Origin of the sequence: Paraburkholderia phenoliruptrix (genome assembly GCF_019511605.1) — a bacterium.
GTDB classification, from domain to species: Bacteria; Pseudomonadota; Gammaproteobacteria; order Burkholderiales; family Burkholderiaceae; genus Paraburkholderia; species Paraburkholderia phenoliruptrix_A.
The window spans coordinates 56187-168989 of sequence record NZ_JAEUAV010000003.1 but is presented as its reverse complement, the minus strand read 5'-3'; the positions used below and the strand labels follow the sequence as shown (position 1 = coordinate 168989).

Below are 112803 nucleotides of genomic sequence, written 5' to 3'. Positions count from 1 at the left end.
CGCCTGCGTCAGGTGCGTCCCGACGATGTCGTGTATGCAGTGCTGCCCATTTCGCACGTGTACGGCTTCGCCTCCGTGTGTCTCGGCAGTCTTTACGCGGGCGCGACCTTGCGCCTCGCCCCGCGCTTCGCGGCCGAGGCCGTGCGCCGTGCGCTTGCGGACGAAGGCGTGACCATCTTCCAGGGCGTGCCGGCCATGCACGCGAAACTGCTCGAGCATCTGCGCACGCAGGGGCATGCATGGCACGCGCCGCGTCTGCGTTTCGTCTATTCGGGCGGCTCGCCGCTCGACGCCGCACTGAAAGCGCAGGTCGAGCACGTCTACGGTCTGCCGCTGCACAATGGCTATGGCATGACCGAAAGCAGCCCGACCGTCTCGCAGACCATGCTGGATGCGCCGCGCAGCGACTGTTCGGTCGGCGAAGTGATTCCGGGTGTCGAAGTGCGCTTCGTCGGACTGGACGGCGTGGATGCCGCGCCCGGCGAGGTCGGTGAGCTATGGGTGCGCGGCCCGAACGTGATGCTCGGCTACTACCGCAGCCCGGAGCAGACACGCGCCGCCGTTACGCAAGAAGGCTGGCTGAAGACCGGCGACCTCGCCCGCCGGGACCCGGACGGCGCACTGCATATCGTCGGGCGCAGCAAGGATCTGATCATTCGCTCCGGCTTCAACGTATATCCGGCCGAGGTCGAGCATGTGCTCAACGCGCATCCGCAGGTCGTGCAGTCGGCGGTGATCGGGCGGCCGGTCGAGGGCAACGAGGAAGTAGTGGCGTTCGTCGAACTGGCCGCGCAGGCAACGGTCACGCCCGCCGAACTGGCCGCGTGGTGCGCGCAGCGCCTCGCGCCCTACAAGCGTCCCGCCGAGGTCAAGGTGCTCGCCGCGCTGCCCGCCGCGTCCACGGGCAAGATCCTCAAGCACCGGCTGCGCGAATGGCTGTGAACGCGCGCCTGCATTAGCCACGCGGATGATGCATCGCATGCAGCGACTTGAGCCGCTCGCGCGCCACGTGCGTGTAGATTTGCGTGGTCGAAATGTCGGTGTGGCCGAGCAGCAGTTGGACTACGCGCAGGTCAGCGCCGTGATTGAGCAGATGCGTCGCGAACGCATGCCGCAACGTGTGCGGCGACAACGGCGCGTGCACGCCCGCAGCCGCCGCATGCCGCTTGATGATGTTCCAGAACTGCTGGCGCGTCATGCCCTCGGCGCGGTTGGTCACGAACAGCGCATCGGCCGCGCGCGCGCCGAGCAGCGCCGGCCGCGCGTCGCGCAGATAACGCTCGATCCAGCCGTGCGCCTCTTCGCCGAATGGAATCAGCCGCTCCTTGGAGCCCTTGCCCATCACGCGCACCACGCCTTCGTTCAGGCCCACTTCCACGGTCTTGAGCGTGACCAGTTCCGTAACCCGCAAGCCGCTCGCGTACATCAGTTCGAGCATCGTGCGATCGCGCAGGCCCAACGGCGTGTCTATATCCGGTGCGCCGAGCAGCGCCTCGACCTGCGCTTCGCTGAGCGTGGAGGGGAACCGCGGCGGTTGCTTCGCCGAACGGATGCGCAGCGTGGGATCGACTTGCGCGCGATGCTCGCGCACGGCCCAGCCGTAATAGCGGCGAAACACCGAAAGCCGCCGGTTTGCCGACGTCGATTTGTCTTTCTGACGCACCGCGCTATACGCGTTGAGATCGGCTTCGCTGGCGGTGTCGAGTGACGCATTGCGGGATTGCGCAAGCCACTCGCTGAACAGACGCAGGTCGCGGCGATACGCGTCGAGCGTGTTGCGCGACAACCCATGCTCGAGCCACAGTGCGTCGCAGAAAGCATCTAGCGACGCGGAGCTCGCGGCGAACAAAGGCGACTGGGACAAGCCCGCGCTTGTGTCTTCAACCAGGGTATCGCTCATGCGTACGGAATGCCTTCATGCGCGAGCAACCAGCGCTTGACGTTACGAAAGAAGCCTTCTTCGGCCTGATGCGCGAATCCGCCGATGCCGCTCGAACTCACCACGCGGTGGCATGGAACGACGATGGGAAAACAGTTGTCGCCGCACGCCTGGCCAACCGCGCGCGGCACGCTGCCCAGTTGCTTTGCCAGTTGCCCATAGGTCACGACCGCGCCGGGCGGAATTTCGCACAGCGCCTGCCACACGCGCCGCCGGAAAGCGGTGCCCACGGGCGCGAGCGGCAATTCGAATTTTGCCGAGGGCTCCGCGAAATAGCGCTCTATCTGCTCGGCAACGCGTTGCGCCAATGGCGTGTCGGGCGCCACGTTTTGCATGGACTCCGGCAGATAGACGATCTCACGCACAGCGTCGCCTTCGAGCCGAATGCCGACCTTGCCGAACGGCGCATCGATCACTGCGTTGAACATATCGCCTCCTTTGCCAGTGTCTTGACTGCAAGCGCAAACCATCAATTGCCGATACTTTACGCCGCTTCGAGCGCCCATTGCACGTGCTCCCGCACGAGCGCGGATGCGTCGTCGGCCCGGCGTTCGAGTGCGTCGACAATCGCCTCGCGTGCCTCGGCGCTCAAGGTGTCGCGCGACGCACGCAGCGCATTGCCCATACCGACGGCGAGGTTGCGCAACCAGCGTTCGTAGCCGATGCGCCGGATCGCGCTGCCTTGCATGCGCGCGTCGAACTCGTCCTCGCTCCAGCCGAACAGTTCCACCAGCGACGCGCGGTCGAGCCCGTGCCGCACATCGAAGTCCGCGACCGGCGCGGCTTGCGCGAACTTGTTCCAGGGACACACGAGCTGGCAGTCGTCGCAGCCATAGACGCGATTGCCGATCAGCGGACGCATCTCGACCGGAATGCTGCCCCTCAGTTCGATAGTCAGATACGAGATGCACAGACGCGCATCCACCTTATAAGGCCCGACAATCGCTCCAGTCGGACACGCGCCGATGCAACGCGTACAACTGCCGCAATGCGAGCCCGGCTCTTGCGGCGCGGTCTCGGGCGAGGTTTCGGCGTCGGTCGGCAAGGGCACGTCGACATAAATCTCGCCGAGGAAAAACAGCGAGCCCGCATCCCGTTGCAAGAGCAACGTGTGTTTGCCGCGCCAGCCAATGCCGGCTTTCTGCGCGAGCTCGACCTCGAGCACCGGCGCGGAGTCGGTAAACACGCGATAACCGAACGCGCCAATCTGCGCCTGAATTTTCTCTGACAGTTGTTGCAGACGGTTACGCATCACCTTGTGATAGTCGCGGCCGCGCGCATAAATGGAGACGACGGCCGCCGACGGATCCGTCAGCCGCGCATGCTCGGCGGCCCGCCAGTCGCGGCCTGGCGGCGCTTCTTGCAGCTCGCTTGCGGGGGGCTTTCCATTCAATGCCTCGGCGGGCAAATAGGCGATGCGCGCAGTAATCACACGTAGCGTGCCGGCCACAAGCTCCGCAGGCCGCGCGCGTTTCATGCCGTGTTTGGCCATATAATCCATTTCGCCGTGGCAACCCGCCTCCAGCCAGGCTGCAAGCGGCGCTTCGGCAGCGCGGAGGTCGGTGTCGCTAATGCCGATTGCCCCGAAACCCAGTTCGCGGCCCCACGTCTTGATGTCCTGCGCGAGCGAACGCAGCGCCGCTTCATCGAATTGACGCTCGGCATGCGCCTCGCCGCCAGATGCAGGCGCGTCGGACACAGGGCACATGGGGGACTCCGGACTTCGGTTCATCACGTCATTTTACGAGAATGCCTGACCATCCCGATCACGCGATCGCGCCGCCCGCCGCAGTTCTGCTCGAACGCTCCTTTGCGTTCGCGGACGAAGCCGCCACGCTCGCGTTCGGCGAGCGCTTCGCGCAGGCCATCGAACACGTGGCGCTAGGCGCAAGCGGGCCGCATGGCGGCAAGAACCAAAGCGACGAAAGAAACCGAAGCAACGAGCGCAACGAGCGCAACGAACACGGCAGCGCCAACGCTCACGCGTTCCACGGTCTGCAGGTGCAACTGGTCGGCGATCTCGGCGCCGGCAAAACGACACTCGTGCGCGCCACCTTGCGCGGCCTCGGTCATACGGGCCGTGTGCGCAGTCCCACGTACACGCTCGTCGAGCCCTATGTGCTCGCGCGGCCCGTAGGGGAACTCGCGCTTTATCACTTCGATCTGTACAGATTCACCGATCCGGCCGAATGGGCCGACGCGGGCTTTCGCGAATATTTCGACAGCGGCGCCGTGTGCCTCGTCGAATGGCCGCAACGTGCGGGCGCGCTGCTCGGCGTGCCGGATCTCGTCTTCTCGCTCGACCTGGACAGCGAGGGCGAAGGCCGCGTACTCGTCGCACGGGCATACAGCGAAACAGGAAAGGCATGTCTCGAAAGATGTTGATCAAACCGTTCCGCTCGATCGAATCAGCGGCCACCGCAACGCATAACTGGCGGCGCCGGCAGATTTTGCGCGCGGGCGCATCCACGCTTGTGCTAGGCCTCGTGGCGCCGCGTCTCGCGCACGCCAGCTCGGTGCTCGGCGTGCGCGTGTGGCCTGCGCGCGATTACACGCGTGTGACGATCGAATCCGATCAGCCTCTGCAGAATGCCCAGCAATTGCTCCAGGGCCCCGACCGGCTCGTCGTCGACCTGAGCGGTCTCGACCTCGATCAGGCGCTGAAGGACCTGGTTTCGAAGATCACACCGAACGATCCGCAAATCCAGTCGGTGCGCGTGGGGCAATTCCAGCCGCACGTGGTGCGCATGGTGTTCGATCTGAAGGGCTCGGTGAAGCCCCAGGTGTTCACGCTGCCGCCCGTCGGCGCCTACAAGTACCGGCTGGTGTTCGACCTGTATCCGGCGGTCGCGCCCGATCCGTTGATGGAACTGCTCGCGCAAAGCGAGCGCAAGCAGCAAACCCTGAACGAAGAGAACAACGCGCCGCCCGCCACGTTGAGCGGCCCCGGCACGACGCCGCCCCTTGCCGACAACAGCGAAGCGTTCTTCGAGCGCTATGCGCAAAACGGCGGCAGCAGCGCCGCACCGGCGGCGCCGCGTGCACCTGCGCATGGCGCGTCGCCGTCGCCCTCGTTGTCGCCCTCGTTGCCGCCCATCATCGCCAAGCCGTCGACGCCTGGCGCGCCCGCCACGCCGCCGGCCGCCATCGCTCGCAACAACAAGGGCAGCGGCAACAGCAGTCTCAACAACGACGACAGCGGCGACGACACGTACGCATTTACCGCGCCGAAGTCCGGCAAGAGCAACACGGTGCGCCTGCTGACCGTTGCAATCGATCCGGGACATGGCGGCGAGGACCCGGGCGCGATCGGCGGCTCGGGCACTTACGAAAAGCATGTCGCACTCGACATCGCGAAGAAGCTGCGCGCGAAGATCGACGCGCAGCCGAACATGCGCGCCATGATGACCCGCGACGCCGACTTCTTCGTGCCGCTGAACGTGCGCGTTCAAAAGGCGCGGCGCGTGGGTGCGGACCTTTTCGTGTCGATTCACGCGGACGCGTTCACCACGCCCGAGGCACGCGGCTCGTCGGTGTTCGCGTTGTCGGAGCATGGCGCCTCGAGCGCGGCCGCACGCTGGATGGCGAACAAGGAAAACTCGTCGGACCAGATTGGCGGCATCAACATCAAGTCCGCCGACGCCACGGTCAACCGCGCGCTGTTCGATATGTCCACCACCGCGCAGATTCGCGACTCCATGCGCTACGGCAACTTCGTGCTCAAGGAAATTGGCGGCATCAACAAGCTGCACAAGGGGTCGGTGGAACAGGCGGGCTTCGCGGTGCTGAAGGCGCCTGACATTCCTTCCATCCTCGTGGAAACGGCGTTCATCAGCAATCCGGACGAGGAGCGGCGCCTGAACGACGACGCCTATCGCGACAAGATGGCCGACGCGATCATGAACGGCATCAAGCGCTACTTCGCGGCGAATCCGCCGCTCGCCAAGAACCGCATGACGTAGTGCGCGCAGAGCGCATGGTGGGCCGGCCGCTTCAGCGCGCCGGCGAGAGCCGCTGCACGAGCCAGCCGCCGAACACGTTCACCCCAAGCCCGGCCATCACGAGCAGCGCGCCCGCAATCTGCGCGGCGGAAAGCCGTTCGTCGAGAAAGATGGATGCGGAGGCAAGGCCCACAATCGGCACCAGCAGCGAAAACGGCGCGACCTGGCTCGCCGGATAGCGCGACAGCAGCCGGCTCCACAAACCGTAGCCGAGCAGCGTGGCGATAAATGCCAAATAGACGATCGCGAAAATCGACATCGCGCTGATGCCGGACAGCGCCGCGGTGATCCGCTGCGGCCCCTCGAGCGCATAAGACAAAGCAAAGAACGGCACGGGCGGAATCAGACTGCCCCACACCACCAGGCCGACCAGATCCACTTTGCCGACTTTCTTCGTGACGATATTGCCGAGCGCCCACGAGCACGCGGCGCACAGCGTGAGCACAAAGCCCGCGAGCGTCATTGCATGACCGCCCTGCATACCGATCACGGCGAGCCCGGCGGCCGCAATCAGCAGCCCGACCACGTTCGGCAAACGGAAGCGCTCATGCAGAAACAACGCGGCGAAGATCAGCGTGAAGAAAGCCTGCGCCTGCAACACCAGCGAAGCGAGCCCCGCCGGCATGCCCACATACATGGCGGAGAACAGGAACGCGAACTGTCCGAGCGAAATGGTCAGGCCGTAGGCGAGAAGCCAGCGCCACGGCAACTGCGGGCGCCTGACGAAGAACACCGCCGGCAGCGCGGCGAGCGTGAAGCGCAGTGCGCCGAGCAACATGGGCGGCACGCCATGCAAACCCACCTTGATGACAACGAAATTGACGCCCCACGCAATCACGACGACCAGCGCGAGCAGCAGATCCCTGGGCGACATCCCGGTCTCCAATAGAGTATCGAACCCGTCAGTTTAGCGGAGAGCGGCGCCGCACGTGCCCGCCCGTCCTACGGCTTGGCGGACTGCGGGTGCGCGAAAAGTCGCCGTTTCGGCCTCCGCAGTAGAATCGTCGCTTAAGCCTGTTCTTCCGTGCCCTTCTCTCTTTTCGCCGAGCCCGCTCATGTCCTCTTCGATCAAGGCAGTTCTCAAACCGCATCTGCGCGATGTCGGCAGTCTGACAGTGCGGCGTGTGCTGCCGGCCATGGCCGCGCGCCTGATCGGCCCTTTCATTTTCTTCGACCACATGGGGCCGGCCACGCTGCAGCCCGGCGTCGGTCTCGACGTGCGTCCGCATCCGCATATCGGCCTCGCCACCGTGACGTTTCTGTTCGAAGGCGCGATCATGCATCGCGACAGTCTCGGTTCGGAGCAGAAAATCGTCCCTGGCGACGTCAACTGGATGACTGCCGGGCGCGGCATCGTGCATTCGGAGCGCACGCCCGCCGAAGATCGCGCAAAAGGCCAGACCATCCACGGCATTCAGACGTGGGTTGCGTTGCCGCTCGACGACGAGGACGTCGAGCCGTCCTTCGCGCATCACGCGGCGCATACGCTGCCGGTAGTCGAGCGCAACGGCGTCACGCTGCGCGTGATCGCGGGCACGGCCTTCGGCGAGAGCTCGCCGGTTCGCACGTTTTCGGGCACGCTGTACGTGGCGGCTGAGTTCGCGCCGGGCAGCGCCTTCGCGCTCGAACCGGAGCACGAGGAACGCGGCGTGTATCTGGTGGAAGGCGATCTGGAAATCGACGGCGCGCCGCTCGAAGTCGGGCAGATGGCCGTGCTCGCGCTCGACGAAACCGTCACGCTGGCAAGCACGCACGGCGCGCGCGTGATGGTGCTGGGCGGCGAAAGGCTCGACGGCGAGCGGTTTATCGAATGGAATTTTGTCGCGAGTTCGCGCGAGAAGATCGAAGCTGCGAAGCTCGCGTGGACGAATCAGGAAATGGGCAAGGTGCCGGGCGAAACTGAATGGATCGCGCTGCCGCAAAAGAAGTGACGGCAACGCATAGCGCCAGGCATGAAGGAAACCCATGCCGTCGTCATGGCGCGCATTGAATCCGCGCAGTTCGGCCCCACCTAAACGACCAACCGTTTTATCGACGAGGATGCAATGGACACCACTCTGGCCACATTTGAAAAGGACGTCATCACGGCGTCGACACTGGCCCCTGTGCTGGTCGATTTCTGGGCGCCGTGGTGCGGCCCCTGCAAAACGCTCGGCCCGATGCTGGAAAAGCTCGAGGCCGAAGCCGGCGGCAAATGGAAGCTCGTCAAGGTGAATGTGGACGAGAACCAGGAGCTCGCCGCGCACTTCCAGGTGCGCAGCATTCCGCACGTCATGGCATTCGCGGACGGTCGGCCGGTCGATCAGTTCGTCGGCGTGCTGCCTGAAGGACAACTGCGCGAGTTTATCGAGCGGCTCGTGCCGCAAGGCGCGGACGCGGCGCGCCTCGAGGCGCAAGCTGCGCTCGCCGAGGGCCGCCGCGACGAGGCTTACGAGGCGTTGCAGGCCGCGCTGGCAATCGACCCGGGCTTCGACGAGGCGCGCCTCGACCGCATCGAAATGCTGCTCGACGACAACCGGATCGACGAAGCGCGCAACGAAGTGGATCTGCTGTCGCCGAAAACGACGCAGGGCATCGACGCGCGCTTTAACGCGATCAAGACGCGCCTCGACGCCGTGGACGCCGCTGCCGACCTGCCGCCTACCGACGCGCTCGAAGCGCACGTCGCGAGTCACCCGGAAGATCTGGAAGCGCGCTTCGATCTGGCGAGCGCATTTATCGCGCGACGCAAATATGCGGGCGCGCTCGAACATCTGCTTGCGATCGTGCAAACGGACCGCACGTTCCGCGACGATATCGGCCGCAAGACGATGCTCTCAGTGTTCGATCTGGCCGCGCATCAGCCGGAGCTGGTTGCGCAATGGCGGCGCAAGCTGAGCGCCGCACTGAACTAGGGGATGTAGCAGTCGCGCACGGCGCTGCATGGCGCCGCGCACCGCAAGGGTGGCGCGGCGTGCTGCGCGGCGCCGCAACGTACAGCATGCGTGCCACGGCGGTCTGCCACGCGCCGCCGCCCCTCTGGTTATCGCGCCTCAGGCAGACAGCCAGACAGGCGCTACCCTGCCTGTCTCGCGAGCGCCCGCAACACATGCGCGGCCGCGGCGAAACCAAAGCTCGCCGTGACGCATACGCTCGAACCAAAGCCCGCGCAATTCAGACCCACCGGCCCGGTATGGCCCGGCGACGTGCTCACGTGCTCCGCCTGCTCGTCCATGTCGCAAACGGCAGCTTCCGGATAGATGAGCGGCTCGTCCGAATACACGGCGCTCACCTTGAACTTTGCTTTTGGTCCGCGCGGAAAGCCGTGCTGCTTGCGCAATTGCCCGCGCACTTTGGAGAGCAGCGGGTCCTGAATCGTCAACGCCAGATCGTCGATGCGGATACGCGTCGGGTCGAGTTGTCCGCCCGCCCCGCCAATCGTGATCAACGGCTGCTTGCGCTCGACGCACCACGCGATCAGCGCGGTTTTGGTGCGCACGCTGTCGATCGCATCGATCACATAATCGAAGCCGTCACCGAGCGTCGCCGCGAAATTGTCGGGCTCGACAAAGTCCTCGACGAGGCGCACGTCGCAAAACGGATTGATCGCCGCGATGCGCTCGGCCATTGCTTCGACCTTCGGTTTCCCGTAGTTGCCGTCGAGCGCGTGTATCTGCCGGTTCGTGTTGCTTTCGGCAACGTTGTCGAGATCGATCAGCGTGAGCGTGCCGACGGCGCTGCGCGCGAGCGCTTCGGCCACCCACGAGCCGACGCCGCCAATGCCGATCACCGCGACATGCGCGGCTTCGAAAGCCGCGAGCGCCGGCGCGCCGTACAGTCGCGCAATGCCGCCGAAGCGCCGCGCACGGTCGGCGGTTTCATTCCCGTCGAGGCTGGTAGTAAGATCGGAATGCGCGGTGGTCGACATGATGGACTCGTTGAACAGGCAGAAAACGAAAGGCGCGCTAATGCACACGTAAAGCACGCAGCCCGTATTTTGCCTGAACGCATCGATCCGCATTGCCGCAGCAATGTCCCCGCGAATAACCGGGACATTGAGCGCGAAGCGGGCGCAGCGGGCCTCGCGCTTGATCTGGCTGCGCGCAAAAAAATGGCGCCTTAGCTATACTGCCCTGACTGTAGCGTTCGCATAAGAACATGACCTCACTCGCCGAGCTTCGAAAAAATTATTCGCTGGGTTCTCTGGACATCGGCGACGTGGACCGCGACCCGTTCCGGCAATTCGACGTCTGGTTTCAACAGGCTGTCGAAGCGAAACTGCCCGAGCCGAATACCATGACGCTCGCCACCGCGGACTCGCGCGGCCGCCCTTCGGCGCGCATCGTCCTGATCAAAGGCGTCGACGAGCGCGGCTTCGTGTTCTTCACCAATTACGAAAGCCGCAAGGGCCGCGAGCTCGCCGCGAATCCTTACGCGAGCCTGCTGTTCTACTGGATCGAACTCGAGCGCCAGGTGCGTATCGAGGGGCGCGTCGTCAAAACGAGCGCGGAAGAAAGCGACGCCTATTTCGCGTCGCGGCCGCCTGGCTCGCGTATCGGCGCGTGGGCGTCGAATCAGAGTCAGGTGATTGAAAGCCGTTCGCAGCTCGAAACACGCGAACGCGAAATGCGCCTGCAATACGGCGATGAACCGCCGCGTCCGCCGCATTGGGGCGGCTATCGTTTGGTGCCCGAAGCAATCGAATTCTGGCAGGGCCGGCCGTCGCGTCTGCACGACCGTCTGCTTTACACGCGTTCGAGCGAAACCAGCGACTGGCAGATCGCCCGTCTGTCGCCCTGAATCCGAACCAACAACATCGTCAGCGCGCGGCCCATGCAGCGGTGCGCGGCGAAGATCGCATCGCACGGCGTGAGATTGGCGCCGGACCGCATTGCGATCGACACAAGCTTTGCTTTAATTCAACGGACACGGAGAAATCGCATGTTCTGGGAGAAAAAGCTGGCGCAGTGGGTGGAAGAAGTAAAAACCAAGGCTGACCTGCCGGCGCGTCTCGTGCTGTGGGACGGCCAGCAGCACGACTTCGGGCGGTTCGCCGCGCCCCAGGTCACGCTGCATGTGAAGAGCGCGACGGCCCTGCCTTATCTGCTCGAACCGAGCCTCGACAACCTCGGCGAGGCGTACGTCAAGGGCAAGATAGACATCGAGGGCAAGCTCTCGGACATCATCAACGTGGGCTATCAGCTCGCGCGCAATACGGTCACCAGTGCCGGAAAGCTCGCGCGCGTGCGGCGCTATTTCCAGCATTCGAAAGCGTCCGACAAGAAGGCGATCCAGTATCACTACGACGTCTCGAACGAGTTCTACAAGCTCTGGCTCGACGAGAACATGGTGTACTCGTGCGCCTACTTCGAGAACGGCGACGAAGATCTGGCCACCGCGCAGCTGAAGAAAATCGACCACATCCTCACCAAGATTCAGGTGCAGCCGGGGCAGCGTCTGCTCGACATCGGCTGCGGCTGGGGGGCGCTCGTGCTGCGCGCGGCGCAGAAATTCGGCGCGCAATGCGTGGGCGTGACGCTGTCGCAAAACCAGTTCGACCTCGCCACCGCGCGTGTAAAAGCCGCGGGACTCGAGAACCAGATTGAGATTCGTCTGCAGGACTACCGCGACGTTCAGGGCCAGTTCGACCGGATCACGAGCGTGGGCATGTTCGAACACGTCGGCCGTAAGAACCTGCCGGGCTACTTCCGGAAAATACACGACCTGCTTACCGACGACGGCATCGCGATGAATCACGGCATCACGTCGAGCGACTCGGACAGCGGCGAGACGGCGCTCGGCGGCGGCGAGTTCATCGACCGCTACGTGTTTCCGGACGGCGAGCTGCCGCATATCAGCCTTGCGCTGGAGTCGATGCAGCGCGGCGGTCTCGAAGCGGTTGACGTGGAAAGCCTGCGCCGTCACTATGCGCACACGCTCGACATCTGGGCGGAGAACTTCGAGGCGCACGCGGAAGAAGCGCGCAAGCTCGTCGACGACGAAAAATTCCGCATCTGGCGGGTGTACCTGGCCGGCTGCGCGTATGCATTCGAGAACGACGACGTCTCCATCTATCAGGTCGTATGCCGCAAGGCCGGCCGCAGCGCGAAAACCCTGCCGTGGTCGCGCCGCTACATGTACGAGAAACCGCTGTGACGAAAGCGCCGCGGCGCCGTACGAAAGCGTGCCGCCGCGGCGCACACCACTGAACAGCAGGTCGAATCTCGATGGACCAACGCGGGACAAGCGAACTCGAAGGAGCGCCCGGCGCGCCGGGCGGAATAGAAGAACAGGCGCAAGGCGAACAGACACAAGGCGAAGCGGTGCAGTTCGACCTGTTCGGCTTGCCGGTGCAAGCAGCGCCCGCCGCTGCGCCGGCGTCCCGTACCGATGCGCCAAAAAAGCGCCGAGCCCGCGAAATTCTCGCCGCCCCGCCGTCGCAGGACGTACTCGCGCTCGCCGCGCAACTGCCGCCGCAAATCCACCTTGGCACGTCCACCTGGTCGTTCCCCGGCTGGAACGGCATTGTCTACGGTGACGAATACAGCAACAGCAAGCTTTCGCGCGACGGCCTCACGGCCTACGGCGCGCATCCGCTGCTGAAGACGGTCAGCATCGACCGCTCGTTTTACCAGGCGCTCACCGTCACCGACTACCTGCGCTACGCACAGCAGGTGCCCGACGATTTCCGCTTCATCGTCAAAGCGCCGATGACTATCACTGACGCCACGGTGCGTGCCGAACGCGGCGAGCCGGTGTCGCTGAATCCGTGCTTTCTGAACGCACAAATGGCAATCGACGACTTCGTCACGCCCTGCCTCGAAGGGCTAGGGGCGAAGGCCGGCGCGCTGGTGTTTCAGCTTCCGCCCCTGCCCGATCAGATGCTCGCGCAGCCGGCGGTGTTCCTCGAACGGCTGGCCGCGTTCTTGACGGCGTTGCCGAAGCTTCCCGAAGGCACCTGTTATGCAATTGAAATCCGCGATGCGAGTCTTCTGACGCCGCGCTTCATTCGTACGCTGAAAGCGGCGGGAGTGCGCTATTGCGTGGGCATTCATGCGCGCATGCCCGACCCGCTGCGGCAGGCCGCGGCCCTCGCGCTGCTGGACGGCGAGCCGGCCGGCCCGCTGATCGTGCGCTGGAGCCTGCATGGCGGCTTCAAATACGAGCAGGCGAAGGCGAAATACGAGCCGTTCGACAAGCTCGTCGACGAGGATCCGGCCACGCGCGCGTCGCTCGCGGAACTGGCCGCGCGCTATGCGCTTGCCGGGCAGCCGGTGGTGATCGCGGTGAACAACAAGGCGGAAGGTTCGGCGCCGCTTAGCTGTATCGAGCTGGCGCGGGAGATTGTCGAGGCGTGCGTGCGGCTTACGCAGGAGCAGGAGCGCGAGAACGAGCAGGACCCGGGGAGCGGGCAGGAGCCGGAGAACGACCAGGCGCCGGAGAGCGGGCAGCAGCCGCATCCGCCAGCATGACGCCTGAGCGCGGCATGCACCGATCCACCGCCTGCCGCGCTCCGCACGTTCATCAACCTACCGCGCGCATCTCGGGGGGGGCGCCATCGCACGCCCACCCTGCCCGCTCAGCCCGCCTTGATCCGGTGAGCGAACTTCTGGCGGAATTTGGCCACCTTGGGCGCCACCACGAACGAGCAATACCCCTGATCCGGATGCTGCGCGAAATAGTTCTGATGATAGGCTTCCGCAGGCCAGTAATTGCCGTCGAGCGGCAGCACTTGCGTGACGATCTGCCCGTCGTAGATACGCTGCTCGCCGATTTCCCGGATCGCCTGCAAAGCCGCCTCGCGCTGCGCGTCGGAATGGGTGAAGATGACGGAGCGGTATTGCGTGCCGACATCGTTACCTTGCCGGTTTAGTTGCGTGGGATCGTGGATCGCAAAGAAAATATCCAGAATCTCGCGATAGCTGATCTTCGACGGGTCGAAGTCGACCTTCACCACTTCGGCATGGCCCGTCGCGCCGTCGCACACCTGTTCATAGGTCGGATGTTGCGTGTGACCGCCCGCATAGCCCGACTCCACCGAGTTGACGCCGTCGACGCCCAGATAAACCGCTTCGAGGCACCAGAAACACCCGCCACCCAAGGTGGCGATTTCGCCTGTCTGACTCATGCTGCTCGCTCCTTCGAACTCGTGATCGGCCCGTGCCGCGTTGACTTCGCCGCAACGCCCATGCCATCGGCGCAGCGTTCCAGCTTAGCCGGTTTTGCACGGCACCGGTTGCGTCGCGGCCGGTGTGCCGCGATTGCAGTTAAAATTGGGGCAAATCGACGATTTTCACTATGACTTTCGAATCATCTGTTTCCCGCCGTGCGCGCGAAAGCTGCAGCGCGGATTCCAGCGGCCAGGCACCGGCGGCTCGCGCGCGATGAAGCAAGCCAGCCCGCCCAACTTCGACCAGCCCGCCTTCCGGCAGGCGCTCAGCCAATTCGCCACCGGCGTCACCGTCATTACAACGCGTGCGCCGTCGGGGCAGTTGATTGGCATCACGGCGAGTTCGTTCAACTCGGTCTCGCTCGACCCGCCGCTCGTGCTGTGGAGTCTTGCCACGCGCTCGGCGTCCATGTCGGTGTTTCGTGCGAACAGCCACTACGTTGTCAACGTGCTGGCCGCGTCGCAACTCGATCTATGCAAGCGCTTCGCCACGCTCAAAGGCGATCGCTTCGAAGGCGTCTCGCACGCGGCGGGCGACACCGGCATGCCGGTGCTCGACGGCGCGCTCGCCTGGTTCGAATGCCATAACCGCAGCCGGTACGAAGAAGGCGATCACGTCATCTTTGTCGGCGAGGTGGAGCGCTGCGGCGTGCATGAGAACGCCGCCAGCATTGCACCGCTCGTCTTTCAGAACGGCCAGTTCCACGGACTCGAGCCGCTCTAGGCGAAGACGCGGCCGGCAAGCGCCGCAGGGCAGCAGGCGACCCGTTGCGGCAGGCCGTTGCCAGCGTGCCTCAGCGGTCGTTGTGCGGCGCGCCGTGGGTGCCGGTGCGCGTGACCAGCGAGACCGGTACGCCCGAATCTTCCTTTAACGTCTGCAGCACGATATTCGAACGGATATCCAGCACGCCTGGCGCCTTGTACAGACGCTGCAGCACGAAATCCGAATAGTGCTTGAGGTTGTGCGCGAGAACCCGCAGCAGATAATGCGTCTCGCCCGTCACGACAAAAGCGCCCACCACTTCCGGCCAATCGCGCAACGCCTCGGCAAAGCGCTCGTGCCAGTTCTGCTGTTCGTTGCGCATCGACACCTGCACGAACGCCTCGAGTTCAAAACCCAGCACTTCGCGGTTCAGACACGCGCGATAGTGCTCGATGACACCCTGTTCTTCCAGCAGACGTAAGCGGCGCAGACACGCCGACGGCGACAGCGAGATGCGCTCCGCAAGATCGAGATTGCTGATTCGTCCTTCCTGCTGCAGCACCGTCAAGATACGGCAATCGGTGGCGTCGAGCGAGATCGCGTTCATTTTCGGTCTCCCTTTCCCATTTGTCTCAAATTATGTTCCAAGACCGGGCCAAGAAGGTGATTTTTTCGCAATCACATTTCGCCGCTCTACGCCTATCATTCCCTATAGACATCCACCCAAATGCGGATATGCAGACTCTCTGGGACATCACCCCTGCCGTAGATACCACGACCCCCGTCTGGCCTGGCGACACGCCGGTCGGCATAGAACGCGTCTGGCGAATCGAGGCCGGCTCGCCTGTCAACGTGGCGCGGCTTACGCTCTCGCCGCACACCGGCGCTCACACGGACGCGCCCCTGCACTACGACGCGGCGGGTGCCGCGATCGGCCGCGTGCCGCTCGACACGTATCTCGGACCCTGCCGCGTGATTCACTGCATCGGCGCGTCGCCTGTTGTGACGCCACAACATCTGCACGACTCGCTGGCCGACCTGCCGCCGCGAGTCTTACTGCGCACTTACAGGAATGCGCCGAGCACCGTGTGGGACAGCGCCTTCTGCGCGGTGGCTGCCGAAACCATCGACCTGCTCGCGGCGAACGGCGTGAAGCTGGTCGGCATCGACACGCCCTCGCTCGACCCGCAGGAGTCGAAGACGATGGACGCGCACCATCGCATTCGCGCGCACGGCATGGCCATTCTCGAAGGCATCGTGCTCGACGAGGTCGCGCCGGGCGACTATGAACTCATCGCGCTGCCGCTCAAGCTGACCACGCTCGACGCGAGCCCGGTGCGCGCGGTGCTGCGCGCGCTGCCGGCCGCGCGCTGAGTCTGTTCGCAGCCGCCGCCCAAGCCCAAGCCCAAGCCCACGCCCAAGCCCACGCCCAAGCCCAGGCCCAGGCCCAATCCGTAAGCCGCAATCCGCAATTCCCGAATCCACGCTCCGCGAACCCACGAGACCCTTATGAATCACCGCGAAGAAGCATTGGCGCTCGACCGCGCCGACCCGCTCGCGACACTGCGCGACCAGTTCGCGCTGTCGCCCACCACGATCTACCTCGACGGCAATTCGCTCGGCGTGCCGCCGGCCGCCGCCGCGCAGCGCGCGCAGACGGTGATCGCCGCCGAATGGGGCGAAGGGCTGATCCGCAGCTGGAATGCCGCCGGCTGGTTCGCGCTGCCGCGCCGCCTCGGCAACAAGCTCGCGCCGCTGATCGGCGCGGTGGAAAACGAAGTGGTCGTGACCGATACGATTTCGATCAACCTGTTCAAGGTGCTCTCCGCTGCCTTGCGGCTCGCCGACGCGCGCGACCCGAAGCGGCGCGTGATCGTTTCCGAGCGGTCGAACTTTCCGTCGGATCTGTACATCGCGCAGGGGCTGATCGAGCAGCTCGACCGCGGCTATGAGTTGCGTCTTGTCGACGATCCGTCCGAGCTGCCCGAGGCCATCGGCGAGGACACCGCGATCGCGATGATCACGCACGTGAACTACCGCACCGGCTACATGCACGACATGGCCGCGTTGACGCAACTGATGCACGACAAGGGCGCACTAGCGCTGTGGGATCTTGCGCATTCGGCGGGCGCCGTGCCGGTGGATCTGAACGGCGTCGGCGCGGACTATGCGGTGGGCTGCACGTACAAGTATCTGAACGGCGGCCCCGGCTCGCCCGGCTTCGTGTGGGTGCCCAAGCGTCATCAGAACGACTTCGCGCAGCCGCTTTCCGGCTGGTGGGGACATGCAGCGCCGTTCGCGATGAACCCGACGTATCGTCCGGACGAAGGCGTTGGGCGGTATCTGTGCGGCACGCAGCCGATGGTGTCGATGGCGCTGGTCGAATGCGGGCTCGACGTCTTCCTGCAAACCGACATGCAGGCGATTCGCCGCAAGTCGCTCGCGTTGACGGATCTTTTCATCGAACTGGTCGAAACGCGTTGCAGCGAGTTTCCGCTCAAGCTCGTCACGCCGCGCGCGCATGCGCAGCGCGGCTCCCATGCGAGCTTCGAGCATCCGCATGGCTATGAAGTGATGCAGGCGCTAATCGCGCGTGGCGTGATTGGCGATTACCGCGAGCCGCATGTGTTGCGCTTCGGCTTCACGCCGCTTTATACGCGCTTTGTCGATGTGTGGGACGCCGTCGAAACCCTGCGCGACGTGCTCGCGCGCGAGACCTGGCGCGCCCCCGAATTTGCCGCCCGCGGCGCCGTGACCTGAGGAGCCACAATGAACGATCACATGCAAACGCCGGGCTTGCCCGAAGAAAGCGCCGCGCAGGGTTGCCCGTTCGGTCATGGGCGTGCCGAGTCCGCCGCTACCGTCAACACTGCAACTGCGGCCGGACAGGACGCTTCAACCGATGGCTGGCACGACGCGCAACTCGACTTCTCGCAGTCGATGAGTTACGGCGACTATCTGTCGCTCGGGACGGTGCTCAATGCGCAGCACCCGTTATCGCCCGATCACAACGAGATGCTTTTCATCATTCAGCACCAGACGAGCGAATTGTGGATGAAGCTCGCGCTCTACGAGTTGCGCGCCGCACTCGACGCGGTGCATCGCGACGAACTGCCGCCGGCGTTCAAGATGCTCGCGCGCGTCTCGCGGATCATGGAGCAGCTCGTGCAGGCATGGAACGTTCTCGCGACCATGACGCCTTCCGAATACACGTCTATGCGGCCCTATCTCGGCAGCTCGTCTGGCTTCCAGTCTTATCAGTATCGGCAGATCGAATTTTTGCTCGGCAACAAGAACGATCGGATGCTAAAGCCGCACTCGCATCGCGAGGATGTGCTCGCCGAGGTGAAGGCATCGCTCGAGGCGCCGTCGTTCTATGACGAAGTAGTGAAACTGCTGGCGCGGCGCGGGTTTGCCATTGCGCCCGAGCGGCTCGAGCGCGACTGGACGCAACCCACGGTTCACGACGCTTCCGTCGAAGCGGCGTGGCTCGAGGTGTATCGCAACCCGTCACAGCATTGGGAGCTGTACGAGATGGCCGAGGAACTGGTCGATCTCGAGGACGCTTTCCGGCAATGGCGCTTCAGGCACGTGACGACTGTCGAAAGAATTATCGGCTTCAAGCAGGGCACCGGCGGGACCAGTGGGGCGCCCTACTTGCGCAAGATGCTGGACGTGGTTCTGTTTCCCGAACTCTGGCATGTCAGGACCGTGCTGTAGGCGGTGCCGCGGCGGGCTCACCTGACGAGGAACCCGCCATCGACCGGCAAACACACGCCGCTCACCATAGAAGCGGCATCGCTCAACAGAAACAGCACCACGGATGCCACCTCGGCCGGCTCGGCGAACCGCCCCAACGGAATCGCCTTCAATGCCGGCTCCCGCTTCGCTGGGTCGCTCCATGCCTGCACCGCCATAGGCGTCAAGGTGACAGTCGGATTGACGCTGTTGGCGCGGATTCCAAACGGCCCAAGCTCGATACACAAAGACCGCGTGAGCGCGTCGAGTGCTGCTTTCGAAGCCGAATAGCTCAGGTGGTCGTCGAGCGCAACGAGCGACGCCTGGCTCGACACGTTCACGATGCTGCCGGCGCGTTTCGCCTCGATCATCCCGCGCGCCACATGCTTCGCGACCAGCACCGCGCCCCGCGCGTTCACCGCCATCACGCGATCAAAGCTCGCGGCGGTGGTGTCCACTGCGCGCTCGAGCAAGGCAATGCCGGCGCAATTCACCAGACCGTCGAAAGCGGTTGGCGAGCTGAACGCGTCGTCAATCGCGGCTTCGTCGCTAACGTCGAGCTGCCACGGCTCGCAGCCGGTTTCCTCGGCAAGGCGAGCAAGCTCGTTCACATTGCGCGCCGCCGCCACCACGTCGGCGCCGCTCGCGCACAGCATTTCGACCGTCGCGCGGCCTATTCCACTGGAGGCCCCCGTTACCAGAATCGAGCGGCCGGAAAAATCGAAAGTAGCGTTCATGATGTTTGCAAGCGATGCATGACCGGCTTCAAAGCCGGATACAGGTCCTTGTAGATGCCGAACCGTTCTTCGTAGAGTGCCATGCGTGCGGCGTCGGGTTGCGCCCGCTCGACGAGGCTGATCCATCCCCCTTGCGCGGCCTCGCGCGAAATCAGACCTACGCCCAGCGCGGCAAGCAACGCCGCGCCCATCGCGGCTTCCACTTCCTGCTCGATCGTATAGACCGGGTAGCCCGTTATGTCGGCGATGATCTGCATCCACAGGTCCGAGTGAGCGGCGCCGCCCACCACGATGAGCTTGTCCTCCAGCGACTGCGCGCCCTGACGCCCCGCCTCGATGTTGTGCTTCAGTGCAAAGGACACGCCTTCGAGTACCGCGCGATACAAATGCGCCCGCGTATGAAAGAGGCTCAGGCCGACGAATGCGCCGCTTGCTTTCGCGTCCCACACGGGGCTGCGCTCGCCCATCAGATACGGCAGAAACATCACACCGTCCGATCCCGCCTGCACTTTTGCCGCGCTTTCTTCGAGCAGGCGATGCGGATCGCCATGCGGAGTCATGCGCGCGGCTTCTATCTCCGCATGACAGAACTGCTCGCGATACCACGTCACCGATGCACCTGCGGTAATCGCCCCGCCGAACACATAGATGTCGCGTTGCCCGTTGAAAACGTGAGGCATGCTGATCAACCCGTGCCGTGCATCGACGCTCTGGTTGATGTAGCCCCAGCACATGCTCGTGCCGATCATCGCGACATGCTGACCGGCGCGGCTTACGCCGGCGGCAAAGGTTGCCACCGCCGCATCCACGCCGCCCGCCACGATTGCCGTACCGGCCGCAAGGCCAAGCTGCTCCGTCCACTGCGAAAGCAGACCGCCCACTACTTCCGACGATTCGCACAGACGCTCCGGCATCATCGTAGCGGGAATGCCGAGCATGTCGAGCGCCTCGTCGGACCAGTCGCGCTTCGCAATATCGTAGACACCGCCGATGTTGCCGGCGGAACTGTGATCCACGGCAATCTCGCCGGTCAGCATGTAGATCACATAAGCGTTGGGCGGCAGGAAGTAGCGCGTTTGCGCCCACACCTCGGGCGCGTGATCGCGCAGCCACAGCATCTTCGTGTAGCCGTAGTAGCTATCCACACCGTTGCCGGTAATCGCGTAAAGCCGCTCGAGGTCGATGTTGCCGCGCACCCATTCGACCTGGTCGGTCGCGCGCCGATCCATCCATATCAGACACGGATGCAGCGGGCGCATCTCGCTGTCCACAGGAATGCCCGAGCCGCCATACAGGCTGCTCACGCACACGGCCTTGATGGAATCGGCCGCGACGCCCGCCTGCTTCCCCTTCTGCACGCATGCGGCAATGCATTCGGTGACGGCCTTGAACCACACTGCCGGCCATTGCTCGGCCCATAGCGGCTTCGGCGTATCAGGCTGATAGCTCGACGCATGCTGCGCCACGATGGCGCCCTGCCGATCGACAAGCAGCGCTTTCGTGCTCTGCGTGCCGATGTCCACGCCGATGACGTATTCCATACAGTCTCCGTTGTTATGCGACGCCGATGCGGGCGCGGCGCGAACTCATGCGCGCGGCTTCATCAGCACCTTGATCGAGTCCAGCGAGTTGGCAATCTTGATCGCCTCGTCCCATTCTTCCAGCGAAAAGCCGTGCGTGACAATCCCCTTGGAGGTCACGAGTCCGCGCGCGAGCAGATCGATTGCGATCGGATAGCAATACGGTCCGAGATGCGCGCCGCGCACGTCCAGTTCCTTGCGGTCGCCGATCACGGACCAGTCCAGCGTGGTATCCGCGCCGAACACCGAGAACTCGACGAAGCGCCCCAGTTTGCGAATCAGGTCCATGCCCTGATTGACGCCGATTGGCGCACCGGTCGTTTCAATATAGACGTCGCAGCCGTAGCCGTCAGTAAGCGAGCGAATGATGGCGAGCGCGTCGTCCTGCGTGGGATTGATCGTCACGTCCGCGCCGTACTCGCGGGCGAGCGCGAGACGCTCTTCCACCAGATCGATCACCACCAGTTTCTTCGGCGTTTTCAGGTGCGCGACCTGCGTCATCATCAGACCGAGTGGACCGGCACCCGCGATCACCACCACGTCGTCCAGTTGCAGCTCGCCGCGATTGACCGTGTGAATCGCGCAGGCAAGCGGTTCGATGATTGCAGCATCTTCGAGAGAGATGCCGTCCGGAATCTTGTGGACGATCGCAGTCGGCGGAATGCGCATGTACTCGGCCATGCCGCCGTCCGCGACTTCACGCTGAAAGCCGAAGATGTTGTGCACCTCGCACATCCAGTACTGGCCGGATTTGCAGTAACGGCACTTGCCGCACGGCACGATCTGCTCGGCAATCACACGGTCGCCGATCTTCACGCCGAAATGCTCGGCTGCGCCTTCGCCCAGTTCCTGCACGTAGCCGAAGAACTCGTGCCCGGGTATCACCGGTGCCTTGACCCACGGACTCGGGCCGCCCCAGAACATCTTCGCGCCCGAATGGCATTTGCAGTCGCTCGCGCAGATCCCGCATGCGGCGATGCGGATCACCAGTTCGTGCGCTCGCGCGCGCGGCCTCGCAACCTGTTCGACGCGATAGTCCTTCGGTGCGTGGCAGACAATCGCCGTCATGTTCTGCTTGTCGGATGGAGTAAATTCATTCGTCATTGCATGGTCCTGCCGGAAGTGAAAATCAGTGGGGAAGAGAGCATTACTTTCTGCGGTCGCGGCTGATGTAGATCGCGAGCAGAATGATTCCGCCCTTGATCACGTTCTGCACATACGGATTCACGCCGACCATGTTCAGCCCGTTGTTCAATACGCCGAGCAGCAGCGCGCCGATCAGCGTGCCGACAATGGAGCCGCGTCCGCCGGAGATCGAGGTGCCGCCCATCACGACGGCGGCAATGGCATCGAGTTCGAACCCCACGCCGGCGTTGGGCTGCCCGCTCATCAAACGCGCCGTCAGAACGATTGCCGCGAAAGAGGACGTCAGCCCGGCGATGGTGTAGACGATCAGCTTGACCCGCGCCACGCGCACGCCGGACAGACGCGTCGCCTGTTCATTGCCGCCGATCGCATACACGTAGCGGCCAAACGGCATGCGCTCGAGCAGCACCCACGCGATCACGTAGATCACCGCCATGATCACGACCGGCGCCTGAATGCCGAGAATCTTGCCGCTGCCGAAAAAGCTGACCCATTCGGGCAAGCCGTCGATCGGATAGCCGCCGGTGTAGATGAGCGCGAGGCCGCGGGCAATGCCCATCGTTGCAAGCGTCACGATGATCGGCGGCATGCCGGCAAAGGCAACGAAGAAGCCATTCGCCGCGCCGAAGCCGAGACCTACTGCGACGCCTATCGCCAACGCGGCAAGCGCATTCATGCCGGCCACCATCAGACCGGCGGCGAGCGTGCCCGCGAGCGCCATCACCGAGCCTACGGAGAGGTCGATGCCACCTGTGAGAATCACGCAGGTCATGCCGACCGCGATGATCGCGTTGATCGACACCTGGCGCAGCACGTTTTCAATGTTTGCAGCCGAGAGGAAACTGTCGCTTGCAAACACCATCACGATGCAAACCACGAGCAGGCCGATAAACGGATAGAAGAGCGTGGAGCGCTTTAGCGCGGCCCACGTGAAGCGCACCGGTGCGCCCGGCGTATTGCCGCTGATAGTCGACGTTTTCGGCGACGAAGAAGGATTAGGCGTGTTCATGCAAAGCTCCACGAGTGCCGGCGGTTGCATAGGTCATGACGGCGTTCGAGTCGATCTGATCGCCTTCGAGCAGCGCTTCGATGCGGCCTTGCCGGAACACGGCGACGCGGTCGCACATGCCGACAATCTCAGGCAGCTCCGACGAAATCATGATGATCGAATAGCCGCGCGCGGTGAGTTCGCGCATCAGCAGATAGATTTCCGACTTCGCGCCGACGTCGATGCCGCGCGTCGGTTCGTCGAAGATCAGGATGTTGGTGTGATGGTTCAGCCAGCGGGCGATCACCACTTTCTGCTGGTTGCCGCCTGACAGCGTCGCCACCTCGGTGTGCATGGTCGGCGCCTTCACGCCCACGCGCTTCATGATGTCGGCGGTGGCCCGCGCTTCGCTGCGCTGGTCGATGAAAAACCGCAACGAGCGATACTTGCCGAGATTGTTGATCGAAATGTTCTGCTTGATCGAGAAGTCCGTAATCAGCCCTTCGGTCTTGCGGCTTTCCGGAAGAATGCCCACGCCCGCGCGCAACGCGTCGGCGGGGTCCGACAGTTTCGCGGCCTCGCCGTTGATGCGAATGTCCTTCGCATAGGCGGGGTCCGCGCCTATCACCGCGAGCGCGGTCTCGGTGCGCCCCGATCCGACCAGTCCGGCAAAGCCCAGAATCTCGCCTTCGCGCAGCGTGAATTGCAGCACCGGGCCGTCTTTCAGCAATTGCAGCTTCTGCACGTCCAGCACGATCTTTGCGTCCGCGCGCAAAGCCGGCTTGGGCGGAAAGCTGTTCTCGATGCGGCGTCCCACCATCATTTCGACAAGACGGCTCACGTCCGACTGCGCGACTTCGGTCATGCCCACATACTGACCGTCGCGCAATACCGTGATGCGGTCGCACACCTCGAAAATTTCTTCGAGGTGGTGCGAGATGAAGATCATCGCGACGCCCTGCTGCTTCAGCTCCCGCATGATCGCGAACAGATGCTCGGCTTCGGCGGGCGTGAGCGTGGCGGTCGGTTCGTCGAGAATCAGAATGCGCGCTTCGAGCGAGAGCGCCTTGCCGATTTCGACAAACTGCTGCTGCGCAACGGAGAGTTCGCGAATCGGCACGGACAGGTCGATCGACACGCCGAGCCGCGCGAAAATTTCCGCTGCCGCGCGCCGCATCTTGCCGCGCTCGAGCAGACCGAGACCATTCTTCATTTCGCGGCCGAGAAACATGTTCTCCACCGCGTTCAGGTACGGAATCAGGCTGAATTCCTGAAACACGATGCCGACGCCGGCCGCCACCGCGTCGTGATAGTTCGCGAAGTGGCGCGCCGTGCCTTCAATCGTGATCGTGCCTTCGTCCGGCTGATAGATGCCGCACAGAATCTTCATCAGCGTCGATTTGCCCGCGCCGTTTTCGCCGAGCAGCGCGTGAATCTCGCCGCGCGCAATATCCAGATGAATGCCTTGCAACGCCTTCACGCCGGGAAAACTTTTGCTGATGTTCTCGAGCTTGAGTATCGTGTCCATCGGGTGCTCCATCGCTGCCCGCCGCCATGCCGGCGACCATGAAATTGCCGCACGCCACAGCGGCGGGCCTTCGGCTTACCAGCTAAAACCCTTCGCGTTGCTGCGGTCGATCATCTTCACGTCGACGGGAATTGCCTTCGGCACATTGGCGCCCCACTTCTTCGCGTACGCGATGCCGAGCGCAATGCGTACCTGGTCAGCAGGAAACTGCGCGGACGTCTCGACGAATTTCGAATTCGGCTTCTGGATCGCGGCAATCGCTTCGGGCGCGCCGTCGACGCTCGTCAGCTTGATGTCCTTGCCGGAGGACTCGATAGCGGACAGCGCACCCATCGAGCCGCCGTCATTCACGCTGAAAATGCCCTTCAGGTTCGGATGTGCCTGGATCATGTTTTCGGTCACGGAAAGCGCGGTCGCGCGTTCCTGCTTGCCGTTTTGCGTATCCACGAGCTTCACGTTCGGCGACTTCGCGAGCGCCGCTTTGCAGCCGCGCACGCGTTCGAGAATCGGCACTACCGGAATGCCGTCGAGAATGGCGACTTCGCCGCTGCCGCCAATCGACTTCGCCAGGTACTCGCAGGCCATCTGTCCCGCGTCGAAGTTCTTCGAGCCCACGAAAGAATCGACCGGTCCGTTCGCGTTCGCGTCCACGGCGACCACCACCACGCCCGCTTTTTTCGCCGACGTCACAGCCGACTGAATGCCCGTGGAATCGGTCGGGTTCACGAGCAGGATGTCGATCTTCTTCTGCAGCATGTCCTCCACGTCGCTCACCTGCTTGCTCACGTCGTGATGCGCGTCGGTCACGACCACCGTTGCGCCGGTCGATGCAGCCGCTTCGTTCAGCGCCTTCTGCATCGTCACGAAGTAGGGGTTGTTGAGCTCCTGAAACGTCATGCCGATCTTCAGCGGCGCGGCGTGCGCGGCCGGCGCGGCGATGAACGAAAGGCTCAATGCGAGGCTCGCGAACAGAGCGCCGCGCCGCGCGAAGTGAGTCGACGATGCCTGCTTGATGGTGGTTTGCGTCATGGTTGTCTCCGTTTTTGAAGTGAGCACGTCCCTCGCGCTGTCGTCGGACAGCGCGATGCGTGTTGAACGTGGTGAAGCAAAGTGCCTTGCTGAAAAAGCCCGGCGGTGGACCAGGCGGCTACCAGCCTGGCGCCAGGTTGGTGCCAGGTTGGCGCTAGGTTGGTGGATAGGCAGCCGCCGCGGGACGCGGCAAACCTGGCGCGAGCACGATGGCGGGCGCGTCGTCGATGCCCCTGCCGCGCGCCGCGGCTTCCTCCGACGCTTCGCGGCTTGCGTCGTTCAGTTGCTGATAGCGGCGAAACCTGGAAGGCGCCATGCCCTTCACCGCGAGAAATTGCCGGTTGAAATTCGACAGGTTGTTAAAGCCCGCCTTGAAGCAGATATCGGTCACGCTCAGTTCGCTGTCGGTCAGCAACTGGCACGCGAGATTGATCCGCATGCGATTCACGTACTGCACGAACGGCAAGCCCGTGTGCCGGCGAAAATAGCGGGAAAACGCGCTCACGCTCTGGCCGGCAAGTTGCGCAAGATCCGATTCGCGCAACTCGTTCGCGAGGTTCTTGCCGATATACGAGAGCACGTGGTTGATGCGCGTCGCCGCGAAACCCGTGGGGTCGGCCTGATAAGCGGGGCTCGCAAGCGTCTCGCGGTCTTCGGCGCTCATCAGGATTTCCAGCATCGACATGAACAGCACCAGACGGCGCAGTCCGCGCGCGTTCAGCAGTTCGAGGAAGAGCGGCTGGATCGCGGCACTCGTGCGCGCGCCGAACGACACGCCGCGGCGCGAATCGGCAAGCAGCGCCTCGACCTGGCGCCATTCGGGAAAGCTCTCGAGACAGCTCGACACGAATTCCTGGCCGAACTGCACGACCAGATTGCGCTGCGCGATGCTCTCGCCTTCGGGCACGTCGCTTACCCAGTTGTGCGGCAGGTTGGGCCCCATCAACACCAGATTGCCGGGCGCAAAGCTGCTGATGTGATCGCCGACGAACATCTTGCCCGTGGTCGCCACGATCAGATGGATCTCGTATTCAGGATGAAAGTGCCAGCGTACCGTGCGATACGGATAGCCGTGCGACCACACTTTGAACGACTCGTCGCGGCGTACTGCCACGATCTCCAGATCGGGTTGCACTGTCTGCCTCCATGAAGCGGCCCGTGAACGTGTCCGCTTGTCTTCGTCTTGTAGAGCGAAAAGTAGCCTTCAAACGCGCGAGCCACCACTAAAAATGAGACCGCGGACCGATACTTTTTTGCATTCGGGTAAGCCCCGAGCCGCGCGGGCTCAAGAATGATGCATTGCAAAACGCGTGTGAAAGCGTGCCGCAAGGCGGGCGGACGCGCGGTTTGACGCCGCCCGCTCGCCGCGCGCCGCCGCGCCGCGCCACGAAAACATCGCGCGCTCGCCTTGACTTTCGTTTCGGCGGGTACGATCATTCGCCCACATGCAGAGCAAATGCTCTCACCGAAAAGAAACGCGCGCGACAGGCGGCGCAACAGCTGAGACAGATGGAGACGCACATGAGCAGCGGGCAAGGCAGCGGCGAGGCCGCACACGTGATCCTGCATATCGGCGCGGGATCGTTTCATCGCGCGCATCAGGCGTGGTATCTGCACAGGTTGAACGAAGCGAAGCTGCCGGGCGAGCCGCACTGGTCGCTGACCGTCGGCAATATCCGCAGCGACATGAACGCGGTGCTCGAAGCGCTGGCCGCGCAAGACGGCGTCTATACGCTCGAGACCGTTACGCCGCAAGGCGAGCGCGCCTATGAGACGATCCGCTCGATTGAACGCGTGGTGCCGTGGACCGAAAGCCTCGACGCGTTGATCGAGGCCGGCGCCGATCCGGCCTGCAAGATCATCTCGTTTACGGTCACGGAAGGCGGCTACTACCTCGACGAGCACGACCAGCTCGACAGCGCCAACCCCGATCTTGCGGCGGACCTCAAAGGCGGACACACGACCATCTATGGCGCGCTCGCGGCGATTCTCGACGCGCGCATGAAAGCCGGTGCGGGTCCGCTCACGCTGCAGACCTGCGACAACCTGCGCCGCAACGGCGAGCGTTTTCATGCAGGCATGAGCGCGTTTCTCGAATTGCGCGGCGAGGCAGAGCTCGCGCAATGGTTCGAGCGCAACACCGCGTGCCCGAGTTCAATGGTCGACCGCATCACGCCGCGCCCGACGCCGGACGTGCGCGAGCGCGTGAAGGCCGCGACGGGTGTGAACGACGCCTGCCCGGTGATGGGCGAAGCATTCATCCAATGGGTGATCGAGGAGCGCTTTATTGCCGGCCGCCCCGCTTGGGAAAAGGTGGGCGCGGAGCTGGTCGAGTCGGTGCTGCCGTACGAAGAAGCGAAGATCCGCATTCTGAACGCCACGCATAGCTGCATTGCATGGGCGGGCACGCTCGTCGGTCTGAACTACATTCACGAAGGCACCCACGACGCGGAGATCCGCCAGTTCGCCTTCGAGTATGTGAGCGAGGACGTGATCCCCTGCCTCACGCCGAGCCCGCTCGACCTCGAACGCTATCGCGATGTGGTGCTCGAGCGCTTCGGCAATCCTTATATCCAGGACACCAACCAGCGCGTGGCCGCCGATGGCTTTTCCAAACTGCCCGGCTTTATCGCACCGACGCTCGCCGAGTGTTTCGAGCGCGGCGTCACGCCCGCGGCCACGGCGATGCTGCCCGCGCTGTTCTTCCGCTTCCTCGACCGCTGGCAGGCGGGCAAGCTGCCCTACGCATATCAGGACGGCGTGATGGACGAGCGCGTCGCGCGCGGCTTTTTCGCGGCACCTGATCCGCTGCAGGCGTTCGCGGCAGACCGGCTGCTGTGGGGCAGCATGGCCGGCACGCAGGAGCTTGAATCGGCATTGGCGGGCGCGCTGGCGCGCGTCGACGTGTGGCTCGCAAAACGCGGCCAGGTGTAAAGCGCAAGCACGTTCCATCGAAGCGCGCGGTGCCAGGCTTAATGCGCATGGCACCGCGCGCCGTGTGCGGCTAAAGTAGCGCATCTCCAACGACGAAGGTTTCGCGCCCATGTATCTCGGCATCGACCTAGGCACGTCCGAAGTGAAAGTCCTGCTGCTCGCCCCCACTGGGCGCGTGATCGGCACCGCTGGCTCACCGTTTACGGTGTCGCGGCCGCATCAGCGCTGGGCCGAGCAGAATCCCGAAGACTGGTGGGCCGGCACGCGAAGCGCGCTCGCCGCCTTGCGCGCGAAGCACCCCGACGAGTTCGCGCAAATTCGCGGCATTGGTCTGTCGGGCCAGATGCACGGCGCCGTGCTGCTGGATGCCGAGAACCGCGTGCTGCGGCCCGCGATTCTGTGGAACGACATGCGCAGCGACAAGGAATGCGCCGAGCTCACCGAACGCGCGCCCGAGCTGCACAGCGTGGCCGGCAACCTGGCCATGCCGGGTTTCACCGCGCCCAAACTGTTATGGGTTGCGCGCCACGAGCCCGGCATCTTTGCGCGCACCGCTTGCGTGCTGCTGCCGAAAGACTACTTGCGTCTGCAACTGACGGGCGGCAAGGTGTCCGATCCATCGGATGCGGCCGGCACGCTCTGGCTCGACGTGGCCAAACGCGACTGGTCCGATTCGCTGCTCGCAGCTTGCAACATGACGCGTGCGCAGATGCCGGGGCTTGCCGAAGGCAGCGCGCCGTCCGGCACGCTGCTGCCGCAACTCGCGCGCGAGCTGGGCTTGAGCGACGGCGTGATCGTCGCGGCCGGCGGCGGCGACAACGCGACGAGCGCAATCGGCATTGGCGCGACGCAGCCGGGCGACGGCTTCGTATCGCTCGGCACCTCGGGCGTGCTGTGCGTGGTCGGCGACAGCTTCAGGCCGAACCCTGCTTCAGCCGTGCATGCGTTCTGCCACGCGATCCCCGACCGCTGGCATCAGATGAGCGTCGTGCTCTCCGCGGCAAGCTGTTTGCGCTGGGTCTGCAAGCTCACGTCGACCGACGAACCCACGCTTCTCGCCGAGATCGAAGCATTGCCCGAAGAGGCGCTCAACACCGCGCCGCTTTTTTTGCCGTATCTGTCCGGTGAACGCACGCCGCACAACGACCCCTACGCGCAGGGCGTTTTCTTCGGCATGAATCACGCGACGGATCGCGCGCTGCTCGGCTATGCAGTGCTCGAAGGCGTAACGCTCGCGCTCACCGACGGCCTCGACGCGTTGCGCGCGGCCGGCACCGAAGCCAAAGCGTTGTCGCTGCTGGGCGGCGGCGCGCGCAGCGACTACTGGGCGCAACTGCTCGCTGACGCGCTGGACACCGCGACGCGCAAGCACGGCGGCGGCGAGACCGGCGCGGCGCTTGGCGCGGCCCGTCTCGGCTGGCTCGCGGCCGGCGGCGATCCGGCGACCGTGCTCACCAAGCCGCCGATCGAGAAAGAGTTCACGCCGAATCCGTGCCGGCATGCGCAACTACGTGCGCGGCTCGACGCCTATCGCGCGCTGTACCGCCACGTGCGACCGCTCTTCGATCCCGCGCGCGAACGGCTCGCCTGAGCGCACGGCAACGCGGGGCGTAGCCGGCGGGCCCGATATGCACCGACATGCATCGACATACAGGCGCCGGCTGCGCTAGCCGGCGCTCTTCAAGCGGATCGTCACCGTGCCCAAGTCAACAGAAAAACTAGACCTTGCTACTCGCGCCGCGTGGCTTTACTACGTCGCGGGCAATACGCAGAACGAGATAGCCGAAAAGTTGCAGGTATCGCGCCCGGTCGCGCAGCGGCTCGTTGCGTTCGCGGTGGAAAAGAACCTGATTCGCGTGCGCGTCGATCATCAACTGGCCGACTGTCTTTCGCTTGCCGATCAGTTGTCCAAACGCTATGGGCTTTCGATGTGCGAAGTGGTGCCCATCGACAGCGACACGCCCGAGGAAGTCGACCGCAAGCTTGCCGTGGCGGGCGCACAGGTCATGGAGCGCTACCTCGCGCAAGACAAACCGATGGTGGTCGCCGTCAGCAGCGGCCGGACGCTCAAAGCCGCGGTCGATCAGATCGCGCAACTGGACCGTCCGCAGCACCGGCTGGTATCCATGGTGGGCGCGATCGCTCAGGACGGCTCATCGAACCGCTACGACGTCGCGCTGCATATTTCGGAGAAGACAGGCGGCAAGCATTTCCTGCTGCCCGCTCCGCTCATTGCCGATAGCGAGGCGGAACGCGCGCAGTGGTGCAATCACCGGCTCTACCGGATTGTCGAATCGTTGTCGGCGGAGGCGGATGTCGCGTTTGTCGGCATCGGCAACATCGGCCCAAAATGCCCGCTGCACGAAGACGGCTTCATCACGTCGGCTGAAGTAAAGGAGCTGATGCACAGCGGCGCGGTGGCGGAGATGCTCGGCCTGCCGATCGATGCGGCCGGCGCGCGCGTCGAATCGCCCACAGGCCGGCGCGTGACGAGCCTTTCGATCGACTCGCCGCCGCGGCGGCCCACCATCGGCTTCGCAGGCGGCAAGCGCAAACGCGAAGCGCTGATCGCGGTGCTCAAGGGCGGCTGGCTCTCGGGGCTCGTGACCGACGAGTTGTGCGCGCGCGCGGCGCTGGACGCATAAACCGCCAAACCGCCCGGCTGCGCACTTCATATGAAAAAGGCAGAAAGGCATTCCTTCCTGCCTCTACGGACTCAAGCCGCCAGCACCTCGACGATCTTGCGCTGAAAAGCCTTTCCTTCGCTGTCGAACAGATGGCAATGCTCCGGCGTCGCGCCGAGCTTCTGCGTGTCGCCCTTCGCATGACGTTCGAGCGGCGGAATGCGCGCGATCAGACCGTCCGGCGCCACGCTCGACTCCGCATACAGATACGCGGCGTCGCCGAGCGATTCGACGGCCATCGTGCGGGCCGACACGCCGTCTTCCGTCATGCCCACGTGCAGATGCTCAGGGCGAATTCCCACCGTCACCTTGTCGCCCTGCTTGACCGAGCCTGGCTCGACCGCAACGCGCTGGGTCTCGCCGGTTTCATAGCGCACGGTCACGCCGTCGTGCGTGACGGACTGCACGACGCCTTCCATGAAGTTCATTTTCGGCGAACCAATGAAGCCCGCCACGAAGCGGTTGGCGGGTGCGTGATACAGCATGGTCGGACTGCCGACCTGTTCGAGATTGCCCGCCGACAGCACGACGATCTTGTCCGCGAGCGTCATTGCTTCGACCTGATCGTGCGTCACGTAGATCATGGTGGTCTTCAGCTCGTCATGCAGACGCGCGAACTCCAGGCGCATTTTCACGCGCAGCGCGGCGTCGAGATTCGACAGCGGCTCGTCGAACAGAAACACCTTGGGCTTGCGCGTGATCGCACGGCCGATTGCGACGCGCTGGCGCTGGCCGCCCGAAAGCTGCTTGGGCTTGCGATCGAGCAGATGATCGATATGCAGGATCTTCGCGGCATTGCGCACGGCCGCGTCGATCTCCGGTTTTTTCGTGCCGGCGAGCTTGAGGCCGAACGCCATGTTGTCGTACAGCGTCATGTGCGGATACAGCGCGTACGACTGGAACACCATCGCGATGCCGCGCTTGGCCGGCGGCACGTCGTTCATGCGCGCACCGTCGATGCTGAGGTCGCCGCCGCTGATGTCCTCGAGGCCCGCGATCATCCGCATCAGGGTCGATTTACCGCAACCGCTCGGGCCGACGAAAACGACGAACTCGCCGTCCGCGATGTCGAGGTTGATGTCGCGCATCACCTCGGTGTCGTCGTAGGCCTTGCGGATGTTGCGCAGAGTTACGCTTGCCATGATGTGTCTCCGTGTAATGCCTGGGTGTTGCTTTGTCTGTATCTGAAACCGCTTGGGTCGGATGCCTGCGCTGCTTGCGGCTTTTGCGCGCTTTGCCGGTTCAAGGCGCCGGGGCAGTTGCGCTCAGCGTCCATTGCGCAACTAGCTCCGGCAACTGAAGCATGTCGTCGAAAACATGCCGCGCGCCGGCTGCATGCAGCTTGTCTATCTGCGCGTCGCTCGCATGGCCGCCGCCGATGAAACCCAGCACCGTCATGCCGGCCGCGCTTGCCGCGCTCACGCCGGTCACGCTGTCCTCCACGACGAGGCACGCCGACGGCGCGAAGCCCAAACCTTGCGCGGCCGCCAGATAAACGTCGGGCGCGGGCTTCGGATTGGGCACGCTGTCGGCGCAGAACAAACGGTCGCCAAAGAACCTGACGAGGCCCGTGCGTGCAAGAACCGTCTCCACGTACGGCCGGAAACTGTTGCTCGCGCATCCTTTGACGAGCGGCACCTGGGCCAGCGCCTGCTCGATGCCTTGCACCGCCGGCGCCTGCATCGCGGCGGCTTCGACCGAACGCCGGATCGCGTCGATGTCTTCGAGGCCGAGGCTCTTGCCGAGCTGCATCGCCGTGCCCTCCAGCACTCTTTCTATGCGCAGGCCGAGCAGCGGCAACACCACCGGTTCGACGTCCGCGCCGGGCCAGCGCGCCTCCAGTTCCCGCACGAGCATGCGTGCAGCCACTGCTTCGCTGTCGATGAGCACGCCGTCGCAATCGCAGATCAGCGCGAGGTTTCCTGCACTCGTGCCTGCCGTCATTTGACCGCCCCGAACGTGAGGCCGCGGACCAGTTGCTTCTGCGACAGCCAGCCGACAATCAGAATCGGCGCCACCGCAAGCAGCGAAGCGGCGGACAGCTTGGCCCAGAACAGCCCCTCGGGACTCGAGTACGACGCGATGAACACCGTGAGCGGCGCGGCGTTCGAGCTGGACAGATTGATGCTCCAGAACGCTTCGTTCCACGACAGAATGACGAGCAGCAGTGCGGTGGAAGCGAGCCCCGGCAGCGCCATCGGCATCAGCAGATAGACGATTTCCTGCCACGTTGCCGCGCCGTCGATTCGCCCCGCTTCTAGAATGTCGCGCGGAATCTCAGCGAAGTAGGTGAACGACATCCACACGGCAATCGGCAGATTGATCAGCGTGTAGACAATCACGAGACCCGATACGGTGTCGAGCAGGCCGCTGTTCTTCCACAGCAGATAGATCGGCACCAGCACGCCGACGGAGGGCATCATCTTGGTCGACAGCATCCACAGCAGCACTTTTTGCGTGCGGCGAGTGGGGAAAAACGCCATCGCGTAGGCGGCGGGCACGGCCAGAAGCAGGCACAGCACCGTCACGCCGACCGAGATCAAAATCGAATTCCACGCAAACGAAAAGTAGCTGCTGCGCGCGAACACCTCGCGGAAACTGTCGAACGTCGGCGTGAAGAAAAGCGATGACGAATACGCCTGCTGCTCGGTCTTGAATGCGGTGATCGTCATCCAGAAGATCGGGAAGAACAGCAGCAGCGCGACGAGCCATGCAATCACGCCGGGAATCGCGCGGCGGATTGCGTTGAACGGCGACTTTGCCGGCACGGTGACGGGCGTCGCGCTCGACGCCGGAGTAGAGGCAACGTGGCTCATTTTTCGTACTCCCCTTTCAGGTTCTTCGCGAGCATCCGCACAAGGAAGAACGACACGATATTGGCCAGCACGACAGCGAGAATGCCGCCCGCCGACGCAAGACCCACGTCGAACTGTTGCAGACCGAGCGAATAGATCAGATACGAGAGGTTGGTGGTCGCGGTGCCTGGGCCGCCGCCCGTCGTCGTATAGATTTCGGCGAAGATGGACAGCAGGAAAATCGTCTCCATCATCACGACCACGGCGATCGCGCGCTTCAAATGCGGCAGCGTGATGTAGAAGAACATCGCAAACGGCCCGGCGCCGTCAATGCGCGCCGCTTCCTTCTGCTCCTGATCGAGCGACTGGATCGCCGTGAACAGAATCAGGAACGCGAACGGCAGCCATTGCCACGCGACGATCATGATGACCGCCGTCAACGGATACTCGGCGAACCAGTCGATCGGCTGCAGGCCGATTGCGCGCATGCCCTGCGCGATCAGCCCATACACCGGATGCAGAATCATGTTCTTCCAGATGAGCGCGCTCACCGTGGGCATGACGAAGAACGGCGCGATGGCGAGCAGACGCGCCACGCCCTGGCCGTAGAACTTGCGGTCGAACAGAATCGCCATCAGCACGCCGCCTACCACGGTGATCACGAGCACCGAGACGATCAACTGCAGCGTGTGACCAATCGACGGGCCGAACGACGGGTCGCCGGCCAGAAACTGGTAGTTGTCAAAACCCGCAAAGCCCTTCAGATCGGGATTAAGCAGGTTGTAACGCGAGAACGAAAACCAGATTGTCATCGCAAGCGGAATCGTCATCCATAGCACCAGGACGGCGACGGACGGCGACACGAGCCAGCGCGCCGAATTGGCTTTGCGGACTTCGCGTTCCTTTTCTGTTTGAGGATGGGCATGCATGAGAGGCAGGCGCAGAGGACGCATGATTGACCACCTGTTCGATAATGCGCGGGCGGCACGAACCGCGGGGAGCCGTGTCGTTGCGACTACGAGCAACGACGGCATGGCGGCATGGGCGCGGCCGTGACAGCCCGCTGTACTGCGTGAGCCGGCTGACGGGCGCCAGCCGGCGTGTGCCACGCGACTTCAGTGGCGAGATTCGCGCGCTAGCGCGGGATCATTTCTGGTAGCCGGCCTGCTTGACCGCGCGATCCGCGGTAGCCTGGCCCGCTGCGAGCGCCTGGTCCACCGTCATCTGACCGGCAATCGCACCGGAAATGCTCTGTCCGACCACCGTGCCGAACGACTGGAACTCAGGAATCCCAACGAACTGCACACCTGTGTACGGCACGGGCTTCAAGGTCGGATGATCCGGGTCGGCCGATTCGATTGCCTTCAGCACGAAGTCGCCGAACGGTGCAGCCTGCTTGTACTCGGCGCGCGCGTAAGTGGATTGACGCGTGCCCGGCGGCACCGATGCCCAGCCTTCGTCCTTCGCGACCAGTTCAATGTACTGCTTGGAAGTCGCCCACGTAATGAACTTCTTCGCCGCGTCGGCCTGTTTCGACGACTTCGGAATGGCCAGCGCCCACGCCCACAGCCAGTGCGAGCCCTTCGGCGTGACGGCGACCGGCGCGGCTGCAAAGCCGACCTTGTCCGCGATCTGCGATTGCTGCTTGTTGTACAGCATGCCGGCTGCCACGGTCGCGTCGATCCACATCGCGCACTTGCCCGAGGACATCAGCGTGAGGTTTTCATTGAAGCCGTTCGAACTCGCTCCCGGCGGCCCGTTCTTTTTCAGCAGATCGACATAGAACGTGATGGCCTTTTTCCACTCCGGCGAAGTGAGCTGCGCATGCCATTTTTCGTCGAACCAGCGGCCGCCGAAGGTGTTCACGACCGTCGTGCCGTAAGCCATGTTCTCGCCCCAGCCCGCCTTGCCGCGCAGGCAGATGCCGTACACGCCGTTGGCCTTGTCGGTGAGCTTGTCGGCGAATTGCGCGATCTGGTCGTAAGTGGGCTGATCCGGCATTTTCAGGCCCTTGGCCGCGAACAGGTCCTTGCGGTAATACGTCATGGAGCTTTCGACGTAAAACGGCAGCGCGTACAGCTGGCCGCCGGCCGAGAGGCCGTCGCGCGCGGTCTTGACGACGTCGTTCAGATCGTAGTCCGCGGGCAGGTTCGTGAGCGGCGTGAGCCAGCCGCGCTTGCCCCATTGCGGCGTTTCATAGGCGCCGATGGTCATCACGTCGAACTGGCCGCTGCCGGTCGTAATGTCGGTCGTGGCCCGCTGACGCAGCACGTTTTCCTCGAGAATCACCCAGTTCAGCTTGATGTCCGGATTCGCCTTTTCAAACTCGGGCGAGAGCTTCTTCAACTCGATCATGTCCGGGTTGTTCAGCGTCGCGATGGTCACCGTGGCCGCCGACGCGCTCAGTGCAAAGCAGGCGGCAGCGCCTGCGCTAACCATCTTGAGCGCGGACTTGAGGGCTGGTTTCATGTGTGTTGTCTCCTTTTCTCGTGCGTTATCTGATGCTGCGTTTGTTGTGCGAAGTTGCGCTGAAGAGCCAGCCAGGCGCGCCTCGTTCGCTCAGCTCATCCAGTTGCCGCCGTCGACGTTAAGCGTTTGCGCGGTGATGTAGTCTGCATCCGCCGATGCGAGAAAGAGCGCGGCACCGGTCAGATCCTCCGGCACGCCCATGCGCCCGAGCGGCACCGCTTCGCCGACGAGGCGCTTCTTCTCGCCGAGCGGCCGGTTCTCGTAACGGGCGAAGAGCGCGTCGACCTCCTTCCACATCGGCGTATCGACGACACCCGGCGCAATGCCGTTCACATTGATCTTGTGCGGCGCGAGCGCCAGTGCCGCGGATTGGGTATAGCTGAGCACCGCGGCCTTGGTCGCGCAGTAATGCGACACCAGCGCTTCGCCGCGCCGGCCCGCCTGCGACGACATATTGATGATCTTGCCGCCGCGGCCCTGCTCGACCATCTGTCTTGCAACAGCCTGCATCAGAAAGAACATGCCCTTCACGTTGACCGCGAACAGACGGTCGAACACGTCCCAGGATTCGTCGAGGAGCGGGCGCATGTCGAAGAGCGCCGCATTGTTGAAGAGAATGTCGATGTGGCCGAAACGCTCGACGGTACTCGCCACGATGCGCTCGATGTCCTCGCGGCGCGTGACGTCCGCACTCACGCGCAGCACGCGCTCGCCGTGCGCGGCGCGCAGCGTGTCGCCGAAACTGTCCGCCGGCTTGACGTCGACGAGCACGCATTGCGCGCCTTCGTCCAGATAGCGCCGCGCGACCGCTTCGCCTATGCCGCTTGCCGCGCCCGTCAGAATGGCCACCTTGTCCTGCAATCGTGCCGCCACGCTTCGTCTCCAGTTCATTCCGCTTTTCGACGCGCGGTGAGCGAACGCTCATTGCGCGATCAATTGCTCTGTTTGTGATCGAATGATCGGACACGCACCGGGTCATGTCAAGGCGCTCTGTCAGATTTCGATGGTGCAGCGCGCAACGAGCGCCGCGTTGCCCTCACCTCGGTCATGCGCGCGTACTGACATCGCAACGAGATACGTTATATCATTGCGAACTCGTTTTATGACCCGCTCCCGTTCCGTATGACGCTCGCTGCTCGCGCGTCAGCACCGCCGCACTGCCCGGCGGGTTCCGTGCGCCGGCAGCGAACGCCGCGTCATGTTCGGGATTCGTTCGAACCTCTTGCAGCAGGACACACCATGAAGAAGATCGTCACCATGTTGCTTCCGAAATATGTCGCCGCCGTCACAGCCGCGTTCGCGTTAAGTCATGCAGCTTTCGCTGCCGATGCGAAAATCCCCGTGGTCGCTGCGGAAAACTTCTACGGCGACGTGGTGCAGCAACTCGGTGGCGAGCGCGTCGAGGTCACGAGCATTCTCAGCAATCCCGACCAGGACCCGCATCTGTTCGAGGCAAGCGCGAAGACGGCGCGCGCGTTGCAGCACGCAAGCCTTGTGGTCTACAACGGCGCCGACTACGATCCGTGGATGGCAAAATTGCTGGCGGCGTCGAGCAGCACGCAGGGCGGCAAGCGCAAGACGATCGTCGCGGCCGACCTGACCGGCAGAAAGAGCGGCGACAACCCGCATCTCTGGTACGACCTCGCGACCATGCCGAAGGTGGCGCACGCGGTCACCGAGGCGCTCGTCGCGGCTGACCCGGCGCACAAGTCGGCGTACGATGCGAACCTCGCGAAGTTTCTCGATTCGCTGAAGCCGGTTCAGGCGAAGGTTGCCGAACTGCACGGCCGCTACGCAGGCACGCCGGTGACGGCAACCGAGCCGGTGTTCGGCTATATGTCGGATGCCATCGGGCTCGCCATGCGCAACATGCGCTTCCAGATGGCGGCCATGAACGACACGGAGGCGAGCGCGTCGGACATCGCCGCGTTCGAACGCGATCTGCGCGAACAGCGCGTGCGCGTACTGATCTATAACAGCCAGGCAACCGAGGCCCTGACCAAACGCATGTTGAACCTCGCGCAGCAATCGAAGGTGCCGACCGTGAGCGTCACGGAGACAGAGCCCGCCGGCAACACGTATCAGACGTGGATGCTGTCGCAGCTCGACGCGCTCGGCGCGGCGCTCGCCAAAGGTAACGCCGGCAATGCCGCCCATGCCAACGCATCGGCTGCGGGCGTCAAAGGAACAAGTCAATGACTGTCACTGGCCGCAGCACGCCAGCCACCACCACCACCGCAAGTGAAGCGACGCGCGCGGCAAACCGCGCGCCCGTGCTCGAACTCGATCACGTCACGCTCGAACTGGGCGGCCGCACGATTTTGCGCGATGCCGGCTTCGTCGTGAATCAGGGCGAATTCATCGGCGTACTCGGGCCCAACGGCGCGGGCAAGACCACGCTGATGCGCGCGGTGCTCGGCCTCGTGCCGGCGGCGGGCGGCACGATCCGCGTGCTCGGCCAGGCCGTCGCACGCGGCAATGCGGCGATCGGCTATATGCCGCAAACGCGCAGCGCGCTTGCCGGGCGGCGCGTGCGCGGCCGCGATTTCGTCGCCATGGCGGCCGACGGCCACCGCTGGGGCCTGCCTCACGCGGACGCGAAAACCCGCGCGGACGTCGAGCGCGTGCTGGAACTGGTGGACGGCCGCAAGCTCGCGGAGCGGCCGCTCTCCGAATTATCCGGCGGCGAGCGCCAGCGCCTGCTGCTCGCGCAATGCCTGCTCGGCGCGCCAAAGCTGCTGTTGCTCGACGAGCCGTTGATCAGCCTCGATCCGCATCATCAGAAAAGCGTGGTGGAACTCGTGCGCCGCGTGCAGCAGGAGCTCGGCATTGCGGTGCTGTTCTCGGCGCATGAATTGAATCCGCTTCTGAATTCACTCGATCGCGTGCTGTATCTCGGCAGCGGCGTCGCCGCGCTCGGCACCGTCGACGAAGTCATCACGCGGCCCGTGCTGTCGCGCCTTTACGGTTCGCCGATCGACGTGATGCGCGTGAACGGCCGCATCTTCGTGATGTCGGGTGACGTGGAAGTGGAGAAGCACGATCACGAGCACGAACACGACGAGAGCGGCGGACATTCGCATTCGCACGGCGGCCATGCACACGGCCACATGCACGGCCACTCGCACGAGCACAAGCACCAGCAGCAACCCAACGCACGCGACGGACACAAGCACGATGTTTGAATACGACTTCATGGTGAACGCGTTCGCCGCGTCAGGAATCGTCGCGGTGCTCGCGGGCGTGGTCGGCTATTTTCTGGTGATGCGCGGACAAACCTTCGCGGGCCATGCGCTCTCGCACGTCGGCTTCACCGGCGCGACCGGCGCGGTACTGATCGGCATTTCGCCGATCTGGGGCATGGTCGGCTTCACGCTTGCGGCGGGCATCGGCATGGGCGCGCTCGGCGAGCGCCTCGCCGGGCGGGACGTCGCGATCGGCGTGATTCTTTCGCTGTCGCTGGGCTTCGGCCTGCTGTTTCTGCACTTCTTCACCGCTTATGCGACGCAGGTCACCGCGCTGCTGTTCGGCAACGTGCTGGGCGTGAACGAATCCACGCTCGCGGTACTCTCGAGCCTGGGCGTAGTCAGCCTGCTCGCGCTCGCGGCGATCATGCGGCCTTTGCTGTTCGCTTCGCTGCAGCCCGAACTGGCCGAAGCGAAAGGCGTGTCGTTGCGCCTCGTGTCGGTGCTGTTTCTCGCGATTGCCGCGCTCGCCGTGGCGGCGTGCACGCAGATTGTCGGCGTGCTGCTGGTGTTCACGCTGATGGTCGGCCCTGCCGCCGCCGCGCAAAACCTGACCACGCGACTCTCGGCCGGTCTGGTGCTCGCTGCCGGCCTTGCGCTCCTGCAGGCGTGGCTCGGCGTGACACTCGCGTTCTATACGGATTGGCCGACGAGCTTCTGGATCACCGCGCTCTCGGCGGTGGTATATGGCGCGAGTCTGCTCAAGCGCCGCTGAGCCGCATGGATTCGATGGCAGCCGGCCGGGCCGCCATCGGCACGATGCGCTTTAGCCGAGCAGCACCTTGGCGTGGTGCGCGAGGTGGTCCTCGATAAAGGTCGAGATGAAGTAATACCCATGGTCGTACCCGGCATGACGGCGCAGCGTCAGCGGCTGACCCGCGGCGCGGCAGGCCGCCTCGAACACGTCCGGATACAACTGCTCGGCAAGGAACTGGTCGGCGAGCCCCTGATCGACCAGAATGCCCTCCGCGAACTTGCGCGACGCGCACGCCACGAGCTCGCTCGCGTCGTATTCCTTCCACGTAGCGCGGTCTTCGCCGAGATAGCCGCTGAACGCTTTTTCGCCCCACGGGCAACGCGTGGGCGCGGCAATCGGCGCGAATGCCGACACCGAGCGGTAAATCTCCGGATTGCGCAGCGCCAGCATCAACGCGCCGTGCCCGCCCATTGAATGCCCGAAGATGCCAAGCCGCGAACCGTCCACGGGCAACTCGTTCACGACCGTTTCGCGCAGCTCGTCGCGCACGTACGAGTACATGCGGTAGTGCCGCGCCCACGGCTCCTGCGTGGCGTCGACGTAAAAGCCCGCGCCCACGCCGAAGTCCCATGCCGCGCTCTCGCCCGGCACGCCCGCGCCGCGCGGGCTGGTGTCGGGCGCGACGAGCGCCACGCCGTGTTGCGCGGCGAAGCGCTGCGCGCCCGCCTTGATCGCGAAGGTCTCCTCGGTGCAGGTGAGCCCCGCGAGATAGAACAGCGCCGGCACCTTCGCGCTTGCCTGCAAGGCTTGCGGCGGCAGGTACACCGAAAAGCGCATCGGCAGGCCGATGGTGGACGACTCGTGCCGGTAGAAACGCTGCTCGCCGCCATGACAGGCGTGCGACGACAATAGCTCAAGCATCGTCTTGCTCCTTGTTGGGCCGTTAGGCGCTTTGAGCGCGCCGCGTCAGTACAGCACGACCGAGCGGATCGACTCGCCCTTCTTCATCAGATCGAAACCTTCGTTGATGCGCTCGAGCGGCAGACGGTGGGTGATCAGATCGTCGATGTTGATCTTGCCTTCCATGTACCAGTCGACGATCTTCGGCACGTCCGTGCGCCCGCGCGCGCCGCCGAATGCTGAGCCCTTCCACTCGCGGCCGGTCACGAGCTGGAACGGACGCGTGCTGATCTCCTCGCCTGCTGCCGCAACGCCGATGATGAACGACTGCCCCCAGCCCTTATGCGTGCATTCGAGCGCCTGACGCATCAGCTTCACGTTGCCGACGCATTCGAACGAGTAGTCCGCGCCGCCGTCGGTCAACTGCACGATGTGATCGACCACATTCTCCACTTCGTTCGGGTTGATGAAGTGCGTCATGCCGAACTTCTTTGCCAGTTCGACGCGGCCCGGATTGATGTCCACGCCGATAATCTTGTCCGCGCCGACCATCTTCGCGCCTTGAATGACGTTCAGGCCGATGCCGCCGAGCCCGAACACGACGACGTTCGCGCCCGCTTCGACCTTCGCCGAATACACGACCGCGCCGACGCCCGTGGTCACGCCGCAGCCGATGTAGCAGATCTTGTCGAACGGCGCGTCTTCACGCACCTTCGCGACCGCGATTTCGGGCACGACGATGTAGTTCGAAAACGTGGAGGTGCCCATGTAATGAAAGAGCGGCTTGCCGTCGAGCGAGAAGCGCGAGGTCGCGTCCGGCATGAGGCCACGGCCTTGCGTTGCGCGAATCGCCTGACACAGGTTCGTCTTGCGCGACAGACAGAACTTGCACTGACGGCATTCCGGCGTGTAGAGCGGAATGACGTGGTCGCCCTTTTTCAGCGTGCCGACACCCGGCCCCGTGTCCACGATCACGCCCGCGCCTTCATGGCCGAGAATGGCCGGGAAAATGCCTTCCGGGTCCGCACCCGAGAGCGTGTAGTAGTCGGTGTGGCAGATGCCCGTCGCTTTCACTTCGATCAGGACTTCGCCGGCGCGCGGGCCTTCGAGGTCGACTTCCTCGATGGTCAACGGTGCGCCGGCCTTCCATGCGATTGCTGCTTTGGTCTTCATCGTGAATGCTCCTGTGAGTCGAAGATGCGTTGAACGCCGCGCCGTGCCGGCTCGCATTGCACTGCGACAGCGGCACGGCGCGCGAATAATCGGGATCAAGCTGTGGGCAAAGCCTGTGCTGCGCGAGCTACAGGCTAACCCATGACAGGCGTCATGGTATTGCAAAGTGCGTCACGGCCTTGTCAGCGCGTGACATTGCCGCCCTGGCGGTCGACTGTTGCGGCGCTGTCGAACCAGGGTTCGACGCGTGCATACAGGTCGAGAAAGCGCGCGTAGCGTCCGGCGAGCTCGCCATCGCCCCGCGGGCTCGCCACCAGCGTCGCGCCTGGCGCGAGTGCGGCGAGATCGTGCACATGCCAGTGACCGCTTGCGATGCCGCCGAGAATCGCCGCGCCACGCGGCGCCGCGTTCGGGCAATCCACTGCATGAAGCTCGGCGTTCAGCGCGTCGGCGAGCAACTGCCGCCAGCGTGCATCGACGGAACCGCCTCCTGCCAGCTTCAAGGCCGTCACCGTTGCGCCGCTCGCACGAATTGCATCGAGCCCCGCGCGCAGCGAAAAAGCGACGCCCTCGAATGCCGCGCGCATCATCGCGCCGCGCGTGTGGTCGAGCGCGAGCCCGAGCCAGCCGCCGCGCGCCGACGGATTGAGCCACGGCGTGCGCTCGCCGCTCAGGTAGGGCAAGAAGGTCAGCGGTGCGGCTGTGGGCCGGCTTGCGGTCGGGGTTGCGGTCGGGCTTGCTGGCCCGCTTGCTGCCGTGGCCGCAACTGCGGCTATGTTCACATGCTTATCCGTGTCGAGCGGCGTAGCGAAGCTCGCGCCCGCGCCGAACGCATCGTCATACGCGGCCGCCCACTCATACGACAGCCACCCGCGCGCGCGCTCCAGTGCAATGCCGACGTTCTGCATCGCAGCCATCCGATACCAGTGATCGCTCGCCGCCCGATAGCGATGCAAGCCCCTGACAGCCGCGGGCTCGTGCTCGGCGATCACGACGATCTGGCCGCCGGTGCCGGTGGTGAGAAGCGCGTCGCCGTCGTTTGCAAGGCCGCTGCCGAGTGCGGCGCACGGCGTATCCGCAGCGCCGGTTGCGAGCACGATGCCTGCACGCAGACCCAGCGCCTGCGCCGCGTCGCCGGACAGCACGCCCGCGGCCGCATACGCCGGTCCCACGGGCGCGAACCACTCGCGGGCCACGCCTAGCCGCTCGAGCAGCGCCGCGTTCCATGTGCCGTCCGGGTCGGCGAGCGCGGTCGCGCAGGCGTCGGAAGGATCGGTGGCAACGGCGCCGCCGAGCGCGACGCGCAGCCAGTCTTTCGGCTGCAGCGCCCAGCGTGTGCGACGCGCGGACTCTGGCTCGTGTTGCACGATCCAGCGCAGCAACGGACCCGCCATGCCGGGCGCAACCGGGTTCGGTTGCGGTTCGGGCCAAGCGTCGAGCAGATCGAGCGCGCGCGTGTCGGGCCACAGCATCGCGGGCCGCACCGCCCTGCCCGCTTCGTCGATCAGCACGACGCCATGCATCTGCCCGGAAAAGCCGATCGCCTTCACTTCGCGACGCAACGCTTCGGGCAAGCGCGCCGCAGCTTCGGTGAGCGCGCGCCACCATGTGTCGACCGAGGTTTCGGCCCAGCCGGCATGCGGCGTCTCGAGCGCATAAGCGACGCTCGCGACCGCCTGCTCGTGGCCGTGTTGATCGATGATCGCGACTTTCAGGGAACCCGTGCCGAGGTCGATGCCGAGAAAACTCATGAGCGATAAGGGGGATCGGTTAGAGCGCGGAAAACTAGCACGAAGCACCGGCAGAAAGCACCGGCAGAAAGCACCGGCACGAAGAAGAATAGACACGACCAACCGTGCCGAAGATACGGCGAGCGCGTATTTTCGCGCCCCGTGTGCGCTCTGCAAAGCCATACGGCCGGGAGCCGGCCAGGCCGCGGATCGCGGGTTAACCCCGCCCCGCGGAGCTGCGCTGGAAAACACGACTATGCGCGAGGCCGGATACGTCGCATCCATTCTCACATATATTGCTGCGGCTCGGGCACGCGGTGCGGCCGTCGGCGCGGCGCAGCCGCACAGGGCTGCCCGCCGTTCGCGCCTCGGCCTGCGTCGATTTGGCGCTTGCGCAAAGAGCTACCCATATCGTCACCGGGAATGCCGGAATAGGCGCCAGCGGGCTTGTTGCGCTTTTTCGTCCCCGATACCTTGGAGTCCATCCCAAAACTCGATGGTGGAGAGAGACGTTATGCAAGCGAACACGGTTCACCCGTGCGACGAGCGGCTGCCCGCGGGCCAGTTGCTTACCCTCGGCATTCAGCACGTGCTGGTGATGTACGCCGGCGCCGTTGCCGTGCCGCTGATCGTCGGCGCGGCGCTCAAGCTGCCGAAAGACCAGATCGCATTTCTGATCAGCGCCGATCTGTTTTCCTGCGGCATCGCCACCCTGATCCAGACGCTCGGCCTGTGCATCTTCGGCATCCGTCTGCCGGTCATCATGGGCTGCACGTTCGCGGCGGTCGGTCCGATGGTCGCCATCGGCACGAATCCTTCGCTCGGCATTCTCGACATTTTCGGCTCGACCATCGCCGCGGGCGTCATCGGCATTCTGCTCGCGCCGGCCGTCGGCAAACTGCTGCGCTTCTTCCCGCCCGTCGTGATCGGCGTGGTGATCTCGGTGATCGGCTTGTCGCTGATGGGCGTCGGCATCAACTGGGCCGCCGGCGGCGTGGGCAATCCCGACTACGGCAATCCGGTCTACCTGGGCTTGTCGCTGATCGTGTTGATGCTGATTCTGCTCATCAACAAGTTCGCCAAAGGTTTTCTCGCCAACATTTCGGTGCTGCTCGGCATTGTCGCGGGTTTTGTGATCGCGCTCGCGCTTGGGCGCGTCGACATGGACGGCGTCACGCATGCGCCGTGGGTCGGCATTGTGATGCCGTTTCACTTCGGCCTGCCGCACTTCGATCCGCTTTCCATTGCCACCATGGTCACCGTGATGTTCGTCACGTTCATCGAATCGACGGGCATGTTCCTCGCGGTCGGCGATATGGTGGACCGGCCGGTCGATCAGAAAACGCTGGTGCGCGGTCTGCGCGTGGACGGTTTGGGCACGCTGATCGGCGGCATCTTCAACTCGTTTCCGCATACGTCGTTTTCGCAGAACGTCGGCCTCATTGGCGTGACGGGCGTGAAGAGCCGGTTTGTGTGCGCCATGGGCGGCGTGATTCTCGTGCTGCTCGGCCTCTTTCCGAAGATGGCGCAGGTCGTCGCCTCCGTGCCGGCCTTCGTGCTCGGCGGCGCGGGCATTGTGATGTTCGGCATGGTGGCCGCCAACGGCATCAAGGTGCTGTCGAAAGTGGACTTCGTGAAAAATCACCACAACCTCTTTATCGTCGCTGTGAGTATCGGGCTGGGGCTCGTGCCGGTGGTATCGCCGCACTTTTTTGCGAGGCTGCCTGCCGCGCTGTCGCCGCTATTGCACAGCGGGATTCTGCTGGCTTCGGTGTCCGCGGTGGTGCTGAATCTGATTTTCAACGGCGTCAAAAGCGAGAAAAAGGCGCGGTGCGAAATCCGCAAGGCAGGCCATGATTTCGACGGTCGCGCCGCTCAGGAACCGAAGCGCGACGAGATGCTGCGTGCAGCGGATCTGCACTGAGGTTTTTGTCGGAAGGCGGGTGACGGCGAGGCGCCGCAGGCCATCCGAAGCTTGCGAGTCAGGCTACTGTTGGCCGCTGTTGGCCGCTGTTGGCTCTTGTTAGCTGCAGGTCGCCGCAAAGAAAAACGCCACGGCATGCCGTGGCGTTTTTGTTGCCTACGTGTCGACCAACCTACGCGTCGACTATCGCGACGCTCAACCCGCGGTAGCGGCCGACGCCGCCGCCGGCGCGCTTGCCGCGCCGTAGTCGACGGGAGCATCGGCCGGACGCGGCTGGTCGCCGCTATGCTCGATCCAGCCGCCGCCGAGCGCCTGGTACAGCGTCACCAGGTTTTGCAAACGCTCCATGCGCGCGGTGATCAGCGACTGCTGCGACGAGTACAGATCGGTCTGGGCGGTCAGCACCGACAGGTAGCTGTCGACGCCATTCGTATAACGCAGGTTCGACAGATCGAGCCGGCGCTGCTGCGCGAACGTATTGCGCTCGAGCGACTGGATCTGCTGATCGTACGTGCCGCGCGCGGCCAGCGCGTCCGCCACTTCGCGGAAGGCCGTCTGGATCGCCTTTTCATACGTGGCGATCTGGGCGTTCTTCTGGATGTTGGCGAGGTCGAGGTTGGCCTTGTTCTGGCCGCCTTCGAAAATCGGCAGTGTGATGGACGGCGCGAAGCTCCAGGCGGCCGATCCCGGCTTGAACAGTCCGCCGAGCGTCGGACTCAGCGTGCCGAAGCTGCCCGTGAGCGAAACCTTCGGGAAGAACGCCGCACGCGCCGCGCCGATATTCGCGTTGGCCGCCAGCAGATTCTCTTCGGCCTCCATGATGTCGGGACGCCGCGTCAGCAGATCGGACGGCAAGCCCGCCGGAATATCCGTGAGGAGGTTCTGGTCGCTCAACGTGAGCCCCGGCGGCAGATCGGCGGGCAAGGGCTCGCCAAGCAGCAGCACGAGCGCGTTCTCGGCCTGAGCGCGCAGGCGCGCCTGCGACTGCAGGTTCGCGCCCGCTTGCTCAACCACGGTCTGCGCCTGGCGCAGATCGAGTTCGGAACCCGTGCCGTTGTCGAACTGCAGCTTCGTAATGCGATACGACTCCTCGGCCGTCTTCAGCGTGTTTTGCGTGACTTTCAGCAGATCGTCGAGTTCGAGCACCGTCAGATACTGATTCGCGACCTGCGAAACCAGCGCGATTTCAGCCGCCTTGCGTGCCTGAGCCGTGGCCAGATACTGCGCCAACGCCTGGTCCTTCAGGCTTTGAATGCGCCCGAAAAAGTCGATTTCCCACGAAGCATTCAGCCCGACCGAATACGAATTGGAAATCGTATTGCCGAACACCGACAGGTCTTTGGGCGTGCGCGATTTGCTTTGCGAAGCCGCGGCGTCGAGCGTCGGCAGCAGACCCGCGCGAACGATGCGGAACTGCGCCTGCGACGCCTGCATGTTCAGCACGGACACGCGCAGATCGCGGTTGTTCTTCAGCGCGATTTCGATCAACCGCTGCATGCGCGGATCGACGAAGAAGTCGCGCCAGCCGATATCCGCCGCGGCCTGACCGTTGGCGCTGCGCGCCCCGGCCCCGCCCGGCTGCGTCGCGCCCGGCTGCGTTGCATACACGCCCCCGGTCGGGAACGTGCTCGATACCGGCGGGGCGGGGCGCTCGTACTTCGGCGCCATCGTGCAACCGGCGGCGAAGAGCGCGACCGCTACTGCAATCAAAGAGTGTTTTTGCATCTCAATGTCCGTCCTTGCCCGAGCCATTGCTGTCCGGATCATGCGGATGGTGCTGGTTGTAGTGTGCAAGCGCCTCATCCGGGTCTTCCTTTTCGCCGCCGAACTTCGCGCGGATCACGACGAAGAACATCGGGATCATGAAGATCGCGAGGAACGTGGCCGTCAACATGCCGCCGATCACGCCCGTGCCGATTGCATGCTGGCTCGCCGAGCCGGCGCCGTTGCTGATCGCGAGCGGCATCACGCCGAGAATGAACGCGAGCGAGGTCATCAGGATCGGGCGCAACCGCAGACGCGCCGCTTCCAGCGCGGCCTCGATCGGCCCCATGCCTTCACCCTGCTGCAACTCGCGCGCGAACTCCACGATCAGAATCGCGTTTTTCGCCGACAAGCCCACCGTGGTCAGAAGACCGACTTGGAAGAACACGTCGTTTTCGAGCCCGCGCAGCGTCGCGGCCAACAGTGCGCCGATCACGCCGAGCGGCACGACCATGATCACCGAGAACGGAATCGACCAGCTTTCATACAGCGCCGCGAGACACAGGAACACGACGAGGATCGAGATGCCGTACAGGATCGGCGCCTGCGAACCCGACTGACGCTCCTGCAGCGACAGACCCGTCCACTCGTAGCCGATACCCGCGGGCAGCTTCGCCACGAGCGCTTCCATGGCCGACATCGCCTGCCCCGTCGACTTGCCCGGCGCAGCCGCGCCCTGAATTTCCACCGCCGAAATACCGTTGTAGCGCTCGAGCTTCGGCGACCCGTAGGTCCACTCCCCGCTTGCGAACGACGTGAACGGCACCATGCCTCCGGCCGTGTTGCGCACGTACCAGGCGCTCAGGTCTTCAGGCTTCATGCGGAACGGTGCATCGCCCTGCAGGTAGACCTTCTTGATCCGGCCGTCGGTATCGAGGAAGTTGTTCACGTACTGCGACGCCCATGCAATCGAGAACGTCTGGTCGATTGCAGAGAGCGACACACCGAGCGCGGACGCCTTCTCGTGGTCGATATTGATCTTGAACTGCGGCGTGTCGTTCAGGCCGTTCGGACGCACCTGCGCGAGCGTCGGATCTTTCGCGGCCATGCCGAGCAGCATGTTGCGCGCTTCCATCAGCTTTTCGTGGCCCACACCCGCGCGGTCCTGCAGCTCGAAGTCGAAACCCGCAGCCGTACCGAGTTCCGGAATGGACGGCGGATTCACCGGATACACCAGCGCGCCCTTATAGCTGCCGAAGTGCATGAAAAGACGGCCCACCAGCGCCTGCACCTTTTCGTCCGCGTGCTGACGCTGCGCGTAGTCCTTCATCCGCACGAACACCAGACCGGCGTTCTGACCGCGGCCCGCGAAGCTGAAGCCGTTCACCGTGAAGGTGGATTCGACAATCGCCTTTTCGCTGTTGAGCAGGTAGTCGGACACGTCCTTCAGCGCGCGCGCCGTGGTTTCCTGCGTCGAGCCCGACGGCGTTTGCACCAGCACGAACATCGTGCCCTGGTCTTCGTCCGGCAGGAACGACTTCGGCAGGCGTACGAACAGCAGACCCACCGCGACGATCACCACCATATAGATGATGAGCCAGCGGCCCGAGCGCTTGATCACGTGGTGCACGCCCGAGTGGTACTTGTCGCGGCTCTTGTTGAAGGTGCGGTTGAACCAGCCGAAGAAGCCCTTCTTCTCTTCGTGATGACCTTGCGGAATCGGCTTGAGGATCGTCGCGCACAAGGCCGGCGTCAGAATCAACGCGACCAGCACGGACAGCACCATCGCCGCCACGATGGTCAGCGAGAACTGCCGGTAAATGGCGCCGACCGAACCGCCCGAGAACGCCACCGGCACGAACACCGCCGACAGCACGAGCGCCACGCCGACGAGCGCGCCGGTAATCTGGTCCATTGCCTTGCGGGTAGCTTCGCGAGGCGATAAGCCCTCCTCCGCCATCACCCGCTCGACGTTTTCCACCACCACGATCGCGTCGTCCACCAGCAGGCCGATTGCCAGCACGAGGCCGAACATGGACAGCGTATTGATGGAGAAGCCCACCACGCTCATGATCGCGAACGTGCCCAGCAGCACCACCGGCACGGCGATCGTCGGGATCAGCGTGGCCCGCAGGTTCTGCAGGAACAGGTACATGACAAGGAACACCAGCACGATGCCTTCGAGCAGCGTCTTGACCACTTCCTCGATCGACAGACGCACGAACGGCGTGGTGTCGTACGGATACTTCACGACCAGACCGTGCGGGAAGTACTTCGACAGTTCGTCGATCTTCGCGCGCACGGCCTTTGCGGTAGCCAGCGCGTTTGCACCGGTGGCGAGCTGGATACCGAAGCCGGCAGTCGGCTGACCGTTGTACTTGGTGTCGAAGTTGTAGTTCTCGCCGCCCAGTTCGATGCGCGCCACGTCCTTGATGCGAACCTGCGAGCCGTCCTGGTTCACCTTCAGCAGCACGTTGCCGAACTGCTCCGGGGTATTGAGCAGCGTGGCTTCCGTGATGGTCGCCTGCAACACCTGCCCCGGCACCGACGGCGTGCCGCCGAGCGAGCCGCCCGCGACCTGCACGTTCTGCGCCTGCAACGCGGTTTCCACGTCCACCGGCGTGAGGCCGAAGTTGGTGAGCTTGTTCGCGTCGAGCCAGATGCGCATCGCGTACTGCGAGCCGAACAGCGTGACCGTGCCCACGCCGTCGATACGGCTCACCGGGTCCTGCACGTTGGACGCCACGTAGTTGGCGAGGTCGTACTTGTTCATGCTGCCGTCTTCGGACACGAACGCCATGACCAGCAGGAAGCTGCTGCTCGACTTCGTGACCTTGGTGCCCAACTGCTGCACGGCTTGCGGCAACAACGGCGTGGCGAGCTGCAGCTTGTTCTGCACCTGCACCTGCGCAATGTCAGGATTGGTGCCGGCCGCGAACGTCAGCGTGATGGTTGCCGTACCCGAGTCGTCCGAAGTGGACGACAGATACAGCAAGTGGTCGAGACCACTCATCTGCTGCTCAATCACCTGCGTGACGGTGTTTTCCACCGTCTTCGCCGAAGCGCCGGGATAGGTTGCGCTGATCTGCACAGCCGGCGGCGCGATGGTCGGGTATTGAGCGATCGGCAAGGTGAATACCGACGCGATACCCGCGAGCATCAGGATGATGGCGATCACCCATGCAAAAATCGGGCGATCAATAAAGAACTTTGCCATGTGGCGGGCTCCCTGTTATTACGCGCCCGATGCAGCGGAGGCAGGTTGAGCCGTCTGCGCACTGCCGCTGGCGGCCGGCGCGCCCTGAGCGGCTGCGCCGGAGGCAGGCGAGTTGGGAAGTTGCGCGGCGACGGTCTTGACCTGCATGCCCGGGCGCGCCTTGTCGGTGCCCTGCACGATCACACGGTCGCCGGGCTTCAGGCCGCTTTCGACCACCCAATTCGAACCGTAGGTGCCCGAAGTGACGAGCTGACGCAACGCAACCTTGTTGTCGTCGCCGACGACGAGCGCGGTAGGCTGTCCCTTCTGGTCATGCGTGATGCCGACTTGCGGCACGACCAGTGCGTTCTCGTTCACCCCTTCCTCGATCTTCGCGCGCACGAACATGCCCGGCAGCAGCACCTTGTCCTTGTTCTGGAAGATGGCGCGCACCGTGACCGAACCGGTGCCCTGGTCGACCGTCACGTCGGTGAACTGCAGCTTGCCCTTTTCCGAGTACGTGCGGCCGTCTTCGAGAATCAGCGAAACCTTCGCGGCGTCGGGGCCGTTGGTCTTCAGGCGGCCTTCCTGCATTTCGCGGCGCAGCTTCAGACCGTCGAGGCTCGACTGCGTGAGGTCTACATAGACCGGGTCGAGCTGCTGCACGGTGGCAAGCAGGGTCGCGGCGCTGGCCTGCACGTAGGCGCCCGGCGTGACTTGCGACACGCCGATCTGACCGGTAACCGGCGAGGTGACGTCGGTGTAGCCGAGGTTGATCTGCGCGGTCTCGACCGCTGCCTTACCCGCGGCGACGTCGGCGGCGGCCTGACCTTGCGCGGCCACCGCGTTGTCGTAGTCCTGCTTGCTGACCGCATTGGCAGCGACCAGCACCTTGAACCGGTTGGCCTGCGCCGTGGTGGACGCGAGGTTCGCCTGCGCCTTCGCGAGCGTGGCCTTCGCATTGTTGAGCGCGGCGATGTACGGCGCCGGATCGATCTTGTACAGACGCTGCCCCGCCTTGACCTGAGCGCCTTCGGTGAACTCGCGGCGCAGCACGATGCCGTCGACCCGCGCGCGCACCTGCGCGACGAGGAACGCACTGGTGCGGCCCGGCAGTTCGGTGACGACAGGTACGGTAGTCGGCTGGAGAGTGACGACGCCGACTTCAGGCGTCTGTTGCGGCGGGGCAGATTGTTTTGGTCCGCATGCTGCCAGCAATACGGCAGCCGTCGCGGCACTGATTAAGCGGAATGGAACCCGTTCGACGCGCATGGAGCGACCTCTGTCTATGACTGAGAATGAAAAAGTGCGCGCATCCCTACCCCGGGGACGACGGCGCACACAGGCGTCTTGCGACGCTTGACCGGGGAGCCCGTGGATTCGTACCGAAGCTGCGAGGCACCGAGGGCGAAATGCGCCAACCGGGAAATGCCGCACGGCGCCGCCCGTTCGGGCACGGCGCGAAAAGCTTGCGAAAGGCAACAGTGACGGATATTAACCGGTCGTCACGGCTTGGGCTATCCGATCGTGGGGTGCTATTATATATACATTCACGAACGAATGTAAAAGTACGTTACTTCTCTTGCTGCGGGACCGTTAGCAAGAAAGCCGCCATGAAACCCTTCGCGGCGACCGGATTGTCATCTGGCGTACTTAAAAGCGCTCGGGAAAACCCCATAATCAGGGCAGGTCACAGCAATATGGTCCGAAGAACCAAGGAAGAGGCGCTGGAGACGCGCAACAGCATTCTCGACGCGGCAGAAAAAGTGTTTTTTGAAAAAGGCGTGTCGCGCACCTCGCTCGCCGACATCGCGCAGGCGGCCGGCGTTACGCGCGGTGCGATTTACTGGCATTTCGCCCACAAGAGCGATCTGTTTACAGAGATGTTCGACCGCGTGCTGCTGCCGCTCGACGAACTCAAGGCTGCCTCGCTGGACCCGAACGAGCCCGATCCGCTGGGGCGTCTAATGGAAGTCTGCACCGTGTGTCTGCGCGACACCTTGAACAACCCGCGCCGCCGCCGCGTGTTCGACATTCTGTTTCTGAAGTGCGAGCTGGTTGAGGAAATGGGACCGGTGCTGGTGCGCTATCAAACCAATATGCGCGAAGCCCTCACCAAGATTGAAGCCGCCATGCGCAATGCGATCTCGAAGGGCCAGTTGCCCGCCGATCTCGACACCAGGCTCGCCGCGGCCATGGTGCATGCTTTTGTTGGCGGGTCGCTGCGCGACATGCTGTTTCTGCCCGATGCAACGGACTACGCCGCGCTCGGCGAGCGCATGGTCCAAGGCATGTTCGACACGCTCAAGTTGAGCCCGATGCTGCGCAAGTAACGCGCATCAGGCAGTCTTGCGGATGCGCCTGACAAGCCGCATCCTTCACCCTCGCCTCACCGGTTTCTGCTGCGCGCCTTCTGATTCGACGCATAAATGTTGCCGCGCTCGAGCGGGGCGCCGTTTGCAAGCGCGGCAAGCCATTCGTCGGTGCTTGCCACGGCCGCGAAGCGCGATTGCAGCACCACGCAAAACACCCTGTGGATGTCCTCCGCGCTCGCAAAGCCCGCGCTGTTTTCATACGGCACGGAGCCGGTCGCATCGTGCAGAAACTCGACGGCAAGCCCGGCATGGACGGCGTGATTGATCGTCGACGCGTCGCAGTTGTGCGTCATGTAGCCAACCACGGTCAGTGTGTCGATGCTGCGCGCGGCCAGCCACTCGCCCAGATCGGTGCCGGTGAAAGCGCTAGGCAGCGACTTTTCGACGTAGTGATCCCGCTCGCGCGAAGCCACCACCGGGTGCAGTTCCGCGCGTTCACTGCCGCGAGCAAAAAGCGGCGAGCTGGCGGGCGCGAAGTTCTGCACGACAACGACCGGCACGCCCGCGGCGCGCGCCGCATCCATTGCGCGGCCAATATTGGCAAGGGAGGTCTCGACCTGCGGATATTCGATCGGCAGATCGCCGCTCACGTATTCGTTCTGCACGTCGATGACGACTAGCGCACGGCGCGGGGTGCTCATGGCAACACTCCTATGGAAGCTGATGGGATTCGCGCCGCGGCCTCGCCGGTTCGAAGACACGCTTCGAAGCCAGGAGAAAGAGCGGCGATGACGCATTGTGGTTTGTGCTCGGGCCGCACGACAGCGGCCCGTTTGACAATCTTCGCTAGAATCGGGCCATTGAGGTTTCCTGGTGCAGCGCCGCTTCGAAAGATGACCGACTGATGCCCGTATCTACCGTATCTACCGTATCCACAGCTCCCACCGCTGCTGCAACGCACGCCGCGCAGCCTTCGCACGCCGTCGCGGTAATCGCCTTCGACCGTATCAGCCCTTTCCACCTGTCCGTGCCGTGCGTGGTATTCGGCGAGGACCGCAGCGGCGGCGGCGTCCCGCATTTCGACTTTCGAGTGTGCGCGGCAGAAGCGGGTCCGCTCACCACGACAGCGGGCTTTTCGATCGCCGTCACGCACGGTCTCGAAGCATTAGGCGACGCACACACGATCATCGTGCCGAGCTGGCGCGATCCCGACGAGCCGCCACCCGCTGCCTTACTCGACGCGCTGCGCGCGGCTCATGCGCGCGGCGCGCAACTCGTCGGCCTGTGCCTCGGTGCATTCGTGCTGGCCGCCGCCGGCATTCTCGACGACCGCCCCGCCTCGACGCACTGGGCGTGGGCCGACGACTTCGCGCGCCGCTACCCGCGCGTAAAACTTGACCGCGACGTGCTGTATGTGGACGACGGCAATGTGCTGACATCGGCGGGCACGGCGGCGGGACTCGATTGCTGCCTGCACGTGCTGCGCAAGATGTGCGGCGCCGAAGTGGCGAATTTCGTCGCGCGCCGGCTGGTGGTCTCGCCGCATCGGCAAGGCGGGCAGGCGCAGTACATTCAGCAGCCGGTGCCGCAGAACCTCCGCGAAGATCGGCTTGCCGGGCTGCTCGACTGGGTGCTGGGCAATCTCGACGCTCCGCACACGCTCGACAGCCTCGCGGCGCGCGCGCTGATGAGCCGCCGCACCTTCACGCGACGTTTCCGGCTCGCGACCGGCACAACGGTGGGAGCATGGCTACTCGCCCAGCGGCTCGGGCGCGCGCAGCAGCTGCTCGAGAGTACGGACGAGTCGGTGGAGGCGATTGCGGGCATTGCCGGATTCGGGTCGGCGGCTTCGTTACGCCAGCATTTTTCCGAGGCGTTTCGCACGTCGCCCTCGGCGTGGCGCAGGGAGTTCCGCGGGGGATGACGAGCGCAATGCCGGTAGGTGACGCGCAGGCGCCGCGAAGTTGCCGCGAGCGGGGGATGAAGGCGAGAGCGTGAAGGCGACCGCGGGTCGGCCGTCGCAGAACTGGGTCGCGTTAAAAGGAAGTGCCGCAAGCGCAGGCCGCGTCAGCAAATGCGGCCCTCAGCACGCCACCCCAGCGACGCAATTTCGTAGCCCACCACCGCGATTTCGTAGTCGCGCTGACGCGACAGTCAACCTTCGGGCCGGCCGACAACCGCGCCCGCCATCCGCTCAGCGCTCGCTGATCCAGCGCGCGACATACAACAGCAGCGCGACCAGAAAAATCATCGCCGCCCACGCCCAGTAGGGCACCGCATGCGGAGTAGGCTCGGGGTGTGGGACGCCGTGCGAGACGCTCGCCGTCCCGCCAGACGCGCCGCTATGTTCGGTGCGCGTGCGTCGCGCAATGCCGCCCAGCGTGATGGGCCGCAGGAATACATGCTGTCGGCGCGCCGCTGAACCGCGCGCGCGATTCGGCCCCTGGCCGTGCTTTGCGCGCACGACCGCACTGAATTCGGCGAAAAAATCGTCCGCCAGTTGGCGAAGCGCGTTTTCGAGCTGGCGCGGGGACAGTTGCGCGAGCGGTCCGGACGACGTCGCCCAGATCGTGTAGTCGATCCGCGTGCTGCGCTCTCTGCCGCCCGCCGCGCCTTCTTCCGGACGCAGGCGCACTTCGATCTGGCCGCGCAGCGAGCCGACAGCTTCGGCGCGCGCCTTGAAGTTGATGGTGCGGCGCTCGGCATCGGCCGGGCCCGAATCCTGGCCGGCGACATGCGCGCGGGCCTCGTAACGTGCGCGCAGCGGCCCGAGCGGAACCGTCAGCGTGAGGGCGTATTCACCGTGCGAAAGGCGTGTGAACGACTCGCAATTGTCGAGGCTGGCGCGCAACAGCGCGAGGTCTTGCAACGCGTCCCATACATCGGACGGCGCAAGTGGAATCCGTAACGCGTCGTTCAGTTCCATCCCAGCCTCCCGGTGAACGCGCGACATCGAATCAGGACGTTTGATCGATGCGGTCGACGCGCGATGAGTAGAACGCCAGATAGCCCTTGATTTTTGCCACGGACTCGAACGGCGTCTCGTAGCTCCATACCGCGTTTTCGATCAGGCCGTCTTCGGTCAGCAGGTGGAAGTACGACGCGTCGCCTTTGAAAGGGCAGTGCGTGCTGTGCGTCGAACGTTCCAGGCGCGCCATGTTCACGTCTTCCCGCGGAAAGTAGAAAACGTCGGGCAGACCGGTTTCGCTGAGGGTCAGCGCCGCGTGCGTGTCGGCCATCGTGACGCCGCCGTGGATCACCCGCACGCGGTGATCGTTGCCGCTGATCGCAATGGTGTGCCCGCCAGCGGATTTCGCAGGGCTTGCGTGAGGTGTCAAGGCATCGTCCATGTCTCGGCTCCGTGAAGGTGTGCGCTCGTGCAAACGGCAAAGCCACGGGGTAGACCCGTGGCTTCATTATCGGCCAAAGTTCCGGCGCTTGCGCGGCATCCATGCCGATGCGCGGGCGACTTCGGGTTTACTGGGTGTTCCAGTAGAACGCCGCTTTGGCCGAGCCCTTCGCCGGCACCGTCAGGGCCTTGGACTGATCGCGATCCTTGTATGACGCATGCACCGTGTAGCGGCCCGGCCGCAGCTTCACGAGCATGTAGGGTCCGCGTGAGGTGGTGTTCAGTACCTCGCCGTTGTGTGCGTCGACAATGCGCACGTGGACGTCCGCCAGATAGTCCGAGCCGGGTCCCGTGAAGCGCAGTGACAGCGGCCACTGGCTCTGCGCCTGCTGCAGCGCCTTGGATTCGTCGAGACCGACGCCGCCCGAGACGAACGAGACGTCGCCTTGCTGCTGGATTTGCGGCAGGCCTCCACCGTTGACGTTGCCAGCGCTCGTCTGGTCAGTGGTGGTGCCGCCGGTGACTTCGCTCGCCTGCTGCGCGTACGCGCCGCCCACCAGACCGAGAGTGAGCGCCACGCTGGCCGCGGCGGCTACGATCTTTCGCTGAGTGCGTTCGTTTTTCATCGGTTTGCTCCTTATTGACATCTTTAGCCCGTCGCTCGTTCAAACGACGGGACCCAGAATCGACGCAACCTGCGTGCCACCTGGCTGTGCACCGGCCCTGCACGGGCCTTCCACCGGCCTGGCAACGTCCGCGAGGCGCGCCACCTGCCGCAAGGCGCCTGCCCTGCGATGTCCATCGGAAAAGAAAAATGCCGGTCTGCCTGCAGTAAGTGCAAACAGACCGGCAAGCCTTACTTCATCCGATTGGTTGAAGCGCTGTGCAACTCGCGCCAGGGTCAGCCGAGATCCACCGGCACGAAAATCTGCGAGTTATCGCGCTGGATCAGCAATGCGATGCTGTTGCCCGCGCCCGCGACCATTTGCTTTAACTGGTCGACGCTCGTGACCGGCCGGCCGTTCACCGCAAGAATCACGTCGCCCGGCTGAATGCCCGCGCTTTCCGCGGCGCCGCCCGACTGCTGCACAAGCAGACCGTGCGAGATCGAAGCGCTGCTCTTTTCTTCCGGTGTCAGCGGACGCACCGCCACGCCGAGACGCCCTTGCAGTTGCGTCGGCTGATCGGTCTTGTCAGAGGCGAGCTTGGTGTCGGACAACGAGCCGATCGTCACCTTCAGGTCCTTCGTGCCCTTGTCGCGCCACACCTGCACGGTTGCCGCGCTGCCAGGCGCGAGACCCGCGATCTGCGAGGGCAGCGCCGAAGAGTCGGTCACCGGCTCGCCGTTCACGGAGAGAATCACGTCGCCGGGCTGCAGGCCGGCCTTGGCCGCCGGGCCGTCCGGGTCGACGGAGCTGACGAGCGCGCCTTGCGGCTTCTGCATTCCGAACGAGTTCGCGAGAGTCTGGTTCATGCCCTGCACTGCGACGCCGAGCCGCCCGCGGCGCACGTGGCCCGTCTTGACGATGTCGTCCTTGACCTTGATTGCCTCATTGATCGGGATTGCGAACGAAAGGCCCTGGAAGCCGCCGGTCTGCGAATAGATCATCGAGTTGATGCCGATCACCTCGCCTTGCAGATTGAAGAGCGGCCCGCCCGAGTTGCCCGGGTTCACCGGCACGTCCGTCTGAATGAACGGCGTGTAGTTTTCGTTCGGCAGCGAACGCGACTTCGCGCTGATGATGCCGGAGGTCACCGTATTGTCGAAGCCGTAGGGCGAACCGATCGCGACCACCCACTGCCCCACCTTGCTCTGACGCGGATCGCCGATCTTCACGACGGGCAGGTTGCTCGCGTCGATTTTCAGCACGGCCACGTCGGACTGCTTGTCGGCGCCGACCACTTTGGCCTTGAATTCGCGCTTGTCGGTGAGCTTGACGGTCACGACGTTCGCGCCGTCCACCACGTGCGCGTTGGTCAGAATATAGCCGTCGCTGCTGACGATGAAGCCTGAGCCGAGGCTCGCGCTCGGCTGATCGGGAACGTCGCCGCCATCGCCGCCTTGCATGCCTGGCATACCGCCGAAGAAGTGCTTGTAGAACTGGTAGAACGGATCGCTCGGGTCGATCGGCAACTGATTGCCGCCCATGCCGCCATTGCCGCGCAGCGCCGCGCGCTTCACGACATGCTTCGCGCTGATGTTGACGACGGCCGGCCCATACGTCTCTACAAGGCCGGAGAAGTCGGGAATGCCGGTTTTGGCAGCGGCTTCGGCGGGCATCATCGCGGCTTGGGCCGGCGAGATCACCTGCGGCGCCGGCAAGTCGCGATGGCCCGCCACATAGCCGGCGGAAAGCGCTACGGCGACAGCGGCTGCAACAGCGCTGCGGGACAAGGTTTTCGCGTTCATCGTGTGCTCCTGACTGGAGAAATAAACTTGGATGTCAGGAAGCGTAAGGGGCATCGCTTAAAAGAGTCTTAAGCAGCGACAGATCGCGAATCGAAGCGTTTAGCCCTTGTTTCAGGCACTTTTCTTTCGAAAGGAAACTGAAACGTTCGCACTCAGAAGCGCACGGTGACTTTGAGCCCGCCGGCCGACGATTCGTCGAGCGACACTGTCGCATGATGCTGGGTTGCAATGCGCCGCACAATGGCAAGGCCGAGGCCGCTGCCCGCCACGTCCGTGCGCACGCGATTTTCGCCGGCACCCGCGCGGTAGAAGCGGTCGAACACGCGGTCGCGCTCAGCGGGCTCGATGCCAGGTCCGCTGTCGGCGATACGCACCACGGGATGCCCGTCTTCGACGTGCAGGCTCACGTCGACGCATCCGCCGCGCGGCGTGTACTTGGTTGCGTTGTCAACGAGGTTGTTGAACATCACGCGCAACGATTCCGGATCGCCGATCACGGTCGCCGCCTCGTTCGCCTCGATGCCGAGATCGACGCCGCGATTTTGCGCGAGCGGCGCATAGGCGAGCACGCAGTCCGAGAGCAACGCGCGCAGGTCGACGGCATCGGTCACGGCAAGGCCGTCGGGCTCGGAGCGCGCGAGCGCGAGCAGTTGCTCGGCGAGGCGCGTGGCGCGCGTCACGCCGGTTTGCAGATCCGCGAGCGCTTCGTCGCGCGCGGCGTCGTCTTTCGCGCGCGCGACCAGTTGCGCCTGAATCTGCACGGCCGCGAGCGGCGTGCGCAGTTCGTGCGCCGCGTCAGCGACAAACGCCTTCTGGATGTCGAGCGCCGTAGCAAGCCGCTGCAACAGCCCGTTCAGCGCACGCACGAGCGGCTGCACCTCGAGCGGCAGACGCTGGTCGGGCAATGGATCGAGCGCCTCCGGATGGCGCGTGTCGAGCGCACTCGTCACGCGCCGCAAAGGCCGCAGCCCGCGTCCGATCACCACCCACACCGCGAGCCCGAGCACCGGCAGGAGCACGATCAACGGCCACAGCGTGCGCAAGGCGACGTCGGCGGCGAGCCGGTTGCGCACCGAAAGCGGCTGCGCCAGCTGCACGACGTTATCACCGACAATCGCGCCGTACACGCGCCACTCGCCGCGTTCCGTGCGCTCGGTCGAGAACCCCAGTTCGGCGCGCGGCGCGAGCGGCGCGCGCGGCCGCGAGTAGTACATGAGCACGCCGTTGCGATTCCAGATTTGCAGCACGATGCCTTCGTCGCCCGTATCGCGCGAACCCAGCACCTGCGAGAACGGTTCGGACGGCAACGCCGCCGCGATCTGTTCCAACTGGTAATCGAACAGCTCGTTCGCCTCGGCAAGCGCCTGGCGATAGATCAGCCAGCCCGCAAAGCCGACGCCAAGCAGCACGAGCGCAAGCAGCCACACCAGCAATTGACGGCGGATGGATCGCATCGGCTCAGGCTTCCTTCGCGATCATGTAGCCGAGCCCACGCACATTGCGGATGAGATCCGCGCCGAGCTTCTTGCGTAGCGCGTGTATGTAGACTTCGACGGTGTTGCTGCCGATCTCCTCGCCCCAGCCGTACATTTTTTCTTCGAGCTGGCTCTTCGAGAGCACCGCGCCCGGCCGCGCGAGGAGCGCCTCCAGCAGCGCGAACTCGCGCGCAGACAGAGCCACCGGCGCGCCCTCGAGCGTCACCTGATGCGACGCTGGGTCGAGCGTCAGATTGCCGTGGCGGATCGTCGAATCGCTGCGGCCGGACTGGCGGCGGATCAGAGCCCGCATGCGCGCGCCGAGTTCGTCGAGATCGAACGGCTTGACGAGGTAATCGTCCGCACCGGCGTCGAGGCCCTTCACGCGGTCGGCCACTGCGTCGCGCGCCGTGACGATCAGCACCGGCAGCGCGTGGCCGCGGGCGCGCAGCGCGCGCAACACGTCCAGGCCGTCGCGTTTGGGTAGTCCAAGGTCGAGCAGCACCAGATCGTACGGTTGGCTCGTCGCCGCGCTGAGCGCCGCTTCGCCGTCTTCCACCCAGTCGACCGCGAAGCCTTCACCGCGCAGCGCCTTGCGCACGCCTTCCGCGATCATCCGGTCGTCTTCGACTAGCAAGATGCGCATGGTCACGTTTCCTTACATTCGATGATGCCGCATTCTAGCGCCCGCCCCGGCCTGTGCGCCGGACGACGTTGCCGCGTGACGTTGCCGCGTGAGGCCGCAGTGTGAACCTATGAGCCGTGTGGCGCTTTTATCACCGCGGGCCGGCGGCATGTCACTACAATGGGCGCTTTGCGTCGCGCGGCGCTTCGGCTGTCCGAGCGCGGCTATGGACGCGAGCGTGAGGCCCTGCGGGGTGATTCGCTTGCTGAGCCGGATTGCGCTCGGGCACGGGCGCGAACGGCCAGCGCCGCGCTTTGCTAGCTCTCCGTATTCGCTGCGTTTGCCGTATTTGCCGCGTTCGCTGCGCTTGCCGCCCGTCCCGCATTTGCTACATTTGCCGCGGCGAAGCGCACAGCAGATTTACGAATGGGCCTCGCCGACAGTTGCTGTGCGGCCTGTTCACGCTTTGTTTTGACCCAATTTGAATTGCCGCGTGCCCCACGCCCCGATATTTTGCTCTCTCGCCCGTTCATGACGCACGCTTTCCTGTCTTCTGTCGCACGCCATCTTCGTCACGCGGCGCTGCATTTACGCGCAACCTCTGCTTTCACCGCTGTCACCGCTTCCCCGACCGCCCCCTGCGTTCCCCCCATGTCGCCGCGCGGCAGCGCGTCTCGTACGAGCGCGCGGCTCGTCGTGTGCGCCGCGCTAGCCGGCGCGGCATGCCTGCCGGTTGCGGCCGACGCGCGCGTCAAGGCCACGCATCCGGGCATAAACGTCAGCACCGTGTTGCCGCAGTCGGTGATGGTCGGCTTGCAGCGCGCGCGCGTGCCCTTGTCGTCGGTCAGCGTGGTCGTCGAGAAAGTCGGCGACCGCACGCCGATCGTCGCATTGAACGCGGGCAAGCCGATGATGCCCGCGTCGACGATGAAACTCGTCACCACCTACGCCGGCCTGTCGATTCTCGGCCCCGACTACCGGTGGCGCACCAGCGCCTATGCAGACGGCACGCTCGACGCCAACGGCGTGCTGCACGGCAATCTCTACATTCAGGGCACGGGCGATCCGAAGCTCGTGCCGGAGGAACTGATCGACCTCGTGCAGAAGATTCACAAGGCGGGAATTCGCGGCATAGACGGCGCGCTCGTGCTCGACAAGCGCTACTTCGATGTGTCCACGCGCGACCTGCCCGCCTTCGACGACGACACCAGCGCGCCGTACAACGTCGGTCCCGACCCGCTGCTGTACGCGTTCAAATCGCTGTCGTTCACGCTGACGCCGTCGCCGGACGGCACCGTCGCCATCGACGTGCTGCCCGCGCTCGCGCAGTTGCAAATCGACAATCAGATGCGCGCGGTCAACGGCCCGTGCCGCGGGGAAGCGGCTTCGGTCTCGCCCGCCGTCACACCGACGCCGAACGGCACGGTCGTCGCGTCGTTTGCCGGCGACTACCCAGTGCGCTGCGGCCCGCGCACCGTCAACGTCGCGGTGCTCGATCATTCGGCGTTCTTCGCGGGCGGCTTTCTCGCGCTGTGGCAGCAGACCGGCGGCACCTTCAGCGGGGCCACGCGCGAAGGCGCGGTGCCGGTCGGCGCGAAACTGGTGGCCACGCATCAGGGGCCGCTGCTGTCGGACATCGTTCGCGACATCAACAAGTTCAGCAACAACACGATGGCGCGCAACCTGTTCCTGACGATCGGCGCGGTCGAGGAAAAGCCACCCGCCACGCCCGCCAAATCCGCGCGCGCAATCGAGGCGTTCCTGCGCCGCGACAGCGTCGAGATGCAATATCTGTCGCTCGACAACGGCTCGGGGCTCTCGCGCGACGAGCATCTCACCGCGCTCTCGCTCGCCGATCTCCTGCAACGGGCCAACGCGAGCCCGGTCGCTCAGGTGTTCGTGCAGTCGCTGCCGATTGCGGGCGTCGACGGCACCATGCGCAACCGTCTCACCAATCAGGGCGCGGGCGGCAATGCGCAGATCAAGACCGGCACGCTGCGCGACGTGCGGGCGATTGCAGGGTACGTGGCATCGGCTGACGGCAACAGCTATGTCGTGGTGAGCTTCATCAACGATCCGCACTCCGAAGCTGCGCGCGCCGCGCACGACGCGCTGCTCGAATGGGTCTACCAAGGACCGACCACGGGCTTTACCACTGTCTCAGCGCCGGCCGCCGAAAAGGCAAGCGCTGCACCGCGCGCGAAGCCCAGGAAAAACCCGCGCAAGCGCGACGCCCATTGAGGATTCCTTCTAACGAAGGCCGCGCGCGGCACGCGCTTAACCGTGTACGCTGTCGGGCAGTGTGCGAGCCGCGCGGCGCGCTCGAGCCATAACAACAACCCACGACAGAACACCGCGGCACGTCCCGCGGCGGCAAGGGACCACGGAGGAAGACACCATGCAATTCGATGCCGAATTGCTGCTGCTCGCCATGGCGCCAGTCTTTCTCGCATGTATCGGCTGGGAGGCGTGGCACCTGCGGCGAACGCGCCCCGGCGCGGCGCTCTACAACTGGCGCGACACGCTCTGCAATGCGGCGCTCGCGCTGTTGCAGCAAGCGGCCGACAAGCTTGCGTGGCTCGCCATCGTCCCCGTCTATGCGTTTTTCTACGACCACTACCGCGTGCATACGTGGCAGGCCGGTTGGCTCCCGTTCACCGTGCTGTTCGTTGCACAGGATTTGCTCTACTACGTGTTTCACCGTTGCAGCCATCGCGTGCGCTGGCTGTGGGCCGCGCATGTTGTGCATCACTCGTCGGAGCGGCTGAATTTCTCGACCGCGTTCAGGCAAAGCCTCATGTATCCGCTCGCCGGCATGTGGCTCTTCTGGGTGCCGCTCGCCGTGCTCGGTTTTCCGCCGAAGCAGATCGTCGCAATCGTGCTGATCAACCTGGGCTTCCAGTTTTTCGTGCATACCCAGCTCGTCCGCAAGTTCAGCGGTCGGTTTGCCTGGGTCGAATATGTGTTCAACACGCCGTCCATCCATCGCGTGCATCACGCGCGCAACGACCGCTACATCGACCGCAACTATGCGGGCGTGCTCGTGATCTGGGACCGGCTGTTCGGCACCTACGTCGACGAAGATTCGCGCGAGCCGCCCGTCTACGGCATCGTCGAGCCGTTTCATACGTACAACCCGCTGAAGGCGACGTTCCACGAATGGGTGTCGATGGCGCACGACGTCGCCACCGCGCGCGGCGTGCGCGACAAACTGCGTGCGCTCTTTGCGCCGCCCGCGTGGGCCGCCGGTTTTCACGCGCGGCGCATGGCGGGTGCGACGGCGGGCCCGGCGCCTCACTGCACGGCCGGCATGGCCGCTACCGTCAGCACGCCGACGCACACCGGCATCAACGACAACAACCCTATTTCCAGCAAGACGCAGACGTAGGAAGATTCTGTAAGCTGTCGTCACGCCGCCGACGCGGCGGGCGCGGCCTGCAATACATGGCGCAAGGGCCAGACATACGAGGAGATGTAGCCAACATGAAGCAAACAGCATCGAGGAAACAGCATTGGTTGCGCGTCACGCAAATCGCCGCGGCGAGCGCCGCATTTGCGCTGCTCGCCGCTTGCGGCGGCGGCGGCGACGACAACAACAACTCAGCCACGAGCACGCCGGCGGGCGGCGTGAAACTGCAGGTGGTTTCGTTTGGCGACAGCCTGTCGGATGTCGGCACGTATGCACCGGTTATCCAGTCCAGTTTCGGCGGCGGCCGCTTCACGACCAACCCCGGTGAAGTATGGACGCAGAAGGTCGCAGCGTATTACGGCGATACGTTGAAGCCGGCCTACCTCGGCGGCTTCGGCCAGCCGCTCGTCGCGGCAGGCGGCTACGGTTATGCGCAGGGCGGCTCGGACGTGGTCAATGCTCAAGGCAAAGGCTGGGCGCCGAACAACATGGCCGCCACCACAGTGCCCATCGTGACCCAGGTTGCGAACTACCTGAATGCGCACAGCAGCTTCAACTCGAACCAGCTCGTGCTGGTGAACGGCGGCGCGAACGACATTTTCCAGTTCGCGGAGAACACCGCGAATCTGACAGCGCTCGGCACCGCGCTACAGACGCAATTCCCGCTGCTCGTGCAGGCCGGCACGCTGCCCAACACGCAGGCAGGCCAGGTCGCGTTCATCGTCAGCTACCTGTCGAAACTGCCTAACCCGCAGGTTGCCCAGGCGGCCACGCAGCTCGCCGCGCAAGTGAAGACCATCGTCAACTCGGGCGCGACTCACGTGGTGGTGTCGACCGTGCCGGACATCGGCAACACGCCGCTCGGCGTCGCCGCGAATGCAAGCACGCCGGGTTCGGCCGCGCTGCTGTCTGGTATCGCTGCAGCGTACAACTACATGTTCGTGCAGAACCTCACGGCGCTCGGCCTTCTCGGCACGGGCAAGGTGATCGTGGTCGATGCGTTCGCGTGGCAGGACCAGCAGTTGCCGAACTACAAGGCGCTTGGCTTCACGGTGTCGAACACCGGCACGGCCTGCAACCTCACTGCCATGCAGAGCAATGCGACCGCCTACGCCCGCGCCAATCCGAGCGCGACCAACGGGCTGACTCCGGAGCAGTATGGCGCCCAGTTCGGCTCCTCGCTGTTCTGCTCGCCGCAGACCTACACGGTGGCCGGCGCGGACCAGACCTATATGTTCGCGGACACCGTCCACCCCAGCACGCACATGCACGCATTGTTCGCGCAGTACGTGCAGCAGCAGATCGCGGCGACCGGCCTCGGTAAATAAGCCGGCAAGCGGCCGCGCGTTTTTGTCTTGCGCGGGTTCGACTTGCGCGGGTTCGGCAGCGCGGAAATTAAAAAAACGCCTGGCTCTTCTTATCGACTCGTTCGATAGACAAGCCAGGCGTTTTCTATTTGGACGCCAGTCACGCGCCGCCTGCGAAAAACCGCGTCGACGAGCTCAGGTCTGGCTTTGCGCCTCGAACGCCGCGGCAGCCCGGCCAAGCCGGTCGTTCACCGCGATCCACTCGATCGTATCAGGCAGTTTCTCGATCAGAATCCGCGCGACGTTCGCGCGATCCAGCGCGCGCAGCAAGCCGTACAGCTCGCGTGCGTAGACGTGCGGATCTTCAGGCGCGGCAATGAAGTGCACGCCCTCGGCGTCGGCCCACTGGCCCGCTCGCGACGCCCGCGCGACGAGCGCGACGCGCTCGCCGGGTGCACGCCCCGCGAGCAACGGCTCCAGCGCGTTGAACGGCAACAAAGCGAGCGGTGTGCGCGGCGCGTAGTGCGCCTTTAGCGTGCCGGAGGCGCGCGGCGCGGTGGCGTCGGAACCGTCGGGCAGGCGCGGCGCCTCGCCAAGCACGTCGGCGATTTCTTGCGGCGTGACACGGCCCGGCCGCAGCAACGCGGGGAAACCCCGCGACAAATCCAGAATGGTGGACTCTATGCCGACGTCCGACGCGCCGCCGTCGAGCACATGAATCGCCGTGCCGAATTCGTCGCGCACATGCTGCGCGGTGGTCGGGCTCACGTGCCCAAACCGGTTCGCCGACGGCGCCGCCACACCGCCATGCCCGCTGCGCAGCGCGCTGAAGGCTTCCAGCAGCGCCTGCGCCACCGGGTGCGACGGACAACGCAAGCCGACGGAATCCTGCCCGCCGCTGACCGCCGCCGGTATGCGCGCCGCCCGCTTCAGGATCAGCGTGAGCGGGCCCGGCCAGAACGCGTCGATCAGGCGCTGCGCCTCCTGGGGCAGTTGCTCGACCCAGTAGCCGGGATCGCCCTGCGGCGCCAGATGCACGATCACCGGATGATTCGCCGGCCGGCCCTTCGCCGCATAGATGCGCGCGACGGCGTCCGGGTTCTGGGCGTCGCCACCCAGGCCGTAGACCGTCTCCGTGGGGAACGCGACGAGGCCGCCCGCGTCGAGCAGCGCCGCCGCATGCTCGATTTGCGCGGCGGTGACGGGCAGCACGTTGGCGACGGCTTCCTGAGGACGATCGGCCTGGCCGGAGTTCTGTCGATCGGGCATGGCGCGCGCGTCAGCTCGTGGGGATATGCAGGAGCCGCGCACAATCGCGCGCCGCCGTGCGTGCTTCTTCGAGCGACGCCGCCGTGAAGTTCACGTGACCCATCTTGCGGCCGCAACGCGCCTCCTCCTTGCCGTACAGATGCAGACGCGCAGCCGGCATGGCCGCCACCTCGTGCCAGGGCGGCGTGACCGACGCGCCCTTCGGGCCGTCCGGAAACCAGACATCGCCAAGAATGTTCAGCATGACGGCCGGCGAATGCTGGCGCGTGTCGCCAAGCGGCATGCCGGTCATTGCGCGCACCTGCTGTTCGAACTGGCTGGTCGCGCACGCGTCGACGGTGTAGTGGCCCGAGTTGTGCGGACGCGGCGCCATTTCGTTGGCCACCAGCGAACCGTCTTCGAGAACGAAGAATTCGACGCACAGCACGCCCACATAGCCGAGCTTGCCGGCGATCTGCAGCGCGGCCTGCTGCGCCTGCTCGACGAGCGTCGGGCTCGCGTCCGGCGCGGGCACGATGGTGTGCGACAGCACGCCGTCGCGGTGCGTGTTCTGCGCCAGCGGATAAACCACCGACGCGCCGTTGGAGCCGCGCGCCATCAGCGCGGACACCTCGAACTTGAGCGGCAGGCGCTTTTCCAGCACGCACGGCACGCCGCCGAGCGACGCATGCGCCTCGCGCACTTCTTCCGCGTTGCGCACGCGCACCTGGCCTTTGCCGTCGTAACCCATGCGTGCCGTCTTGAGGATGCCGGGCAGCACCGCTTCGAGTTGCGCATCGTCGAGCGCGGCGAGCGTGTCTGACGACTCGATCACCACGTGCGGCGCAACCGTCACGCCCGACGACGCGATAAAGCGCTTCTCGGCGATACGATCCTGAGCCACGGCAACGCAACGGCCCGCCGGGCTGACGAACGTTGTCTTCGCGAGAAAGTCGAGGCTCGCGGCCGGAACGTTCTCGAATTCGGTCGACACGGCCGCGCACAGCCGCGCGAGTTCGGTCAACGACGCTTCATCGTCGTAGGCCGCGCGCAAGTGGCGATCGGCAACGGCGCCCGCCGGGCTGCTTTCGTCCGGGTCGAGCACGGCGACGCGGTAGCCCATTGCCTGCGCGGCAAAGCAGAACATGCGGCCGAGCTGGCCGCCACCGACCATGCCAAGCCATGCGCCGGGCAGAATCGGTGAAACCGGTGTGTTGTCTGGATTCATCTTGGTGGTCGGTCGCGGCCCGGCGTGCATGCAGTTCTGCAGCGGCACGCGCCTGGCCGGTAGGTCAGACAGGGAAGGTCCTGTCACTATCGCTGATTGCGCCGCAGCCGGGTATCGCCCCGGCCTATCGCGCGGTTCTCCGGCCGGCGCTTTGGCCGAGGTCCGTTCATCAGCGCGTCTATCAAACCGGCCTTACAGCGCCGGCAACACCATTGCGTGAGCCGCTTCGTTCTGGCGAACCCGGAACGCCGCCAGCTTGTCCGCGTATTCCGCGCTCGTGCCGCTCAGTATCGATACGGCGAAGAGCGCCGCATTCGCCGCGCCGGCTTCGCCGATAGCAAAGGTCGCGACCGGCACGCCCTTGGGCATCTGCACGATTGAATGCAGCGAGTCGACGCCCTTCAGGTACTTGCTCGCCACCGGCACGCCGAGCACCGGCACCGTGGTCTTGGCCGCCAGCATGCCCGGCAGATGCGCCGCGCCGCCCGCGCCCGCAATGATCGCGCGGATGCCGCGCTCGCGCGCGCTTTCAGCATAGGCGAACATGTCGTCCGGCATGCGGTGCGCGGAAACGACCCGGGCTTCGTACGGCACGCCGAACTCCTGCAGAATCGCCACGGCGTTCTTCATGACTTCCCAGTCGGAGCTGGAGCCCATCAGCACGCCGACAACCGGCGCGCCATGCGTATGGGCGGTTTGTGCTTCACTCATCTTGCGGCTTCCTGTTTGCGGCTTGCTGTTGCGGCTTGCTGTCCCGCAGCTTTCTGTTGCAATTGGCTGTTGCAGCCGACTGTTCACGGCCGGCTGAGTTGCGGCTTGCGGTTCGCGGTTTTGGATCAGACGAGCTTGTGCCCGGTCAGACGTTCGAGCGCTTCCTGATACTTCTCGCCCGTCTTTTGCACCACGTCGTCCGGCAGCTTCGGCGCGGGCGGCTCTTTCGCCCAGTCCTGCGTTTCGAGCCAGTCGCGCACGAACTGCTTGTCGAACGACGGCGGATTGGTGCCCACCTGATACTGATCGGCCGGCCAGAAGCGGGACGAGTCGGCGGTCAGCGCCTCGTCCATCAGATACAGCTTGCCGTGGTTGTCCAGACCGAACTCGAACTTGGTATCCGCGATGATGATGCCGCGCGTGGCAGCGTAATCCGCCGCTTCCTTGTAGAGCCGGATAGAGATGTCGCGGATCGTGGCCGACAATTCGGTGCCGATGCGGCGCTCCATCTCGTCGTATGTGATGTTCTCGTCGTGGTGGCCCATTTCGGCCTTGGCCGCCGGCGTGAAGATCGGCTCCGGCAGCTTTTGCGCGTTCTGCAGACCCGGCGGCAGTTGCACGCCGCACACCGAACCGGTCGCCTGGTAGTCTTTCCAGCCGCTGCCTGCCAGATAGCCGCGCACCACCGCTTCGACGAGAATCGGCTCGAGGCGCTTGACCACCACCGCGCGGCCCTTGACCTGCTCGACTTCGTCCGCCGCCACGACCGACTCGGGCGCGACGCCCGTCAGGTGATTCGGCACCACGTGCTTGAGCTTTTCGAACCAGAAGTTCGCCATCTCGTTGAGCACGCGTCCCTTGTTCGGAATCGGCTCGCCCATGATCACGTCGAACGCCGACAGACGGTCGGTCGTGACGATCAGCAACTGGTCGTTGCCCACTGCGTAGTTGTCGCGGACTTTACCGCGGCCGAGCAGCGGCAGCGAGCGGAGCGTGGATTCGTAAAGGGTAGACATCGTCGTGGTTCGCTAAAAATGAGGCAAAAAGTGTGACCGGAACAAAAGGGAAACGCCGTTCCCCGGATGATGCGGGAACGGCGATCTGACGACAACCTGGCCGGACGGCCAGGTGCAGAGCCAAACGTCGACGCAAGTACCGCTTAGCGGACCACTTGCGCGAGTTCGCCCGACTTGTACTTCTCCGCAATTTTATCAAGCGAAACCGGCTTGATCTTGCCGGCCTGGCCTTCACAGCCGAATTGCGTGTAGCGCTCGATACAGATCTTCATGGCGGCTTCGCGCGCCGGCTTCAGGTAGTCGCGCGGATCGAACTTCGACGGATTGGTCGCCATATAGCGGCGGATCGCGCCGGTGATCGCAAGGCGCAGGTCGGTGTCGATATTGACCTTGCGCACGCCGTGCTTGATGCCTTCCTGAATTTCCTCGACCGGCACGCCGTAGGTTTCCTTCATGTCGCCGCCGAATTCGCGGATTTCCGCGAGCAACTCCTGCGGCACCGACGAAGATCCGTGCATCACCAGGTGCGTGTTCGGAATGCGCTGGTGAATTTCCTTGATGCGCTGGATCGACAGGATGTCGCCCGTGGGCTTCTTGCTGAACTTGTACGCGCCGTGGGACGTGCCGATCGCGATGGCCAGCGCGTCGCACTGCGTGAGCTTGACGAAGTCGGCGGCCTGCTCGGGGTCGGTCAGCAGCTGTTCGCGGGTCATCGTGCCTTCCGCGCCGTGGCCGTCTTCCTTGTCGCCCTTCATGGTTTCCAGCGAACCGAGCACGCCCAGCTCCGCTTCCACCGTGACGCCGATCGAGTGCGCGGCTTCCACGACCTTGCGCGACACCTCCACGTTGTACTCGTACGACGCGACGGTCTTGCCGTCTGCTTCCAGCGAGCCGTCCATCATCACGCTGGTGAAGCCGCTGCGGATCGCCGCCATGCAGACCGCCGGCGACTGGCCATGGTCCTGGTGCATCACGACCGGAATGTGCGGATAGGACTCGACCGCCGCTTCGATCAGATGGCGCAGGAACGCTTCACCCGCGTACTTACGCGCGCCGGCCGAAGCCTGCATGATGACCGGTGCGTTGACCTTGTCGGCCGCCGCCATGATCGCCTGCACCTGCTCCAGGTTGTTCACGTTGAATGCCGGAAGGCCGTAGCCGTTTTCAGCGGCATGGTCCAGCAGTTGACGCATTGATACGAGAGGCATGCTGTAACTCCTTAGATTGAAACGAATTCTTGTGCCGCCGGCATCTTTTGGGCGATCTCGTCGCGAAGCAAACCGCATACCCGTTCGCGCCCTGGCCACCGCGCGCAACGCAGGGCGCTGTGCCCCGCGGCAGTCGCCGATGCGACCGACGCGCAATCACCGGGTACGACAGTCTGCTTCCTTCGATCAAGCCTGTGCCAGTCGAGCAGTGCCGCAGATCAATACGGCTCGCCGACCCGTACGATCTTCAGCGTATTCGTGCCGCCGGCCTGGCCCATCGGCTCGCCGACGGTCAGCACCACCATGTCGCCACGCGACGCATAGCCCTTGCTGACCACCGTCTCCAACGCCTGTTGCAACGCCGTGTCGCGGTCGGTGTTGGTGTCGAGATGCAGCGAAGTCACGTTGCGGTACAGCGCCATGGCCCGCTCGCTGCCGACCCGCGGCGTGAGCGCGAAGATCGGCACGTGCGTCCAGTGACGCGACATCCACAGCGCGGTCGAGCCGGATTCGGTCAACGCCACGATCGCCTTCGCGCCCAGATGAAACGCGGTGAAAAGCGCGCCCATCGCGATGGACTGGTCGATGCGCGTGAACGTGCGGTCGAGGAAATCCTTGTCCAGTTCCGACTGCTCCGACTTCTCCGCTTCGATGCAGATGGCCGCCATTGTTTCGATGGTCTGCACCGGGTACTTACCCGCCGCCGATTCCGCCGACAGCATCACCGCGTCCGTGCCGTCGAGCACCGCGTTGGCGACGTCGGAGACTTCCGCGCGCGTGGGTACCGGCGCGTAGATCATCGACTCCATCATCTGGGTCGCGGTGATCACGAACTTGTTCGACTCGCGCGCCATACGAATCATGCGCTTTTGCAGCGCGGGGACTGCGGCATTGCCCACCTCCACCGCGAGATCGCCGCGCGCCACCATGATGCCGTCCGACGCGTCCAGAATGCCTTGCAGCGCCGGAATGGCTTCCGCGCGCTCGATTTTGGCGATCATCTTCGGCTTGATGCCGTACGGCGCGCCGGCGATGTTCGCCAGTTGGCGCGCCATTTCCATGTCGGTCGCGTTCTTTGGAAACGATACCGCGACGAAATCGACGCCGAGCGCCATTGCCGTGCGAATGTCTTCCATGTCCTTGGCAGTCAGCGCCGGCGCCGACAGGCCGCCGCCCTGGCGGTTGATGCCCTTGTTGTTCGACAGGTCGCCGCCGATCTTCACGATCGTATGGATCTCGTTGCCGATCACGCGCTGCACGTTCAGCACGATCAGGCCGTCGTTGAGCAGCAGCACGTCGCCGGGCTTCAGGTCGCGCGGCAGGTCCTTGTAGTCGAGGCCCGCGCGCTCCTGGTTGCCGAGCTCACAGTCGGCGTCGAGGATGAACGGATCACCCGAGTTGAGCGTGACCTTGCCGTTCTCGAATTTGCCGACCCGGATCTTCGGGCCTTGCAGGTCCGCCATGATGGCGACCTCACGGCCCGCCTGGCGAGCCGCCTCGCGCACGAACTCGGCGCGCTGGCGGTGGTCGTCCGCGGTGCCGTGCGAGAAATTGAGCCGCACCACGTCGGCGCCTGCCTGAATCATTTGCAGCAGGATCTCCGGCGTACTGGAAGCCGGTCCGATGGTAGCGACAATCTTGGTGGCGCGATGCATGAGTCTCCTCGTCTGGATGGGATCGCTGGAAAGAGCGCTGCGAGTCGGATGCGGAGGCTGCGCACCGAAAGATGGTGCCGGGGGCTGCGCGCCGGTTGAAACCAGCGTCGCTTTATGGGGTGAAGCGGTGTTCGACACCGGCACGCGAAGCGCCGGCGGGGTGGCGAGGACGACTTCCGCCTCCGGGAGTTCCGCAGAGGGCGCGGCGGCTTCGTCCACTGCAATGCTGGACGATGCCGCCGAACCTTCCGCGGCGGTCGACTCCACGGAGGCGGCAGGCGCCTCGGTTACTTCTGAATCTGTTGCTGGCGGCGGAGCTTCTGCCGCCCCCGCCAGCGAGGTGGCCAGCGCGGCGGCAACCGTGCTGGCAAGCTCGGACTCCCTGGCTGCCGTGGCCGCGGCAGTGGCAGTAGCAGCGGCGGCCTCGCCAGAGCGCGCCGTGCGCTCCCCTGCCGTCGCTGCCGCGGTGTCGCGCGGCTTGCCGCGCTCACCGTTCACTTTTGCGGACTTCGCCGTTGGGGAGCGCGTCGCCACGTTAAGCCCGCGATTCCAGAACTTCGACGGCCGGCAGCTTCTTGCCTTCGAGGAACTCGAGGAAGGCGCCGCCGCCCGTCGAGATATAGCTGACCTTGTCGTGGATGCCGTACTTGGCGATGGCAGCGAGGGTATCGCCGCCGCCCGCAATCGAGAACGCGGACGACCTTGTGATCGCGTCGGCCAGCGTTTTCGTGCCGTTGCCGAACTGGTCGAATTCGAACACGCCGACCGGGCCGTTCCACACGATAGTGCCGGCTTTTTCCAGTTGCGCGGCAAGCGTCTTTGCGGTTTCCGGACCGATGTCGAGGATCATGTCGTCGTCCTGGACATCGGCGACGGCCTTGATCTCGGCCTTGGCGGTCGGCGAGAACTCCTTCGCCGTGACCACGTCGCTGGGAATGGGTACCGAGGCGCCGCGCGCCTTCGCTGCGTCGATAATGGCTTTGGCTTCGTTCACCAGATCGGCTTCGGCCAGCGATTTGCCGATCTTCAGACCCGCGGCCAGCATGAACGTATTGGCAATGCCGCCGCCCACGATCAGCTGGTCCACCTTCTCGGCCAGCGACTTCAGGATGGTCAGCTTGGTCGACACCTTCGACCCGGCGACAATCGCGACCAGCGGGCGCTTGGGCGCGCCGAGCGCCTTGCCGAGCGCTTCGAGCTCCGCCGCGAGCAGCGGACCGGCGCACGCCACCGGCGCATACTTCGCGATGCCGTGCGTGGTGGCTTCGGCGCGGTGCGCAGTGCCGAACGCGTCGTTCACGTAGATGTCGCAGAGCTTCGCCATTTTTTGCGCGAGCTCGTCGGAATCCTTCTTTTCACCCTTGTTCACGCGGCAGTTTTCCAGCAGCACGACCTGCCCCGGTGCGACGCTCACGCCGTTTTCCACCCAGTTGGCGACGAGCGGCACGTCGCGTCCCAGCAGTTCCGCGAAGCGCCTGGCGACCGGCGCGAGCGAGTCTTCCGGCTTGAAATCGCCTTCGGTCGGACGGCCCAGATGCGACGTCACCATCACCGCAGCGCCCGCCTCGAGCGCGGCCTTGACGGCCGGCACGGAGGCGCGGATGCGGGTGTCTTCGGTGATGTTGCCTTGATCGTCCTGCGGCACGTTCAGATCGGCGCGGATGAACACTCGTTTGCCGGACAGCTTGCCTTCGGCGATCAGATCGGAGAGACGCAATACCTTGTTCATGGGCGTTTGTGGGCGAGTTGATGAGAAGGCGGTGGCGGACGGCGCACGCGGCTTCGAGCGCGGTGAACTCCAGCGCGTCGGCAGGGCGGCTCCCCGCAGCGGGAGGCCGTCGGCAGGCCCGCGGCGCGGGCGCCACGCATCGGCGCGCTCATCCCCGAAAGCGGCATTTTAACTGATCCCAACTGCCTTCTGACCCGCGCGCGGGCGAATCTCCCGTATTCGAATGCCGCGCGGGCCATGCTGCAATGCGGCATAGCAGCCCCTATCGCTCACATGAGGACGCGCAACAGCGTGAACACGGCCATTCCGACAATGATGGTGCCGAGCATGGTACGGCGCCACAAAAACCACCCGAGGCCGGCGAGCGTCGCATAGAACTCGTGATTCGACGGCGCGAACGACAGCCCGTCCGGTGTACCCAGCACGTCCGGCAAGACCACGGCGGCAAGCGCCGCCGCCGGCGCATAGCGCAGCATGCGCTGCACGCGGCCGGGCAAGACCGTGCGCTCGCCGCCGATTAGAAACATCGCGCGTGTCACGGCGGTGACGACGGTCATGCCGAGAATGGCAAGCCAGATCTCCACGGAGGTCATTGCGAATCTCCCGTGCGGCTGCGAAGGCGTCGCAGGTCGGCACGCTCGGCCATCAAATCTGCGGCGCTGCCCGCGAGAATCGCGGCGATCACTGCGAGCGGCAGCCCAAGCCGGTACGGCAGATCGAACGCGAGCAGCGCCACGATTCCCGCGATGCACACCGCCACCAGCGTGGAGCGCGTGGCGATAGCCGCCACCATAATTGGCAGAAGCGCCAGCGTGCCGGCTAGCGCGAGCCCCCAGTTGTCCGGAATCAGGCTCGCGAGCAGGATGCCCGCAATGGACGAGATCTGCCACGACAGCCAGCTGCACACCGCCATGCCCCAGAAGTACGCCTCCTTGCCCGGCACGTAACCGGTCGCGAAATTCTTCTTCACGAACAGCAGATAGATCACGTCGCCGTTGAAGTAGCCGAGCGCGACCCGCCGCCACATCGACAGATAGGAAAAATGCGGTGCGAGCCCCACGCTGAAGATCACGAAACGCATATTGACCATTGCGGCCGTGAGAAGCACTGTCCAGACCGGCAGCTTGGCCGCGAGCAGCGGCAGTACCGCCAGTTGCGACGAGCCGGCGTAGCACAGCAGCGACATGGCGAGCGCCTGAGGCAGCGTCAGCACCGACTTGCTCATCGCCACGCCGGTGACGAGACCCCAGGAGCAGATCGCCATGAGCGTGGGCGAATAGTCGCGGGCGCCCTCACGGAAGGCGCGGCGATCGATATCTGACAGGCGAGCGAGCATGAGGCGGAAAGCGCGGGCGCCGAAGGCCGCGGTGGGAAAATGGGGAAAACCGGCGCCAGCTCGTCGAGCACGCGCTGGCGCATCCGGATACGAATTATGCGTGCGCCGAATTATAGCGCCCGACATGCGTCCCGATGCCCGTTTCGTGTGCAAATGACGCTAAAATAACGCTCTTCGCTGCACCCCCTCGGAAATTTCCGCCTTATCGGCTTTCCGCGCGCCCGGCGCCTTGCGCGTCCGCGGGCCTGGGGTCTCAACCAAACACGCACCTGCTGGAGAACCGTATGTCAATGGCCGACCGCGACGGCAAGATCTGGATGGATGGCAAGCTGATCGACTGGCGCGATGCCAAGATCCATGTGCTGACCCACACGCTGCATTACGGCATGGGCGTTTTCGAAGGCGTGCGCGCCTACCGGACGGCCGACGGCGGCACCGCGATTTTCCGCTTGCAGGAGCACACCAAGCGCCTTCTGAACTCGGCCAAGATTTTCCAGATGGACGTGCCGTTCGACCACGAAACGCTCGCCGCCGCGCAGCGCGAAGTGGTCCGCGAGAACAAGCTCGAGTCGTGCTATCTGCGGCCGATCATCTGGGTCGGCTCCGAAAAGCTCGGCGTCTCGGCCAAGGGCAACACCATCCATGTGGCGATCGCCGCGTGGCCGTGGGGCGCTTACCTCGGCGAAGACGGCATCGCCAAGGGCATTCGCGTGAAGACCTCGTCGTTCACGCGGCATCACGTGAACGTGTCCATGGTCCGCGCGAAGGCGTCGGGCTGGTACGTGAACTCGATCCTCGCGAATCAGGAAGCCATTGCCGACGGTTACGACGAAGCGCTGCTGCTCGACGTGGACGGCTACGTGTCGGAAGGCTCGGGCGAAAACTTCTTCCTCGTCAACAATGGCAAGCTGTACACGCCCGACCTGTCGTCGTGCCTCGACGGCATTACGCGCGACACGGTCATCACGCTCGCGCGCGACATGGGCATCCCCGTGATCGAAAAGCGCATCACGCGCGACGAGGTGTATACCTGCGACGAAGCGTTCTTCACCGGCACCGCCGCCGAAGTCACGCCGATCCGCGAGCTGGACAACCGCACAATCGGCTCCGGCACCCGCGGTCCGATCACGGAAAAGCTGCAGTCGGCGTTCTTCGACATCGTGAACGGCAAGAGCGAAAAGTACGCACACTGGCTGACCAGGATTTAACGCGCATTGCGCCGCACGCACCCTGCATACAACGAGAAAGTCTCATGAGCGATATCAAGGAAATGCCGCTGGTCGAACTGACGGCAAAGGACCTCCCGGCGTACTGCCCGAACCCCGCCATGCCGCGCTGGAGTTCGCATCCGCGCGTCTTTATCGACGTTTCGCACGGCGAAGCGCGCTGCCCCTACTGCAGCACGCGTTACAAGCTGCGCGACGGCGAAGTGATCAAAGGTCACTGATCCTCGAGCACTGAACGCGAGAGCCGTTCGCCGGCAGCGCAGGCTGTCGCGCCGATTGCTGCCTCGCCCGTCGTCAGGGGCTTTCGCCGGCGTTCGTAGCGGCGAGTTGCCCCTTTTCCCTTTATTTCTATTTATCCGAGGCACCCCGCGCATGACGCGCGAGGCGCTTCGTTTCGACACCGGACAATCACTCTGATGCGTCGCGCGTTGGTTATCGCACCGAACTGGATCGGTGACGCATTGATGGCGCAGCCGCTCTTTGCGCGCCTCGTGAAACTGCATCCCCGCATCGCAATCGACGCGGTCGCGCCCTCCTGGGTCGCTCCCGTGCTCGAACGCATGCCCGAGATCCGCGACGTCTACGCCACCGACCTCGCGCACGGCAAGCTGCAGATGCTGCGCCGCTGGCAACTCGCGAGCGACTTGCGCGACGTAGGTTACGACGCAGCCTACGTGCTGCCGAACTCGCTGAAGTCCGCGCTGATTCCGTGGATGGCCGGCATTCGCCTGCGCATCGGCTATACCGGCGAAAGCCGCTACGGCCTGCTGAACGTGCGCCACGCGAATCCTCGCAAGGACGAGCGCCCGCCGATGGTGGGCCATTACGCCGCCCTCGCCTACGCGCCGGGCGCGAAGCTTCCCGACGACCTGCCGATGCCGCGGCTCGACGCCGACCTGAACGAGGCGTCGCGCGTGTCGGCGCGTTTTAACCTCGACACGCGCGTGCCGTTGCTGGTGTTCTGCCCCGGCGCCGAATACGGTCCGGCCAAGCGCTGGCCGCCGGAGCATTTCGCCGCGCTCGCGCAAATGGTCGGCCAGTCGTTCCCGTACACGCAGATCGTCGCGCTTGGTTCACCGAAAGACGCGCCGCTTGCGCAGGCCATCGCCGAGAAAGCGCCGAACGTGCGCAACCTGTGCGGACAGACTGCGCTTGGCGAAGCGTGCGCGCTGATCTCGCGCGCCAATGCGGTCGTCACGAACGATTCGGGGCTCATGCACGTCGCCGCCGCGCTGCGCCGGCCGCTCGTGGCCGTCTACGGTTCCACGGATCCGCGCCACACGCCGCCCCTGTCGGAGCTTGCGAAGGTACAATGGCTCCATCTCGAATGCAGCCCCTGTTTTCAGCGCGAGTGTCCGCTCGGTCATCTGAACTGCCTCAAGCAGTTGAGCGCCGAGCAGGTTTTCGGCGATTTACGCGGCATGTTGCTCGCGCAACGCTGAGCCGGCCGACACTTGCACGCAACACCGCACGCCCCTGAGCGCGTCGCGTCATGTTCACGCCTTGCGGCGCGGGCATTCTGGCGCTCGGGTGCAATTGTCCGGCGCTCCGGACAGCCCCGCTCACCGCTGCCTTGCAACCGCGCGCCGCGCACAAGAGACTGACGAGCCATGCCACGTTTTGCCCATATCTTCGAAGCCGCCGCCGATACCCTCAATGCCTATTACCAGGCCGTCGCCGAGGTCAATATCGACAGCCTGATGGGCCTGTGGATCGACGAAGAATTCGTGAGCTGCATTTGTGCCGACGGCTCGCACCTGCATGGCCTCGACAGCATTCGCGCGGGCTTGCAGGTGCAGTTCGAAGCGGCGCCGGTCTCGATCGAACCGCTCGACATTCGCGTCTACGACAGCCTCGGCACCGTCGTCTACGCAATTGCTGAAGCGCATCGGCCAGTTGACCCCAAAGCCGCGCCCGCCATGGTATTCACCACTTACGTGATGGTGCATGAGCGCGGCGAATGGCGCATCGCGCACATTCACGCGAGCCCCATGCCCAACGAAGCCGCCAGCCAGTTCGCCACCAAGATGCGCCATGGCCAGGGGTCGCTCCACTGACGCGCGGCGTGCCGCCAACGCTTTCGCGCTGAACTCCGCTTTCGAACCGGCATGAGCACGCCCCGCAGCAACTCTCGTGGCCCGACGACACCCGAGCAGACCGCAAGCGCGGGCGCAGGCGGCGTCGAGAGCGCTATCCAGTCGACCATCGACGCCACCATCGACGCGGGCCTCTCAGCCGCCAAAGACCTGCTCTACCGCGCGCCGCTGTGGTTGCCGAACAGGCATGTGCAGACCATTGTGCCGTCGCTGTTCGCGCGCCGTCCGGCCGTGTCGTTTCGCCGCGAGCGCTGGGATACGCCAGACGGAGATTTCATCGACGTCGATTGGGTGCGGCATGACAATTCGCCGGCCTCGGCCATGGCAGGCGACGCTGCGCACCCGCTCCCCGCCGCCGACGCACCGTTGCTCGTTCTCTTTCACGGCCTGGAAGGCAGCTCCGCCTCGCATTACGCATCCGCGCTGATGGCCGCCGCGCGCGACTATGGCTGGCACGGCGTCGTGCCGCACTTTCGCAGTTGCAGCGGCGAGCTCAACCGCCTGCCGCGCTTCTATCATCTGGCCGACAGCAACGAAGTAGACTGGATCCTGCGGCGCCTGCGCGCCGCGCATCGCGGGCCGTTGGTCGCGGCGGGCGTGTCGCTCGGAGGCAACGTGCTGTTGCACTGGCTCGGCGAGCGGCGCGAGGACGCCGCGTCGGTGGTCGCGGGCGCCGCGGCGATCTCCACACCCATCGACGTGCATGCCGGCGGCCACGCGTTGTCGCAAGGTCTCGGCATGATCTACACGCGCAACTTCCTGAAGACGCTCAAGCAGAAGGCCGCGCAGAAGCTGGTGCAATTCCCCGGCCTCTTCGACCGCGACGCAATGCTCGCGAGCCGTACCATGTACGAGTTCGACAACGTCGTCACCGCGCCGCTGCACGGCTTTCGCAATACCGACGAGTATTGGAGCGTGGCCACCACGCGCCCGTTGCTGCCGCACATTCAGGTGCCCACGCTGGTGCTGAATGCGCGCAACGACCCCTTTCTGCCGGCGAGGGCGTTGCCGTCACGGCATCAGGTATCGGCGGCGGTGGAACTCGATCAGCCGAGGCACGGCGGCCACGCCGGCTTCATGACCGGACCGTTTCCAGGCCGGATCGACTGGCTGTCGCGGCGAGTGTTGAGCTTTCTGGAGCAACACGTCGATCATGGATGACATCGTCAAGCAGGCTTTGGCCAAATGGCCAAACGTTCCCAGTTGCACCGGCTGGCTGATGCTCGACCGGCGCGGCCAGTGGCGCATGCGCGACGAAGCCGCCCAGGCGAGCGGCTCGCCGGGCGTGCCGATCCGCCACGAGGCGCTGCTCGGCTTCATTAACCGCAACTATGAGTGTGACGAGCGCGGGCAATGGTTCTTTCAGAACGGACCGCAGCGCGTGTATGTGGAACTGGGCTATACGCCGTGGGTGGTGCGTTTGTCGGTCGAGGCGAGCGGCGCGCTCGCGTTGACGGATCAGGCGGGCAACCATTTCGAACCCTCGGCCGTGTATGCCGACGACGAGGGCAACATTCTGTTCGCCGGCGCCTCGCGTCCCGCCGTAGTGTCCGAAGCGTCGGGTCCGGGCGCGCCGCTGCGAATCGCGGTGTTGCACGATCACGACCTGAACGTCTTCGCCGATCACACGACGCTTGCCGACGATTCCGCGAGCGGCGAGTTTCACTGGAACGGCGGCGCGACCTTGCCGCTTCAGCCCATACGGCGTGAAAGAGTCGCGGCGCGCTTCGGTTTTGTCGAGAGCCCGGCGGCGAACGTCTGAGGCGGGCGTCTCGCGGGCAAGCGGCTAATCTGCCAGAACAGTTGCGGTTGCGGTTGCGGTTGCGGTTGCGGTTGCGGTTGCGGTTGCGGTTGCGGTTGCGGTTGCGGTTGCGGTTGCGGCAGCAGGTTAATCGTCGTTCGTGCGCAGAAACTGGCCTCGCCGCCCGCCGCCACGGCCCTGCCGCACTGCACGCGGCTAGCTCTTTTCATCGAGCCGCTCTTCCTTGTAGCGGTTTTCCATTTCGTGCAGCCTCGCGTCGACGGTCGCAAGGTCGTAATAGCCGATCGTCTTCATGTCGCGCGCGTCCTTCAATTGACGGATCGCCGAAGGCCACGCGCCTTCCAGCGCGAACTTTTCAGCGAGCGCGCGATGACGCGTGAGCGCATCGCCCGAACCGGCGCTCGCCTGCGCGAGGTACAGCCACCAGGCGGGCTGATCGGGTTGCGCCCGCGTCTCTTTTTGCGCCAACGCCTGCGCCTCTGCAAAACGCCGCAGGCTCAGCAAGGTACGAATGTGCATGTCGATGGCGGCGTTCGATTGCGGCCAGCGTGTCTGCGCTAACTCGGCAAGACGCAGCGCGTCCTGGTCGCGTCCGGCGCGCCGCGCAATGTCGGCGGCGAGCACGTCGAGACTTGGCGAGCTGCGCGCAGCGTCGCCTTCCGCCTGCGCACCGGCCGCAAACGCGGCACGCGACGCAGCAAGCGACTGTGCCGCGTCGTCGTAGCGCTCGAGCAGCATCTGGCCATATGCGATGCCGTACCAGTTCGCAGCCACATTCGGCGCCGTGCGGTCTTCTATCTCCGAGCGCAGCCGCGAGATTTCGTCGGCGTAGTCGCTGCGCGAGCGGTCCTGCAAAAGGCGAGCCCGCGCGCGCACGAAGCCGTATTCGCTCGCCTGATGCGGTTGCCGGTAAGGCGCGCGCCGCGCGCGGTCTTCCATGTCAGCGATCCGCTCGCCGGTCAGCGGGTGCGTGCGCGCATAGGCCGGAATGCCGGTGTCGCTCATCGACGCCCGGTCGAGGCGGCCGAAGAACGTGGTCATCGCGTACGGGTCGTAGCCGGCGCCGGCAAGCAGCAAAAAGCCGACGCGGTCCGCCTCGTGTTCGGCCGAACGCGAAAAGCGCAACTGGTTGTCCACCGCATAGGCCTGGCCGCCTATCGCAATCGCACTGCCCAGGTCGCCGCTATGTGCGAGCACGCCAGCGAGCACGCCGAATAGCATGCCCGCGAGGGCCGCATAGCCGCTGCGCTCGCCGGTCGTGATCATCCGCGAGATGTGGCGTTGCAGGACGTGGCCCATCTCGTGGCCGAGCACGGACGCAAGTTCGGATTCGGTTTGCGTGGTGACGATGAGCCCCGTATTGACGCCGATGAAACCGCCGGGCAGCGAGAACGCGTTGATCTGCGGGTCGCGCACCGCAAAGAGGTCGAAGTCGGGGCGGTAGCCGCCGATGTAGAGCGCATTGGCCGCTGCCGCGAGTTTCCCGGCGACCGAGTTCAGATAGTCGCGCACCAGCCAGTCGTCGAGATAGTCCGGGTCACGGCGCAATTCGCGCATCACGCGTTCGCCGAGCTTGCGCTCCGCTTGCGGCGTGAGCGTCCCGGCGCCGCCGCTGCCGAGGTCGGGCAATTGCTGCGCGGTAATCGGCGCACGCCAGCCGCCGCTGTTGCCACCGCTGTTGCCACCGCTGTTCTCACCGCTGTTGCCTCTACTGCCGCCACGGTTCAGCGCGAAGTTGCCGGAAAAGCGGCTTTGCGCGCCGCCGTACACGCCGAACACGCCTTGGGCGATCTCGGGTGGCACCAGCGGGTCCGCATACGACTCCACCGGCCCGCTGACGAGCGGCGGCTCCGCGGATTGTGCCGACTGCGCGGCAGGCGCGGCACCGGAAGCGGCGCGAGCCTGCGCCGACGCAGCAGGCGGCACCGCGAGCGCGATACACAGCAACGCAGCAGGAAACCGTTTCGGACGCATTGCGAGTTCGTGTGACGGAATCGGATAGCGATGCCCGCGGCTCTGATCAACGCACTAAGATAGCGGACAAGGCGCAATTGTAATCAGTGAACGCGCGGGTGAGGCATGCGCGGGTGCGCCGCGCAGCCGCACTGCTATGATAGGCGCCCTCTGAAGGAGCCAACCATGCCTGACCTCACTCATTTCGACACTGCCGGCAACGCGCATATGGTGGACGTAGGCGGCAAGCAGGAAACCAGGCGCATTGCCATCGCGCGAGGTTCGATCCGCATGCTGCCGGAAACGTTCGCGCTGATTCGCGACGGCAACGCCAAAAAGGGCGACGTGATCGGCATCGCGCGAATTGCCGCGATTCAGGGCGCCAAGCGCACCGCCGATCTGATTCCGCTGTGTCATCCGCTCGCGCTGACACGCGTGAAGGTGGACTTCGAGCTGGACGACCAATTGCCCGCCGTGCACTGCATCGCGCAGGTCGAAACGCTAGGCAGAACCGGGGTCGAGATGGAAGCGCTCACCGCCGTGCAGGTCGGACTGCTGACGGTGTACGACATGTGCAAGGCGGTGGATCGCGGCATGACCATCACCGATGTAAAGGTGATGGAAAAGCATGGCGGGAAGTCGGGGGATTGGGTGGCGCAGTGAGCGCGCCCGCGGCGACGCACCTCGCGCTCACACCCTGCTCACACCGCGCTTGCGCCGTGCTTGCACGCGTTCAGGTGCCGGCGCGGCTTCACGGAAACCGCGATTCACTCCTCGTCGTCTTCCTGCTCGACGTCGCCCGAGGGCATGCCGTAGCGCTTGACCAGCTCGGCCTTGAAGCCTGCGAGCGTTTTCTGTTCATCGCAGAGTTGATACAGATAGCTCAACTGCGACGGCCAGTCTTTCAGTTCCTCGGCGAAGATTTTCAGCCGCTCGACGGTATCGAAGGCGCCGGCCGTGTCGCCGCTCAATGCCTGTAGCACCGCATAACGACGCAGCACCGTCTCTCCCGGCAGCAGGGCCATCGCCTGACGATGCATTGCCAGCTTGTGTTGAAGGTCCATCGAGTTCATCGGCAAAAGCGTTGCCATGCCGTACCCACCCCATGCCCTGAACAGGAACGACGGGTCCGCGCGATATTGCTCAGCGGGCCGGGAGCCGTAGTAGAGCACCTCCGCGCGCGCGTAATCGCGATACACCGGATACAGCGCGGCAATGCCGCCGAACACAATCGCAGCAAACACGCCGAATGACAGCCGCGCAGGCACGAGCCGCAGCGGGCGTGTCTCGAGCAACCCGAACACGAACATGGCAGGCAGCAGGAAGAACATGTACTGCTGCGGATATTCGACGAGCGCATGCATGACGAGCACGCCGATCAGCGCAATGCCGAAGACGCGGGCCGCGCTTTGCGGCGCACGCACCACGCGCACGAGCCAGGCAACGAGGCCGAACAGGACGATCGCGAGGCCGATCAGACCGGTCTTCGCGAGCAGGTCGATAAAAATGTCGTGCGAGTTGTTGGCGATCTCCACGCCGCCGAGCGTCTTCGCGAACTGGTACTGATAGCTCGGGAACTCGCCCCAGCCGACACCCAGGAGCGGATGCGTGCGGAACATCGTCCAGCCGTATTTCCAAAGTGCGAGCCGCGGCGCGATCTGGCCGGCGTCCTTGAAGCGGTCCGCCGCGGACTGCCCGAGCTCGAGGTGATAGCGCACATTGGCCCAACGAATCAGCGCATTGACGACGAAGAACAGCACCGCAAGCGCAAGCGGAATAAGCCATTGCCGATGGCTGCGGCGTAACTGCGGTTCGGCCCGAGTCTGAACCCACGCCATCCAGAAACCGGCCACGACGATCACGCCCATTTGCAGCCACGGACCACGCGAGACAGTCAGCGCGAGCCCCACCGCGAAAATGGTCGACGCGAGCGCCCAGATTGCGACGGCGATCCGGCGTGTCTGCGCGAGGTAGAGTGCACCCGCCATCGCGAATGCGATATAGGTGGCGAGGTGATTCGCCTGCGCCATGTTGCCGAATGGCCGACGCTCCACCGTCACGTTATACGCGACGACGAGCGGCGACACGCGCGCCTCGAGGTGAAAGAGCTGAATGACCTGGCAGAACACAGCAAACAATCCGCCGACGACCAGAGCGCAAGCCGCCCAGCGCAACGCGCTGTCACCGAGTTTTGCGCGAGCGAAGCCATAGCCCGCGTGAGTAGCCATGAAGGCGGCCAGCAGGAAACCGCCGCCGAGCCAGTTCATCGACGGCTGCGAGACCGGCAGCAAGACGGATTGCGCGACCAGCAGCAGGCCGAACAGCAACGGCACGAGCGCCACCACAGGCGAAGCAAAAGCCACGCGAGGCTGGGAGCCCGCAATCAGCAGGACCACGCCTGCGCCCATCAGCAGGTACAGCGCGAGAGCGGTGAATTCGGCGTAGAACGTCGGAATCGGATACGTGTGGTTGACGACTGCATAAGGCAGCACCAACGCGAGAGCCAACAGAACGAGAGAAAGGTAGCGCGCGAAAGGTGTGGGCATCGAGTAAGCGGGTGGGCGTCAGCAACCGGCGCACTATACAAAAAATTCCCTGTTCTGTGCGCCGGCTGGCCCGAAATATCCCGAAAATCAGCGATTTACGCTTGGATCGTTAGCTTTTGGCGCGTGTTGCATGTGTGGCGCGTGTGGCGCGTGTGCCTCGTGTGCCTCGTGTGCCTCGTGTGCCTCGTGTGCCTCGTGTGCCTCGTGTGCCTCGTGTGCCTCGTGTGCCTCGTGTGCCTCGTGTGGCGCGTGTGGCGCGTGTGGCGCGTGCCGCGCGTGCCGCGTGTGCCTCAGACGACGCACGTCACGCAGGATCGCGCTGGTCACGCCTGTCACGCAGCGGCAGTTCCATCAGCTACATCACGCGCGACATTCCGGCGGCGCCAGGTTCGAGGGCAATGTGGGCGCCTGCGCGGGAGTCGGCCCTGCGCCTGGCGCAGGCAACGACGACGCGGTCTTGCCGCCAGCGAAGCATTCCCACGCGAGCGCGCCCGCCTGAACCGAGCCCTTCGTCAATGCGACGCGCGCCGTGGGCGCATCGATATTGTCGGGCACCGACGGCACGAGCGTGATCGTATTGGAACCGGCCGGTGCAACACGCGTCGTAAAGGCGACAGTGATCTGGCCGCTGTCGTCGTCGATACGAACGGATTCGACGTTGCGCGTGGCCGGCGGCGAAGCGTAGCCGCCACCGAACGCGTTGCCGCTCGCCGCATTTTCGGAAACGGCGAGCCGGGCCGAGGCCGCGAGCGACAGGCCCTCGCCCACGCGGCTGCGCGCAAGATAGTCCTGGTACGCGGGAATCGCATAGGCGGCAATCACGCCGACAATCGCCAGCACGATCATCAGCTCGATAAGCGTGAACCCGAAACCGAGGCGTGAGCCGACGCGGCGACAGGCTCGCGCAAATCTCGCGGACCAGCGCGCTCGCGCAAACCGCAAGTGCGCCCGCGCGGCTTGCGAATGAGGGGAATAAGGCAAGGTAACGATCATCAGCAGGCTCCTGAAACGAAAAGCGCCTGCTCCGCGAATCGGGAACAGGCGCTTGCATCGTAGCGAGCCACGCTCGTATCAGACAGTCAGCCAGATGGCTAACGTCGAGGGCTCAAAACTCATGCTCTGCCCCGCTTCAGGCCGCCGCGGACCTCGCGTTGCGGCGCTTGATCACATAGCCAAGAATCACGACGAAAAGCGCGCCTGCCACGCTCATTCCATATTCGGCGAGCGGCGTGTCGAGGACCGGCCAGCGGTCGCCGGCAGGATCGTTGACGATCAGCCCGCCCGCAATCCAGCCAAGCAGTGCTGCGCCCAACGTGATGACGATCGGAAAACGGTCCAGCAGCTTCAGTACAAGCTGGCTGCCCCACACGATCAGCGGAATGCTCACCACCAGACCGAAGATCACCAGCGCGAGGCGATGTTCCGGGTCGGCGGCCTCGGCCGCGCCTGCGATGGCGATCACGTTGTCGAGACTCATGACGGCATCCGCGACGATGATCGTTTTGATCGCCGAGACCAGCTTGTCGGCAGGCTTTACGTTCTCATGCGCGTCGTGCGCCGGCGCCATCAGGCGAACGCCGATCCACAGCAGCAGCAGTCCGCCCGCGAATTTCAGCAAAGGCACGTCGAGCAACGCGACGGCGAACGCAATCAGGATGACGCGCAACAAAATCGCGCCCGCCGTGCCCCACAGCACGCCCTTGGTGCGCTGCGCAGGCGGCAGGTTGCGGCAGGCGAGCGCAATCACGACGGCATTGTCGCCACCGAGCAGGATGTCGATGACGATAATCTGGAAGACTGCGCCCCAGTGGAGCGTGGCGAGGAACTCGAGCATGAGCGAAAGAATAAGAAGAAACAGAAGGCGCGGCCAATAAAAAAGCGGAGGAGTGTTTCACTCCCCCGCTTTCAGCCGCACGCCAACGAAAGGATCTCGTAAGCGTATCAAAAAAGGCGCCGCAACTGGGCGCCTGTTTCGATTTACAACATCGCCTTCAGAAGACGCGCCATTTCCGACGGGTTCTTCGTGACCTTGATGCCGCAGGCGTCCATGATTTCCAGCTTGGCTTCAGCCGTGTCCGCGCCGCCCGAGATCAGCGCGCCGGCGTGGCCCATGCGCTTGCCCGGAGGCGCCGTCACGCCCGCGATGAAGCCGACCACCGGCTTCTTCATGTTGTCCTTGATCCAGTGCGCCGCATTCGCTTCGTCCGGACCGCCGATCTCGCCGATCATGATGACGGCGTCCGTATCCGGATCGTCGTTGAACATCTTCATCACGTCGATGTGCTTCAGACCGTTGATCGGGTCGCCGCCGATACCGACTGCCGACGACTGGCCGAGGCCGATCGCCGTCAACTGGCCGACTGCTTCGTACGTCAGCGTGCCCGAACGCGACACGACGCCGATGCGGCCCTTGCGGTGAATGTGACCCGGCATGATGCCGATCTTCAGTTCGTCCGGCGTGATCGTGCCCGGGCAGTTCGGTCCGAGCAGCAGCGTCTTGCGATTTTCGCGACGCATACGGTCCTTGATCTCGATCATGTCACGCACGGGAATACCTTCCGTGATACAGATCGCGAGATCCAGATCGGCTTCGACCGCTTCCCAGATCGCAGCAGCAGCGCCTGCCGGCGGAACGTAGATCACCGACACGGTTGCGCCCGTTTCAGCCTTGGCTTCCGCGACGCTCGCGTAGATGGGAATGCCTTCGAAGTCTTCGCCGGCACGCTTCGGGTTCACGCCTGCCACGTAGGCTTCGCGGCCGTTTGCGTATTCACGGCAAGCACGCGTGTGGAACTGACCGGTCTTGCCGGTGATGCCCTGCGTGATGACCTTGGTGTCTTTGTTAATCAGAATCGACATGTATTGACCTCTGTTCGTTTGGCGCCGCCCGGTGGCGCGACGCGGCGAAATGTTCTTCGCCCGCGCCGCTCATGCATCACACGCGCGGCGCCATTCGTAATCCTGGTTAATCCTCGTAAGTGCGCCTGTTGAACGCGCCTGGTGGGCGCGCCCGCAGTCTGGCTTTACGCCTTACCCGCAGCAGCCGCGACGACCTTCTGAGCCGCTTCTTCCATGCTGTCGGCCGAAATGATCGGCAGGCCGGATTCAGCGAGCATCTTCTTGCCCAGGTCTTCGTTGGTGCCCTTCATGCGGACCACGAGCGGCACCTTCAGCGACACGGCCTTGGACGCAGCGATCACACCTTCCGCGATCACGTCGCAACGCATGATGCCGCCGAAGATGTTGACCAGAATTGCGGTCAGGTTCGGGTTCTTCAGCATGATCTTGAAGGCTTCCGTGACCTTCTCCGTCGTGGCGCCGCCGCCCACGTCGAGGAAGTTCGCCGGTTCGCCGCCGAACAGCTTGATGGTGTCCATCGTCGCCATTGCGAGGCCCGCGCCGTTCACCAGACAGCCGATGTTGCCGTCGAGCGAGATGTACGCGAGGTCGAATTTCGACGCTTCCACTTCAGCCGGATCTTCTTCGTCCAGATCGCGATACGCGACGATTTCCGGATGACGGAACAGCGCGTTCGAGTCGAAGTTGAACTTGGCGTCGAGCGCGATGACCTTGCCGTCGCCGGTCAGGATCAGCGGGTTGATTTCGGCGAGCGACGCGTCCGTTTCCCAGAACGCCTTATAGAGGCCTTGCAGGATGGCGCGCGCTTGCGGAATCGAAGCGTCGGGCACGCCGATCTTCTTCGCGAGGTCGTCTGCTTCAGCGTCCTTCAGGCCGGTCGACGGGTCGACGGCAACCTTGTGGATCAGCTCGGGCGTCTTTTCCGCGACTTCTTCGACGTCCATGCCGCCTTCGCTCGAGGCCATCACGACGATCTTCTGCGAAACGCGATCGATCACGAGGCCGACATACAGTTCCTTCTTGATGTCAGCGCCTTCTTCGATCAGCAGACGGTTCACCTTCTGGCCCTCCGGACCGGTCTGGTGCGTGACGAGCTGCATGCCGAGGATCTGGTTCGCGTACTCGCGAACCTGGTCCAGCGACTTGGCAACCTTCACGCCGCCACCCTTGCCACGGCCACCCGCGTGGATCTGAGCCTTCACGACCCAAACCGGGCCGCCGAGCTCTTCCGCGGCCTTGACCGCATCATCCACCGAGAAGACCGGCTTGCCGCGCGGTACCGCGACGCCGAATTTCCGCAGGATTTCCTTACCCTGGTACTCGTGAATCTTCATGCGTGATTCCCTTCAGTCTGAGAGTTGGATTGAACTTCGTTTCCGCTACCGTCCAACATGCCGGGCGCATTGCCCCTGCCTTCGTGGCGGGCCGCCCCGTTGTCTGGCGATGCCGGGCGGTCAGCTGGGCGTGGCGCATGGCCATACCAGCGCGGGTAAAACTTCTGCACTGCCTCCCCGTCGAAACGCAGCGCCTGGCAGCGTCCCAACTGGAATGGCGGTTTATCGTTTAAACGTTCGGCGTTCCCGTCGGCCGACCCATTTTCCGAACTTGCACTGCCGCCTTGCGTGTCGTCACCGGTGTTCCATACGTCGCCGGCGAACGCCTGGATAGCGGCGGTCGGCAGGATCGCGCACAACTCCGTGAGATGCGTGCAGCCGGCCGTGCCGGCCAGCAAACGGGCAGCATCGCGACGGAAGTTGTGGAACAGATTGAGCCCGATGAGGGCACGGTAGGCGGGATTGCTGGCTTGGCAGAGCCCAGGATAGGGCACCCAGTCGGACGACGCCTCGGCGTCGACGACATTGAGCTTGCGATCGATGGTGATGCGAAGCCAGAGTTCATGGATCGGTTGACCATTGGGCCGGACGCCCGACGCAAGGACCACGTCGCGTGGCTTTTCGTCGGTCAGGCACGCTTCCACATCCCACAGGCCATCTTCTCGCTCATAAGCTTCCGCTCGGATTGCGCGGCGATGGCGCAATTGACGGGACACTGGCGGGGAAAGCGGCATGCGGAAAGGAAAGGCCGAATTGGAAAACGCGTGAATTTTAGCATACTGGGTATTCGAGACAGCCCGGAATGCGGCGGGGACGGCCTTCGGCCGGTTATTGGCGGGGTTATGGCCGGGATGGCCGGTGCAGGGGTGCCTGGCTCGCCGCTGCGGGCGACGCGCGTGGCTACTGTTGCGCCGCTCGCGCGCCGCTATTGGCACGCTAGTGGCACGCTATTGCCGCACTATTGCCGCGCTATTCGCCGCTCCATTCTTCGTCGATACCCTTGAGAATCTTGCCGATTGTCGCGCCCGAGAAACCGCGCGACGCGAGAAAGCGTGCCTGCTTCGCACGCTCGGCCGGGGTTTGCGGAAGCTGACCGAATTTCTTGCGCCACACAGCCTGAGCGCGCGCCAGTTCAGTTTCGCGTAACTGAGCGCTTGCCTCCTCGACCAGCGCCTGATCCACCGCATGCTGCTTCAATTCGCCGACAATGCGGCTTGCGCCAAGCCGCGACGAGCGGCGATGGATGAGGCTTTCGGCAAACCGCGAATCGGACAGCCAGTTCTCTGCCTCCAACGTGTCGAGCAGCGTGTCGAGCGAATCGCCTTCTTCGACGAAGGGTTTCAGCTTGCGTGCCAGTTCGCTGCGGCTGTACTCGCGACGGGACAGATAGCCGAGCGCACGCCCTTTGAGGGAACGTGCGGGGCGCGCGGATTTTTTCGACTGGGCCGGGTCCGGCTCAGAGGCGCCAGGCTGACTCGTGCCACGAGGCACGCTGGTGCCATCGAACTCGGTGGGTTCGCCGGGGGCCCGAGGGGTGTTGGGGGCGTAAGCGTTGCCGGCGGTGTAAGCGTTGCCGGGGGCACGGCGAGAGCCCGGGGCATTGCGAAAGCCGGACGAGCGAGATGCACCGCGGGCGCTGGACGAACCCCGTGCACTCGATGAACTGCGTGAGCGCGTATAGACAGGCTCCGCCGATTCCGCAGACTGCGTTTCAGGAAATTGAGCGTGCCGCGGAGCACGACCTGCGGCGCGATCATGTGCGTCGAACGACTCGAAGGGATCGAGAGGATCGAGAGGATCGAGAGGATCGAGGGGATCAAAGGGATCCGAGGGGCCGGTCGGATCGGAGGAATGCGACGACTGTGAGGAACACGACGAATATGACGAGGCCGACGACGAGGCCGCCACATGCGCTGACGCCGACCGATGCGCCGACCGATCCGCCGCCGGCTCCAGCGGCTTCGCCGAATCGCCGTCATCACGCGGGCCGCCCGTGTTGCGTCCGGTATCGGACAAAGGCCGGCCCTTGCGTATCACGGGGTGATTACTCTTCGTCCGCGACTTCCGCGCCTGCGCCGGTCACTGCCTCGGCCATGGCGTTCACGCCCAGCGATTCGCGGATGCGGTTTTCGATCTCACGAGCGATGTCCGGATTCTCGCGCAGGAATTCGCGCGCATTGTCCTTACCCTGGCCAATACGCTCGCCGTTGTAGCTGTACCAGGCGCCGGCCTTGTCGACGATCTTGGCTTGTACACCCAGGTCGATGATTTCGCCCTGACGCGAGATGCCCTCGCCGTACAGAATGTCGAAAATCGCCTCGCGGAACGGCGGCGAAACCTTGTTCTTCACCACCTTGACGCGCGTTTCGTTGCCGATCACTTCGTCGTTCTTCTTGATCGAGCCGATACGGCGAATATCCAGGCGCACCGACGCATAGAACTTCAGCGCGTTGCCGCCGGTGGTGGTTTCCGGATTGCCGAACATCACGCCGATCTTCATGCGGATCTGGTTGATGAAGATCACGAGGCAATTGGTACGCTTGATGGTGCCCGTCAGCTTGCGCAGCGCCTGCGACATAAGACGCGCTTGCAGACCCGGCAGCGAGTCGCCCATTTCACCTTCAATTTCAGCCTTCGGCACGAGTGCCGCGACCGAGTCGATCACGATCATGTCGATGGAGCCCGAGCGCACCAGCGCGTCGGCAATTTCCAGTGCCTGCTCGCCCGTGTCCGGCTGCGAAACCAGCAGGTCGCTCACGTTCACGCCGAGCTTGCCCGCATATTGAATGTCCAGCGCGTGTTCCGCGTCGATAAACGCCGCCGTGCCGCCGAGCTTTTGCATTTCGGCGATGACCTGGAGTGTCAGCGTGGTCTTACCCGACGACTCCGGACCGTAGATTTCGACCACGCGGCCGCGCGGCAAACCGCCGACGCCAAGCGCAATATCGAGGCCGAGCGATCCGGTGGAAACGACCTGGATGTCTTCGACTACCTCCCCTGCGCCGAGCCGCATGACCGACCCTTTGCCGAACTGCTTTTCGATCTGCGCGAGGGCGGCAGCGAGTGCCTTGCTCTTTTCAGCAGTCAGTCCAGCCGAGCCTTTCTTGCTTTCTTCCATGAATCGTCCTTTGCTATGATGAACGGCGTCTGAGGCAGATGTGTGGTCCACTTTGAAAGGACAGCACACGAAACCCAGACACTGTATAAAAAAACAGTAGTTTTGGCAAGTGCGATTCTCATGCGAACGCGCATTTTTACTCTCGCGCTGCCCAGACCACCCACAATAATTTTCGGAGACCGCTGTGCGCCGCGGGGACACCCAAGGTGCCGGCCAACGCCCTGAGCTGGCGCATCATGCGAATTCTGATTGCCGAAGACGACAGCATACTCGCGGACGGTCTGGTTCGATCACTCCGCCAATCGGCCTATGCCGTCGACCACGTGAAGAACGGCGTGGAGGCCGACACCGCGCTGTCCATGCAAAGTTTCGATCTGCTGATCCTCGATCTCGGCCTGCCGCGCATGTCCGGGCTCGAGGTGCTGCGCCGCCTGCGCGCCCGCAATTCGAACCTGCCGGTGCTGATTCTCACCGCGGCGGACAGCGTCGACGAGCGCGTCAAGGGCCTCGATCTGGGCGCCGACGACTACATGGCCAAGCCGTTCGCGCTCAACGAACTGGAAGCCCGCGTGCGCGCGCTTACGCGCCGCGGCGCGGGCGGCGGCCCGACCGTCGTGCGGCATGGCTCGCTGTCGTTCGATCAGGTGGGCCGGATCGCTTATATCAACGATCAGGTGATCGACCTGTCGGCGCGCGAGCTGGGCCTGCTCGAAGTGCTGCTGCAGCGGATCGGCCGGCTGGTGTCGAAGGAACAACTGGTCGACCATCTGTGCGAATGGGGCGAGGAAGTCAGCAACAACGCAATCGAGGTGTACGTGCACCGGCTGCGTAAGAAGATCGAGCCGAGCGGCGTACGCATCATTACCGTGCGTGGACTCGGTTACTGCCTCGAAAAGGCGGTCGTGTCCGCAAACCCCGCTGCAGGCGGCACTGTGAACCCCACTGTAAGCGGCACCGCAAACGCCGACGCCAGCCCCGCCGTCGCGCCGTCGCCCAACGGCCCGGAGCCGGCGCCTTCGCCCTCCTCGCCAACGCAGACGCCGTCGGGCGCCATGCCGGCGAGCCATCACTACAAATAGGGCACGCCCATGTCCGCACGCGCAGATCGCGCGGCGGCTCGCGCGGCGGACCTCGACGAGGCGCGCGACGAGCGCTACGCCAATCCGTTCGCCCCGCCCGACGAATCCGAAGCTGTCGCCGAGGCGCGTCCGCGTTCGCTGTTCGGCGAAATTCTCGACTGGATGCTGGCGCCGCTGCTGCTGCTCTGGCCGATGAGCCTGGCAGTCACCTATCTGGTCGCGAAGTCCATTGCCAACGGGCCGTTTGACCGCGCGCTGGAAACAGACGCCTATGTGCTCGCGCGTCAGATCCACCCGGTCAACGGCGTCGCGGAGCTGACGCTGCCCGATTCCACCCGCGACTTTCTGCGCACCGACAATGTTGACAGCGTGTTCTACCAGGTGCTCGGCACGCGCGGCGAGCTGGTGGCGGGCGAGCGGGACATGCCGCTGCCGCACGAAGACGACCGGCCGCAACCGGGCCTCGTGGCTTTCCGCGACGACATGCTGCGCGGCAACGACATCCGCGTGGCCTATACGACAGTCGAGTTCCCGCAGACGCCCGGCGCGGAGCCGGTGCTCGTGCAGGTGGCCGAGACGCTCGACAAGCGCAGCCAGCTCGCCAACGACATCATCAAGGGCGTGATCCTGCCGCAGTTCGTGATCCTGCCGCTTGCCATCCTGCTGGTGTGGTTTGGCCTCTCGCGCGGCCTCGCGCCGCTGCACGCTTTGCAGGCGCACATTCGCGCCCGGCGCCCTGACGACCTCTCGCCGCTGGAGGCACGTCGCGCGCCGCCGGAAATCGAGCCGCTCGTCACCTCGTTCAACGACCTGCTGACGCGCCTCGAACAGAACATGGAGCTGCAAAAGCGCTTTATCGCCGACGCCGCGCATCAGATGAAAACGCCGCTCGCCGGCCTGCGCACCCAGGCCGAGCTGGCGCTGCGGCAGGACGCGTCGGCGGAGGTGCACCGTTCGCTAGAACAGATCGCGACCAGTTCGGAGCACGCGGCCCGGCTCGTCACGCAGTTGCTCGCGCTCGCGCGCGCCGAAAACCGCATGTCCGGCCAGATCTTCACCCGGGTGGAAGTGACGGAGGTGGCCCGCAATGCCGTGCGCGACTGGGTGCAGGCCGCGCTCGCCAAGCAAATGGACCTCGGCTACGAAGCGCCCGAGGAGCCCGTCGAAGTGGACGGCAATCCGGTCATGCTGCGTGAAATGCTCTCGAACCTGATCGACAACGCGATTCGCTACACGCCGGCGGGCGGCCGCATTACCGTGCGGGTGAGGCACGACGCGGCCGCGCGGCTCGTGCATCTCGAAGTGGAGGACACCGGGCTCGGCATTCCCGCGGCCGAGCGCTCCCGCGTCGTCGAGCGCTTTTACCGGATTCTCGGCCGCGAAGGCGACGGCAGCGGCCTGGGGCTTGCAATCGTGCGCGAGATCGCCACGATGCACGGCGGCGACCTGACCATCGAGGACAACGTCTATCAAACCTCCCCGCGGCTCGCGGGCACCCTCGTGCGTGTCAGTTTGCACGCGCTCGAGCGGGGGCAGGACTTACCCTAACGCGAACCGATTCGCATAAGCCTTCAACGACCTGTTTCAGCGGATTGACAACAGTTATTGCAATAACTGACGCAGTAGAGTGCAGGTTGACAGATGTTTGTGAACCCGCAGCCGTTATCGCAGACCTCTCCATTGCGCCCGTTCACGTCAGTACGCCGTAAGTTTTGACTCCAATAATCGGTTGCACGGAACGCCGCGGCCCGGCGCACCGCGTGCATATCAATATTGGAGACGACATATGGCTACCGTTGGCGGACACATTTCGCCCGTGCCCATGACGCGCGATGAGAAGCGGGTGATCTTCGCATCGTCGCTAGGTACGGTTTTCGAGTGGTACGACTTCTATCTCGCCGGTTCTCTGGCGGCCTTCATCAGCAAGAGCTTCTTCTCCGGCGTCAATTCCACTGCGGGCTTCATCTTCACACTGCTCAGCTTTGCCGCCGGGTTTGCGGTCCGGCCGTTCGGCGCGGTGGTGTTCGGGCGGCTCGGCGATCTGGTCGGCCGCAAGTACACGTTCCTCGTGACGATTGTGATCATGGGTCTGTCGACGTTCCTCGTCGGCTTCCTGCCCGGCTATGCGGCAATCGGCATTGCGTCACCGGTCATCTTCATTGCCATGCGGATGCTGCAGGGGCTCGCGCTCGGCGGCGAGTACGGCGGCGCGGCGACCTATGTGGCGGAACATGCGCCGCCCGGACGCCGCGGCTTCTACACCGCCTGGATCCAGACGACGGCTACGCTGGGCCTGTTCCTCTCTCTGCTGGTGATTCTGGGCGTGCGCACCGCGATGGGCGAAGAGGCGTTCGGCGCGTGGGGCTGGCGCATCCCGTTTGTCGCGTCCATCCTGCTGCTGGCGATTTCCGTGTGGATCCGTCTGCAACTGCATGAATCGCCGGTGTTCGAGCGTATCAAGGCAGAAGGCAAGACCTCCAAGGCGCCGCTTTCCGAGGCGTTCGGTCAGTGGAAGAACCTGAAGGTCGTGATTCTGGCGCTGATCGGCCTGACTGCCGGCCAGGCCGTGGTGTGGTACACGGGCCAGTTCTACAGCCTCTTCTTCCTCACGCAGACGCTGAAGGTCGACGGCGCGACGGCCAACATCATGATCGCGCTTGCCCTGCTGATCGGCACGCCGTTCTTCCTGTTCTTCGGCTCGCTGTCGGACCGCATCGGCCGCAAGCCGATCATCATGGCCGGCCTGCTGATCGCCGCGCTGACGTACTTCCCGCTCTTCAAGGCTCTCACGCACTACGTGAACCCCGCGCTGGAAACCGCCACGGCCAAGGCGCCGATCGTAGTGATCGCGAATCCGGACGAATGCTCGTTCCAGTTCAACCCGGTCGGCACGTCCAAGTTCACGACGTCATGCGATATCGCCAAGAGCGCGCTTTCGAAGGCCGGCTTGAACTACGAGAACGTGGCAGCGCCAGCCGGTACGCTTGCGCAGATCAAGGTGGGCGATACCGTCATCAACACGTATGACGGCAAGGCGGCCGACGCGAAGGACCAGGGCAAGGTCTTCGACAAGACGCTCGCGACGACGCTGAAGTCCGCAGGCTACCCGCCGAAGGCCGACTCGTCGCAGATCAACTGGCCGATGAGCGTGGTGATCCTCACGATCCTCGTGATCTACGTGACGATGGTGTATGGGCCGATTGCGGCCATGCTGGTGGAAATGTTCCCCACGCGCATCCGCTATACGTCGATGTCGCTTCCCTATCACATCGGCAACGGCTGGTTCGGCGGCTTCCTGCCGGCCACCGCGTTCGCGATCGTGGCGGCGAAGGGCAACATCTACTCGGGCTTGTGGTATCCGATTGTGATCGCGGTCATCACCTTCGTGATCGGCATGCTGTTCGTGCGCGAAACCAAGGACTCGGACATCTACGCGAAGGATTAAGACTCGCGCCCGCGTGCTCATGAGGCGGCAACTTAAAAAATTGCGCACCGGGGGTTGACAGCCCACGGCGCTATCCTCATAATCTCGCTTCTTTCGGCGAATTAGCTCAGTTGGTTAGAGCGACGGAATCATAATCCGCAGGTCCGGGGTTCGAGTCCCTGATTCGCCACCAGCTTCAAGAAAAAGCCGCTGTTCCGCAAGGTTCAGCGGCTTTTTTGTTTCTAGCTGTCCAGGCATCGTCCGTGCGGCGGCACCCGCAACTTGAAGGAGGATTCTTGATGACATTCCGCAACGCCGCGCGCGCCGTGGCCATCGCATCCATCGCGCTTGTCGGTGCCGCTTCCGCGAGCTCCGGTCACGCGCAAAGTGCCGTTGACAACCAGTGGCGCACAAGCCAGATGACTTTGTCGACGCTTTTGCAGAACGGCTACAAGATCGTCGCCGTCGTCAATTCGCCTCGCGGCGACGGCGGTCCGGCCGACACGATCTTCGTGCAGCGCGACCAGAGCGCCTTCAAATGTATCGATCCGCAAGCGCCCGAGCCCGGCAAGAAAGCGCCGGGGTGTTATGAGCTGGCACCGCCGTCGGGCACCGCGGCCGGCTCCGAGGCGAAATAAGCGGGCAGGAGCTACGAAAGCCGGCACCGCGCAAAGCAGAGCAATCCGGCGATCAGCGATCCACCAGCCGGCTGAGATTGCCGCGCACGCGCTGCAAGAGCGCGATCAACTGCGCGGCTTCCTCGTCGCTAAAGCCGTTCAGCGCCTCCAGCGCGACCTCGTCGCCCACCTTTCGCGCCTTGCCGAGCGCCCGTTCCGCTTTCGCCGTCATGCGCACCTGACGCTCGCGCCGGTCTTGCGGATTAGCGGTGCGCTCGATCCAGCCGCCCTCCTCCATCCGATCCAGCAGACGACCGGCGGAAATTGGCGCGACCTCGAGCAGATCGGCGAGCCGCGCCTGATTGATGTCGCCGTAATGGGCGAGATAGGCGAGCACGCGGCATTGCGCCCGCGTCAGATCGACCGACGATCTGGCAAGGTCGTCGAACCGCTTGCCGGTCAACCGGCCGACGTCCGAAATCAGAAAGCCGAAGCGCTCTTCGAGTTGGGTTTTCATGCGCCGATTATACGAAAGCGCGTCGCAAAGCCGAGCCGTGCGAGAGCCCTGCCCAGCAGAGCCTTGGCGCCACTTCCGTCCGCTCAAATCTGATCCCCTCCAATCGATCAAGGCCGGCCCCGTCAGCGTCAAGCCACACCCCGCCGCCCCACCAGCGGCCTCCTCAACGTCCGCATAATTCCCGATGCGAACGGGCCGACGCGTCCGATATGATAAGCATGCTTACTATTGACACGCCGACAGAGCCATGCCCTCCGCCTCTTCGCCTTCGAGCGGCGCCGCCGCGCCGCTGAACCGGCCGATGATCACCATCTCGATCATGCTCGCGACGCTGATCCAGACGCTCGACAGCACGATCGCCAACGTGGCGTTGCCGCACATGCAAGGCACCCTGTCGGCGTCGCAGGACGAGATCACCTGGGTGCTGACGTCCTATATCGTCGCGGCGGCTATCGCGACACCGCTGACCGGCTGGCTGTCCGACCGGCTGAGCGTCAAGCGCCTGCTGATCATCGCGATCGGCGGCTTCACGCTGGCGTCTGCGTTATGCGGCTTGTCCGAGACGCTCACGCAGATCGTCGCGTCGCGTTTGCTGCAAGGTGTTTTCGGGGCGTCGCTCGTGCCGCTGTCGCAGTCCATCCTGCTCGACATCAATCCGCGCGAGAAGCAGGGCCAGGCAATGGCCGTGTGGGGCATGGGCGTGATGGTCGGCCCGATTCTCGGCCCCACGCTAGGCGGCTGGCTCACCGACAGCTACAACTGGCGCTGGGTCTTCTTCATCAATGTGCCGATTGGCGCGTTCGCGCTGTTCGGCGTGGCGACGTTCCTGCCTTCGCGAGCCCCCAAACCCGACGCAAAATTCGACGCCTTCGGCTTCGCCACGCTGGGTCTTGCAATCGGCGCGCTTCAGGCGATGCTGGACCGGGGCGAGCAGCTGGACTGGTTCGGTTCGCATGAGATCGTGCTGGAGGCGTTGATCGCCGCGATCAGCTTCGCGTTCTTTCTCGTGCATACGGCAACGGTCGGCAAGACGTCGTTTTTCAAATACGAATTGCTGAGGGATCCGAACTTTACCACGGGCACGTTTTTCATCTTCGTGATCGGCGCGGTCATGTATGCGACGCGCGCGCTGCTTCCGCCGATGCTGCAAAACCTGATGAACTATCCGGTTGCGACCACCGGGCTCGTCACCGCGCCGAGCGGCGCGGGCACCATGGTGGCGATGCTGTTCGCCGGCCGGCTGCTGAAGCGAATCGACGCGCGGCTGATGCTGCTCGCCGGCTTCCTGATCTCGGCGCTCGCGCTATGGCAGATGATGCACTACACGATCGTGTTGTCGGCGTCGGACATCGTGTGGCCCGGCGTGATCCAGGGGTTCGGGCTCGGTCTCGTGTTCGTGCCGCTGAGCGCGTTGACGTTCTCGACGCTCGCGCCGCAACTGCGTGCGGACGGCACGGCCACGTACAGCCTGATGCGCAACATCGGCAGCAGTATCGGCATTTCAATCGTGCAGACGCTGATGACGCGCAACACGCAAGTCTCGCATGCGGACCTCGCGGCCAACATCACGCCCTTCAACCCCGCGATCCAGCCAATGCTCGGCAGCGCTCCGGCCGAAGGGATGGCGGCGTTGAACGCGTCGATCACGCAGCAGGCGTCGATGATTGCCTATCTGAACGACTTCAAGCTGATGTTCGCCGCGACGCTGCTCGTCATTCCGCTGCTGCTTCTGATCCGCCCGGCCGGCAGATCGCACGACGCGTCTGCAGCGCATGCCGCAATGGATTGATCAGCCCTCGATCCGCCCGCGCGTGACGCCAAGCAGGCGCGCCATCGCATCGCGCGCTGCGGCGGCGTCACGCTCGCGAATTGCTTCGAACACGGCCGTATGCTCGGCAAGCGACGCGTTGAAGACGTCTGCGCGTTTCGCATTCAACCGAAGCTGCGCCTCGAGCGTACGCTCGATCAGCGTGCCAAGCGGAATCAGCAACTCGTTGCTGCATGCAATCAACACGCTCAGGTGGAATTGCAGATCGGCGCGCACCCATTCGTCGACATTGCGCGCGGCCGCCATTGCCGCGTGGGCATCCGCCAGCGCGCTAAAGGTTTTCTCCGAGTACGAGGCCGCCGCGAGACCCGCGGCATACGGCTCGATCATTTCGCGCATTTCCTGCAGCTTGAGCGCGAACTGCATGGGCTCGGCGACGCGCGAGTACCAGTCGAGCACATCGGCATCCAGCAGATTCCACGCGTGCCGTGGCCGCACGCGCGTGCCGACCCGCGGCCTGGATTCGATCAGCCCCTTGGACGTGAGCGTGCGCAGCGCCTCGCGCAAGACCGTGCGGCTTACGCCGAACGCGTCCATCAACTCCGCCTCGCGCGGCAAAATCGACTCGGGCGCGTAGTCGCCGCGCAAGATCGCGGTTGCCAGCAGATGGGCGACGCGCCCATGCAGATCGTGCTGAATAGCTTCTCTCCTCGCGGTCGCACCGCTCAATATGTGGCAAATAGTACTATTAATAGTACTTTAAAGCGCTTTGTTGTAGCATGGGAAGCCTCGAATATTCCCGCATGCGACTGGAGACACACGCCATGAAAATCACCAAGCTCGAAACCTTCATCGTTCCGCCGCGCTGGTGCTTCCTCAAGATCGAAACGGACGAAGGCATCGTCGGCTGGGGCGAGCCGGTGGTCGAGGGGCGCGCGCATACGGTGGCCGCAGCCGTCGAAGAACTGTCGGACTATCTGATCGGCAAAGACCCGCTTCTGATCGAAGACCATTGGCAGGTGATGTACCGTGCAGGCTTCTACCGCGGCGGCCCGATCACCATGAGCGCAATTGCCGGCGTGGACCAGGCGCTGTGGGACATCAAGGGCAAGCATCACGGTGTGCCGGTCCATGCGCTGCTCGGCGGTCAGGTGCGCGAGCGCATCAAGGTGTACTCGTGGATCGGCGGCGACCGTCCGAGCGACGTCGCAAACAACGCGCGTGCGGTGGTCGAGCGTGGCTTCAAGGCCGTGAAGATGAACGGTTCGGAAGAACTGCAGATCATCGACACCTTCGACAAGGTGCAGGGTGTCATCAACAACGTGGCCGCGGTGCGTGAGGCGGTCGGGCCAGACATCGGCATCGGCGTGGACTTTCACGGCCGCGTGCACAAGCCGATGGCCAAGGTGCTGGCAAAAGAACTGGACCCGTACAAGCTGCTTTTCATCGAAGAACCGGTGCTGTCGGAAAATGCCGAAGCGCTGCGCGACATCGTCAACCAGACCAATACGCCTATCGCACTGGGCGAGCGTCTCTATTCGCGTTGGGACTTCAAGCACATTCTGTCAGGCGGTTACGTCGATATTATTCAGCCGGACGCGTCGCATGCCGGCGGAATTACCGAGTGCCGCAAGATCGCGTCGATGGCCGAAGCCTACGACGTGGCCCTCGCGCTGCATTGCCCGCTCGGCCCGATTGCGCTTGCCACCTGCCTGCAGATCGACGCGGTGAGCTACAACGCATTCATTCAGGAACAGAGCCTGGGGATTCACTACAACCAGGGCAACGACCTGCTCGACTACATCAAGAATCCGGAAGTCTTCAAGTACGAGGACGGCTTCGTCTCGATTCCGCAGGGCCCGGGCCTCGGCATCGAAGTGAACGAAGAAAAAGTGCGCGAGATGGCGAAGATCGGTCACCGCTGGCGCAACCCCGTGTGGCGTCACGCGGATGGAAGCGTGGCCGAGTGGTAAGCGGGACGGCTTCCCGGTGAGGCGGTGGGCTGCAACGGTCGGTGGACTGGCTTGCCAAAGTTTCGCAAAAGTTGTGTGGCGAACTCGCCTGCCAACGTTGCTTGCCGAGCGCCCTAGTGGCCCGACCCGCTTAGTCGCGCCGCCGGTGCGGGGTCGCTCGGCTCACTGACGCCGCCTGCGTGCGGCGTTTTGTTTACGCATCCGCACCTGAATAATTCCCGCGACGCATCCACGCGTTACGGTGACATGACGCGCATTTCTCTCCGGGTAACGTAACGCCCACGCCCTATCGCGCAAGCGGGACCTCCCCACTTCACGCAACGACCTGCCCTGCGCCGGGCCAATGCCCGTCGACAAAAGCTCTCAGGACTTCGTTCGCCAGCAGACAGATACATGGCCCACTCCTTGCTGAAATGCACCCAAAGACGAATGTATCAGGGGCTTTCATGGGCGAATTCATTCCGGATTATCTGTTGCGGGAACAGGCGGCGGTCGGCGCGCTCGTGCTGTTCGGCGTGCTGCGCATCATCGGCGCGGCGCTCGCGTACGAGCGCGGCTGGCGCATTGCAGCCATCGAGAAGTGGTTCGTGGTGGCGGCCGTCATCTATTGCATCCCGCAACTCTTCGATCTGCTCGCGCATGTCTACGGCGCGCACGCAGCGGCAGCCGAACTCGAAGGCAAGGCGGCCGGCTGCGCGATCGCACTCTTTTGCGCGCCGATTCTCGGCCATCGGCTGGGGCTGGAATGAGCGGGTCACGCAGCCGGCTGCTGAACATGTCGGCCACACACAGTTCGCGCGCAGCACGGCCCGTTGAATCTGCATACCGTGTAGGCGACGTGCTGAGCCTGAAGTCCGGCGGGTGCCCGATGACCGTCACATGGCGCGGTCCGGTGCTGTTCGCGTCAGGCAACTGGCTGATCTGCCAGTGGTTCAGCCATACCGGCGAACTGCTGCAGGAAATGTTTCCCGAGGAGACACTGGAACCGGCGCGGCCAGGCTGCCGTATGTCGTCGACCGGGTAGTAGCGGCTTCGCTGACCAGCTCGTCAGGCGACCGTGTGTATTGCGCCGCGCGTTGACTGTGCGGCGCTTTTTTATGCGACGAGCCGGCCACAGCGCTTGCGGCAGCACGACGAGGCGCGCCATCGCCAGACCCGGCGGGAGCGCGCCGCCGCTGCAGCACTGCACTCAGCCGAGCGCAGCGAACGCCGGCACGCTGTGCGACAGCACCGCAGCGGCGATGAATACGCCGATCATTGCCAGCGCCTCCAGGTAGAGCACGTTGACGAAGGTATGCGCGTCCATGGTGGAGGCCGTGCGGCGCAGGCGCGGCAACGCGAGGAAGCGGTTCAGTCCGCCGAGCACCAGCGCAAGCACAACGAGCGACAGTTTCAGGATCAGAACGTGGCCCCACGTACTCGACTCAATTGCAAGCAATGAGCCGCCGGAGCCGCGCAGCGCATTGAACACGCCCGAAACCAGCACGAGCCCTACCGCGACCACGGACACGTTCGACACCTGGGTGGCCGTGCGAATCAGCACACCGCGTGCGGTCGACGCACCCAGCGCCGGCAGCACGGCAAGTCCTGCAGTGATCGCGAGGCCGCCCCAAACGCTCGTCACCAGCACATGCAGCGTTTGCATCGCAATTGCCGCGGATGCGGGGCCGTCGTCCGACGCATGTCCGAGGGACGCCTTGCCGGCCGCAATCGCGATCACCGCCAGCCATAGCAATGCATTGCGCAGCATGCCGCCGTGGCTCGTCAGCGCCGTGCCGAGCAGCACCAATGCGCCGGCAAACGCGATGCTCCAGCCGTAGCCGACGTGCGTTTGCGACAGCACCGTCGGCACCACGCCAAACGCGGCTGGCAATGCGGCGCCGCTCATCGACGCCGCCTGATACAGCAGCCAACCGAGGTCCGCGACCACCAGCACGATACTCGCCGTCAACAGTGACCGTTGCGCCCGCAACCATGCCGGTTGCGCGGGTGCGATCTTTGCCTTGGCGTCGTTCGCAAGCCACGCACCGAGCAAGGCCGAACCGACGGCGAACGCAAAGGCGATATTCATGAGCGCGGCCATGGCGACCTGCCCGATCCACAGTCCGTCGACGCTCATTTGACTGTGAACGCAAAGTCGCCTTGCGTGCGATGACCGTCTGTAGCGACGGCAGTCCATTTCACCGCATAGCGGCCCGCGCCCAGTTGCGGCAGCGGCAGATGCATGACGCGTGCGTCATGAGTGTCGACCTGGGACGCGGCAGAAGCAGCCGGCTTGCCGTTGGCGTCGGTCAGCGCGATCTTGCTGAAGGCCGGCTCGAGCGGCTCGGTGAAATGAATCGTGACTTCGCCTGGGGCGGCGACTTCGGCGTTCGCAGCCGGCTCGCTCGATACGAGATGCGCATGCGCGAAGGCCGTCGACGCGAACAGCAGCGCCGCGGCGCCGAGCGCGGAAGAAAGCCGCGCCGGACGTGAAAAATGGATTAGCTTCATGTAAGGCCGATAGCGGGTGGTGAGGAAACGAGCGGTTGGCGGCCCGGCAGGACGACTGACCACTGAGCCGAAAACACGCGAGGCGCAGCCAGCGCGCCCCGAAGTGTACGCTTCGATGGTTCACGCGCGGGTCGGTTCAACGTCGCTCGCAAAAGTGAGGCGGGTATAGCGCTTGCGAGCCCGTGCTCGCGGCAGAAGTCACAAACGCGCGGTCAGTTCCGCAGCGCGACGCGCGGCAAACTGTCGCACGTCTGTGACAAGCGCAAACGCCCTCGATGCGGCAAATAGTCATCATCACCCTTCGATGATAGAATGCTGCGTCGCCGCAGCGCCGGCTGCCCTTCACACCGAGCCGCTCGAAGTTCGGTCAGGTCCCCGATTTTGATGGAGTTACGCGTGTCTTCAAGACGCATTTTCCGCCCGTTGCTTGCCCTTCTGCTGATCGGCTCCGCGGGCGTCTATAGCGCTGCGAAAGCGCAGACTCAACCGAAGGCCCCCGATACGATGGAAGCGCGCGTGCAAGGTTGCACGGCCTGCCACGGCACGCACGGCCAAGGTACGGACAACGACTACTTCCCGCGTCTCGCGGGCAAGCCGGCCGACTATCTGTACAACCAGTTGCAGAATTTCCGCGAAGGGCGCCGCAAGTATCCGCCCATGAACTATCTCGTCACGTATCTCAGCGACGACTATCTGCATCAGATCGCCACGTACTTCTCGAAGCAACGCCCGCCGTATCCGGCGCCCGCCAAGCCGACGGTTTCGTCGGCCACGCTCGCGCGCGGCCAGCAGATTGTGCTCAACGGCGACGCGTCGAAACAGATTCCGGCCTGCGCAGCCTGCCACGGCAAGGGCCTGACGGGCATGGAACCGGCCATTCCGGGTCTGGTCGGTCTGCACTCCGACTACATCAGCGCGCAGCTTGGCGCATGGCGTTCGGGCACGCGTCACGCCATCGCACCTGATTGCATGCACACCATTGCCACGCGTCTCACCGACGAAGACGTGAACGCGGTTGCTGCCTGGCTTTCCACGCAACAGGCTCCACAAAACCCCGTGCCGGCTCCGGCCCGCTCGATGAAGACTCCGCTTGCCTGCGGCAGCGAACCGCAATAAGGCACCGGGAGAGACACTCAAATGAAACGCAAGTCTTTGTTCGCCCTCTCGGCAGTGGTCGTAGTCGCGGCCGCTGCACTCGTCCCCGTGCTGTGGTCCGGCGGCGACAATCTGCACAACGGTACGGCCGTGGCGGCAACGCCCGCCGACCAGGCTGCGCTCGTGAAGAAGGGCGAGTACCTCGCCCGTGCCGGCGACTGTATCGCCTGCCATACCGTGCGCGGCGGCAAGCAGTTTGCCGGCGGCCTGCCCATGGCCACGCCGTTCGGCACCATGTTCACGCCGAACATCACGCCCGACGACCAGTACGGCATCGGCAAATGGACGCAGGACGACTTCTACCGCGCCATGCACACCGGCCGCTCGAAAGACGGCAGCCTGCTCTACCCCGGCTTCCCGTTCACGAGCTACACGAAGGTCACGCGCGCCGACTCGGACGCAATCTACGCGTATCTGCGCTCCATCCCGCCGGTTGCCGTGCCGAGCCGTCCGCACGAGCTCAAGTTCCCGTTCAACCAGCGCAACATGCTGATCGGCTGGCGCACGCTGTTCTTCCGTGAAGGCGAATACAAGCCGGATCCGACCAAGTCGGTCGAATGGAACCGCGGCGCGTACCTGATCGAAGGTCTCGGCCATTGCGGCATGTGCCATACGTCGATCAACGCGATGGGCGGTCCGGTGAGCTCGGCAGCGTTTGCCGGCGGTCTGATCCCGCTGCAGAACTGGTATGCACCGTCGCTCACGTCGAACAAGGAAGCGGGCCTCGGCGACTGGGAAACCAAAGACATCGCCGACCTGCTGAAGACCGGCGTGTCCAACCGCGGCGCAGTATTCGGCCCGATGGCCGAAGTGGTCCACAACAGCCTGCAGTACATGACCGATGCGGACATCAACGCAATGGCCACGTACCTGAAGACCATTCCGCAGAAGAGCGAGGCGCCTGAGCCGATGCAGCTCGAAACGTCGGAGAAATTCGGCGGCGAACTGTTGAAGCAAGGTCAGAAAATCTACGCTGACAACTGCGCGAAGTGCCACGCGGATAACGGCCTCGGTATGCCGCCGGCCTTCCCGCCGCTCGCGAACAACCAGTCGATCCAGATGCCGTCGGCAGTCAACCCGATCCGCATGGTCCTGAACGGCGGCTATCCGCCGAGCACCGAAGCGAACCCGCATCCGTACGGCATGCCGCCGTTCGCGCAGTCGCTGTCGAATCAGGAAGTGGCGGCCGTCGTGACGTACATCCGTATGTCGTGGGGCAATCACGGCACCGCCGTGTCGCCGCAGCAAGTGGCTGACCTGCGTTCGGCTCCGCTCGACTAAGCAGCGTCCGTTGCACCCGGGGCGCGGCCTGCGAAATTCGCGGCCGCGCCCTTCGTTTTTTGAGGACCGGTATCATGGGCATAGGATCGCGCCACACGTGGCGCAGTCATGGCCCAATGAAACCGTGCAGGAGGAAAGACCGTGCATGTCGGTGAGCGTTTTAACAGCATTACCCACCTCGTCGGCGCCGTGCTGTCGGTGGCGGGGCTGGTTACGCTCGTCACGATGGGCGCGGTCGAGGGCGACGCGTACAAGGTAGTCAGTTTCAGCGTGTACGGTGCGATGCTCTTCGTGCTGTATGCTATCTCGACGCTCTACCACAGCGTGCGCAGCCCGCGCGTCAAAGCAATACTGCAGAAATGCGACCATTCGGCGATCTACCTGCTGATCGCCGGCAGCTATACTCCGTTCACGCTTGTCACGTTGCGCGGGCCGTGGGGCTGGTCGCTATTCGGCGTAAGCTGGGGGCTTGCCGCTCTTGGCATCGTGCAGGAACTGACGCTCGGGCGACGCACCCGCAGCGTTTCGATGGTGCTGTATGTCCTGATGGGATGGCTCGCGCTCGTTGCCGTCCGCCCGTTACTGCAGGCCCTGCCTGCAGCGGGCACTGCCTGGCTCGTGGCCGGCGGGGTCATTTACAGCGCCGGCATCTACTTCTTCATCAACGACGAGCGCATCCGGCACGGACATGGTATCTGGCACCTGTTCGTACTGGCGGGCAGTCTGTGTCAATTCGTCAGCGTCGCGCGCTATGTCGCGTGACGTCCACGGCGGCGAAATGCAACTTAAGGCCAGTCAACGTGTCTGCATAGCGCGTTGAAGCATTCGGCACGCATCTCGAGCGTGCCGCCGATTTCCCTGCGAACGGAACTGGGCTTCGGCCCTGATCTCGATCACGCCAGGCGGCGCATTCGTGCAGATATGTCCGCATGTGCTCCGCCGGCGCTCACATCCGCCGTTCGCGAAACTGCATTGCAAAGAACATTTATGTCTTTTGATTCCCTCGGCTTGTCCGAACCGTTGGTCCGCGCTGTACACGAACTCGGCTACACCACTCCGACTCCCATCCAGACTCAGGCAATTCCAGCGGTGCTGAACGGCGGTGACCTGCTGGCCGGCGCGCAAACCGGCACCGGCAAGACGGCCGGCTTCACGCTGCCCATCCTGCAGCGTCTTCATTCGATGCCGCCGGTGGCCGCGGCATCGGGCAAGCGCGCCGTGCGCGCGCTCATTCTCACGCCCACGCGCGAACTGGCCGCCCAGGTCGAGGAAAGCGTGCGCGCTTACGGCAAGTATCTGAAACTGAAGTCCACCGTGATGTTCGGCGGCGTGGGCATCAATCCGCAGATCGGTGCATTGAAGAGCGGCGTGGACATTGTCGTCGCGACGCCTGGCCGTTTGCTCGACCACATGCAGCAGAAGACCATCGACCTGTCGCACCTCGAAATTCTCGTGCTCGACGAAGCAGACCGCATGCTGGACATGGGCTTTATCCATGACATCAAGCGCGTGCTCGCCAAGCTGCCGCCGAAGCGTCAGAACCTGCTGTTCTCGGCCACATTCTCCGACGAGATCAAAGCGCTCGCCGACAACCTGCTCGATTCGCCAGCGCTGATTGAAGTCGCGCGCCGCAATACGACGGCGGAAACGGTCGCGCAAAAGATTCACCCGGTGGATCGCGACAAGAAGCGCGAGCTGCTCACGCACCTCATCAAGCAGCACAACTGGTTTCAGGTGCTGGTGTTCACGCGCACCAAGCACGGCGCGAATCGCCTGGCCGAACAACTGTCGAAGGACGGCATCAGCGCGCTGGCAATTCACGGCAACAAGAGCCAGTCGGCGCGTACCCGGGCGCTTGCCGAGTTCAAGGACGGCACGCTGCAGGTGCTGGTCGCAACCGACATCGCTGCACGCGGTATCGACATCGACCAGTTGCCGCATGTCGTCAACTTCGATCTGCCCAACGTGCCGGAAGACTACGTGCACCGCATCGGCCGCACGGGTCGCGCGGGCGCGACCGGCGAAGCGGTGTCTCTGGTGTGCGTCGACGAATTGCAGTTGCTCAAGGACATCGAGAAGCTGATCAAGCGTCCGGTGCCGCAGGAAGTGATTCCCGGTTTCGAACCGGACCCCACCGCCAAGCCGGAGCCGATTCTGCGCCGTGGTCAAGGCGGGGGCGGCGGTGGACGTTCGCCGCGTCAAGGCCAGGGCGCGCCCAAGGCTGGCAACGGCGGCAATGGCGGCTCGGCTCGAGCGCCGCAAGGCACGTCGCAACGCTCGGGACAGCGTGCACCGAGCGGCCAGCAGCAGCCGAAGCCGTCAGGCGCGAAGCCAACCGGCAACGGTGGGCACGCGCGCCGCGACGGGCAACGTCACGACGACCGGCCGCGTACTGTCGCGCATGAAGGCAGCGTCGCGCAGCATGCACCACGCAAGCCCCAAAGCAGCAATCCGGGCGCTTTGCTTGGCGGCGGTGCGAAACCGCATAACAACTCACCGCGCGGTGGCAGCCCGGCGCGCAGCGGGCAGCGTGGCCGCTGAGCAAGGTTTTGACTGGGCTGGTGGATAGCCGCTGAGCGGGTCGTGAGCTGGTTGAGGGGTTATGGGAATTGAGCGCTTCGGTCAGTACAACACCCCCGCCCGCGCCGCCGCCACCTCACCCAGCCAACGCTGCGGCCCGCTGCAAATGCTCGACCTGCTGTTCCCACCGGTCGAGCACCTTCTCTCTGCCGCTGTCGAGCTCGAACGTAATGCCGCTCGTCAGACGCGCATAACGCACACTTTGCGTTTCCGCCGACTCGATCGAGCAGTGCATATAGACGAGACCGCTGTCGTCACCATCCGCAGGCGGCAACGGCGCGGCGAGCAACTGGACTTGATAGAACGCTTCTTCGAACACGAAGCAAAGCGCCGCGCGCCCGCTCTCTGCCATCGCGCGCGCCGCCCGCGCTTGCGGCCACAACGCGATGCACAGCGTGCGCGAGTCCGGCGCGTACAACTCGCCTATGCCGAGCAGCGACGTACGAATGTGCCGATTCGTGTCGACCGTCAGTAGCGACGCCGTGAAGCCCGTCTTGCTCCTGAGCGACGAGCCGTCGAACAGCGCACGAACCGCGTCGGGCCATTCGTCGAACGTCGTTTGATCGAGCGGGCGTTGTGGCAAGGTGGAGTCGCTCATCGTAGGGGTCCAGTGAAAGAGCAAGGCATCCATCATGCCTCGAAAAGCAGATGGCCCGCACGAGGCGGGCCATTCTTCTGCCGGCGCGCCAGGCGCGCCCCAACGCAATAAGCAGAGCTCTAACGAAAGAACACGTGCTGCGTGATTTTCGCGAGCGGATAATGCACGCCAGGTTGAATCTTCGCGGGTAGGTTAAGCGGCTTGAGCAGCATTTTCACGCACATGTCGGCCGACAGGTTGCGCCGCACCAGCGCATTGATGCGCGCGGCGCGCGCACGGTTGTAGGCTTCATCGCGCACGCGCTCCGGATAGCGGATCGCGAATACGTGACGCAAGGCAATCTCCGAGTCTTCGTTCTTGATTTCCATCACGCGGCGCATGAGCGCGCCGAGCACCGCAAGCCGGCCATTGCCTTCTATCTTGTTGTACTTTTTGAAGTACTTGAAAAAGTGCTTGTAGTGGCGGACTTCGTCCGTACGAATGTTGTCTGTAATCTGCTTCAACACAGGCTCATCCGAACACTCGCCAATCGCGCGATATAACGTCGCCGTGCCGGTTTCCACCACGCAGCGCGCCACCATTTCGAGCGCCCGGGTTTTTTCGAAATCTTCCACGGAACAGGTCAGCGAATACTCTTCCATAAAATTACGGAACGCCGTGTCCCAGTCGTACTCAGGCCAAACGTAAGCGATATACGTCTTTAGCGCGCGGCCGTGCTGCATTTCCTCGGGCTCCCACTCGTTATTGAGCCACGCGGATACTTCGGGGTCGTCGTTAAAAAACTGACTGAGATTACTGGTGTAAAGATCGGTGCCGCTTTCAATAAACGAAGCCGCGCACAGCAGCAATAACAGGTCTTCGTTCGCAACTGCTTTCTGGCGATCAATGCGCGTGAGGTCGATGTCCTCGATTCGCCAGGGCATGACATGGTTCAGCTCTGTGTGCATCGTGTCTTGCTCCGAAAGCTGTATCCACTCGTGGAGCATGCTCGCAACCGCTGCTATCGCGCTGCCTTGCGTTTGCGGTACGCCGTGTCGGATACAGCGCCATGAATTGGAGTTAACCCTTCTGTCTGCATCTTAGCCGCTGTTGCGCAAGTCTGCAGACAACCCAGCACAGACCGTGCCGATTGGCCGCAGTTCCAATTCCAGGATAGACGAAAGTTTCAGAGAGGCAAGCGCGAGTGCATCGGCCAGCAAAAGCCGGCTCGAAAAGCGGGCTATTCTTCGCGAAATGCGAGAAGACCTGGCTTGCGAACGAAGAAGCTTGAACCAAGTGGGACAGACTCACCCATTAACCCTTGATCGTCATGCCGTGCTCGTTCATGGCGAACATAAAGGTCGTGCCGCCTTCGCCGTGCCGGAGTGCGAGTGCGAGGCATCCGCGAACGATAAACGATGGATCGCACGGGTAAATGCATCGGCGGCTGAATGCCGTGAGCCGCGAGGCGCTGTCCTATGAATGTCGCACGAGACCTCGGACGGCTTTCGCGATGGTCTTACAATACACGCACTCGCTCACTCATCCTGTCCACGCCGGCCGCGGGCCGTGCAGATAACAAACCCCACGATCCGAGACCATGACCCGAGACCCCCGCCTCACTCTGAACGCCCGGCAACAGGAACTGCTGGAGTGGGTGCAACGCGACGGCTTCGTGACCGTGGACGACCTCGCAGCGCACTTCGACGTGACGCCGCAGACCATTCGCCGCGACGTCAACTGGCTCGCCGACATGAACCTGCTGCGCCGCTACCACGGCGGAGCAAGCCTGCCGACGAGCTCGGAGAACGTCTCGTACACCGCGCGCCAACGCATGTTCCATGACGAAAAGCGACGCATCGCGGCTTTGGTGGCCACCCACATTCCCGACCAGGCCTCGCTCTTTATCAACCTCGGCACCACTACCGAGGAAGTCGCGCGGGCACTGAACCGGCACCGCGGCTTGCGCGTCATCACCAACAACCTGAACGTCGCGAGCATGATGAGCGGCTATCCCGACTGCGAAGTGCTGATCACAGGCGGCATTGTGCGGCCGTGGGACAAAGGCATTGTTGGCGAACTGGCCATCGACTTCATTCGCCAGTTCAAGGTGGACTTCGCGATTATCGGCACCTCGAGCATCGAGACCGACGGCACGCTGCGCGACTTCGACACCCGGGAAGTACGCGTGGCCGAGGCCATTATCCAGCACGCGCGCACCGTCTTTCTCGCCGCTGACAGTTCCAAGTTCGGCCGCCCGGCGCTGGTTCGCCAGGGCCATCTCGACCAGATCGACGCGCTGTTTACCGACGCCGCTCCGCCAGCAGACATGACCGAAGCGTTGAATACCGCCAATTGCCAGGTGTACGTCGCCTCCTGACCAGGCATTGCCGGCCATGTTGCAGCGCACGGCGAACTTCAAGTGAAATCAAGGA

The 112803-nt window shown here is 64.3% G+C and carries 101 protein-coding genes and 1 tRNA gene (1 of these 102 cut by a window edge); 45 read left to right on the top strand and 57 right to left on the bottom strand.

The window, feature by feature from the left end; translation table 11 throughout:
- On the top strand, positions 1 to 942 hold the 3' portion of the coding sequence (locus tag JNB89_RS06940) for a class I adenylate-forming enzyme family protein (RefSeq protein WP_220361744.1). Its footprint begins 621 nt before the window's first position; only the last 942 of its 1563 coding nucleotides appear in the window; its start codon lies off the left edge, out of view; the stop codon is at positions 940 to 942.
- Between the two features lie 13 nt (positions 943 to 955).
- Here the strand turns inward: JNB89_RS06940 and xerD are convergent, their stop codons facing one another.
- The 3 genes from xerD to queG are packed head-to-tail and all read right to left on the bottom strand — an operon-like array spanning position 956 to position 3671.
- Entirely contained in the window at positions 956 to 1900 is a 945-nt protein-coding gene (gene xerD, locus JNB89_RS06935; protein WP_013340331.1) for a site-specific tyrosine recombinase XerD, read from the bottom strand.
- Entirely contained in the window at positions 1897 to 2367 is a 471-nt protein-coding gene (locus JNB89_RS06930; RefSeq protein WP_027212434.1) for a methylated-DNA--[protein]-cysteine S-methyltransferase, read from the bottom strand. Before JNB89_RS06930 ends, xerD begins: the two co-directional genes overlap by 4 nt.
- Before the next feature lie 56 nt (positions 2368 to 2423).
- Positions 2424 to 3671: a tRNA epoxyqueuosine(34) reductase QueG gene (queG, locus tag JNB89_RS06925; RefSeq protein ID WP_220361743.1), complete on the bottom strand. Its 1248-nt coding sequence runs from the start codon at positions 3669 to 3671 to the stop codon at positions 2424 to 2426.
- A 17-nt stretch (positions 3672 to 3688) separates the two neighbouring features.
- On the opposite strand from queG, the gene tsaE reads away from it, so the two are divergent.
- Both tsaE and JNB89_RS06915 read left to right on the top strand, forming a co-directional pair.
- Positions 3689 to 4324, top strand: a complete 636-nt coding sequence (gene tsaE, locus JNB89_RS06920; protein ID WP_220361742.1) for a tRNA (adenosine(37)-N6)-threonylcarbamoyltransferase complex ATPase subunit type 1 TsaE — start codon at positions 3689 to 3691, stop codon at positions 4322 to 4324.
- The gene (locus tag JNB89_RS06915) at positions 4306 to 5901 is read left to right on the top strand and encodes an N-acetylmuramoyl-L-alanine amidase (RefSeq protein ID WP_220361741.1); all 1596 of its coding nucleotides are present in this window, start codon (positions 4306 to 4308) and stop codon (positions 5899 to 5901) included. Before tsaE ends, JNB89_RS06915 begins: the two co-directional genes overlap by 19 nt.
- Before the next feature lie 31 nt (positions 5902 to 5932).
- On the opposite strand, the gene JNB89_RS06910 is transcribed toward JNB89_RS06915, so the two are convergent.
- Complete coding sequence (locus JNB89_RS06910; RefSeq protein WP_220361740.1) at positions 5933 to 6814, bottom strand: EamA family transporter; 882 nt, start codon at positions 6812 to 6814, stop codon at positions 5933 to 5935.
- Between the two features lie 181 nt (positions 6815 to 6995).
- Between JNB89_RS06910 and JNB89_RS06905 the strand changes: the two genes are divergently transcribed.
- Complete coding sequence (locus tag JNB89_RS06905; RefSeq protein WP_220361739.1) at positions 6996 to 7871, top strand: pirin family protein; 876 nt, start codon at positions 6996 to 6998, stop codon at positions 7869 to 7871.
- A gap of 114 nt (positions 7872 to 7985) precedes the next feature.
- On the top strand, positions 7986 to 8834 hold the full coding sequence (trxA, locus tag JNB89_RS06900; protein WP_220361738.1) for a thioredoxin: 849 nt from the start codon (positions 7986 to 7988) through the stop codon (positions 8832 to 8834).
- A 161-nt stretch (positions 8835 to 8995) separates the two neighbouring features.
- Here trxA and tcdA read toward each other — a convergent pair whose 3' ends face one another.
- Positions 8996 to 9847 (bottom strand): tRNA cyclic N6-threonylcarbamoyladenosine(37) synthase TcdA, encoded by an 852-nt coding sequence (tcdA, locus tag JNB89_RS06895; protein ID WP_220361737.1) that lies wholly within the window; start codon positions 9845 to 9847, stop codon positions 8996 to 8998.
- 230 nt (positions 9848 to 10077) lie between these two features.
- Between tcdA and pdxH the strand changes: the two genes are divergently transcribed.
- From pdxH to JNB89_RS06880, 3 genes are all read left to right on the top strand, one after another.
- Entirely contained in the window at positions 10078 to 10719 is a 642-nt protein-coding gene (gene pdxH / locus JNB89_RS06890; protein WP_013340340.1) for a pyridoxamine 5'-phosphate oxidase, read from the top strand.
- A 141-nt stretch (positions 10720 to 10860) separates the two neighbouring features.
- Positions 10861 to 12075: an SAM-dependent methyltransferase gene (locus JNB89_RS06885; protein WP_013340341.1), complete on the top strand. Its 1215-nt coding sequence runs from the start codon at positions 10861 to 10863 to the stop codon at positions 12073 to 12075.
- A 71-nt stretch (positions 12076 to 12146) separates the two neighbouring features.
- Positions 12147 to 13391: a DUF72 domain-containing protein gene (locus tag JNB89_RS06880; protein ID WP_220361736.1), complete on the top strand. Its 1245-nt coding sequence runs from the start codon at positions 12147 to 12149 to the stop codon at positions 13389 to 13391.
- A gap of 107 nt (positions 13392 to 13498) precedes the next feature.
- On the opposite strand, the gene msrA is transcribed toward JNB89_RS06880, so the two are convergent.
- Positions 13499 to 14047: a peptide-methionine (S)-S-oxide reductase MsrA gene (gene msrA / locus JNB89_RS06875; RefSeq protein ID WP_013340343.1), complete on the bottom strand. Its 549-nt coding sequence runs from the start codon at positions 14045 to 14047 to the stop codon at positions 13499 to 13501.
- A gap of 256 nt (positions 14048 to 14303) precedes the next feature.
- On the opposite strand from msrA, the gene JNB89_RS06870 reads away from it, so the two are divergent.
- Complete coding sequence (locus JNB89_RS06870) at positions 14304 to 14813, top strand: flavin reductase family protein (protein ID WP_013340344.1); 510 nt, start codon at positions 14304 to 14306, stop codon at positions 14811 to 14813.
- A 70-nt stretch (positions 14814 to 14883) separates the two neighbouring features.
- Here the strand turns inward: JNB89_RS06870 and JNB89_RS06865 are convergent, their stop codons facing one another.
- Complete coding sequence (locus JNB89_RS06865; protein WP_013340345.1) at positions 14884 to 15399, bottom strand: Lrp/AsnC family transcriptional regulator; 516 nt, start codon at positions 15397 to 15399, stop codon at positions 14884 to 14886.
- 128 nt (positions 15400 to 15527) lie between these two features.
- On the opposite strand from JNB89_RS06865, the gene kynB reads away from it, so the two are divergent.
- The 3 genes from kynB to kynA all read left to right on the top strand — a co-directional run bounded on the left by kynB (position 15528) and on the right by kynA (position 18512).
- On the top strand, positions 15528 to 16166 hold the full coding sequence (gene kynB, locus JNB89_RS06860) for an arylformamidase (RefSeq protein WP_220361735.1): 639 nt from the start codon (positions 15528 to 15530) through the stop codon (positions 16164 to 16166).
- A 135-nt stretch (positions 16167 to 16301) separates the two neighbouring features.
- Positions 16302 to 17552 (top strand): kynureninase, encoded by a 1251-nt coding sequence (gene kynU, locus JNB89_RS06855; RefSeq protein WP_220361734.1) that lies wholly within the window; start codon positions 16302 to 16304, stop codon positions 17550 to 17552.
- A gap of 9 nt (positions 17553 to 17561) precedes the next feature.
- Positions 17562 to 18512: a tryptophan 2,3-dioxygenase gene (gene kynA, locus JNB89_RS06850; RefSeq protein WP_013340348.1), complete on the top strand. Its 951-nt coding sequence runs from the start codon at positions 17562 to 17564 to the stop codon at positions 18510 to 18512.
- 17 nt (positions 18513 to 18529) lie between these two features.
- Here the strand turns inward: kynA and JNB89_RS06845 are convergent, their stop codons facing one another.
- The 7 genes from JNB89_RS06845 to JNB89_RS06815 all read right to left on the bottom strand — a co-directional run bounded on the left by JNB89_RS06845 (position 18530) and on the right by JNB89_RS06815 (position 26673).
- On the bottom strand, positions 18530 to 19267 hold the full coding sequence (locus JNB89_RS06845; protein WP_220361733.1) for an SDR family oxidoreductase: 738 nt from the start codon (positions 19265 to 19267) through the stop codon (positions 18530 to 18532).
- Positions 19264 to 20808: an FGGY-family carbohydrate kinase gene (locus JNB89_RS06840; protein ID WP_220361732.1), complete on the bottom strand. Its 1545-nt coding sequence runs from the start codon at positions 20806 to 20808 to the stop codon at positions 19264 to 19266. Before JNB89_RS06840 ends, JNB89_RS06845 begins: the two co-directional genes overlap by 4 nt.
- A 45-nt stretch (positions 20809 to 20853) precedes the next feature.
- On the bottom strand, positions 20854 to 21951 hold the full coding sequence (locus JNB89_RS06835) for an alcohol dehydrogenase catalytic domain-containing protein (protein WP_220361731.1): 1098 nt from the start codon (positions 21949 to 21951) through the stop codon (positions 20854 to 20856).
- 43 nt (positions 21952 to 21994) lie between these two features.
- The gene (locus tag JNB89_RS06830) at positions 21995 to 23002 is read right to left on the bottom strand and encodes an ABC transporter permease (RefSeq protein ID WP_013340352.1); all 1008 of its coding nucleotides are present in this window, start codon (positions 23000 to 23002) and stop codon (positions 21995 to 21997) included.
- A complete protein-coding gene (locus tag JNB89_RS06825) occupies positions 22989 to 24509 on the bottom strand; it encodes a sugar ABC transporter ATP-binding protein (RefSeq protein ID WP_013340353.1) in 1521 nt (506 codons plus the stop codon). Before JNB89_RS06825 ends, JNB89_RS06830 begins: the two co-directional genes overlap by 14 nt.
- 75 nt (positions 24510 to 24584) lie before the next feature.
- Positions 24585 to 25538 carry an ABC transporter substrate-binding protein gene (locus tag JNB89_RS06820; RefSeq protein ID WP_220361730.1) on the bottom strand — a complete coding sequence of 318 codons (954 nt, stop codon included), beginning with the start codon at positions 25536 to 25538 and terminating at the stop codon, positions 24585 to 24587.
- 154 nt (positions 25539 to 25692) lie between these two features.
- Positions 25693 to 26673: an AraC family transcriptional regulator gene (locus tag JNB89_RS06815; RefSeq protein ID WP_135892964.1), complete on the bottom strand. Its 981-nt coding sequence runs from the start codon at positions 26671 to 26673 to the stop codon at positions 25693 to 25695.
- A 386-nt stretch (positions 26674 to 27059) separates the two neighbouring features.
- On the opposite strand from JNB89_RS06815, the gene dalD reads away from it, so the two are divergent.
- The 3 genes from dalD to JNB89_RS06800 all read left to right on the top strand — a co-directional run bounded on the left by dalD (position 27060) and on the right by JNB89_RS06800 (position 31117).
- A complete protein-coding gene (gene dalD, locus JNB89_RS06810) occupies positions 27060 to 28472 on the top strand; it encodes a D-arabinitol 4-dehydrogenase (RefSeq protein ID WP_220361729.1) in 1413 nt (470 codons plus the stop codon).
- 109 nt (positions 28473 to 28581) lie between these two features.
- Positions 28582 to 30063: a xylulokinase gene (gene xylB / locus JNB89_RS06805; RefSeq protein ID WP_220361728.1), complete on the top strand. Its 1482-nt coding sequence runs from the start codon at positions 28582 to 28584 to the stop codon at positions 30061 to 30063.
- A 106-nt stretch (positions 30064 to 30169) separates the two neighbouring features.
- Entirely contained in the window at positions 30170 to 31117 is a 948-nt protein-coding gene (locus JNB89_RS06800) for a sugar-binding domain-containing protein (protein WP_013340358.1), read from the top strand.
- A 71-nt stretch (positions 31118 to 31188) separates the two neighbouring features.
- On the opposite strand, the gene JNB89_RS06795 is transcribed toward JNB89_RS06800, so the two are convergent.
- From JNB89_RS06795 to JNB89_RS06770, 6 genes are all read right to left on the bottom strand, one after another.
- A complete protein-coding gene (locus tag JNB89_RS06795; RefSeq protein ID WP_135892967.1) occupies positions 31189 to 32298 on the bottom strand; it encodes an ABC transporter ATP-binding protein in 1110 nt (369 codons plus the stop codon).
- Positions 32299 to 32398: 100 nt separating this feature from the next.
- Positions 32399 to 33100 carry an HAD family hydrolase gene (locus JNB89_RS06790; protein ID WP_013340361.1) on the bottom strand — a complete coding sequence of 234 codons (702 nt, stop codon included), beginning with the start codon at positions 33098 to 33100 and terminating at the stop codon, positions 32399 to 32401.
- Entirely contained in the window at positions 33097 to 33972 is an 876-nt protein-coding gene (locus tag JNB89_RS06785; RefSeq protein ID WP_135892969.1) for a carbohydrate ABC transporter permease, read from the bottom strand. The genes JNB89_RS06790 and JNB89_RS06785 overlap by 4 nt, the downstream gene beginning before the upstream one ends.
- The gene (locus JNB89_RS06780) at positions 33969 to 34904 is read right to left on the bottom strand and encodes a carbohydrate ABC transporter permease (RefSeq protein WP_013340363.1); all 936 of its coding nucleotides are present in this window, start codon (positions 34902 to 34904) and stop codon (positions 33969 to 33971) included. Before JNB89_RS06780 ends, JNB89_RS06785 begins: the two co-directional genes overlap by 4 nt.
- Positions 34905 to 35097: 193 nt before the next feature.
- The gene (locus JNB89_RS06775) at positions 35098 to 36420 is read right to left on the bottom strand and encodes an ABC transporter substrate-binding protein (RefSeq protein ID WP_135892970.1); all 1323 of its coding nucleotides are present in this window, start codon (positions 36418 to 36420) and stop codon (positions 35098 to 35100) included.
- Positions 36421 to 36510: 90 nt separating this feature from the next.
- The gene (locus tag JNB89_RS06770) at positions 36511 to 37311 is read right to left on the bottom strand and encodes an L-iditol 2-dehydrogenase (protein ID WP_220361727.1); all 801 of its coding nucleotides are present in this window, start codon (positions 37309 to 37311) and stop codon (positions 36511 to 36513) included.
- A gap of 348 nt (positions 37312 to 37659) precedes the next feature.
- On the opposite strand from JNB89_RS06770, the gene JNB89_RS06765 reads away from it, so the two are divergent.
- From JNB89_RS06765 to JNB89_RS06755, 3 genes are read left to right on the top strand one after another with little or no spacing between them, the layout of a single operon-like run.
- Complete coding sequence (locus tag JNB89_RS06765; RefSeq protein ID WP_220361726.1) at positions 37660 to 38619, top strand: metal ABC transporter solute-binding protein; 960 nt, start codon at positions 37660 to 37662, stop codon at positions 38617 to 38619.
- Positions 38616 to 39605, top strand: a complete 990-nt coding sequence (locus tag JNB89_RS06760) for an ABC transporter ATP-binding protein (protein ID WP_220361725.1) — start codon at positions 38616 to 38618, stop codon at positions 39603 to 39605. The genes JNB89_RS06765 and JNB89_RS06760 overlap by 4 nt, the downstream gene beginning before the upstream one ends.
- On the top strand, positions 39598 to 40380 hold the full coding sequence (locus JNB89_RS06755; protein ID WP_220361724.1) for a metal ABC transporter permease: 783 nt from the start codon (positions 39598 to 39600) through the stop codon (positions 40378 to 40380). Before JNB89_RS06760 ends, JNB89_RS06755 begins: the two co-directional genes overlap by 8 nt.
- A 51-nt stretch (positions 40381 to 40431) precedes the next feature.
- Here the strand turns inward: JNB89_RS06755 and fghA are convergent, their stop codons facing one another.
- The 3 genes from fghA to JNB89_RS06740 all read right to left on the bottom strand — a co-directional run bounded on the left by fghA (position 40432) and on the right by JNB89_RS06740 (position 44186).
- Positions 40432 to 41283 carry an S-formylglutathione hydrolase gene (gene fghA, locus JNB89_RS06750; RefSeq protein ID WP_220361723.1) on the bottom strand — a complete coding sequence of 284 codons (852 nt, stop codon included), beginning with the start codon at positions 41281 to 41283 and terminating at the stop codon, positions 40432 to 40434.
- Between the two features lie 45 nt (positions 41284 to 41328).
- The gene (locus JNB89_RS06745; RefSeq protein WP_013340370.1) at positions 41329 to 42435 is read right to left on the bottom strand and encodes an S-(hydroxymethyl)glutathione dehydrogenase/class III alcohol dehydrogenase; all 1107 of its coding nucleotides are present in this window, start codon (positions 42433 to 42435) and stop codon (positions 41329 to 41331) included.
- Positions 42436 to 42617: 182 nt separating this feature from the next.
- Entirely contained in the window at positions 42618 to 44186 is a 1569-nt protein-coding gene (locus JNB89_RS06740) for a xylulokinase (RefSeq protein WP_220361722.1), read from the bottom strand.
- Between the two features lie 493 nt (positions 44187 to 44679).
- On the opposite strand from JNB89_RS06740, the gene JNB89_RS06735 reads away from it, so the two are divergent.
- Positions 44680 to 46089, top strand: a complete 1410-nt coding sequence (locus tag JNB89_RS06735; protein WP_220361721.1) for a nucleobase:cation symporter-2 family protein — start codon at positions 44680 to 44682, stop codon at positions 46087 to 46089.
- Positions 46090 to 46284: 195 nt separating this feature from the next.
- Here JNB89_RS06735 and JNB89_RS06730 read toward each other — a convergent pair whose 3' ends face one another.
- The 3 genes from JNB89_RS06730 to JNB89_RS06720 are packed head-to-tail and all read right to left on the bottom strand — an operon-like array spanning position 46285 to position 52261.
- Complete coding sequence (locus JNB89_RS06730; protein ID WP_135892978.1) at positions 46285 to 47814, bottom strand: efflux transporter outer membrane subunit; 1530 nt, start codon at positions 47812 to 47814, stop codon at positions 46285 to 46287.
- A gap of 1 nt (position 47815) precedes the next feature.
- Positions 47816 to 51010, bottom strand: coding sequence for an efflux RND transporter permease subunit (locus tag JNB89_RS06725; protein ID WP_013340375.1), 3195 nt, complete (start codon positions 51008 to 51010; stop codon positions 47816 to 47818).
- 18 nt (positions 51011 to 51028) lie between these two features.
- Entirely contained in the window at positions 51029 to 52261 is a 1233-nt protein-coding gene (locus JNB89_RS06720) for an efflux RND transporter periplasmic adaptor subunit (protein WP_013340376.1), read from the bottom strand.
- A gap of 428 nt (positions 52262 to 52689) precedes the next feature.
- Between JNB89_RS06720 and JNB89_RS06715 the strand changes: the two genes are divergently transcribed.
- Positions 52690 to 53322, top strand: coding sequence for a TetR family transcriptional regulator (locus JNB89_RS06715; protein WP_013340377.1), 633 nt, complete (start codon positions 52690 to 52692; stop codon positions 53320 to 53322).
- Between the two features lie 56 nt (positions 53323 to 53378).
- Here JNB89_RS06715 and JNB89_RS06710 read toward each other — a convergent pair whose 3' ends face one another.
- Complete coding sequence (locus JNB89_RS06710) at positions 53379 to 54005, bottom strand: cysteine hydrolase family protein (protein ID WP_220361720.1); 627 nt, start codon at positions 54003 to 54005, stop codon at positions 53379 to 53381.
- A 203-nt stretch (positions 54006 to 54208) separates the two neighbouring features.
- Here JNB89_RS06710 and JNB89_RS06705 point away from each other — a divergent pair, with 203 nt between their 5' ends.
- The gene (locus JNB89_RS06705; RefSeq protein WP_220361719.1) at positions 54209 to 55228 is read left to right on the top strand and encodes a helix-turn-helix domain-containing protein; all 1020 of its coding nucleotides are present in this window, start codon (positions 54209 to 54211) and stop codon (positions 55226 to 55228) included.
- A 270-nt stretch (positions 55229 to 55498) separates the two neighbouring features.
- Here JNB89_RS06705 and JNB89_RS06700 read toward each other — a convergent pair whose 3' ends face one another.
- The 6 genes from JNB89_RS06700 to JNB89_RS06675 all read right to left on the bottom strand — a co-directional run bounded on the left by JNB89_RS06700 (position 55499) and on the right by JNB89_RS06675 (position 61184).
- Positions 55499 to 56230: a CoxG family protein gene (locus JNB89_RS06700; protein ID WP_220361718.1), complete on the bottom strand. Its 732-nt coding sequence runs from the start codon at positions 56228 to 56230 to the stop codon at positions 55499 to 55501.
- Between the two features lie 31 nt (positions 56231 to 56261).
- On the bottom strand, positions 56262 to 56654 hold the full coding sequence (locus tag JNB89_RS06695) for a DUF427 domain-containing protein (RefSeq protein WP_013340381.1): 393 nt from the start codon (positions 56652 to 56654) through the stop codon (positions 56262 to 56264).
- Between the two features lie 127 nt (positions 56655 to 56781).
- The gene (locus JNB89_RS06690; protein WP_013340382.1) at positions 56782 to 57279 is read right to left on the bottom strand and encodes a hypothetical protein; all 498 of its coding nucleotides are present in this window, start codon (positions 57277 to 57279) and stop codon (positions 56782 to 56784) included.
- A 275-nt stretch (positions 57280 to 57554) separates the two neighbouring features.
- Positions 57555 to 59063, bottom strand: a complete 1509-nt coding sequence (locus JNB89_RS06685; protein ID WP_220361717.1) for a DegQ family serine endoprotease — start codon at positions 59061 to 59063, stop codon at positions 57555 to 57557.
- A 152-nt stretch (positions 59064 to 59215) separates the two neighbouring features.
- Entirely contained in the window at positions 59216 to 60517 is a 1302-nt protein-coding gene (locus JNB89_RS06680) for an ATP-binding protein (RefSeq protein WP_220361716.1), read from the bottom strand.
- A 4-nt stretch (positions 60518 to 60521) separates the two neighbouring features.
- A complete protein-coding gene (locus JNB89_RS06675) occupies positions 60522 to 61184 on the bottom strand; it encodes a response regulator (RefSeq protein ID WP_013340385.1) in 663 nt (220 codons plus the stop codon).
- 510 nt (positions 61185 to 61694) lie between these two features.
- Here JNB89_RS06675 and dacB point away from each other — a divergent pair.
- The 3 genes from dacB (at position 61695) to JNB89_RS06660 (ending at position 65900) form a co-directional block, all read left to right on the top strand.
- The gene (gene dacB, locus JNB89_RS06670) at positions 61695 to 63404 is read left to right on the top strand and encodes a D-alanyl-D-alanine carboxypeptidase/D-alanyl-D-alanine endopeptidase (RefSeq protein WP_220361715.1); all 1710 of its coding nucleotides are present in this window, start codon (positions 61695 to 61697) and stop codon (positions 63402 to 63404) included.
- A gap of 157 nt (positions 63405 to 63561) precedes the next feature.
- Entirely contained in the window at positions 63562 to 64551 is a 990-nt protein-coding gene (locus JNB89_RS06665) for a sterol desaturase family protein (RefSeq protein WP_220361714.1), read from the top strand.
- A gap of 95 nt (positions 64552 to 64646) precedes the next feature.
- A complete protein-coding gene (locus JNB89_RS06660; RefSeq protein WP_013340389.1) occupies positions 64647 to 65900 on the top strand; it encodes an SGNH/GDSL hydrolase family protein in 1254 nt (417 codons plus the stop codon).
- 174 nt (positions 65901 to 66074) lie between these two features.
- Here JNB89_RS06660 and JNB89_RS06655 read toward each other — a convergent pair whose 3' ends face one another.
- From JNB89_RS06655 to JNB89_RS06615, 9 genes are all read right to left on the bottom strand, one after another.
- On the bottom strand, positions 66075 to 67148 hold the full coding sequence (locus JNB89_RS06655; RefSeq protein ID WP_220361713.1) for an L-threonylcarbamoyladenylate synthase: 1074 nt from the start codon (positions 67146 to 67148) through the stop codon (positions 66075 to 66077).
- Positions 67149 to 67158: 10 nt separating this feature from the next.
- A complete protein-coding gene (locus tag JNB89_RS06650) occupies positions 67159 to 68355 on the bottom strand; it encodes a 5-(carboxyamino)imidazole ribonucleotide synthase (RefSeq protein WP_220361712.1) in 1197 nt (398 codons plus the stop codon).
- Between the two features lie 192 nt (positions 68356 to 68547).
- Positions 68548 to 69066, bottom strand: coding sequence for a 5-(carboxyamino)imidazole ribonucleotide mutase (gene purE / locus JNB89_RS06645; RefSeq protein WP_220361711.1), 519 nt, complete (start codon positions 69064 to 69066; stop codon positions 68548 to 68550).
- Between the two features lie 125 nt (positions 69067 to 69191).
- Positions 69192 to 70082 (bottom strand): phosphoribosylaminoimidazolesuccinocarboxamide synthase, encoded by an 891-nt coding sequence (locus tag JNB89_RS06640; protein ID WP_220361710.1) that lies wholly within the window; start codon positions 70080 to 70082, stop codon positions 69192 to 69194.
- Positions 70083 to 70225: 143 nt separating this feature from the next.
- A complete protein-coding gene (gene fba / locus JNB89_RS06635) occupies positions 70226 to 71290 on the bottom strand; it encodes a class II fructose-bisphosphate aldolase (RefSeq protein ID WP_013340394.1) in 1065 nt (354 codons plus the stop codon).
- Positions 71291 to 71508: 218 nt separating this feature from the next.
- Positions 71509 to 72945 (bottom strand): pyruvate kinase, encoded by a 1437-nt coding sequence (pyk, locus tag JNB89_RS06630; RefSeq protein ID WP_013340395.1) that lies wholly within the window; start codon positions 72943 to 72945, stop codon positions 71509 to 71511.
- 535 nt (positions 72946 to 73480) lie between these two features.
- A complete protein-coding gene (locus JNB89_RS06625; RefSeq protein WP_220361709.1) occupies positions 73481 to 74674 on the bottom strand; it encodes a phosphoglycerate kinase in 1194 nt (397 codons plus the stop codon).
- Between the two features lie 269 nt (positions 74675 to 74943).
- Entirely contained in the window at positions 74944 to 75267 is a 324-nt protein-coding gene (locus JNB89_RS06620; protein WP_220361708.1) for an AzlD domain-containing protein, read from the bottom strand.
- The gene (locus JNB89_RS06615; protein ID WP_220361707.1) at positions 75264 to 76010 is read right to left on the bottom strand and encodes an AzlC family ABC transporter permease; all 747 of its coding nucleotides are present in this window, start codon (positions 76008 to 76010) and stop codon (positions 75264 to 75266) included. Before JNB89_RS06615 ends, JNB89_RS06620 begins: the two co-directional genes overlap by 4 nt.
- Positions 76011 to 76294: 284 nt before the next feature.
- Between JNB89_RS06615 and JNB89_RS06610 the strand changes: the two genes are divergently transcribed.
- The 6 genes from JNB89_RS06610 (at position 76295) to JNB89_RS06585 (ending at position 81094) form a co-directional block, all read left to right on the top strand.
- Positions 76295 to 77218: a branched-chain amino acid transaminase gene (locus JNB89_RS06610; RefSeq protein WP_135892995.1), complete on the top strand. Its 924-nt coding sequence runs from the start codon at positions 76295 to 76297 to the stop codon at positions 77216 to 77218.
- A 44-nt stretch (positions 77219 to 77262) separates the two neighbouring features.
- Positions 77263 to 77457: a zinc-finger domain-containing protein gene (locus tag JNB89_RS06605; protein ID WP_013340400.1), complete on the top strand. Its 195-nt coding sequence runs from the start codon at positions 77263 to 77265 to the stop codon at positions 77455 to 77457.
- A gap of 195 nt (positions 77458 to 77652) precedes the next feature.
- Positions 77653 to 78678, top strand: a complete 1026-nt coding sequence (waaF, locus tag JNB89_RS06600) for a lipopolysaccharide heptosyltransferase II (RefSeq protein ID WP_220361706.1) — start codon at positions 77653 to 77655, stop codon at positions 78676 to 78678.
- Positions 78679 to 78846: 168 nt separating this feature from the next.
- Positions 78847 to 79293 (top strand): nuclear transport factor 2 family protein, encoded by a 447-nt coding sequence (locus tag JNB89_RS06595; RefSeq protein ID WP_013340402.1) that lies wholly within the window; start codon positions 78847 to 78849, stop codon positions 79291 to 79293.
- Positions 79294 to 79344: 51 nt separating this feature from the next.
- Complete coding sequence (locus tag JNB89_RS06590; RefSeq protein WP_220361705.1) at positions 79345 to 80493, top strand: YheT family hydrolase; 1149 nt, start codon at positions 79345 to 79347, stop codon at positions 80491 to 80493.
- Entirely contained in the window at positions 80486 to 81094 is a 609-nt protein-coding gene (locus JNB89_RS06585; RefSeq protein ID WP_220361704.1) for a DUF2946 family protein, read from the top strand. Before JNB89_RS06590 ends, JNB89_RS06585 begins: the two co-directional genes overlap by 8 nt.
- A gap of 195 nt (positions 81095 to 81289) precedes the next feature.
- Here the strand turns inward: JNB89_RS06585 and JNB89_RS06580 are convergent, their stop codons facing one another.
- Positions 81290 to 83068 carry a M48 family metalloprotease gene (locus JNB89_RS06580; protein WP_220361703.1) on the bottom strand — a complete coding sequence of 593 codons (1779 nt, stop codon included), beginning with the start codon at positions 83066 to 83068 and terminating at the stop codon, positions 81290 to 81292.
- A gap of 165 nt (positions 83069 to 83233) precedes the next feature.
- On the opposite strand from JNB89_RS06580, the gene moaC reads away from it, so the two are divergent.
- Positions 83234 to 83710 (top strand): cyclic pyranopterin monophosphate synthase MoaC, encoded by a 477-nt coding sequence (gene moaC / locus JNB89_RS06575; protein ID WP_220361702.1) that lies wholly within the window; start codon positions 83234 to 83236, stop codon positions 83708 to 83710.
- A 104-nt stretch (positions 83711 to 83814) separates the two neighbouring features.
- Here the strand turns inward: moaC and JNB89_RS06570 are convergent, their stop codons facing one another.
- From JNB89_RS06570 to recA, 8 genes are all read right to left on the bottom strand, one after another.
- Positions 83815 to 85593: a PglL family O-oligosaccharyltransferase gene (locus JNB89_RS06570; protein WP_220361701.1), complete on the bottom strand. Its 1779-nt coding sequence runs from the start codon at positions 85591 to 85593 to the stop codon at positions 83815 to 83817.
- Positions 85594 to 85953: 360 nt separating this feature from the next.
- Entirely contained in the window at positions 85954 to 86586 is a 633-nt protein-coding gene (locus JNB89_RS06565; protein ID WP_220361700.1) for a pilin, read from the bottom strand.
- Between the two features lie 136 nt (positions 86587 to 86722).
- Positions 86723 to 87427 (bottom strand): TerC family protein, encoded by a 705-nt coding sequence (locus JNB89_RS06560; protein ID WP_013340409.1) that lies wholly within the window; start codon positions 87425 to 87427, stop codon positions 86723 to 86725.
- Between the two features lie 143 nt (positions 87428 to 87570).
- Complete coding sequence (gene sucD / locus JNB89_RS06555; RefSeq protein ID WP_013090441.1) at positions 87571 to 88452, bottom strand: succinate--CoA ligase subunit alpha; 882 nt, start codon at positions 88450 to 88452, stop codon at positions 87571 to 87573.
- A 164-nt stretch (positions 88453 to 88616) separates the two neighbouring features.
- Entirely contained in the window at positions 88617 to 89786 is a 1170-nt protein-coding gene (sucC, locus tag JNB89_RS06550; RefSeq protein WP_027212505.1) for an ADP-forming succinate--CoA ligase subunit beta, read from the bottom strand.
- The gene (locus tag JNB89_RS06545; protein ID WP_013340411.1) at positions 89783 to 90520 is read right to left on the bottom strand and encodes a DUF2889 domain-containing protein; all 738 of its coding nucleotides are present in this window, start codon (positions 90518 to 90520) and stop codon (positions 89783 to 89785) included. Before JNB89_RS06545 ends, sucC begins: the two co-directional genes overlap by 4 nt.
- A 235-nt stretch (positions 90521 to 90755) precedes the next feature.
- Entirely contained in the window at positions 90756 to 91694 is a 939-nt protein-coding gene (recX, locus tag JNB89_RS06540; protein WP_346656196.1) for a recombination regulator RecX, read from the bottom strand.
- A 136-nt stretch (positions 91695 to 91830) separates the two neighbouring features.
- Positions 91831 to 92904: a recombinase RecA gene (gene recA, locus JNB89_RS06535; RefSeq protein WP_013340413.1), complete on the bottom strand. Its 1074-nt coding sequence runs from the start codon at positions 92902 to 92904 to the stop codon at positions 91831 to 91833.
- 236 nt (positions 92905 to 93140) lie between these two features.
- Here recA and JNB89_RS06530 point away from each other — a divergent pair, with 236 nt between their 5' ends.
- The 5 genes from JNB89_RS06530 (at position 93141) to JNB89_RS06510 (ending at position 98045) form a co-directional block, all read left to right on the top strand.
- The gene (locus JNB89_RS06530) at positions 93141 to 93983 is read left to right on the top strand and encodes a response regulator transcription factor (RefSeq protein ID WP_220361698.1); all 843 of its coding nucleotides are present in this window, start codon (positions 93141 to 93143) and stop codon (positions 93981 to 93983) included.
- Positions 93984 to 93992: 9 nt separating this feature from the next.
- Positions 93993 to 95531, top strand: coding sequence for a sensor histidine kinase (locus JNB89_RS06525; RefSeq protein ID WP_220361697.1), 1539 nt, complete (start codon positions 93993 to 93995; stop codon positions 95529 to 95531).
- 238 nt (positions 95532 to 95769) lie between these two features.
- On the top strand, positions 95770 to 97428 hold the full coding sequence (locus tag JNB89_RS06520) for an MFS transporter (RefSeq protein WP_220361696.1): 1659 nt from the start codon (positions 95770 to 95772) through the stop codon (positions 97426 to 97428).
- Positions 97429 to 97523: 95 nt separating this feature from the next.
- A tRNA-Met gene (locus tag JNB89_RS06515) sits at positions 97524 to 97600 on the top strand.
- Between the two features lie 106 nt (positions 97601 to 97706).
- Positions 97707 to 98045, top strand: coding sequence for a hypothetical protein (locus tag JNB89_RS06510; RefSeq protein ID WP_220361695.1), 339 nt, complete (start codon positions 97707 to 97709; stop codon positions 98043 to 98045).
- Positions 98046 to 98097: 52 nt separating this feature from the next.
- Here the strand turns inward: JNB89_RS06510 and JNB89_RS06505 are convergent, their stop codons facing one another.
- Positions 98098 to 98541, bottom strand: a complete 444-nt coding sequence (locus JNB89_RS06505; RefSeq protein WP_220361694.1) for a MarR family winged helix-turn-helix transcriptional regulator — start codon at positions 98539 to 98541, stop codon at positions 98098 to 98100.
- 247 nt (positions 98542 to 98788) lie between these two features.
- Between JNB89_RS06505 and JNB89_RS06500 the strand changes: the two genes are divergently transcribed.
- Positions 98789 to 100330 (top strand): DHA2 family efflux MFS transporter permease subunit, encoded by a 1542-nt coding sequence (locus JNB89_RS06500; RefSeq protein ID WP_220361693.1) that lies wholly within the window; start codon positions 98789 to 98791, stop codon positions 100328 to 100330.
- Here the strand turns inward: JNB89_RS06500 and JNB89_RS06495 are convergent, their stop codons facing one another.
- Positions 100331 to 101038 carry a FadR/GntR family transcriptional regulator gene (locus JNB89_RS06495; protein ID WP_220361692.1) on the bottom strand — a complete coding sequence of 236 codons (708 nt, stop codon included), beginning with the start codon at positions 101036 to 101038 and terminating at the stop codon, positions 100331 to 100333.
- Between the two features lie 95 nt (positions 101039 to 101133).
- On the opposite strand from JNB89_RS06495, the gene dgoD reads away from it, so the two are divergent.
- From dgoD to JNB89_RS06480, 3 genes are all read left to right on the top strand, one after another.
- Positions 101134 to 102282: a galactonate dehydratase gene (gene dgoD / locus JNB89_RS06490; RefSeq protein ID WP_013340421.1), complete on the top strand. Its 1149-nt coding sequence runs from the start codon at positions 101134 to 101136 to the stop codon at positions 102280 to 102282.
- Positions 102283 to 102728: 446 nt separating this feature from the next.
- A complete protein-coding gene (locus tag JNB89_RS06485) occupies positions 102729 to 103031 on the top strand; it encodes a hypothetical protein (RefSeq protein WP_013340422.1) in 303 nt (100 codons plus the stop codon).
- A 26-nt stretch (positions 103032 to 103057) separates the two neighbouring features.
- Complete coding sequence (locus JNB89_RS06480; RefSeq protein ID WP_049789943.1) at positions 103058 to 103306, top strand: YodC family protein; 249 nt, start codon at positions 103058 to 103060, stop codon at positions 103304 to 103306.
- Positions 103307 to 103471: 165 nt separating this feature from the next.
- On the opposite strand, the gene JNB89_RS06475 is transcribed toward JNB89_RS06480, so the two are convergent.
- Both JNB89_RS06475 and copC read right to left on the bottom strand, forming a co-directional pair.
- Positions 103472 to 104401 (bottom strand): CopD family protein, encoded by a 930-nt coding sequence (locus JNB89_RS06475; RefSeq protein WP_220361691.1) that lies wholly within the window; start codon positions 104399 to 104401, stop codon positions 103472 to 103474.
- Positions 104398 to 104775, bottom strand: coding sequence for a copper homeostasis periplasmic binding protein CopC (gene copC, locus JNB89_RS06470; RefSeq protein ID WP_220361690.1), 378 nt, complete (start codon positions 104773 to 104775; stop codon positions 104398 to 104400). Before copC ends, JNB89_RS06475 begins: the two co-directional genes overlap by 4 nt.
- Positions 104776 to 105159: 384 nt before the next feature.
- Between copC and JNB89_RS06465 the strand changes: the two genes are divergently transcribed.
- From JNB89_RS06465 to JNB89_RS06450, 4 genes are all read left to right on the top strand, one after another.
- Positions 105160 to 105891 (top strand): c-type cytochrome, encoded by a 732-nt coding sequence (locus tag JNB89_RS06465; RefSeq protein ID WP_013340426.1) that lies wholly within the window; start codon positions 105160 to 105162, stop codon positions 105889 to 105891.
- Between the two features lie 21 nt (positions 105892 to 105912).
- Entirely contained in the window at positions 105913 to 107211 is a 1299-nt protein-coding gene (locus JNB89_RS06460) for a c-type cytochrome (RefSeq protein ID WP_013340427.1), read from the top strand.
- 141 nt (positions 107212 to 107352) lie between these two features.
- A complete protein-coding gene (gene trhA, locus JNB89_RS06455) occupies positions 107353 to 107973 on the top strand; it encodes a PAQR family membrane homeostasis protein TrhA (RefSeq protein ID WP_013340428.1) in 621 nt (206 codons plus the stop codon).
- Between the two features lie 225 nt (positions 107974 to 108198).
- Entirely contained in the window at positions 108199 to 109752 is a 1554-nt protein-coding gene (locus JNB89_RS06450; RefSeq protein WP_220361689.1) for a DEAD/DEAH box helicase, read from the top strand.
- A gap of 115 nt (positions 109753 to 109867) precedes the next feature.
- Here JNB89_RS06450 and JNB89_RS06445 read toward each other — a convergent pair whose 3' ends face one another.
- Positions 109868 to 110389, bottom strand: coding sequence for a hypothetical protein (locus JNB89_RS06445; protein WP_220361688.1), 522 nt, complete (start codon positions 110387 to 110389; stop codon positions 109868 to 109870).
- A 119-nt stretch (positions 110390 to 110508) separates the two neighbouring features.
- Positions 110509 to 111336 (bottom strand): ferritin-like domain-containing protein, encoded by an 828-nt coding sequence (locus tag JNB89_RS06440; RefSeq protein ID WP_013340431.1) that lies wholly within the window; start codon positions 111334 to 111336, stop codon positions 110509 to 110511.
- Between the two features lie 632 nt (positions 111337 to 111968).
- Here JNB89_RS06440 and JNB89_RS06435 point away from each other — a divergent pair.
- Entirely contained in the window at positions 111969 to 112748 is a 780-nt protein-coding gene (locus JNB89_RS06435) for a DeoR/GlpR family DNA-binding transcription regulator (RefSeq protein WP_013340432.1), read from the top strand.
- Positions 112749 to 112803 lie beyond the last annotated feature (55 nt).

Excerpts from the sequence above, each read along its gene's own strand:
- xerD (WP_013340331.1), bottom strand. The coding sequence starts at position 1,900 with ATGAGCGATACCCTGGTTGAAGACACAAGCGCGGGCTTGTCCCAGTCG.
- JNB89_RS06930 (WP_027212434.1), bottom strand. The coding sequence starts at position 2,367 with ATGTTCAACGCAGTGATCGATGCGCCGTTCGGCAAGGTCGGCATTCGG.
- queG (WP_220361743.1), bottom strand. The coding sequence starts at position 3,671 with ATGAACCGAAGTCCGGAGTCCCCCATGTGCCCTGTGTCCGACGCGCCT.
- tsaE (WP_220361742.1), top strand. The coding sequence starts at position 3,689 with ATGCCTGACCATCCCGATCACGCGATCGCGCCGCCCGCCGCAGTTCTG.
- JNB89_RS06915 (WP_220361741.1), top strand. The coding sequence starts at position 4,306 with ATGTCTCGAAAGATGTTGATCAAACCGTTCCGCTCGATCGAATCAGCG.
- JNB89_RS06910 (WP_220361740.1), bottom strand. The coding sequence starts at position 6,814 with ATGTCGCCCAGGGATCTGCTGCTCGCGCTGGTCGTCGTGATTGCGTGG.
- JNB89_RS06905 (WP_220361739.1), top strand. The coding sequence starts at position 6,996 with ATGTCCTCTTCGATCAAGGCAGTTCTCAAACCGCATCTGCGCGATGTC.
- trxA (WP_220361738.1), top strand. The coding sequence starts at position 7,986 with ATGGACACCACTCTGGCCACATTTGAAAAGGACGTCATCACGGCGTCG.
- tcdA (WP_220361737.1), bottom strand. The coding sequence starts at position 9,847 with ATGTCGACCACCGCGCATTCCGATCTTACTACCAGCCTCGACGGGAAT.
- pdxH (WP_013340340.1), top strand. The coding sequence starts at position 10,078 with ATGACCTCACTCGCCGAGCTTCGAAAAAATTATTCGCTGGGTTCTCTG.
- JNB89_RS06885 (WP_013340341.1), top strand. The coding sequence starts at position 10,861 with ATGTTCTGGGAGAAAAAGCTGGCGCAGTGGGTGGAAGAAGTAAAAACC.
- JNB89_RS06880 (WP_220361736.1), top strand. The coding sequence starts at position 12,147 with ATGGACCAACGCGGGACAAGCGAACTCGAAGGAGCGCCCGGCGCGCCG.
- msrA (WP_013340343.1), bottom strand. The coding sequence starts at position 14,047 with ATGAGTCAGACAGGCGAAATCGCCACCTTGGGTGGCGGGTGTTTCTGG.
- JNB89_RS06870 (WP_013340344.1), top strand. The coding sequence starts at position 14,304 with ATGAAGCAAGCCAGCCCGCCCAACTTCGACCAGCCCGCCTTCCGGCAG.
- JNB89_RS06865 (WP_013340345.1), bottom strand. The coding sequence starts at position 15,399 with ATGAACGCGATCTCGCTCGACGCCACCGATTGCCGTATCTTGACGGTG.
- kynB (WP_220361735.1), top strand. The coding sequence starts at position 15,528 with ATGCAGACTCTCTGGGACATCACCCCTGCCGTAGATACCACGACCCCC.
- kynU (WP_220361734.1), top strand. The coding sequence starts at position 16,302 with ATGAATCACCGCGAAGAAGCATTGGCGCTCGACCGCGCCGACCCGCTC.
- kynA (WP_013340348.1), top strand. The coding sequence starts at position 17,562 with ATGAACGATCACATGCAAACGCCGGGCTTGCCCGAAGAAAGCGCCGCG.
- JNB89_RS06845 (WP_220361733.1), bottom strand. The coding sequence starts at position 19,267 with ATGAACGCTACTTTCGATTTTTCCGGCCGCTCGATTCTGGTAACGGGG.
- JNB89_RS06840 (WP_220361732.1), bottom strand. The coding sequence starts at position 20,808 with ATGGAATACGTCATCGGCGTGGACATCGGCACGCAGAGCACGAAAGCG.
- JNB89_RS06835 (WP_220361731.1), bottom strand. The coding sequence starts at position 21,951 with ATGACGAATGAATTTACTCCATCCGACAAGCAGAACATGACGGCGATT.
- JNB89_RS06830 (WP_013340352.1), bottom strand. The coding sequence starts at position 23,002 with ATGAACACGCCTAATCCTTCTTCGTCGCCGAAAACGTCGACTATCAGC.
- JNB89_RS06825 (WP_013340353.1), bottom strand. The coding sequence starts at position 24,509 with ATGGACACGATACTCAAGCTCGAGAACATCAGCAAAAGTTTTCCCGGC.
- JNB89_RS06820 (WP_220361730.1), bottom strand. The coding sequence starts at position 25,538 with ATGACGCAAACCACCATCAAGCAGGCATCGTCGACTCACTTCGCGCGG.
- dalD (WP_220361729.1), top strand. The coding sequence starts at position 27,060 with ATGAGCAGCGGGCAAGGCAGCGGCGAGGCCGCACACGTGATCCTGCAT.
- xylB (WP_220361728.1), top strand. The coding sequence starts at position 28,582 with ATGTATCTCGGCATCGACCTAGGCACGTCCGAAGTGAAAGTCCTGCTG.
- JNB89_RS06795 (WP_135892967.1), bottom strand. The coding sequence starts at position 32,298 with ATGGCAAGCGTAACTCTGCGCAACATCCGCAAGGCCTACGACGACACC.
- JNB89_RS06790 (WP_013340361.1), bottom strand. The coding sequence starts at position 33,100 with ATGACGGCAGGCACGAGTGCAGGAAACCTCGCGCTGATCTGCGATTGC.
- JNB89_RS06785 (WP_135892969.1), bottom strand. The coding sequence starts at position 33,972 with ATGAGCCACGTTGCCTCTACTCCGGCGTCGAGCGCGACGCCCGTCACC.
- JNB89_RS06780 (WP_013340363.1), bottom strand. The coding sequence starts at position 34,904 with ATGCGTCCTCTGCGCCTGCCTCTCATGCATGCCCATCCTCAAACAGAA.
- JNB89_RS06775 (WP_135892970.1), bottom strand. The coding sequence starts at position 36,420 with ATGAAACCAGCCCTCAAGTCCGCGCTCAAGATGGTTAGCGCAGGCGCT.
- JNB89_RS06770 (WP_220361727.1), bottom strand. The coding sequence starts at position 37,311 with ATGAACTGGAGACGAAGCGTGGCGGCACGATTGCAGGACAAGGTGGCC.
- JNB89_RS06765 (WP_220361726.1), top strand. The coding sequence starts at position 37,660 with ATGAAGAAGATCGTCACCATGTTGCTTCCGAAATATGTCGCCGCCGTC.
- JNB89_RS06760 (WP_220361725.1), top strand. The coding sequence starts at position 38,616 with ATGACTGTCACTGGCCGCAGCACGCCAGCCACCACCACCACCGCAAGT.
- JNB89_RS06755 (WP_220361724.1), top strand. The coding sequence starts at position 39,598 with ATGTTTGAATACGACTTCATGGTGAACGCGTTCGCCGCGTCAGGAATC.
- fghA (WP_220361723.1), bottom strand. The coding sequence starts at position 41,283 with ATGCTTGAGCTATTGTCGTCGCACGCCTGTCATGGCGGCGAGCAGCGT.
- JNB89_RS06745 (WP_013340370.1), bottom strand. The coding sequence starts at position 42,435 with ATGAAGACCAAAGCAGCAATCGCATGGAAGGCCGGCGCACCGTTGACC.
- JNB89_RS06740 (WP_220361722.1), bottom strand. The coding sequence starts at position 44,186 with ATGAGTTTTCTCGGCATCGACCTCGGCACGGGTTCCCTGAAAGTCGCG.
- JNB89_RS06735 (WP_220361721.1), top strand. The coding sequence starts at position 44,680 with ATGCAAGCGAACACGGTTCACCCGTGCGACGAGCGGCTGCCCGCGGGC.
- JNB89_RS06730 (WP_135892978.1), bottom strand. The coding sequence starts at position 47,814 with ATGCAAAAACACTCTTTGATTGCAGTAGCGGTCGCGCTCTTCGCCGCC.
- JNB89_RS06725 (WP_013340375.1), bottom strand. The coding sequence starts at position 51,010 with ATGGCAAAGTTCTTTATTGATCGCCCGATTTTTGCATGGGTGATCGCC.
- JNB89_RS06720 (WP_013340376.1), bottom strand. The coding sequence starts at position 52,261 with ATGCGCGTCGAACGGGTTCCATTCCGCTTAATCAGTGCCGCGACGGCT.
- JNB89_RS06715 (WP_013340377.1), top strand. The coding sequence starts at position 52,690 with ATGGTCCGAAGAACCAAGGAAGAGGCGCTGGAGACGCGCAACAGCATT.
- JNB89_RS06710 (WP_220361720.1), bottom strand. The coding sequence starts at position 54,005 with ATGAGCACCCCGCGCCGTGCGCTAGTCGTCATCGACGTGCAGAACGAA.
- JNB89_RS06705 (WP_220361719.1), top strand. The coding sequence starts at position 54,209 with ATGCCCGTATCTACCGTATCTACCGTATCCACAGCTCCCACCGCTGCT.
- JNB89_RS06700 (WP_220361718.1), bottom strand. The coding sequence starts at position 56,230 with ATGGAACTGAACGACGCGTTACGGATTCCACTTGCGCCGTCCGATGTA.
- JNB89_RS06695 (WP_013340381.1), bottom strand. The coding sequence starts at position 56,654 with ATGGACGATGCCTTGACACCTCACGCAAGCCCTGCGAAATCCGCTGGC.
- JNB89_RS06690 (WP_013340382.1), bottom strand. The coding sequence starts at position 57,279 with ATGAAAAACGAACGCACTCAGCGAAAGATCGTAGCCGCCGCGGCCAGC.
- JNB89_RS06685 (WP_220361717.1), bottom strand. The coding sequence starts at position 59,063 with ATGAACGCGAAAACCTTGTCCCGCAGCGCTGTTGCAGCCGCTGTCGCC.
- JNB89_RS06680 (WP_220361716.1), bottom strand. The coding sequence starts at position 60,517 with ATGCGATCCATCCGCCGTCAATTGCTGGTGTGGCTGCTTGCGCTCGTG.
- JNB89_RS06675 (WP_013340385.1), bottom strand. The coding sequence starts at position 61,184 with ATGCGCATCTTGCTAGTCGAAGACGACCGGATGATCGCGGAAGGCGTG.
- dacB (WP_220361715.1), top strand. The coding sequence starts at position 61,695 with ATGACGCACGCTTTCCTGTCTTCTGTCGCACGCCATCTTCGTCACGCG.
- JNB89_RS06665 (WP_220361714.1), top strand. The coding sequence starts at position 63,562 with ATGCAATTCGATGCCGAATTGCTGCTGCTCGCCATGGCGCCAGTCTTT.
- JNB89_RS06660 (WP_013340389.1), top strand. The coding sequence starts at position 64,647 with ATGAAGCAAACAGCATCGAGGAAACAGCATTGGTTGCGCGTCACGCAA.
- JNB89_RS06655 (WP_220361713.1), bottom strand. The coding sequence starts at position 67,148 with ATGCCCGATCGACAGAACTCCGGCCAGGCCGATCGTCCTCAGGAAGCC.
- JNB89_RS06650 (WP_220361712.1), bottom strand. The coding sequence starts at position 68,355 with ATGAATCCAGACAACACACCGGTTTCACCGATTCTGCCCGGCGCATGG.
- purE (WP_220361711.1), bottom strand. The coding sequence starts at position 69,066 with ATGAGTGAAGCACAAACCGCCCATACGCATGGCGCGCCGGTTGTCGGC.
- JNB89_RS06640 (WP_220361710.1), bottom strand. The coding sequence starts at position 70,082 with ATGTCTACCCTTTACGAATCCACGCTCCGCTCGCTGCCGCTGCTCGGC.
- fba (WP_013340394.1), bottom strand. The coding sequence starts at position 71,290 with ATGCCTCTCGTATCAATGCGTCAACTGCTGGACCATGCCGCTGAAAAC.
- pyk (WP_013340395.1), bottom strand. The coding sequence starts at position 72,945 with ATGCATCGCGCCACCAAGATTGTCGCTACCATCGGACCGGCTTCCAGT.
- JNB89_RS06625 (WP_220361709.1), bottom strand. The coding sequence starts at position 74,674 with ATGAACAAGGTATTGCGTCTCTCCGATCTGATCGCCGAAGGCAAGCTG.
- JNB89_RS06620 (WP_220361708.1), bottom strand. The coding sequence starts at position 75,267 with ATGACCTCCGTGGAGATCTGGCTTGCCATTCTCGGCATGACCGTCGTC.
- JNB89_RS06615 (WP_220361707.1), bottom strand. The coding sequence starts at position 76,010 with ATGCTCGCTCGCCTGTCAGATATCGATCGCCGCGCCTTCCGTGAGGGC.
- JNB89_RS06610 (WP_135892995.1), top strand. The coding sequence starts at position 76,295 with ATGTCAATGGCCGACCGCGACGGCAAGATCTGGATGGATGGCAAGCTG.
- JNB89_RS06605 (WP_013340400.1), top strand. The coding sequence starts at position 77,263 with ATGAGCGATATCAAGGAAATGCCGCTGGTCGAACTGACGGCAAAGGAC.
- waaF (WP_220361706.1), top strand. The coding sequence starts at position 77,653 with ATGCGTCGCGCGTTGGTTATCGCACCGAACTGGATCGGTGACGCATTG.
- JNB89_RS06595 (WP_013340402.1), top strand. The coding sequence starts at position 78,847 with ATGCCACGTTTTGCCCATATCTTCGAAGCCGCCGCCGATACCCTCAAT.
- JNB89_RS06590 (WP_220361705.1), top strand. The coding sequence starts at position 79,345 with ATGAGCACGCCCCGCAGCAACTCTCGTGGCCCGACGACACCCGAGCAG.
- JNB89_RS06585 (WP_220361704.1), top strand. The coding sequence starts at position 80,486 with ATGGATGACATCGTCAAGCAGGCTTTGGCCAAATGGCCAAACGTTCCC.
- JNB89_RS06580 (WP_220361703.1), bottom strand. The coding sequence starts at position 83,068 with ATGCGTCCGAAACGGTTTCCTGCTGCGTTGCTGTGTATCGCGCTCGCG.
- moaC (WP_220361702.1), top strand. The coding sequence starts at position 83,234 with ATGCCTGACCTCACTCATTTCGACACTGCCGGCAACGCGCATATGGTG.
- JNB89_RS06570 (WP_220361701.1), bottom strand. The coding sequence starts at position 85,593 with ATGCCCACACCTTTCGCGCGCTACCTTTCTCTCGTTCTGTTGGCTCTC.
- JNB89_RS06565 (WP_220361700.1), bottom strand. The coding sequence starts at position 86,586 with ATGATCGTTACCTTGCCTTATTCCCCTCATTCGCAAGCCGCGCGGGCG.
- JNB89_RS06560 (WP_013340409.1), bottom strand. The coding sequence starts at position 87,427 with ATGCTCGAGTTCCTCGCCACGCTCCACTGGGGCGCAGTCTTCCAGATT.
- sucD (WP_013090441.1), bottom strand. The coding sequence starts at position 88,452 with ATGTCGATTCTGATTAACAAAGACACCAAGGTCATCACGCAGGGCATC.
- sucC (WP_027212505.1), bottom strand. The coding sequence starts at position 89,786 with ATGAAGATTCACGAGTACCAGGGTAAGGAAATCCTGCGGAAATTCGGC.
- JNB89_RS06545 (WP_013340411.1), bottom strand. The coding sequence starts at position 90,520 with ATGCCGCTTTCCCCGCCAGTGTCCCGTCAATTGCGCCATCGCCGCGCA.
- recA (WP_013340413.1), bottom strand. The coding sequence starts at position 92,904 with ATGGAAGAAAGCAAGAAAGGCTCGGCTGGACTGACTGCTGAAAAGAGC.
- JNB89_RS06530 (WP_220361698.1), top strand. The coding sequence starts at position 93,141 with ATGCGAATTCTGATTGCCGAAGACGACAGCATACTCGCGGACGGTCTG.
- JNB89_RS06525 (WP_220361697.1), top strand. The coding sequence starts at position 93,993 with ATGTCCGCACGCGCAGATCGCGCGGCGGCTCGCGCGGCGGACCTCGAC.
- JNB89_RS06520 (WP_220361696.1), top strand. The coding sequence starts at position 95,770 with ATGGCTACCGTTGGCGGACACATTTCGCCCGTGCCCATGACGCGCGAT.
- JNB89_RS06510 (WP_220361695.1), top strand. The coding sequence starts at position 97,707 with ATGACATTCCGCAACGCCGCGCGCGCCGTGGCCATCGCATCCATCGCG.
- JNB89_RS06505 (WP_220361694.1), bottom strand. The coding sequence starts at position 98,541 with ATGAAAACCCAACTCGAAGAGCGCTTCGGCTTTCTGATTTCGGACGTC.
- JNB89_RS06500 (WP_220361693.1), top strand. The coding sequence starts at position 98,789 with ATGCCCTCCGCCTCTTCGCCTTCGAGCGGCGCCGCCGCGCCGCTGAAC.
- dgoD (WP_013340421.1), top strand. The coding sequence starts at position 101,134 with ATGAAAATCACCAAGCTCGAAACCTTCATCGTTCCGCCGCGCTGGTGC.
- JNB89_RS06485 (WP_013340422.1), top strand. The coding sequence starts at position 102,729 with ATGGGCGAATTCATTCCGGATTATCTGTTGCGGGAACAGGCGGCGGTC.
- JNB89_RS06480 (WP_049789943.1), top strand. The coding sequence starts at position 103,058 with ATGTCGGCCACACACAGTTCGCGCGCAGCACGGCCCGTTGAATCTGCA.
- JNB89_RS06475 (WP_220361691.1), bottom strand. The coding sequence starts at position 104,401 with ATGAGCGTCGACGGACTGTGGATCGGGCAGGTCGCCATGGCCGCGCTC.
- copC (WP_220361690.1), bottom strand. The coding sequence starts at position 104,775 with ATGAAGCTAATCCATTTTTCACGTCCGGCGCGGCTTTCTTCCGCGCTC.
- JNB89_RS06465 (WP_013340426.1), top strand. The coding sequence starts at position 105,160 with ATGGAGTTACGCGTGTCTTCAAGACGCATTTTCCGCCCGTTGCTTGCC.
- JNB89_RS06460 (WP_013340427.1), top strand. The coding sequence starts at position 105,913 with ATGAAACGCAAGTCTTTGTTCGCCCTCTCGGCAGTGGTCGTAGTCGCG.
- JNB89_RS06450 (WP_220361689.1), top strand. The coding sequence starts at position 108,199 with ATGTCTTTTGATTCCCTCGGCTTGTCCGAACCGTTGGTCCGCGCTGTA.
- JNB89_RS06445 (WP_220361688.1), bottom strand. The coding sequence starts at position 110,389 with ATGAGCGACTCCACCTTGCCACAACGCCCGCTCGATCAAACGACGTTC.
- JNB89_RS06440 (WP_013340431.1), bottom strand. The coding sequence starts at position 111,336 with ATGCACACAGAGCTGAACCATGTCATGCCCTGGCGAATCGAGGACATC.
- JNB89_RS06435 (WP_013340432.1), top strand. The coding sequence starts at position 111,969 with ATGACCCGAGACCCCCGCCTCACTCTGAACGCCCGGCAACAGGAACTG.